Origin of the sequence: Plantibacter sp. MMLR14_011, from assembly GCF_001865025.1 — a bacterium.
GTDB lineage: Bacteria > Actinomycetota > Actinomycetes > Actinomycetales > Microbacteriaceae > Plantibacter > Plantibacter flavus_A.
Genome location: NZ_MJGW01000017.1, coordinates 451631 through 535222, shown reverse-complemented (window position 1 = coordinate 535222; position 83592 = coordinate 451631). Strand labels below are relative to the sequence as shown.

75 protein-coding genes, 1 tRNA gene and 1 riboswitch (1 of these 77 running past the window's edge) are annotated in these 83592 nt (G+C 69.5%); of the genes, 45 read left to right on the top strand and 31 right to left on the bottom strand.

Features of this window, described 5'->3' with window-relative positions; all coding sequences use genetic code 11:
- Window positions 1-125: 125 nt before the first annotated feature.
- The 3 genes from BIU99_RS10915 (at window position 126) to BIU99_RS10905 (ending at window position 3872) form a co-directional block, all read left to right on the top strand.
- Window positions 126-1397 carry an HNH endonuclease signature motif containing protein gene (locus BIU99_RS10915; protein WP_071261162.1) on the top strand — a complete coding sequence of 424 codons (1272 nt, stop codon included), beginning with the start codon at window positions 126-128 and terminating at the stop codon, window positions 1395-1397.
- A 451-nt stretch (window positions 1398-1848) separates the two neighbouring features.
- A complete protein-coding gene (locus tag BIU99_RS10910) occupies window positions 1849-3024 on the top strand; it encodes a mechanosensitive ion channel family protein (RefSeq protein WP_071261262.1) in 1176 nt (391 codons plus the stop codon).
- A gap of 185 nt (window positions 3025-3209) precedes the next feature.
- Complete coding sequence (locus tag BIU99_RS10905) at window positions 3210-3872, top strand: MurR/RpiR family transcriptional regulator (RefSeq protein WP_217634985.1); 663 nt, start codon at window positions 3210-3212, stop codon at window positions 3870-3872.
- A gap of 13 nt (window positions 3873-3885) precedes the next feature.
- On the opposite strand, the gene BIU99_RS10900 is transcribed toward BIU99_RS10905, so the two are convergent.
- Complete coding sequence (locus BIU99_RS10900; RefSeq protein ID WP_071261158.1) at window positions 3886-5349, bottom strand: MFS transporter; 1464 nt, start codon at window positions 5347-5349, stop codon at window positions 3886-3888.
- A gap of 229 nt (window positions 5350-5578) precedes the next feature.
- Here BIU99_RS10900 and BIU99_RS10895 point away from each other — a divergent pair, with 229 nt between their 5' ends.
- Window positions 5579-7039: a serine hydrolase gene (locus tag BIU99_RS10895; RefSeq protein ID WP_071261156.1), complete on the top strand. Its 1461-nt coding sequence runs from the start codon at window positions 5579-5581 to the stop codon at window positions 7037-7039.
- A gap of 62 nt (window positions 7040-7101) precedes the next feature.
- On the opposite strand, the gene BIU99_RS10890 is transcribed toward BIU99_RS10895, so the two are convergent.
- The 3 genes from BIU99_RS10890 to BIU99_RS10880 form a co-directional block, all read right to left on the bottom strand.
- Window positions 7102-7353 carry a hypothetical protein gene (locus BIU99_RS10890; protein WP_064296533.1) on the bottom strand — a complete coding sequence of 84 codons (252 nt, stop codon included), beginning with the start codon at window positions 7351-7353 and terminating at the stop codon, window positions 7102-7104.
- A gap of 25 nt (window positions 7354-7378) precedes the next feature.
- Window positions 7379-8344: an aldose 1-epimerase family protein gene (locus BIU99_RS10885; protein ID WP_369808466.1), complete on the bottom strand. Its 966-nt coding sequence runs from the start codon at window positions 8342-8344 to the stop codon at window positions 7379-7381.
- Between the two features lie 72 nt (window positions 8345-8416).
- On the bottom strand, window positions 8417-9763 hold the full coding sequence (locus BIU99_RS10880; protein WP_254773610.1) for an MFS transporter: 1347 nt from the start codon (window positions 9761-9763) through the stop codon (window positions 8417-8419).
- A gap of 129 nt (window positions 9764-9892) precedes the next feature.
- Between BIU99_RS10880 and BIU99_RS10875 the strand changes: the two genes are divergently transcribed.
- Window positions 9893-10960, top strand: coding sequence for a hypothetical protein (locus BIU99_RS10875; protein ID WP_071261154.1), 1068 nt, complete (start codon window positions 9893-9895; stop codon window positions 10958-10960).
- 12 nt (window positions 10961-10972) lie between these two features.
- Here BIU99_RS10875 and BIU99_RS10870 read toward each other — a convergent pair whose 3' ends face one another.
- Window positions 10973-12250: a DUF445 domain-containing protein gene (locus tag BIU99_RS10870; protein ID WP_064296531.1), complete on the bottom strand. Its 1278-nt coding sequence runs from the start codon at window positions 12248-12250 to the stop codon at window positions 10973-10975.
- 83 nt (window positions 12251-12333) lie between these two features.
- Between BIU99_RS10870 and BIU99_RS10865 the strand changes: the two genes are divergently transcribed.
- On the top strand, window positions 12334-12612 hold the full coding sequence (locus tag BIU99_RS10865) for a metal-sensitive transcriptional regulator (protein ID WP_064296530.1): 279 nt from the start codon (window positions 12334-12336) through the stop codon (window positions 12610-12612).
- A 27-nt stretch (window positions 12613-12639) separates the two neighbouring features.
- Here BIU99_RS10865 and BIU99_RS10860 read toward each other — a convergent pair whose 3' ends face one another.
- From BIU99_RS10860 to BIU99_RS10845, 4 genes are all read right to left on the bottom strand, one after another.
- Window positions 12640-13830 (bottom strand): acyl-CoA dehydrogenase family protein, encoded by a 1191-nt coding sequence (locus tag BIU99_RS10860; RefSeq protein ID WP_071261152.1) that lies wholly within the window; start codon window positions 13828-13830, stop codon window positions 12640-12642.
- Window positions 13827-14741: a DUF4349 domain-containing protein gene (locus tag BIU99_RS10855; protein ID WP_083397297.1), complete on the bottom strand. Its 915-nt coding sequence runs from the start codon at window positions 14739-14741 to the stop codon at window positions 13827-13829. Before BIU99_RS10855 ends, BIU99_RS10860 begins: the two co-directional genes overlap by 4 nt.
- Window positions 14742-14869: 128 nt before the next feature.
- Window positions 14870-15718 carry an alpha/beta fold hydrolase gene (locus BIU99_RS10850; RefSeq protein WP_064296527.1) on the bottom strand — a complete coding sequence of 283 codons (849 nt, stop codon included), beginning with the start codon at window positions 15716-15718 and terminating at the stop codon, window positions 14870-14872.
- Between the two features lie 22 nt (window positions 15719-15740).
- Window positions 15741-16592, bottom strand: coding sequence for an aldo/keto reductase (locus BIU99_RS10845; protein WP_064296526.1), 852 nt, complete (start codon window positions 16590-16592; stop codon window positions 15741-15743).
- A gap of 48 nt (window positions 16593-16640) precedes the next feature.
- Between BIU99_RS10845 and BIU99_RS10840 the strand changes: the two genes are divergently transcribed.
- On the top strand, window positions 16641-17207 hold the full coding sequence (locus BIU99_RS10840; protein WP_064296525.1) for an NADPH-dependent FMN reductase: 567 nt from the start codon (window positions 16641-16643) through the stop codon (window positions 17205-17207).
- A gap of 11 nt (window positions 17208-17218) precedes the next feature.
- Here the strand turns inward: BIU99_RS10840 and BIU99_RS10835 are convergent, their stop codons facing one another.
- Window positions 17219-18427: an MFS transporter gene (locus tag BIU99_RS10835; protein WP_071261147.1), complete on the bottom strand. Its 1209-nt coding sequence runs from the start codon at window positions 18425-18427 to the stop codon at window positions 17219-17221.
- Window positions 18428-18781: 354 nt separating this feature from the next.
- On the opposite strand from BIU99_RS10835, the gene nrdH reads away from it, so the two are divergent.
- The 4 genes from nrdH (at window position 18782) to nrdF (ending at window position 22832) form a co-directional block, all read left to right on the top strand.
- Window positions 18782-19015, top strand: coding sequence for a glutaredoxin-like protein NrdH (nrdH, locus tag BIU99_RS10830; protein ID WP_056007615.1), 234 nt, complete (start codon window positions 18782-18784; stop codon window positions 19013-19015).
- An 84-nt stretch (window positions 19016-19099) separates the two neighbouring features.
- Complete coding sequence (nrdI, locus tag BIU99_RS10825; RefSeq protein ID WP_064296523.1) at window positions 19100-19513, top strand: class Ib ribonucleoside-diphosphate reductase assembly flavoprotein NrdI; 414 nt, start codon at window positions 19100-19102, stop codon at window positions 19511-19513.
- 23 nt (window positions 19514-19536) lie between these two features.
- Window positions 19537-21642 carry a class 1b ribonucleoside-diphosphate reductase subunit alpha gene (nrdE, locus tag BIU99_RS10820; protein ID WP_064296589.1) on the top strand — a complete coding sequence of 702 codons (2106 nt, stop codon included), beginning with the start codon at window positions 19537-19539 and terminating at the stop codon, window positions 21640-21642.
- A 215-nt stretch (window positions 21643-21857) separates the two neighbouring features.
- A complete protein-coding gene (nrdF, locus tag BIU99_RS10815) occupies window positions 21858-22832 on the top strand; it encodes a class 1b ribonucleoside-diphosphate reductase subunit beta (RefSeq protein ID WP_071261146.1) in 975 nt (324 codons plus the stop codon).
- A gap of 88 nt (window positions 22833-22920) precedes the next feature.
- On the opposite strand, the gene BIU99_RS10810 is transcribed toward nrdF, so the two are convergent.
- The 3 genes from BIU99_RS10810 to BIU99_RS10800 all read right to left on the bottom strand — a co-directional run bounded on the left by BIU99_RS10810 (window position 22921) and on the right by BIU99_RS10800 (window position 24374).
- Window positions 22921-23136, bottom strand: coding sequence for a hypothetical protein (locus BIU99_RS10810; RefSeq protein WP_071261145.1), 216 nt, complete (start codon window positions 23134-23136; stop codon window positions 22921-22923).
- Window positions 23137-23264: 128 nt separating this feature from the next.
- On the bottom strand, window positions 23265-23645 hold the full coding sequence (locus BIU99_RS10805) for a DoxX family membrane protein (RefSeq protein WP_064296521.1): 381 nt from the start codon (window positions 23643-23645) through the stop codon (window positions 23265-23267).
- A gap of 96 nt (window positions 23646-23741) precedes the next feature.
- Window positions 23742-24374 carry a flavin reductase family protein gene (locus tag BIU99_RS10800; protein ID WP_064296588.1) on the bottom strand — a complete coding sequence of 211 codons (633 nt, stop codon included), beginning with the start codon at window positions 24372-24374 and terminating at the stop codon, window positions 23742-23744.
- 199 nt (window positions 24375-24573) lie between these two features.
- Here BIU99_RS10800 and BIU99_RS10795 point away from each other — a divergent pair, with 199 nt between their 5' ends.
- Window positions 24574-25425: a sulfurtransferase gene (locus tag BIU99_RS10795; protein WP_071261143.1), complete on the top strand. Its 852-nt coding sequence runs from the start codon at window positions 24574-24576 to the stop codon at window positions 25423-25425.
- 85 nt (window positions 25426-25510) lie between these two features.
- On the opposite strand, the gene hrpA is transcribed toward BIU99_RS10795, so the two are convergent.
- Window positions 25511-29386 carry an ATP-dependent RNA helicase HrpA gene (gene hrpA / locus BIU99_RS10790; RefSeq protein WP_071261142.1) on the bottom strand — a complete coding sequence of 1292 codons (3876 nt, stop codon included), beginning with the start codon at window positions 29384-29386 and terminating at the stop codon, window positions 25511-25513.
- Between the two features lie 261 nt (window positions 29387-29647).
- On the opposite strand from hrpA, the gene BIU99_RS10785 reads away from it, so the two are divergent.
- From BIU99_RS10785 to BIU99_RS10735, 11 genes are all read left to right on the top strand, one after another.
- Window positions 29648-30310, top strand: coding sequence for a hypothetical protein (locus tag BIU99_RS10785; RefSeq protein WP_139205399.1), 663 nt, complete (start codon window positions 29648-29650; stop codon window positions 30308-30310).
- A gap of 3 nt (window positions 30311-30313) precedes the next feature.
- A complete protein-coding gene (locus tag BIU99_RS10780) occupies window positions 30314-30625 on the top strand; it encodes a transcriptional regulator (RefSeq protein ID WP_071261138.1) in 312 nt (103 codons plus the stop codon).
- The gene (locus BIU99_RS10775; protein WP_071261136.1) at window positions 30622-31533 is read left to right on the top strand and encodes an ABC transporter ATP-binding protein; all 912 of its coding nucleotides are present in this window, start codon (window positions 30622-30624) and stop codon (window positions 31531-31533) included. The genes BIU99_RS10780 and BIU99_RS10775 overlap by 4 nt, the downstream gene beginning before the upstream one ends.
- Window positions 31533-32288, top strand: coding sequence for an ABC transporter permease (locus tag BIU99_RS10770; protein ID WP_071261134.1), 756 nt, complete (start codon window positions 31533-31535; stop codon window positions 32286-32288). The genes BIU99_RS10775 and BIU99_RS10770 overlap by 1 nt, the downstream gene beginning before the upstream one ends.
- A gap of 200 nt (window positions 32289-32488) precedes the next feature.
- Window positions 32489-33988, top strand: a complete 1500-nt coding sequence (locus tag BIU99_RS10765) for an aromatic amino acid lyase (RefSeq protein ID WP_071261132.1) — start codon at window positions 32489-32491, stop codon at window positions 33986-33988.
- Between the two features lie 217 nt (window positions 33989-34205).
- Window positions 34206-35075: an ABC transporter ATP-binding protein gene (locus BIU99_RS10760; protein WP_064296512.1), complete on the top strand. Its 870-nt coding sequence runs from the start codon at window positions 34206-34208 to the stop codon at window positions 35073-35075.
- The gene (locus tag BIU99_RS10755) at window positions 35072-35782 is read left to right on the top strand and encodes an ABC transporter permease (protein ID WP_064296511.1); all 711 of its coding nucleotides are present in this window, start codon (window positions 35072-35074) and stop codon (window positions 35780-35782) included. Before BIU99_RS10760 ends, BIU99_RS10755 begins: the two co-directional genes overlap by 4 nt.
- On the top strand, window positions 35779-36585 hold the full coding sequence (locus BIU99_RS10750; protein ID WP_071261130.1) for an ABC transporter permease: 807 nt from the start codon (window positions 35779-35781) through the stop codon (window positions 36583-36585). The genes BIU99_RS10755 and BIU99_RS10750 overlap by 4 nt, the downstream gene beginning before the upstream one ends.
- 89 nt (window positions 36586-36674) lie before the next feature.
- Entirely contained in the window at window positions 36675-37610 is a 936-nt protein-coding gene (locus tag BIU99_RS10745) for an ABC transporter substrate-binding protein (RefSeq protein ID WP_064296509.1), read from the top strand.
- Between the two features lie 132 nt (window positions 37611-37742).
- Window positions 37743-38522 (top strand): DUF1684 domain-containing protein, encoded by a 780-nt coding sequence (locus tag BIU99_RS10740; protein WP_071261128.1) that lies wholly within the window; start codon window positions 37743-37745, stop codon window positions 38520-38522.
- Window positions 38523-38543: 21 nt separating this feature from the next.
- Complete coding sequence (locus BIU99_RS10735) at window positions 38544-40490, top strand: thioredoxin domain-containing protein (protein WP_071261127.1); 1947 nt, start codon at window positions 38544-38546, stop codon at window positions 40488-40490.
- Between the two features lie 34 nt (window positions 40491-40524).
- On the opposite strand, the gene BIU99_RS10730 is transcribed toward BIU99_RS10735, so the two are convergent.
- Together BIU99_RS10730 and BIU99_RS10725 are read right to left on the bottom strand one after the other, a co-directional pair.
- Window positions 40525-40986 (bottom strand): rhodanese-like domain-containing protein, encoded by a 462-nt coding sequence (locus tag BIU99_RS10730; protein WP_139205398.1) that lies wholly within the window; start codon window positions 40984-40986, stop codon window positions 40525-40527.
- A gap of 72 nt (window positions 40987-41058) precedes the next feature.
- The gene (locus tag BIU99_RS10725; protein ID WP_071261125.1) at window positions 41059-42432 is read right to left on the bottom strand and encodes an L-serine ammonia-lyase; all 1374 of its coding nucleotides are present in this window, start codon (window positions 42430-42432) and stop codon (window positions 41059-41061) included.
- Window positions 42433-42611: 179 nt separating this feature from the next.
- Here BIU99_RS10725 and BIU99_RS10720 point away from each other — a divergent pair, with 179 nt between their 5' ends.
- A complete protein-coding gene (locus tag BIU99_RS10720) occupies window positions 42612-43625 on the top strand; it encodes an ATP-binding cassette domain-containing protein (protein WP_064296504.1) in 1014 nt (337 codons plus the stop codon).
- Window positions 43622-44437, top strand: a complete 816-nt coding sequence (locus BIU99_RS10715) for an ABC transporter permease (protein WP_064296503.1) — start codon at window positions 43622-43624, stop codon at window positions 44435-44437. Before BIU99_RS10720 ends, BIU99_RS10715 begins: the two co-directional genes overlap by 4 nt.
- Window positions 44438-44461: 24 nt before the next feature.
- Here BIU99_RS10715 and BIU99_RS10710 read toward each other — a convergent pair whose 3' ends face one another.
- The 3 genes from BIU99_RS10710 to BIU99_RS10700 all read right to left on the bottom strand — a co-directional run bounded on the left by BIU99_RS10710 (window position 44462) and on the right by BIU99_RS10700 (window position 49789).
- Window positions 44462-47737, bottom strand: a complete 3276-nt coding sequence (locus tag BIU99_RS10710; protein WP_083397296.1) for a BTAD domain-containing putative transcriptional regulator — start codon at window positions 47735-47737, stop codon at window positions 44462-44464.
- Window positions 47738-47856: 119 nt separating this feature from the next.
- Window positions 47857-48348 (bottom strand): CoA-binding protein, encoded by a 492-nt coding sequence (locus BIU99_RS10705; RefSeq protein ID WP_371263794.1) that lies wholly within the window; start codon window positions 48346-48348, stop codon window positions 47857-47859.
- Window positions 48349-48499: 151 nt separating this feature from the next.
- The gene (locus BIU99_RS10700; protein ID WP_071261122.1) at window positions 48500-49789 is read right to left on the bottom strand and encodes an O-acetylhomoserine aminocarboxypropyltransferase/cysteine synthase family protein; all 1290 of its coding nucleotides are present in this window, start codon (window positions 49787-49789) and stop codon (window positions 48500-48502) included.
- A 108-nt stretch (window positions 49790-49897) separates the two neighbouring features.
- Window positions 49898-49961, top strand: a riboswitch (guanidine-III (ykkC-III) riboswitch).
- A gap of 14 nt (window positions 49962-49975) precedes the next feature.
- Here BIU99_RS10700 and BIU99_RS10695 point away from each other — a divergent pair.
- Window positions 49976-50299 carry a multidrug efflux SMR transporter gene (locus BIU99_RS10695; RefSeq protein ID WP_071261259.1) on the top strand — a complete coding sequence of 108 codons (324 nt, stop codon included), beginning with the start codon at window positions 49976-49978 and terminating at the stop codon, window positions 50297-50299.
- Window positions 50300-50327: 28 nt separating this feature from the next.
- On the opposite strand, the gene BIU99_RS10690 is transcribed toward BIU99_RS10695, so the two are convergent.
- Together BIU99_RS10690 and BIU99_RS10685 are read right to left on the bottom strand one after the other, a co-directional pair.
- Entirely contained in the window at window positions 50328-51347 is a 1020-nt protein-coding gene (locus BIU99_RS10690; protein WP_071261120.1) for a YeiH family protein, read from the bottom strand.
- A 13-nt stretch (window positions 51348-51360) separates the two neighbouring features.
- The gene (locus tag BIU99_RS10685) at window positions 51361-52923 is read right to left on the bottom strand and encodes a dolichyl-phosphate-mannose--protein mannosyltransferase (RefSeq protein WP_229938717.1); all 1563 of its coding nucleotides are present in this window, start codon (window positions 52921-52923) and stop codon (window positions 51361-51363) included.
- Between the two features lie 68 nt (window positions 52924-52991).
- On the opposite strand from BIU99_RS10685, the gene rsmI reads away from it, so the two are divergent.
- From rsmI to BIU99_RS10655, 6 genes are all read left to right on the top strand, one after another.
- Window positions 52992-53849 carry a 16S rRNA (cytidine(1402)-2'-O)-methyltransferase gene (rsmI, locus tag BIU99_RS10680; RefSeq protein ID WP_071261117.1) on the top strand — a complete coding sequence of 286 codons (858 nt, stop codon included), beginning with the start codon at window positions 52992-52994 and terminating at the stop codon, window positions 53847-53849.
- Between the two features lie 41 nt (window positions 53850-53890).
- The gene (gene metG, locus BIU99_RS10675; RefSeq protein ID WP_071261115.1) at window positions 53891-55471 is read left to right on the top strand and encodes a methionine--tRNA ligase; all 1581 of its coding nucleotides are present in this window, start codon (window positions 53891-53893) and stop codon (window positions 55469-55471) included.
- A complete protein-coding gene (locus BIU99_RS10670) occupies window positions 55468-56373 on the top strand; it encodes a TatD family hydrolase (protein WP_071261114.1) in 906 nt (301 codons plus the stop codon). The genes metG and BIU99_RS10670 overlap by 4 nt, the downstream gene beginning before the upstream one ends.
- A 75-nt stretch (window positions 56374-56448) precedes the next feature.
- Window positions 56449-57300: a 16S rRNA (adenine(1518)-N(6)/adenine(1519)-N(6))-dimethyltransferase RsmA gene (rsmA, locus tag BIU99_RS10665; RefSeq protein WP_071261112.1), complete on the top strand. Its 852-nt coding sequence runs from the start codon at window positions 56449-56451 to the stop codon at window positions 57298-57300.
- Window positions 57301-57309: 9 nt separating this feature from the next.
- On the top strand, window positions 57310-58377 hold the full coding sequence (mgrA, locus tag BIU99_RS10660) for an L-glyceraldehyde 3-phosphate reductase (protein WP_064296494.1): 1068 nt from the start codon (window positions 57310-57312) through the stop codon (window positions 58375-58377).
- A 40-nt stretch (window positions 58378-58417) separates the two neighbouring features.
- Complete coding sequence (locus BIU99_RS10655; protein ID WP_064296493.1) at window positions 58418-59356, top strand: 4-(cytidine 5'-diphospho)-2-C-methyl-D-erythritol kinase; 939 nt, start codon at window positions 58418-58420, stop codon at window positions 59354-59356.
- A 71-nt stretch (window positions 59357-59427) separates the two neighbouring features.
- Here BIU99_RS10655 and BIU99_RS10650 read toward each other — a convergent pair whose 3' ends face one another.
- The 3 genes from BIU99_RS10650 to BIU99_RS10640 are packed head-to-tail and all read right to left on the bottom strand — an operon-like array spanning window position 59428 to window position 63522.
- A complete protein-coding gene (locus BIU99_RS10650) occupies window positions 59428-60222 on the bottom strand; it encodes a hypothetical protein (RefSeq protein WP_056007527.1) in 795 nt (264 codons plus the stop codon).
- Window positions 60212-62623, bottom strand: coding sequence for an SDR family oxidoreductase (locus tag BIU99_RS10645; RefSeq protein WP_083397294.1), 2412 nt, complete (start codon window positions 62621-62623; stop codon window positions 60212-60214). Before BIU99_RS10645 ends, BIU99_RS10650 begins: the two co-directional genes overlap by 11 nt.
- Window positions 62620-63522, bottom strand: a complete 903-nt coding sequence (locus BIU99_RS10640) for a hypothetical protein (RefSeq protein WP_071261110.1) — start codon at window positions 63520-63522, stop codon at window positions 62620-62622. The genes BIU99_RS10645 and BIU99_RS10640 overlap by 4 nt, the downstream gene beginning before the upstream one ends.
- Before the next feature lie 79 nt (window positions 63523-63601).
- Between BIU99_RS10640 and BIU99_RS10635 the strand changes: the two genes are divergently transcribed.
- Genes BIU99_RS10635 through BIU99_RS10625 form a run of 3 tightly spaced genes read left to right on the top strand, consistent with a single transcriptional unit; the run spans window position 63602 to window position 66761 of the window.
- Window positions 63602-64399 (top strand): SDR family oxidoreductase, encoded by a 798-nt coding sequence (locus BIU99_RS10635; protein WP_071261108.1) that lies wholly within the window; start codon window positions 63602-63604, stop codon window positions 64397-64399.
- Entirely contained in the window at window positions 64396-65100 is a 705-nt protein-coding gene (locus BIU99_RS10630) for a 1-acyl-sn-glycerol-3-phosphate acyltransferase (protein ID WP_071261107.1), read from the top strand. Before BIU99_RS10635 ends, BIU99_RS10630 begins: the two co-directional genes overlap by 4 nt.
- On the top strand, window positions 65097-66761 hold the full coding sequence (locus BIU99_RS10625) for an FAD-binding oxidoreductase (RefSeq protein ID WP_071261106.1): 1665 nt from the start codon (window positions 65097-65099) through the stop codon (window positions 66759-66761). Before BIU99_RS10630 ends, BIU99_RS10625 begins: the two co-directional genes overlap by 4 nt.
- 109 nt (window positions 66762-66870) lie before the next feature.
- On the opposite strand, the gene BIU99_RS10620 is transcribed toward BIU99_RS10625, so the two are convergent.
- From BIU99_RS10620 to BIU99_RS10610, 3 genes are all read right to left on the bottom strand, one after another.
- Window positions 66871-67902, bottom strand: a complete 1032-nt coding sequence (locus BIU99_RS10620; RefSeq protein WP_071261105.1) for a diacylglycerol kinase family protein — start codon at window positions 67900-67902, stop codon at window positions 66871-66873.
- On the bottom strand, window positions 67899-68465 hold the full coding sequence (locus tag BIU99_RS10615) for a TetR/AcrR family transcriptional regulator (protein ID WP_121289883.1): 567 nt from the start codon (window positions 68463-68465) through the stop codon (window positions 67899-67901). Before BIU99_RS10615 ends, BIU99_RS10620 begins: the two co-directional genes overlap by 4 nt.
- A 116-nt stretch (window positions 68466-68581) precedes the next feature.
- On the bottom strand, window positions 68582-69457 hold the full coding sequence (locus BIU99_RS10610) for a spermidine synthase (RefSeq protein WP_071261103.1): 876 nt from the start codon (window positions 69455-69457) through the stop codon (window positions 68582-68584).
- A 61-nt stretch (window positions 69458-69518) separates the two neighbouring features.
- On the opposite strand from BIU99_RS10610, the gene BIU99_RS10605 reads away from it, so the two are divergent.
- The 4 genes from BIU99_RS10605 (at window position 69519) to BIU99_RS10590 (ending at window position 74157) form a co-directional block, all read left to right on the top strand.
- Complete coding sequence (locus tag BIU99_RS10605; protein ID WP_071261101.1) at window positions 69519-71318, top strand: ABC-F family ATP-binding cassette domain-containing protein; 1800 nt, start codon at window positions 69519-69521, stop codon at window positions 71316-71318.
- Between the two features lie 137 nt (window positions 71319-71455).
- Window positions 71456-72364: a MetQ/NlpA family ABC transporter substrate-binding protein gene (locus BIU99_RS10600; protein ID WP_064296485.1), complete on the top strand. Its 909-nt coding sequence runs from the start codon at window positions 71456-71458 to the stop codon at window positions 72362-72364.
- A gap of 103 nt (window positions 72365-72467) precedes the next feature.
- Window positions 72468-73496 carry a methionine ABC transporter ATP-binding protein gene (locus BIU99_RS10595; RefSeq protein WP_071261100.1) on the top strand — a complete coding sequence of 343 codons (1029 nt, stop codon included), beginning with the start codon at window positions 72468-72470 and terminating at the stop codon, window positions 73494-73496.
- A gap of 1 nt (window position 73497) precedes the next feature.
- Window positions 73498-74157, top strand: a complete 660-nt coding sequence (locus BIU99_RS10590; protein ID WP_064296483.1) for a methionine ABC transporter permease — start codon at window positions 73498-73500, stop codon at window positions 74155-74157.
- Here the strand turns inward: BIU99_RS10590 and BIU99_RS10585 are convergent, their stop codons facing one another.
- Window positions 74158-74652, bottom strand: a complete 495-nt coding sequence (locus BIU99_RS10585; RefSeq protein ID WP_064296482.1) for a MarR family winged helix-turn-helix transcriptional regulator — start codon at window positions 74650-74652, stop codon at window positions 74158-74160.
- A 213-nt stretch (window positions 74653-74865) separates the two neighbouring features.
- On the opposite strand from BIU99_RS10585, the gene BIU99_RS10580 reads away from it, so the two are divergent.
- The 3 genes from BIU99_RS10580 (at window position 74866) to BIU99_RS10570 (ending at window position 77479) form a co-directional block, all read left to right on the top strand.
- Window positions 74866-74937: transfer RNA gene (locus BIU99_RS10580), tRNA-Gln, on the top strand.
- A gap of 47 nt (window positions 74938-74984) precedes the next feature.
- The gene (glmU, locus tag BIU99_RS10575; protein WP_071261099.1) at window positions 74985-76466 is read left to right on the top strand and encodes a bifunctional UDP-N-acetylglucosamine diphosphorylase/glucosamine-1-phosphate N-acetyltransferase GlmU; all 1482 of its coding nucleotides are present in this window, start codon (window positions 74985-74987) and stop codon (window positions 76464-76466) included.
- A gap of 35 nt (window positions 76467-76501) precedes the next feature.
- Window positions 76502-77479, top strand: a complete 978-nt coding sequence (locus tag BIU99_RS10570) for a ribose-phosphate diphosphokinase (protein ID WP_064296480.1) — start codon at window positions 76502-76504, stop codon at window positions 77477-77479.
- A gap of 74 nt (window positions 77480-77553) precedes the next feature.
- Here the strand turns inward: BIU99_RS10570 and gndA are convergent, their stop codons facing one another.
- Entirely contained in the window at window positions 77554-79014 is a 1461-nt protein-coding gene (gndA, locus tag BIU99_RS10565) for an NADP-dependent phosphogluconate dehydrogenase (protein WP_071261097.1), read from the bottom strand.
- 266 nt (window positions 79015-79280) lie between these two features.
- Here gndA and BIU99_RS10560 point away from each other — a divergent pair, with 266 nt between their 5' ends.
- The 3 genes from BIU99_RS10560 (at window position 79281) to pth (ending at window position 81283) form a co-directional block, all read left to right on the top strand.
- Window positions 79281-79784, top strand: coding sequence for a gluconokinase (locus tag BIU99_RS10560; protein ID WP_240555704.1), 504 nt, complete (start codon window positions 79281-79283; stop codon window positions 79782-79784).
- A 174-nt stretch (window positions 79785-79958) separates the two neighbouring features.
- A complete protein-coding gene (locus tag BIU99_RS10555) occupies window positions 79959-80573 on the top strand; it encodes a 50S ribosomal protein L25/general stress protein Ctc (RefSeq protein WP_064296478.1) in 615 nt (204 codons plus the stop codon).
- A gap of 128 nt (window positions 80574-80701) precedes the next feature.
- Window positions 80702-81283: an aminoacyl-tRNA hydrolase gene (gene pth, locus BIU99_RS10550; protein WP_071261254.1), complete on the top strand. Its 582-nt coding sequence runs from the start codon at window positions 80702-80704 to the stop codon at window positions 81281-81283.
- A gap of 7 nt (window positions 81284-81290) precedes the next feature.
- Here pth and BIU99_RS10545 read toward each other — a convergent pair whose 3' ends face one another.
- Window positions 81291-83333 carry an Ig-like domain-containing protein gene (locus BIU99_RS10545; RefSeq protein ID WP_071261095.1) on the bottom strand — a complete coding sequence of 681 codons (2043 nt, stop codon included), beginning with the start codon at window positions 83331-83333 and terminating at the stop codon, window positions 81291-81293.
- 112 nt (window positions 83334-83445) lie between these two features.
- Window positions 83446-83592, bottom strand: partial view of a pyrimidine reductase family protein gene (locus tag BIU99_RS10540; RefSeq protein ID WP_064296476.1) — the final stretch only. 606 nt of this gene lie beyond the right edge of the window; 147 of the gene's 753 nt are visible here — the last part of the coding sequence; the start codon falls outside the window, past its right edge — the gene reads right to left on this strand; the stop codon is at window positions 83446-83448.

The window sequence follows — 83592 nt, the reverse complement described above, 5'->3', positions numbered from 1 at the left end:
GGAGGACTCCACGAATCCGGCACCCGTTCTCCGATCCCTGAGCCTGTCGAAGGGCACACGAACAACTTCCACAGTCACCCTCACTCGGCATCTGGAATGTCAGTGGTCCATGGTGGACTTGTCCCATGACCGAGACCCCCCTCACCGCGACCCGCGTCGGCGACGAGTACGCCGCGCAGCTCGCGGAGTTCTCGGACCATTACGCGGACATCCAGCGGCGTCGCGCCAACCTGGACGCTGAAGAGGCCCGGCTCCTCGCCCGCTCAGCGGCCTACGCGGACGCCTACGCCGACTCGGTCATCCCGACGGCCTTCACTCCGGCCGAGCGCCTGGCGCTCTCGCGCCGCTCCGCCTGCGCGGCCCTCGCGATGGCGACCCGCACCCCTGAGCGGACCGTGCAGCGTGCGACGAACGACGCCGAGCGCCTGGTGAACGAAGCGCCGGCCGTGCTTGCCTCCCTTGAGGCCGGTCGTATCTCGGCGCGGCACGCGCAGACGATCATCGACCAACTCAGTGACGTGCCGACCGCAGGGCGGGCGGCGTTCCTCGCCGAGGTCCTGCCGGTCGCAGAGGAGTCCACGAACGCGGACCTTCGCAGGCGCGCCCGCGTCCTGCGCGAACGACTCCACCCCGACTCCATCACCGCCCGAGCGATCCGCTCCGAGGCCGACCGCCGCGTCGAGTTCGAACCCGCATCGGATGGTATGGCCTGGGTGCATCTCTTCACCACGGCCCCGATCGCGCAGGGCATCGTCGAGCGGATTGAGGCGGCCGCCGCCGAGTCACGCCAAGCGGGCGACATCCGCACCTGCGCACAATTGCAGGCCGACGCACTCGCGGCGCTCGCACTCACCGGCGTCACACCTGACGACGTCAGGTCGAGCCCGGTGCTCCCGCACCCGATCGAGGTGCAGGAGCACATCACGCCGGCCGTGCAGATCACGGTCCCGGCACTGAGCATGGCCGGTGTCTCAGACGCCCCGGCCACCCTCGACGGCTACGGGCCCATCGACCCCGAGACCGCCGCACGCATCGCGGTGAACGCGCCGAGCTTCACCCGGATCCTGGTCCAGCCGGAAACGGGTGCGGTTCTGTCCGTCGGACGGCATCAATACCGCGTTCCGGCCGACCTCCAACGGGCAGTGCGGTTGCGGGACGGCACTTGTCGGGCACCTGGCTGCGGGAGACGGGCCCGGGCTTGCGATCTCGATCATTCCGTCGCCTGGGAACACGGAGGCACGACAGATGTGGGGAACATCGCGTGCCTGTGTCGACATCACCACCGCCTGAAGCACCTCCCCGGGTGGAACCTCGACCACGGACCGGGCGGGGTCCTCGAGTGGACGACACCTGACGGCAAGCACCACCGGACGGCACCGGACCCCGCACCGTTCTGACCCCCGCCGGTCCCTGAGCTGCGCCGCACTTCGACAAGCTCAGTGACCGGGCGAGGTGTGCTCGGAGTGGTGAGGCGTCGTCGTGGGCACTTCGACAGGCTCAGGGACCGGGGAGGACGGGCTCAGTGACCGGGAGAGGTGCACTTCGACAGGTTCGCTGACCGTGTGTGGGTGAGTCCGGAAGGCTCTGGTCCCTGAGCTTGTCGAAGGGCAGCCGGGTCGCGCCGGCTCAGCGACCGGGCGAGGCGTGCCTGGGTGTTCCGGGCCCCTGAGCCTGTCGAAGGGCGCTCGGGCGTGGCACTCCCGGGTGGCTGCACGGCCTGAGAGGTTCGTGGCAGGCCGCGCAAGCGGTCGAGCCCGGCATGCACCCGCCCCTACGCTGGACGCTTGCGCCGTACGGCATCGGTCGGCGGAGGAACACATGGTGCACGACCGACTCGAGGAGGCATGGATGTTCGTTTGGCAGAGCTGGTGGGGTGTCGCCGCAGCGGCCGGGATAGCGCTGATCGCAGCGCTCGTCGTCATCGTGATCGTGTCGGTCTCCTTCCGGATGGCGGCGCGACGGAGCGAGTGGCCGGGAGCGCTCGCCGGGAGTGCCCGTCACCCCTTCCGGGCCCTCGTGATCCTGGTCGCCGTGTGGCCCGCGGTTGCGGCGACGCTTCCCGATGAGACCGCCCGTGGGTTCATCGACCAGACCTTCCGGATCGCGGTCATCGCCGCGGCCACATGGCTGGTCGCCGCACTGCTCGCCTTCGTCATCGGGCTCGGTCAGGCGCGGTACCGCATCGACGTCCCGAACAACAAGGTCGCCCGCCGCATGCAGACGCAGCTCGCGCTCGTCCGCCGCTTGGCGATCGCGGTCGTCGTCATCGTGGGTGTCGCCTCGATCCTCCTGACGTTCCCCGGCGTCCAGGGCGTCGGAGCGAGCGTGCTGGCCTCCGCCGGTGTCGTGAGCATCGTCGCCGGCCTCGCCGCGCAATCCGTCCTCGGGAACGTCTTCGCCGGGATCCAGCTCGCCTTCAGTGACGCGATCCGCGTCGACGACGTCGTCATCGTCGAGGGGGAGTGGGGCCGGATCGAGGAGATCACCCTCACCTACGTCGTCGTCGGCATCTGGGACGACCGCCGCATGGTGCTCCCCTCCACCTATTTCACCTCCACGCCCTTCCAGAACTGGACGCGGAACACGAGCGAGCTGCTCGGGTCGGTCGAGTTCGACCTCGACTGGTGGGTGAGCCCCGCGGTCATGCGGACCGAGCTGGAGCGCATCCTCGACCGCACCGACCTCTGGGACGGCCGGGCGCAGGTGCTGCAGGTCACGGACGCCGTCGGCGGCTACGTGCGCATCCGCATCCTCGTCACCGCGGTGGACGCACCGACCCTCTTCGACCTCCGATGCCTCGTACGCGAGCAGATGGTCGAGTGGATCCTCGCGCAGAACCCGTCGGCGATCCCGCGCAACCGGGTGCAGATGGTCGAGCAGGAGCCTCGTCCGGAGCCGAAGCGCGGCGGTCCGGTGACCGAGCCGGTCGGGCTCTTCAGCGGCAGTGCCGAGGCCGAACAGCGCGCGAGCCTCTTCACGTCGTCGATCACCCTGCCCGACCTGGACGACGAACCCGAACGCTGACCGTCGCGCGGCCGGACGCGTGTGCACCGAATCGTTGTCGTTCCGGCGATCCTGTATGCGCTTCCCATCGCTACCATCAAGGGAACCTCGCCGGGTGACCTGCCGGCGGGCCGTCGGCGCTGCTGCCGACGTGAACGGACGGCGCCGGCCCGAACCCCGGCGACGGCATGCGAAGGAGACCGCGCGTGAACGACGACACCCTCTTCCTCACCGATGAGGACACCGCCGTCCCCGGCGAACGCCCGGAGCAGCGTCTCGAACGACGCTCCGCGTCCGTCCTGAAGCACCGACTCCTCGAGCAGGAACGCAAGCAGTTCGAGGAGTCCCTCGCCTCGGCGAAGACGGACGGCGCCCTCGAACGCGCAGCGGCCCTCATCGTCTCCGCCCGGCGACGCTTCCTCATCGGGGCGTCGAAGTCGTTCACCTACGCGTCGCTCCTCGCCGCGGACCTCAGTTACGGCCTCGCGAACGTCACACTCATCGACGGCACCATCGTGCGTCCCCTCGACGTCCTCAGCGACGTGCGGACGAGCGACGTCATGATCGCCGTGTCACTGCAGCGGTACCGGAAGTACACGATCGACTCCGTCGTCCCGTTCGCCGAGGCGGGAGGCAGTCTCGTGCTCATCACCGACGCGCCGAACGCCCCGCTGACCCCGTACGCCGACGAGACGATCGTGCTCGGCCGTGCCGAGGACGGGCACCCGAGTTCCTCGATCGGGATCGCGCTCACCCTGCACGTCCTCGCCACGCTCACGACGGCCAGCGCCAAGGGCGCCGGCCGTCGGGCGGTGGAGCGGGAGCGCCTCGCCGAGACGCTCGGGGTCTACGTCTCCGACGAAGACTGAGCGCGGACCGGGCTCAGCTGCCCGAACCCTTTCCCTCGCGCACGATCGACAAGGGTTCCGTGATGTCCTCGAGGGACTTCCGCGCGGCGTCGACCCCGAAGATGAGGGCGATCAACCCGCCGAGGATCATCACGCCGGCGCCGACGAAGTAGCCCACGGTGAGCGGCCCGCGGTCGGTGCCGTCGCCGATCAGGATCCCGTACAGCAGGGGCGCGACCGAACCCGCGATCTGTCCGATCGCGAAGAAATAGCCGATCACCTGGCTGCGGAGCTCGAGCGGGAAGATCTCGCTCACGGTCAGGTAGGCGCTGGACGCGCCGGCGGAGGCGAAGAAGAACGAGACGCACCAGAAGATCGTCTGCGTCGTCGCGTCGAGCGCACCGGCGTTGAAGAGCACCGCAGACACGGCCAGGACCGCCCCCGAGACGCCGTAGGTGAGGAAGATCATCTGGCGACGACCCCAGGTGTCGAACAGCCTGCCAAGGAGGAGTGGGCCGAGCAGGTTGCCGATCGCGAAGGGGAAGAAGTAGTACTGCGTCGACGAGGGGCTCGTGCCGTAGAAGTTCTGCAGCACGAGCGCGTAGGTGAAGAAGATCGCGTTGTACAGGAACGACTGCGTGATCATCATCGCGAGGCCGACGAAGGTGCGCTTCGGGTACTTCGAGAAGAGGACGCCGAAGATGGTCCGGATCGGGATGTGGCCCTGGGCCTGCACCGTGAGCGCCTTCGACTCGTCGACCGGCTCGATCGTCCCGCCCTGTTTGCGGACGGTCGCCTCGATGTCGTCGACCGTTGCCTCCGCCTCCTGTTCCCGACCGTGCGTCATGAGCCAGCGCGGACTCTCGGGGATGTGGCGTCGCAGGAAGATGATGGCGAGGCCGAGGACCGGCCCGATGAAGAACCCGATGCGCCAGCCGACGTCCTCCGCGAAGTAGTCGGTGTTCAGCAGGAAGAGGTTCGCGGCCGATCCGAGGGCGGCGCCGCCCCAGTAGGTGCCGTTGATGGCGATGTCGACGTGTCCGCGGTACTTGGACGGGATGAGCTCGTCGATGGCCGAGTTGATCGCCGCGTACTCGCCGCCGATGCCCATGCCGGCGAAGAACCGGAAGATGGCGAGGAACCAGAACGTGGGGGACAGGCCGGCGATGCCACTCGCGACGAGGTAGATCGCGAGGGTCAGGATGAAGAGCTTCTTGCGGCCGAGGCGGTCCGCCATGCGGCCGAAGACGAGCGCTCCCGTCACCTGGCCGAGCAGGTAGATCGTCCCGAGGAGGCCGACCTCCGCCGCCGACAGCCCCAACGACTTCTGGAATCCGGCGGAGGCGACGATCTGGATCTCGAGGCCGTCGAGCACCCACGAGAAGCCGAGACCGACGACGATCATCCAGTGGAACCGGGTCCACGGCAGTCGGTCCATCCTGGCGGGGACGAGGCTCCGCACCGGGGCCGGTTGCCCGGAGGTCGACGTGTTCGACATGGAATGGCTCCTTCCACGGCCGTCCCGTCGACGGTCGATCCGGGAGATGACGCTACTCCCGCGGCGGGCATCGGACGTCGCCGATCGGTGCCCCTTGACTTCGTCCTGGCGGAGGAGCACCCTACGCCCGGCACCCCGTGCGATGGCGCCCCGTGGCGCGGAATGGTCGTACGCTCGAAGCGCGACGAGATCGCGGACGGCTGCCGAGGGCCGTCGAGGAGGAGGCGGCATGCACCTGGTCGAGGACAGCACCGAGACGGACATCACGCGGGTCTTCCAGGACCGGATCACCTCCGGCGTCGCCCCGGGGTCGTACGTCGCCGTGTTCGACCGCGAGCGGGTCCGGTTCGAGCAGGGGTTCGGCGGGGTCGCCGTGGGCGGTCCGGTGCCCGACGCCGACACGCTGTTCCGCATCGCCTCCTGCACGAAGAGCTTCACCGCCGCCGTGCTCCTCATCCTCCGCGACGCCGGCCGCCTCGACCTGGACGCGCCAGTGGACGGGTTCGTGCCGGAGTTCTCGCCGGTGCTCCCTGACGGAGTCGCCGTCCGTCCGACCGTACGGATGCTCCTGACGATGTCGGGTGGGCTCGGAACGGACGATCCGTGGGGTGACCGCCAGGAGTCGATCACCGTGGACGAGTTCCGGCGGCTGCTCGTGCGCGGCGTCCGATGCGTCACGACACCCGGGACGGCCTTCTCCTACTCGAACCTCGGCTACGCGTTGCTCGGGCAGGTCATCGAGCGTGTGACCGGTGGCTCCTACATCGATGCGGTGACCTCGCTCCTGCTGGAGCCGCTCGGGCTCGGCGCCGTGTTCGAGCGACCCGAGGGCGACGGGGCGGTCACGGCCACCGGTCATCGTGTCCGCCGCGAACGGGACGTCGATGAAGACGGCCGATTCGTCGAGGTCCCGTTCTCCGGGCCCGGGGTCTTCTCCTCGATCGGCGGGCTCTTCGCCTCGGCCTCCACCCTGATCGGATGGGGGCGCTGGCTCGACGGCGCGTGGACCGGGGACGAGACCGGACCGCTGTCGAGCGCCAGCCGCCGCGAGATGCAGCAGCTGCACCGGCTGGCTCCGTCGCGGCCCACCCTCGACGGCGTGCCGCCGAGACTGGCGCTCGGCTACGGTTTCGGCCTCTTCGTCGAGGAGGACGCCGACCTCGGGACGCTCGTCTCGCACTCGGGCGGCTACCCCGGCTACAGTGCCCACATGCGGTGGCACCCGACATCGGGGTTCGGCGTCGTCGCCTTCGAGAACGCCGGCTACGCGGCCGTGGCGAAGCCCGCCGAACAGGCCTTGCGGCTGGCGATCGCGGGAGCCCAGGCCTCCGGCGAGCTGCTGGAACCGGCGATCCGCCCCTGGCCGGAGACCCTCGTGGCGTCCATGACCGCGACCGGGCTGCTGTCGCATTGGGACGACCGCGTCGCCGCGTCGCTGTTCGCCGAGAACGTCGCCCTCGACCGACCGCTGGACGAGCGACGCGAGGCGGTCGACGCCGCTGTCACCGCCGTCGGTGGCATCGCCGAGGTGGCTTCGGGACGTGCGACGCCGATCTGCGATTCGCCGGACCACCTGGTCTGGTTCGTCGAGGGGACGGAGGGCCGCCTCCGCCTGGAGGTCCGGATGACACCCGTGCTCCCGCTCCGGGTCCAGACTTTCACGGTGACGGTCGACGACCAGGGGGTGTGAACGCCGAACGCCGGCAGCTGAGGCTCAGCTACCGGCGTTCAGGTGGAACAGGGTGGTTCGGTTCAGCCGATCGAGTCGTCGTCACCGTTGCCGTTGCGGTTCGTCGGGGAGATGTCCTCCGTCGATTCGACGTACTCGTAGTCGGCCGTCGTCGGGCCGTCGTGGTCGCCGGTGTTCGTCGCTTCGCCGACGGGACGGTAGATGAGCTGGCCTTCGCCGTAGGGCAGGACGAGCTCGCCGTCCTGACCGTCTTCGAGCGGGATGATCTCGCTGTCGAGCGGGCCGCCGGTGAGTTTCGCAAGAGTCTGTGACATGTCGCCAGCCTAGCCCCGACGACTGTCAGAGTGCTGCGATGGTCCAGGACACCCGGTGTGGTGTATTGGGAGCCAGGACGACGAGGTCGGTCCCGGTCGAGAAGGCGTCGGGTGGGCAGGTCATCGGTTCGATGGCGAGCCCCAGTCGGTTGAGCTCCGCGACGGGCTGATCGGCCGTGTGCACCTGGACCCAGGGCAGACCGTCACCCCAGTGCACGGCGACGCCGCTGCCGGATGGCGTCGTCACGCGCACCGTGACCCGGCCGTCGACGTCGCGATCGAGCGTCGTGTACGCGTGATCGATGAAGGTGTCGCCGATGGTCCGGGGTGACCGGAAGTCGAAGTGCTCCGTCGCCTCCGTGTCGACCGGCTCCAGCGAGACCGGGATGAGCCGGTCCGGCGTGACGGTGAGCACCTCGGCGGCGGGCAGTTCGAGCGTCCAGTCGTCGACACGGCCCTCGCCCGCGACGAGGTACGGGTGCGGTCCGGTGCCGTAGGGTGCGTCGACGTCGCCGAGGTTCAGCGCCTCGACGTCGGTGCGGAGTCCGTCGTCGTCGAGCGTGTAGGTCGCGGTGACCTGGACGCGGAACGGATAGCCCTCCTGCGCCTCGATGACCACGCGGAACGCCGCTGACGCCGCGCTCGACGACACGAGGTCCCACTCCGACCAGGCGGCGAGCCCGTGGAGGGCGTGACCGCGAGCGGGTTCCGTGAGTGCGAGCTGGTGGTCGACGCCGGCGAAGGTGTACCGGCCGTCGACGACGCGGTTGGGCCACGGGGCGAGCATGGCGCCGCGGAACGCAGGACGGACATCCTCGGCGTCGAACGGGACCACGAGGTCTCGGCCGTCGTGCCGCAGGAACCGCAATGAGGCACCGACCGAGGCGATCGACGCGGTGTACGCACCGTGCTCGAGATCGACCCGTCGTCCCGAGATCGGACGTCGGTCGACGGAGGCGGACGGGGAGACGGCGCTGGTGGATTCGATCACGGCCCCATTCTGTCGCATCGACGCCGACCGACCCCGCCGACTGGCGGTGCGGGTCGGGCGGTGGGACGCGGCTCAGTCGAGCGAGCGGCCGCGCATGTCCGAGAGGAACAGTGCGGCGACCGCGGCGACGACGAAGAAGGCGGCGAACACGGAGAAGAGCAGGGCCTGTCCTGCGAGGAGGAGCACCGGAACCGACAGCGGGGCGATGATCGAGGCGATGCGGCCGATACCGGCGGCCCACCCGGCCCCGGTCGCACGGAGCGCCGTCGGATACAGCTCCGGGGTCGTCGCGTACAGGGCGCCCCAGGCGCCGAGGTTGCAGAAGGACAGACACATGCCGAACACGATGATCATCGGTTCGGTCGTCGCCGTGCCGAACAGGACCGCCGACACCGCGGAGCCCGCCAGGAAGGTCGCGAGGGTCTGCTTCCGGCCCCAGGCCTCGATCAACCACGCCGAGACGGCGTAGCCCGGGATCTGGGCGAGGGTGATGATCAGGGTGAAACCGAAGGACCGGACGAGGGAGAACCCGGAGTCGACGAGGATCGTCGGGATCCAGATGAACGCGCCGTAGTAGGAGAAGTTGACGCAGAACCACACGATCCAGAGCGAACCGGTGTCGCGGCGGTGCGTGGCCACCCACAGTCTACGGAGGCGCTCGCCGGCGGAGGGGCCGGTGCTGACAGGGGTGTCGGTGGTGGTCTCATCAGCGGTCTCCGGGTGGGCGACGCCGGCCGATGCCTCGAACTCGCGGACGACCGCTTCTGCCTCGCGGTGGCGCCCACGCGACTCGAGGAAGCGCACCGACTCCGGGAGACGCGTCCGCACGATGGCCGCGTAGACCGCGGGCAATGCACCGATGGCGAGCGCCCAGCGCCACCCGTCGTCGCTCGTCGGCACGACCAGGTAGCCGATGAGGGCGGCGGCGATCCACCCGACGGCCCAGAACGCCTCCAGGAACACGATGATCCGCCCGCGGATCCGTGGCGGGGCGAACTCGCTCATGAGGGTCGAGGCGACGGGCAGCTCGGCGCCGAGTCCGAGGCCGACGATGAACCGCAGCACGATGAGCACGCCGAGTCCCCAGGCCAGGGCCGACGCGCCCGTCGCGATGCCGAACACGAGGAGTGTGATCGCGAAGACGTGGCGTCGACCGACCCGGTCGGCGAGCAGACCGCCGAGCGTCGCACCGATGGCCATGCCGAGGAACCCGGCTGAGGCGATCCAGGAGAGCTCCGTGTTCCCGAGCTGCCACTGGACGGCGAGCTGGGCGAGCACGAAGGACACGAGTCCGACGTCCATGGCGTCGAGGGCCCAGCCGACGCCGGAACCGACGAGCAGTCGCCCGTGGGCCTTGGTGAACGGGAGCGCGTCGAGGCGCTCGCTGCGGGTGCGGGGTGTGGTGGGGGCGGTGGACACGTCACCATTCTGGTGCAGGATGTGCCCACCGGCGTCGGTCCGTCGCAGATAGGCTGACGGCACGAACTGCAGGCGTGCGGCCGGGCAGTTCACCCGCTCCGCCCGCCGTTCCGTCGAAAGGCCACTCCCGTGACCGATGCACCGCCTCCCGACCCCCAGCAGCCTGACGGACGCCCGCCGCAGTGGCCGACAGGTCAGCAGCCGCAGCAGCCGTATGGTCAGCAGCAGCAGCAGCAGCCGTATGGCGGGCAACCACAGCAGCCGCCGTACCGGCAGGGACCGCAGCAGCAGAACCCGTACGGTCAGCAGCAGAACCCGTACCCGCAGAACCCGTATGGCGGGCAGCAGAACCCGTACCAGCAGAACCCCTATGGCCAGCAGCAGAACCCGTACGGCGGACAGCAGCAGCCACCGCAGCAGAACCCGTACCAGCAGCAGCCACCGCAGGGGCCGCCCGGGTTCGGCCAGCAGCCGCCGCCTCCGGGCGCCCCGAAGCGCAAGCGGACGGGGCTCATCATCGCCCTCGCCGTCGGTGTCCCGCTCGTGTTGGCGGCGATCATCACCGTCGTCGCCCTCGTCCTCTCGCAGGGTGGCGCACCTGTCGCGGATCCGAGCCCCACCCGCTCGGCCACCCCGACGAAGACCGCTTCTCCGACGCCCACGGAGACGGACTCGACGCCGGAGCCGACGAAGACCTATGTCTCCATCCCGCCCGACCTCGACTTCGCGGCCGGGCAGGACGTCCCCGCCGAATGGACGGCTTACCTGACGAACGACCTGGATTCGTCCTGGGCGGCGATCGGTCCGGACCGGAACGGCGTCGAGATCTACCGGAACGCGGCGACCTCCTGCGACGTCGGACTCGGCAACATCGCGCTGACGCCTGACGAGATCGCGGTCGGAGACGACGAGAAGTCGAGCGACGCCTACATGGCGAAGTACGTCGGGGCCGACTACGTCAAAGCGGACGGCACGACGGAGCAACTGAACTACAACAGCGGTGGGGGCCTCATCGAGTTCCGGGTCCTGTCGTGGACGCAGCCCTCGGGGGAGCGCACGTACTGGGGCGTCCGGTCGCTCACGAAGATGGGGATCCTCGTCGTCTTCACCTTCACGTGCAAAGACCAGGGGTCGCTCGACCTGCTCGCAAGCGACGTCGTGAACCTCATCTCCGTGGAGCTGCTCCCGAAGCGCTGACCGGTCCCGTCGTCAGAACGCGCGGAGGACCGCCTGCGCGACCGTGAAGATCGCGAGGCCGGCGAGCGCGCCGACGATGGTGCCGTTCAAGCGGATGAACTGCAGGTCGCGTCCGACGAGCAGCTCGATCTTCTGGGTCGTCTCCCGGGCGTCCCAGCGCTCAACGGTCTCGGTGATGATGCTCGCGATGTCGTGCCGGTAGCGGGTGACGACGTAGGACAGTGCGTCCGCGACGCGGGTGTCGACGCGGGTGGAGAACGCTCGATCCGTCGACAGCCGCCGGCCGAAGTCCGCGATGGTGCCGGAGATCCGCACGCGGAGGTCGCTGTCGGGGGCGTCGAGTGCCTCGAGGAACGCGCTCTTCGCGGCCGTCCACGTCTTACCGGCGACCTCCCGGACGCGAGGACTGTCGATGACCTCGTGTTTGGCGTTCTCGAAGCGGGTGATAGTCGCGTCGTCGTGCTGCAGCTGCTCCGCGAGCTCGCCGAGATACCCGTCGAGGGCATGACGGAGCTGGTGGTCGGGGTCCGCGCGGACGGCCTGGACGAAGGACACGGCCTCACGGTAGAGCTTGTCGTCCACGAGCCGGTCGACGAAGGACGGCACCCAGGTCGGCAGACGGCTCGAGACCAGGCGCTCGAACGCCTTCGGGTTCGTGCTCAGCCACTCACCTGTGCGGTCGAGGAGGAGGTCGACCGCGTCGTGGTGCGCGCCCACGCCGACGATGTGCTCGACCCAACGGCCGATGTTCGGGGCCCACTGCGGGTCGATGAGGTGTTTGGACGCCAGTGCCTCGATGACCTCGCGGACGTCGTCGTCGGACAGCGTCTCCAGGAGACCCCGCACCGCGATGGACCCCTCGGCGGTGACCCGCTCGGCGTTCGCGGGCTCGGACAACCAGCCGCCGAGCTTCTCGGAGACGGAGACGGACGCGAGCTTCTGCCGCACGACCTCTTCGGAGAGGAAGTTGGTCTCCACGAACTCGCCGAGGCTGACGCCGATCTCGTCCTTGCGCTTCGGGATGATCGCCGTGTGGGGGATCGGGATGCCGAGCGGGTGCCGGAAGAGGGCGGTGACGGCGAACCAGTCCGCGAGCGCCCCGACCATGCCGCCCTCGGAGGCGGCCCTGACGTACGCCAACCACGGGTAGCGCCCCTCGAGCGCGAACGCGACGGCGAAGATGACCGCCATGACGAGGAGCAATCCGGTGGCGAGGCGTTTCATCGATCGCAGGGCTCGCGCACGGTCCGCATCGGCGGCGGTGAGTTCGAGTGTGGGGGAGCTCGTCATCCGCCCATCCTAGGCTCGTCGACCGTGTCCTCCGGTCCGACGGAGCAGGAGGGCGCCGTACCCCCTGGTGGTACCCTGAGCCGGTGATCGAAGACATCAAGAAGCGGGCCCTGCACCGGACGAAGATCCTCGAGGGCCAGATGCGTGGCCTCGAGAAGATGATCGAGAACGAGGACTACTGCATGGACATCATCACGCAGTCGCTCGCCATCCAGAAGTCGCTGGGATCGCTCAACAAACTGCTCGTCGAGAACCACCTGCTGACGCACGTCACGCAGATGTTCGAGGAGGGCGGGGACAGCAAGGACGCCGCGGTCGGCGAGCTCCTGCGGATCTTCGAGCTCAGCAACAACCGCGGCTGAGCCGCGCCTTCAGGTCGGCCCGAGCCGTCACACGGGCCCGAGCCAGGCGTTCGCGACGGTGGTGTGGGCGGACTCGTCGTCGGAGGGATGGAACATCCCGGCGAGGACGTCGCGGTACAGCCGGCCCAATTCGCTCGCGGCGAAGTAGCTGCCGCCGCCGGCGACCCGGATCGCCTGATCCACGACCTCGCGGGCGGTCTCCGTCGCGCGGACCTTGAGCCCGACGAGCTTCGGTAACCAGAGCGCGCCGTGGTCGACGCCGTCATCGAGGTCCCGGGCGATGCCGGCGAGCTGCGGCAGCATGCCGTCGTACGCGATGGCGGCCGCCGCGATCCGACGGCGGATGTCGGGGTCCGCCGCGTACCTCGCGCCACCGGCCTTCTTCGACGTCTTCCGGTGGGCGGTCTCGACCGCGAGCCGAAGGGCGCGTTCGCCGATGCCCGTGTACACGGCGGCGATGAGGGTCTCGAAGCAGGCGAAGATCCCGAAGACGATGGGATCCGGGTTGGGCCCCGGGTCGAGGCGTCGGACGATGTGTTCCGCCGTCGACTCGGCCCCCTGGAGCAGGGTCGTCCTACTCTGGCTGGCGCGCATCCCGACGGTGTCCCAGTCGTCGAGGATCTCGAACCCGCCGCGCGAGCGCTCGATGAAGCCGTAGACGACCTTCGGACCGTCGGCCGAGGTCGTGTCGAGCCCGGTCGTCCCCAGCCACGTCCACGCGGGTGACAACGAGGTGAAGATCTTCCGGCCGTGGAACCGATAGGAACCGTCGGGGCCCGGACGGGCTTCGGTGTCGGATCCGAAGAGCACGAGGTCGTTGCCCGCCTCGCTCACGCCGAACGCGTAGAGCTCGTCCCCGGCCGCTCCCTCGAGGACGAAGCGGAGCGAGTCGTCTCCTCGAGTGTGGAGCAGTCGAGCGACACCCGTCCACACGAGGTGCATGTTGATCGCGAGGGCGGTCGCCGGGGCGGCGGTGGCGAGCCGGGATTGGAGCAGCGTGACCTCGCTCAGACCGAGGCCGAGGCCGCCGAACTCCTCGGGGACGAACACCCGGAGATAGCCGCACGCTCGCAGCTCGGCGAGGTCCTCGTCGAAGAAGGCGTTCTCACGGTCCGCCACGGCGGCACGTTCGCGGATGCGCTCGACGAGCCCGTCACTGAGGATCGAGGCGGGGTCGAACGATCGATCGGACGGGTGGTGCTGCGCTTGAGCGGTCACCGGTCCATTGTCGCATCGGGCCCGGCCGAGGTGGCAGGTGTCGGCGAGCGGCGAGCGGCGCGCCGGCGGCCCGACCTGACGAGGAGGACCACGACCGCGGCGACGACCGCGAGGGGGAGCAGCCACGGCACCAGGACGCCGACCACGACGACGAGCCCCGAGGCGGCGGCGACGAGCGCGTTCCACCCGGCGACCACGCCGCCCCAGAAGTCGGTGGGCACGCCCGGCGCGACCGAGCCTGGGGCCACGAAGCTCACGAACACGGAGGAGAAGTCGACCTGGTCGGCGAGCGCGTCGCGCTGGGCGACGAGCCCGTCCAGTTCCGCCTGCCGCTGGGACAGGCTGGTCTCGGCGGCGAGGAGGTCGGCCGTCGTGGTCGAAGCCGCCATGAGTCCGAGCAGTCGGTCGACGGAGGCCTGGAGGGCGGTGACCCGCGCGTCGAGGTCGGCGGCCTGTGCCGTGACGTCCACCGCGGACACGGAGAGGCTGTTCACCGTGCCGAGTGCCTGCAGCTGTGCGAGCACGTCGTCGAAGTCGTCGGCGGGGAGGCGGACCGTCAGGGTCGCCTGCGCGGCCTGGTCGGAGGTGCCCGGAGTCTCGTCGCGGCTGTCGACGCGCCCGCCCGCCTCGGTGACGATCCGGGTGGCGTCCGTCGCGGTGCTGATCGGGTCGTCAGCGGTGACGGTGAGTGAACCGGTCGTGACCACCTGCTGTTGCGTGAGGTCGGGGGAGGCGGCGCCGTCGACGCCGAGCTGCGCGTCGCCGGCGACCTGGCCGGGCGCGGGCATCGCAGCTCGCGAGTCGCTGCCGGCCTCGGTGCTCGACCCGGCCGAGCAGCCCGAGAGGACGAGCACGACGAGGACGACCGAGACCAACACGGTGGTGGTGCGGATCACTGCTGAGCGCTTCATGGCATCACCCTAGGGAGCCGTCGCACCGCGGAGGTGCAGGGACCCTGGGAAGCGGGTCACGATCAGGTCTCACGACGCGGGTCACCCCAGGGAGCCGCGGTGCAGGGACCGTGGGAAACAGGTCGCGATCAGGTCTCGCGTCGCGCCCGCTGCTCGAGTTGCAGCTCGGCCCAATCACCGATGGCCTTCGTGGTCTCCGCCGGGCGGTCCCGGTGCACGTTGTGACCGGCACCCTGGACGATCGTCAGGCTGACCTGGCGGTTCGCGAGGACCTCGGCGGCGAGCGCGCCGCGGAAGAGGCTGTACACCTCCGGGTCGGAGGCGATCACGAAGGTCGGGTTGCGCAGAGCGGCCGCCGCAGGACGGACGTCCCACGGGTGGTTCTGCTCGCTCGTCTGCTCGATCGCCCACCGGCTCGCCTCGGACACCGCCTGGACCTTGATCTCCACGTCCAGTGGGTGCCACTCCGGGTTCTTCGCGCGGACGGAAGCGATCGTGTTGTCGGCGAAGGCGGCCTCCTGGCTGGCGCGGATGATCTCGGCGTCGTGGTCGTCGAGCGCGATGGCGGGGTCGAGCAGCACGACCGCCGCCGCCCACCGGGGATCCGCTGCGGCGGCGACCGCGGTGGCGGCGCCTCCGAGCGAGTGTCCGACGACGAGGTCCCACGCGGCGTGCCCGACGCCGGGCACGGGGGTCGGCCTGGTGGCCAGCAGATCGGCGGCGTAGGCCTCGACCCGGTAGTCCAGCGCACGAGGGGCGACGCCGTGGCCGCGGAGGTCGACCGCCTCGACGAGCCAACCGCGATCGGCCAGGGCGGCGCAGATGCGCCAGGTGCTCGGACCGTTGCTGCCGAGTCCGTGGACCACGAGCGCCCGAGCCGGCGCGTCGTGACGACCCCAGCGGTGACGCGGGAGCTCCACGGGCGTGATCGTGCGGGCGGCGAGGCTGGACGCGGTGTCGACGACGGGCTCGGTCATGGGTTCAGCCTACGGTCTCGCGTCAGTCGAGCCGGTCCGGGTCGGTGCCGGTGCGCTCGCCGTTCTCGAGCGCCGAGATGGCGGCCAGGTCGTCGGCATCGAGGGTGAAGTCGAACACCGCGAAGTTCTCCGCGATCCGCGCCGGTGTGGCCGACTTGGGGATGACGATGTTGCCGAGCTGCAGGTGCCAGCGCAGCACCACCTGTGCGACCGTGCGCCCGTGCTTCCGTGCGATGGCCCCGAGGTCGGAGGTGGCGTCGTATCCGTCGGCGGCGGGCGTGAAGAAGCGGCCGCGGGCGAGCGGCGACCAGGCCTCCGTCGCGATGCCGTGTGCCGCGTTGACAGCGCGCAACTCCCGCTGGGGGAGGAAGGGGTGGAGTTCGACCTGGTTGACGGCCGGGGTGACCTCCGCCGACTCCAGGAGTCGTTCGAGATGGCTGCGGTGGAAGTTGGAGACGCCGATGGAACGCGTACGTCCTTCGGCCCGCAACCGCTCGAGCGCGCGCCAGGTCTCGCGGTACCGGTCCTGCCCCGGGGCCGGCCAGTGGATGAGGTACAGGTCGACGTGGTCGAGGCCGAGGAGGTCGAGGCTCGTGTCGAACGCGCGCAGCGTCTCCTCGTACCCCTGATCGGTGTTCCAGACCTTCGTCGTGACGAAGAGCTCGTCGCGGGCGATGCCCGACTCGCGGATCGCGACGCCGGTGCCTCGCTCGTTGCCGTACAGCGAGGCGGTGTCGATGTGGCGGTACCCGACCTCGAGCGCCATCCGCACGATCTCGGTGCTGGCGAGGTCCGGGACCTTGTAGACGCCGAAGCCGAGCTGGGGGATCGTGTGCCCGTCGTTGAGGAGGACGGTCGCGGTGCTGTCTGCCATGGCACCAGTATCCTCGACAGGGCCACCGTCACCGTCGAAAGGGAGCCCATGCCGCAACTCATGATCGTCACCGGGAGCGTCCGTGCCGAGCGGGTGGGCGGCGCCGTCGCCGACTGGGTCGCCGGCGTGGCGGAGACGGACGAGCGGTTCACCGTCGACGCGGTCGATCTCCGGGAGCTGGCGTTGCCGTTCATGGACGAGCCCGCGCACCCGCGGAAGCGTGCCTACGTCCACCCGCACACGATCTCCTGGAGCGAGCGGGTCGACCGGACGGACGCCTTCGTGTTCGTGACGCCCGAGTACAACTACAGCTACGCGCCCGCCCTCAAGAACGCGCTCGACTACCTCATGCACGAGTGGGCGCGGAAGCCGGTCGGGATCGTCAGCTACGGCGGGCTGTCGGGCGGAACCCGCGGCGTCGTCGCCCTTCGGCCCGTGCTGCAGGCACTCGGTCTCATCAGTACCGGTGCGAACGTGGAGATCCCATACGTCTCACGACAGATCGCCGACGGCGTGTTCACGCCCAACGACCGCCAGACGACGATGTTGCCGATGCTGCTGGGCGAACTGGCCGCACTCGACGGGGCCCTCGCGCCGCTGCGCGCCGACGACTGAAGCGGGGCGGCTCAGGACGGGTGGGTGTTGATCGGCTCGGTGTCGGGGATCGGGCTCGCATCGCGGCCGCGGAGGTCGGGGTGCCAGCGGTGACCGATCCAGGGGATGACGAAACCGAGCAGCGCGAACAGGCCGGCGACCCAGAACGCGCCGACCGCTCCGGAGCCGTCGATGAGGAAGCCGGCCGCCGCCGACCCCATCGCGGCACCGATGAGCTGACCGGTGCCGACCCAGCCGTAGGCCTCGGCCGTGTCGCTGAACTTCACGCTCGCCGAGACGATGGCGAACAGCACGGCGAGGGCCGGTGCGATGCCGATGCCCGCGACGAAGAGGGTGACCGACAGCCACCAGGCGTTGAGGAAGAGGCTCGCGACGGCGAGTCCGGCGAAGACGATGAAGATGCGGCGCGCCAGCGCGTAGGGACCGATCGGGGTGTGTCCGAGGGCGAGGCCGCCGGCCAGCGAGCCGACCGAGAAGATCGCGAGGACGATACCCGCTTCGAGGCCGTCGTGCCCGAAGGTCGCGACGACGCCCGCCTCGACGGCCGAACAGGCGCCGATGAGGAGGAAGCCGACGACGGTGGCGAGGAGGACCGGCGGGCGCTTGAGCACCTGCCCGAGCTTGCGACGGCTCCTCGGGATGCGCACGCGCCCGACCTCCGGTGAGGAGATGAACCACAGGCAGCCGACGACCATGATCACCGCCGCCAGGGCGATGCCCCAGACCGTGCCGACCTGGGTGGACACGAAGGTGGTCACGACGGGCCCGAGCACCCAGATGATCTCCTGGGCCGAGGCGTCGAGGGAGAACAACGGGGTGAGCTGCTGGGAGGTGACGAGCTTCGGGTAGATGGTGCGGACCGCGGGCTGGACGGGCGGGGTGCTCAGCCCGGCGACGAATCCGACCGCCATGTACGCGGGGACGGTCATGGTGACGAGGGCGATGGTCGTGACGGAGACGGCACACACCGCGAGGGTGAGGAGGAGCACCTTGCGGATGCCCCAGACGCCCATCCACCGGCTCGTGAGGGGGCCGGCGATCGCCTGCCCGATGCTCGTCGCAGCGAGGACGAGCCCGGCGGCCCCGTAGGACCCGGTGACCTGTTCGATGTGGAGCAGGAAGGCCAGCGAGAGCATCCCGAACGGGAAGCGTGCGGTGAGCTGCGCCGCGATGATCCGGGCGACGCCGGGGGTACGAAGGAGGTCACGGTAGCTGCTCACAAGGACACCAGTCTAGGGACCGGTTCCGACACGCGCGACACGCCCGCGACACGCCCAAACCGACAACGGATGTCGGAGGTGCGGAGGAGAATTTTGCCTGTGGATAGATATCCCTCGGACGGGGGAGAAAAGGCCGTCAATCCGGGACTTTCGCGTCGCCCAGGGGTGTTGTAGCCAGTGGAGAACCGGTGGATAACTCGCCCGAATCGGTGGAGAACCCGGTGGAAAACTACAGGGCTGTAACTACTAGCCCTTGTGGTCGACCTGAAGACCGCCATCTATATGTAGTATTGGAACCCCGGCGCAGGACGCCGCGGGGAATCACCAGATTTTGAGGGGAAGGCACGAAGAGCTATGGCAATCACGGTCTACACGAAGCCCAGTTGCGTGCAGTGCACCGCGACGTACCGCGCACTCGACAACAAGGGCATCGAGTACAACATCCTCGACCTCTCGGTCGACGAGAACGCACTCGAGCAGGTCAAGGCCCTCGGCTACCTGCAGGCACCGGTCGTCATCACCGAGGAAGACCACTGGTCGGGCTTCCGTCCCGACAAGATCGAAGAGCTCGCCGCACGTCTGGCTTGAGCCCACGGTCGCAGGCGTCATCATGAGCCGGCTCCAGCAGCACCGCACCATCCGACCGTCCGGACGTCGACGAGGAGGCCACCCGTGCAACCACGGCTGATCTACTTCTCCAGCATTTCCGGCAACACGCATCGCTTCATGCAGAAGCTCGACCTGCCCTCGTTGCAGATCCCGCTGTATGCGAAAGACGAAGCCGTGCACGCCACGGCACCCTACGTCCTCGTGACCCCCACCTACGGCGGGGGCAACGGCGACGGAGCGGTGCCCAAACAGGTGATCCGGTTCCTCAACGTGGAGGCCAACCGCTCCCTGATCCGCGGGGTCATCGCCGCCGGCAACACGAACTTCGGCGAGGCCTACGGGCTCGCCGGCGACGTGATCGCCAGCAAATGCAAGGTCCCGCACCTGTACCGCTTCGAACTCTTCGGAACCCAGGACGATGTCACCACCGTCCACAATGGATTGGAATCATTTTGGCAGCAGCGCCAGTTTCAGTGATCGACGCACCGTCGACGAGCCAGATGGACTACCACTCGCTCAACGCGATGCTCAACCTCTACGGCCCGAACGGCGAGATCCAGTTCGACAAGGACCGTGAGGCCGCGCGGGAGTACTTCCTCCAGCACGTCAACCAGAACACCGTCTTCTTCCACTCGCTGAAGGAACGGCTCGACTACCTCGTCGAGAAGGAGTATTACGAGCAGGCAGTGCTCGACAAGTACTCGTTCGACTTCATCCAGGAACTCAACGACCTGGCCTACTCGAAGAAGTTCCGCTTCCAGACCTTCCTCGGCGCGTTCAAGTACTACACCTCGTACACGCTGAAGACCTTCGACGGCAAGCGCTACCTCGAGCGGTTCGAGGACCGCGTCGTCATGACCGCCCTCGGCCTCGCCGACGGCGACCAGCAGCTCGCGGTCGCGCTCGTCGAAGAGATCATCGCGGGTCGGTTCCAGCCGGCGACGCCCACCTTCCTCAACTCGGGCAAGGCCCAGCGAGGCGAGCTCGTCTCCTGCTTCCTCCTCCGCATCGAGGACAACATGGAGTCGATCGCCCGCGGCATCAACTCCGCGCTCCAGCTCTCGAAGCGTGGCGGTGGTGTGGCGCTCTCGCTGTCGAACATCCGTGAGTCCGGTGCGCCGATCAAGCAGATCGAGAACCAGTCGAGCGGCATCATCCCCGTGATGAAGCTCCTCGAGGACTCCTTCAGCTACGCGAACCAGCTCGGCGCGCGTCAGGGCGCCGGTGCGGTGTACCTCAACGCACACCACCCCGACATCCTGCGCTTCCTCGACACCAAGCGTGAGAACGCCGACGAGAAGATCCGGATCAAGACGCTGTCCCTCGGCGTCGTCGTCCCCGACATCACCTTCGAGCTCGCGAAGAAGGGCGAGGACATGTACCTGTTCTCCCCGTACGACGTCGAGCGCGTCTACGGCGTGCCCTTCGGCGACATCTCGGTGAGCGAGAAGTACCACGAGATGGTCGACGACTCCCGCATCAAGAAGACGAAGATCAACGCCCGCGAGTTCTTCCAGACCATCGCGGAGATCCAGTTCGAGTCCGGCTACCCGTACATCGTGTTCGAAGACACGGTGAACAAGGCGAACCCCATCAAGGGCCGCATCAACATGTCGAACCTCTGCTCGGAGATCCTCCAGGTCAACACGCCGACCACCTACAACGAGGACCTCTCGTACAAGGAGATCGGCAAGGACATCTCCTGCAACCTCGGCTCGCTGAACATCGCGCTCACGATGGACTCGCCCGACTTCGGTCGCACGGTCGAGACCGCCATCCGCGGCCTCACCTCCGTGTCCGACCAGAGCCACATCTCCTCGGTGCGTTCGATCGAGGACGGCAACGACAAGTCGCACGCCATCGGCCTCGGCCAGATGAACCTCCACGGCTACCTCGCCCGCGAGCGCGTGCACTACGGCAGCCCCGAGGGCATCGACTTCACGAACATCTACTTCTACACGGTGGTGTTCCACGCGCTGCGTGCCTCGAACCTCATCGCCAAGGAGCGCGGGGAGACCTTCGACGGTTTCGCCGACTCGCAGTACGCGTCGGGTGAGTTCTTCGACAAGTACATCGACCAGGTCTGGGAGCCCGAGACGGCTCGTGGCCGCGAGCTCTTCGAGCAGGCCGGCGTGCAGATCCCGACGCAGGCGGACTGGACGGCCCTCAAGGCGTCCATCCAGGAGTACGGCATCTACAACCAGAACCTCCAGGCCGTCCCGCCGACCGGTTCGATCTCCTACATCAACAACTCCACGTCGTCGATCCACCCGATCGCGTCGAAGATCGAGATCCGCAAGGAAGGCAAGCTCGGTCGCGTGTACTACCCGGCTCCGTTCATGACGAACGACAACCTGGAGTACTACGAGGACGCCTACGAGATCGGTGCCGAGAAGATCATCGACACGTACGCCGCGGCGACGCAGCACGTCGACCAGGGACTGTCGCTGACGCTGTTCTTCAAGGACACCGCCACCACGCGCGACATCAACAAGGCGCAGATCTACGCGTGGAAGAAGGGCATCAAGACCATCTACTACATCCGTCTCCGCCAGCTCGCGCTCGAGGGCACGGAAGTCGACGGCTGCGTCAGCTGCATGCTCTAAGGAGCTTCGCGCTTCGTCATCGCACTTCGACAGGCTCAGTGACCGGGGTTCCGGTCTCTGATCCCGACCCCGGTCCCTGAGCCTGTCGAAGGGCATCAGCATCACCGGTCCGTCGAGGGCCATCAGCATCACCGGTCCGTCGAGGGCCATCAGCACCACCGGTCCCTGAGCCTGTCGAAGGGCCAACCCCACTTCCCGATAGAGGACACCAATTCATGTCAGAGAAGCTCAAGCTGGTCGACCGCGTCCAGGCGATCAACTGGAACAAGATCGAGGACGAGAAGGACGTCGAGGTCTGGAACCGCCTCGTCAACAACTTCTGGCTGCCCGAGAAGATCCCGCTGTCGAACGACGTCCAGTCGTGGAACACCCTGACGTCGCAGGAGCAGCAGCTCACCATGCGCGTGTTCACGGGCCTCACGCTCCTCGACACGATCCAGGGCACTGTCGGCGCCGTCGCCCTCATCCCCGATGCGATCACCCCGCACGAGGAGGCCGTCTACACGAACATCGCGTTCATGGAGTCGGTGCACGCGAAGAGCTACTCGTCGATCTTCTCCACGCTCAGCAGCACGAAGGAGATCGACGAGGCGTTCCGCTGGTCGGTCGAGAACCCGAACCTGCAGAAGAAGGCGTCCATCGTCCTCGACCGCTACCACGGTGACGACCCGCTGAAGCGGAAGGCCGCCTCGACCCTCCTCGAGTCGTTCCTCTTCTACTCGGGCTTCTACCTGCCCATGCACTGGTCGAGCCGCGCGAAGCTCACCAACACGGCCGACATGATCCGCCTGATCATCCGCGACGAGGCCGTGCACGGGTACTACATCGGCTACAAGTTCCAGAAGGGACTCGAGAAGCTCACGCAGGCTGAGCGCGACGACGTGAAGGACTACACGTTCTCGCTGCTCTACGAGCTCTACGACAACGAGGTGCAGTACACGCAGGACCTCTACGACGAGGTCGGCCTCACCGAGGACGTCAAGAAGTTCCTGCACTACAACGCCAACAAGGCGCTCATGAACCTCGGCTACGAGGCCATGTTCCCGAAGACGGTCACGGACGTGAACCCGGCGATCCTGTCGGCGCTCTCCCCGAACGCCGACGAGAACCACGACTTCTTCTCGGGTTCCGGCTCCTCCTACGTGATCGGCAAGGCCGTGGTCACGGAAGACGAGGACTGGGACTTCTAGTCATCGCGCAGTCGCTGCGCTGAACGCACGAGGGCCGGATGGAATCCACGATTCCATCCGGCCCTCAGGCGTTGAGCGCGTATCGGCGTCAGCCGCCGAGGCCACCACCGGTCGCCAGGAAGAAGTAGAAGAACGCGGTCACGCCCTGGACGACGGGGAAGAAGAACGCCGCGATCGCGGTGACCACGATCGTGAGGATGGCGACGAGCGCGACCAGACTGACGACACCGTTGCGTCCTGCGCTCGGAGCCTCGACGGGTTCGGCGACGAGCAGCTCGTCCATGGTCGCTTCGGTCGTCAGCATCGTTCTCCCTGTGGCTCTGGTGTCCTCGACACTACCCGGAGAGCCGCCGTGCGCCGCTGACTCGCCCGAGGATGTTCGAATCCGACGCGGAAACGCGCAGATTCGGGCGACTCAGCGACGGCGGGTGGTCAGCGTCGGGTGGACCAGAGTGCCCAGGCGATGAGTACGGGCTGGAAGAAGAGGCGGGTGAACCGGCGGCTGTCGGTGTCGAGGCCGAAGGCGTCGCGGCGGTTGAGCCACTGGGAGAGGTTGCCCGGGAAGATCGCGGTGAAGAACGCCGCGGCGAGGTTACCGACGGCCGTCCGCTTCACGCCTGAGGCGAGTGCCGCACCCAGGGCGATCTCGACGACGCCCGAGGCGAGCACGGTGGTGTCCTCGTCGATCGGGACCCATTCCGGCACCTGCGCCTGGAAGTCCTTCCGAGCGAAGGTCAGGTGACTGACGCCGGCGAAGACGAGTGCGCCTCCGAGCAGCAGACGTGCGGCGGTGCGGGCTTTCGATCCAGCCATGAGGGTCCTCTCGACGATGGTGATGTCACCACGCTATCCGGAGATCGGTGGACCGACGGCGGGTTGCGAGTGCACAGATGTCCAGCAGCAGGTCGCTCAGCCGTCGATCTGCGAGTTCGCGTCGAGGCGGTGCCAGGTGCGGTTGTGGTAGACGAGCGGCGCGCCATCGAAGCTCGGGGTGAAGGCCGGGACGGCGGGAGCGGGTGCCTCGGCGGCAGGCTCGGCCCGGACCGGCTCCTCGGCCGCTTGCGGCTGCGAAACGCTCGACTCCAGCGCGTGCACCGCGATGACCGTCGAGGTGCCCGCCTCCATGCGGTTGACGATGCGTCCGCGGATCCAGACGCCGTTGCCCGTGAAGTACGGCTCGCCCGTGGGCAGGCGGTCCCAGATGGAGGTGTCGGCGAAGCGGTCGATTCCGCTCGTCGCGCAGAGCTTCGCGATGTGCAGCTGCTCGGAACCCAGGAGGTGGACGACGACGGTGTCGGATGCGGTGATGGTCGGCGCGCTCGAGGACAGCGACGACACGGAGAAGACGAGGAGCGGCGGTTCCGCACTGACGGAGAAGACCGAGGTGGCGGTCAGCCCCACCGGCCCGGAGCCGTCGTCGGCGGTGATGACCGAGACGCCGGCGGGGTGCTGACGGAACGCCGCCTTGAAGTCGTCGGGGGACAGGGACGCGAAACCGGGGGCGACCTCGCCACCGTCGACGGGGGACGGCAAGGCGGTCACGGAGGCGGCTGCCGGGTGGACTGAGCTCACGGGGGATCCTTCGAACGGCTGTGGACGACTGCTGCAACGCCGATTCGGTGGACGCTGCACAGGCTACGTTTCGCTCATCCGGCCGGAGCTGCAACTCTGTTACCCGGTGTGACGGTGACCGAGCGGTCGGACGCAGGTCTCGTCGACCTCCCATGCGTACGCTGGACGCATGCCCATCCTCATCACCTTGGACGACCTCGCCGCCTTGATGGCCTCCGAGACGCCGGTGCGCGTCCTCGACGTGCGGTGGCGACTCGACGCACCGGACGGACGGCCCGCCTACCTCGAGGGACACCTGCCCGACGCCGTGTACGTCGACCTCGACCATGAGCTGGCCGACCACGTGCCGACCGGAGAGCCGGCCGTCCGAGGCCGTCACCCCCTGCCCGATCGCGAGGCGCTCCAGACGTCCGCACGTTCATGGGGCGTCGACGACGGCGACGTCGTCGTGGTCTACGACGACCTCACGAGCCTGTCGGCGGCGCGCGCCTGGTGGGTGCTGCGGAACGCCGGCATCGCGGACGTCCGCATCCTCGACGGCGCGTTCCGGGCGTGGACGGACGCCGGTCTGCCCGTGGAGCGTGGCGAGGTCGTCCCGGAACCCGGGACCGTCACGCTGACGACGGGTGTCCTGCCGACCATCGACATCGACACCGCAGCGACGTGGGCGGGCGAGGGACGGGTCTTGCTGGACGCGCGCGCCAGCGAGCGGTACCGGGGTGACGTCGAACCGATCGATCCCCGGGCCGGTCACATCCCCGGAGCGCTCAGCACACCGACGACCGCCAACGTCGGCGCCGACGGCCGGTTCCTCTCGCCTGAGACCCTCCGCGAGCAGTTCCTCGCCGCGGGCGTACCGGAGGATGCGACGGTCGCCACCTACTGCGGCAGTGGGGTGACCGCGGCGCACAACGCGGTCGCACTCACCCTGGCCGGCTTCGAACCGGCGCTGTACCCGGGGTCGTGGAGCGAGTGGGCGAACCACCCGGAGCGTCCGGTGGCGACAGGACCCGAGGCCTGAGCCGTCGACCCGGTCATCGAGCTTGTGGAGATGCGCCCTTCGACAGGCTCAGGGACCGGCGTCCATCGTCAGGGATCAGGGAGGGCTAGCCCGCGAGGACCTTCTGCAGGCGCTGCAACGACACCGATTCGGCCGTGCCCAGCTGCTGGGCGAACAGGCTGATCCGGAGCTCCTCGAGCATCCACCGGGCCTTCACGAGGTGCTCCGGAGCGTCGGCGGGCAGTGGGATCGTGCCACCGGCGGCCTCGAACCGTGCCGACGCCGTCTGCGCCTCCGTCATCCACAGCCGGTCGCGGTTCGGGTTGTCCGTCAGTCGCTCGGCGCGGTAACGGATGCCCGCGAGGTAGCGGGGCAGATGCTCGAGTCGTGCTGAGCCCGTCCGGGAGACGAAGCCCGGGAAGACCAGTCCGTCGAGCTGGCCCCGCATGTCGGTGAGGGCTGCGAGCAGCGTCATGCTCGTCGCCGCCTTCATGGCCTTCTCCGTGTCGCGCGCGGCTTGCAGGATGCGGGCGACGATGGCGACCGTCTGGAACATGCGGTCCATGACCGAGGCGGAGACGCGGTCGCGGAGCGTCTCGTACTGCAGCCGCGAGAACACCTGTCCGTCGGGCACCACGCGGAACAGGACATCGTCGATGCAGGCGGCGAGGCAGTCCTCGAACAACGCCGGCGTCGACCGGTACGGGCTCGTCACGAGCGCGAGCTTCTCGTTGGCCTTGAGGTGCTGCTGCACGTACGCCGTCGGGGACGGGATCGCGAGCAGGAGGAGGCGGCGCACGCCGGCGGGCATGGCGCGGGCCTGGTCGGCCTCCGTGCTCATGATCCGGATCGACACGCTCGTGCCGTCGTCGACGATCGCGGGGTAGCCGCGGATCACGCCGTCCTCTTGGCGGATGTCGATGAAGCGGGGGAGGTCGTCGAAGTCCCATCTGGTGAACCCGGAGCGCTCGATGGCGTTGGGCACTCTGGCGGCCGCGACCTTGGCGACGCTCGCACGGGTGCGCTGCTTGAGGCGCTGCTGCAGCTCGACGAGGTCCTTGCCGCTCGCGAGCGTGCGGCCGCGCTCGTCGATGACGCGGAAGGTCACGAGCAGGTGGTCGGGGACGCGTTCCATCTCGAAGTCCGAGGCGGTGATGTCCATGTAGGAGAGCCGCTTGATCGCGTTCGCGAGACGGGTGGCGAACGAGTCCTCGGCGGCGGGACTGCCGGGGGCGACCGCCGGGACGTCGGCGGGGAGCTCGGCGAGCAGCTTCGCCGCCCAGTCGGCCGCAGGCACGATGTTCCGACGGAGGGCCTTCGGGAGCGCTTTGATCATCGCGGTGATGAGGTCCCGACGGAGCCCGGGGACCTGCCAGTCGAAACCCGCGGGCGAGAGCCGGTCGAGTAGGGCGAGCGGGACGATGACCGTCACGCCGTCGTCGTCGCTTCCGGGCTCGAAGCGATAGCTGAGCTTCAACCGCTGGTCGGCCTGCACCCACTCGGCGGGGAAGCGGTCCTCGTCCACCGCCGGAGCGTCCTCGGGGAGGAGGTCCTCCTGGCGCATCGTGAGCAGCTCGGGCTGGTCGACGCGCGTCTTGCGCCACCAGGACTCGAAGCCCCGCGTCGTCGAGATCTCGGCGGGGACGCGGGCGTCGTAGAAGTCGAAGACGGCTTCGTCGTCGAAGAGGATGTCGCGGCGTCGCGTCCGCTCCTCGAGCTCACTCAGCTCCTTGCGCAGCCGTCGGTTCGCGCGGTGGAAGTCGAACAGCTTGTCGCGACCGATGTCGTGGGTCCACTCGCCGTCGACGAGCGCGTGCCGCAGGAACAGTTCGCGGGCCTGCTCCTGGTCGATGCGACCGAACTGCACCCGGCGGCGCGGCACGATCGGCACACCGAAGAGCGTCACCTTCTCGAACGCGACGGCGGAGCCCTGGTTCTTCTCCCAGTGAGGCTCGCTGTACGAGCGTTTGCAGAGGTCGCCGGCGATCTGTTCCGCCCACGCCGGGTCGATCGAGGCGTTGGTGCGGGCGAACAGCCGACTCGTCTCCACGAGTTCAGCGCTCATCACGGCGTTCGGCTGCTTCTTGGCGAGCGCGGACCCGGGGAAGAGGACGAAGCGCGTCTGGCGGGCGCCGATGTAGTCGCCCTTCTTCGCGGTCTTCGTCGCAGGGGGAGCGTTCCGGCCCTTCACGACCGGAGCGACGGTCTGGTCCTTCAGCCCGATGTGGGAGAGGAGCCCCGCGAGGAGCGACTTGTGGATGCCGTCGGGGTTCACCGCCGGCTCGTTGATCGTCAGGCCGAGGGGCTTCGCGAGCTGGCGCAGCTGGCGGTAGACGTCGTGCCACTCGCGGACGCGGAGGTAGTTGAGGAACTCGTTCTTGCAGAGCCGACGGAACGCGCTCGACGACAGCTCGTCCTGTTTCTCCTCGAGGTAGTTCCAGAGGTTCAGGAGGGCGAGGAAGTCGCTCGTCGGGTCGACGAACCGGCGGTGCAGTTCGTCGGCTTTCTGCCGGTGCTCGAGCGGTCGTTCGCGTGGGTCCTGGATGGTGAGCGCCGCGACGATCGCGAGCACCTCCCGCGACACCCCGTGCCGCTTCGACTCCACGACCATGCGCGCGAACCGCGGATCGATCGGCAGGCGGCTGAGGTCGCGCCCCACCCGCGTGAGGCGTGGACCGCCGCCGCGAGGTGAGCCGTCGGCGAAGGTGCGCGTCTCGATCGCGCCGAGTTCGGACAGCAGGTCGACGCCGTCCTTGATGCCGCGGGCGTCCGGCGGCTGGAGGAAGGGGAAGGCGGCGATGTCGCCGAGGCCGAGGGAGATCATCTGCAGGATCACCGCGGCGAGGTTCGTGCGGAGGATCTCCGGTTCGGTGAACTCCGGGCGCTTCGCGAAGTCGTCCTCCGAGTAGAGGCGGATGGCGATGCCGTCGCTCGTGCGGCCGGAGCGACCCGAACGCTGGTTCGCCGACGCCTGCGAGATCGCCTCGATGGGGAGCCGCTGCACCTTGGAGCGCACACTGTAGCGAGAGATGCGGGCGGTTCCGGCGTCGATGACGTACGTGATGCCGGGCACCGTGAGGCTCGTCTCGGCCACGTTCGTCGCGAGGATGATGCGCCTGCGGAGGCCTGCCACGGTCGACGGCTGGAACACGCGGTGCTGGTCTGCGGAGGAGAGCCGGCCGTAGAGCGGGAGCACCTCGGTGCCGGGCAGGTTGCGGCCGCGGATGGCGTCGGCGGCGTCGCGGATCTCCGTCTCGCCGGACAGGAAGACGAGGACGTCGCCCATCGACTCGCGCGCCAGCTCGTCGAGGGCGGCGTTGATGCCTTCGAGGTAGTCGCGGTCGGCGGCCTCGGACTCGGGGGCGTCCTCATCGTCGTCCGTGGGCTCGTCGGCCACGAGCGGCCGGTAGCGGATCTCGACCGGGTACGTGCGGCCGGAGACCTCGACGATGGGCGCTCCGTCGAAGTGCTTCGAGAAGCTCTCCGGGTCGATCGTCGCGGACGTGATGATGACCTTGAGGTCGGGGCGCTGGGGGAGGAGCTGCTTGAGGTAGCCGAGCAGGAAGTCGATGTTGAGGCTGCGCTCGTGCGCCTCGTCGATGATGATCGTGTCGTACTTGCGCAGCATCCGGTCGCGGTGGATCTCGTTCAGCAGGATGCCGTCGGTCATCAGCTTGATCTTCGTCGCCTTCGACGCCTGATCGGTGAAGCGGACCTGGTAGCCGACGATGCCGCCGAGCTCCTGGCCGAGCTCCTCCGAGATGCGTTCGGCGATCGTGCGCGCGGCCAGACGTCGGGGTTGCGTGTGCCCGATGGACTCGCGACCGAGCTCGAGGCAGATCTTCGGCAGCTGGGTGGTCTTGCCGGAACCCGTCGCTCCCGCGACGATGACGACCTGGTGCTCGCTGATGGCACGCGCGATGTCCGCGCGGGCGGCACTGACCGGCAGCTCGGGCGGGTAGGAGATTCGGAGGTCGGACATCAGCCCTCCATCGTATCGGGCTGGGCGGGTTGTGCTGCCGTTCCGGGCCTCCTGATCCCGCGAACCCTGAGCCGCCTTCCCCGGTCCCTGAGCCTGTCGAAGGGCACGCGGAGAACCCCAAAGTTCCGGGGCTGTTCATCCCGGTCCCTGAGCCTGTCGAAGGGCAGTCGGGCTGCGGCGCCTCGGTGCGAAGCGGGGATGTTTACGCGCGGTATCGCAAACAGGGTTGCCTCGCAGAGTGGTTTGCGTTACAAAGTAGGTATGACTTCACCGATGGAACCCACCGACGGCTCGGACGCGCTCGACCCGGCCGCCATGCTCGCTCTGCAGGAGCGACAGGCGAGCCGTGTCGACGACATCTTCACGAGGCCCACCATCGCGATCGTGTACGTCTGGGGTGTCGCGTGGACCGTCGGGTTCCTCGCCCTCTGGTCCGCGAGCGACGAGAACCCCTGGTTCACCACGCCGCCGGCGGTCGCCGGATGGCTCTTCGGGATCCTCATGGTGGGCGGCATCGTCTCGTCGTCGATCATCGGCTCCCGCGTGTCGCGTGGGATCCAGGGAGCACAGCAGGTGCAGGGGACGATGTACGGCATCGCCTGGGCGATCGGGTGCACGGCAGCGGCGGTGTTCGGCGGCGCACTGTTCGCTGCGGGGATGGCACCCGCACTCGCCGCCATCTTCTACCCGGCGATCTACAGCCTCGTGGTCGGTCTGCTCTACCTCGCAGGTGGAGCAGTCTGGCGCGACCGCCTCATGTACGGCATGGGCATCTGGATCATCGTGGTCGGCATGGCCGCGCCGTTCTTCGGCTCGCCGGGCAACGCGCTCATCATGGCCGTCGCCGGCGGAGGCGGGTTCCTCGTGTACGCGACCTTCCTCGAAGCGACCCGCCGCCGGCGTGCCCACCGATCGGCGGCGTGACCGATGGACGAACTCGACCCCCTCATCCACGCTCAGGCCCGCCTGCGCATCATGTCGACGCTCGCGGCGATCGATGCGCACAGCAGTATGTCGTTCCCCCGCCTGCAGGAGATGCTCGACATGACCGCCGGGAACCTCTCCACGCATCTGCGGAAGCTCGAGGACGGCGCCTACGTCCTCGTCACGAAGACCCACCGGGGACGCACCCCGGTCACCTACCTGGAACTCACCACGCTCGGGCGCCGCGCGTTCGAGGACTACATGACCGGGCTCCGAGCGATGCTCGGCGGCGCGTCGGGAACGGGGACATCATGACGATCACACCACTGGCCACCCTCGAGGGCGTGACACGACGTTACGGCGACGTGACCGCGCTGCACGACATCGACCTCAGTATCGAGCCGGGCTCGCTCGTCGGGCTCCTCGGGCCCAACGGCGCCGGCAAGTCCACCGTGCTCTCCCTGCTGCAGGGCACCCGACGTCCGACGACCGGCACGGTGACGCTCTTCGGCGGCGATCCCGCCCATGCGGTCAACCGCACCAGGCTCGGATCGACCCCGCAGGAGACGGCACTGCCGCCCACGCTCCGGGTGGGAGAGGTCGTCGACTTCATCGGACGCCACTTCGCGGACCGCGTGCCGACGGCCGCCCTGGCGGAACAGTTCGGTCTCGGTGACCTCCTCCGACGCCAGACGGGCTCGCTCTCGGGCGGCCAGCAGCGCCGCCTCGCGGTCGCGCTCGCGTTCGTCGGCAGACCGCGTCTCGTGCTCCTCGACGAGCCGACGACGGGCCTCGACGTCGACGCCCGCCGAACCCTCTGGGACGCGATCCGCCGGCAACACGAGCTCGGGGCGACCATCGTCCTCACCAGTCACTACCTCGAGGAGATCGAAGCGCTCGCCGAGCGTGTCGTGGTCCTGGGTGGCGGACGGGTCATCACCGATGCCCCATTGCGCGACGTCCTCGGGCTCGTCGGTATCCACCGGGTGCGGCTCCGGACCACCGACCCCGGAGCGGTGGAGCGGCTCACCGGGGTCGTCCAGGCGAGTCGTGACGGTGACGCCGTCGAACTGGACGTCCGTGACGCCGACGCGTTCGTGCGCGAGCTCGTCCGGTCCGAGGCCCCGTTCACCGATCTCGCCGTGCGCGGAGCGACCCTCGAGGAGGCGTTCCTGACCCTCACCGCGGATGCCCGGGCGGACGTCGAACGGAGCGCCGCCTGATGGCCACCACCGTCCAGCTCACCGCCCTGCACGCGCGGTACTCCCTGCTCGAGACCGTGCGCGTCCCGATCGCGCTGATCGGCTCGCTCGTCTTCCCGGCGCTCTCGCTACTGTTCTTCGTCGTCCCGCAGGCGCAGGTCGCCGGCGATCCCGTCATCGCGACCCAGGCGGTCATCTCCCTCATCGTGTTCGCCGTGCTCGCCAACTCCCTGTTCGGCTTCGGCCTGACCATCGCCCAGGCGAGGGAACAGGCGTGGGATCCGTACCTCCGCACGCTTCCGGTGACGAGCGTCGCCCGTGTTCTCTCGCACCTGTGCTCGGTCGGCCTCCTCGGGTTCGCGGCCGTCATACCGGTCGTCGTGCTCGGCGCGTTCCTGACCGCAGCCACCACGACTCCGATGGGACTGCTCGGCGGCATCGTGGCGCTCCTGGTGGGTGCCCTGCCGTTCATGCTCCTCGGCACCGCGATCGGGTACGCCCTCCCGAGCAAGGCCGCGATCGCCGTGGTGCAGGTGGTCATGTTCTCCCTGGCCTTCGCCGGCGGACTGTTCATCCCACCGTTCCTCTTCGCCCCGTGGCTCGACCGGCTGTCCGTGTTCCTCCCGAGCCGTCAGACCCGGGAGCTCGTCGTCTGGGCGGTCCAGGGTGGCGAGTTGCCGTGGTGGTCGTGGGTCGGCGTCCTGGCGTGGACGCTCGTCCTGACCGTCGTCGTCCTCGCCCTCTACCGCCGCGACGAGGGCCGCCGCTACCGCTGAGGTCGACGGACACCTCGCCGAACACCGGCCGTTCCCGCGTGCCGTCATACGTCGACACACACCGTGCGCCGGCCGCGAGGCGCTCGTACGCTGACGTCCATCCCGGCCGGTCCACGGCCCCTCGACGAGCGGATGGAGCGACCCGTGTCCAGCAGCGCAGACCAGACGAACGCCGCCGACCGATCGACGGGCGCGCACTGATGGGAGCGCCCGTCGTGTTCGGCACCGGCCCGATCTCGGTCGACGACCTCGTGGCCGTGTCCCGCGACGACGCCATCGTCGTCCTCGACACCCCGGCGCTCGACCGCATCGGCGCCGGCCGGGCCATCATCGACCGGCAGACGACGCCGGTCGGAGTCGGTGCGCAGGGTTCTCGGCCCCATGGTCCACGGATCCCTGGGACCGCCGGGGGACGAGCGGCTCCGCGCACCGCGACGCTCGACGTCTCGGCAGTGGAGGAGCGCGTCGTCCATGACCGCCGTGGAGGCATCGGACTGCCGCTCTCAGTGGACCGTGCTCGGGCGGTGGTCGCCGCCCGGCTCGCAGGCTGGACCCGTGGGGCATCCGGGATCCGCCTCGAGACCGCCGTGTTCGTCGCGGAACTCCTCAACCGTGGGGTGACCCCGGTGATCCCGTCCATCGGCTCCCTCGGCGACGGCGACGAGACCCACCTGGCATCCGTCGCGACGCTCGTGATCGGACAGGGGGAGGCGGTCCTCGCGGGCGAACGGCTCCCCGCGCAGGTCGCCCTGTCACGGGTCGGGCTCGCGCCGCTCGACCTCGCTGTGCACGAGGGGCTGGCGTTCGTCCATCACAACGCCTACTCCCTCGGCGTCGGCGCGCTCGCCCTCCACCGGCTCGGCGCGCTCAGTCGACTCGCGGACACCACGAGCGCACTCTCGTTCCGGGCGGCTGCGCGGTCCGGGCGCGGCGGGCGAGGACCGGCGTTCGACGCGACGGTCCTCGCGGGCACCCCGTCGGCCGGCACCCGGGCGAGCGGCGAGCGGATCTCCGAGTTGTTGGCGACGCCGGTCGGCCCGGAGGGTGTGCGCGGCGGAGGGGAACGAGACGGACTGCGGCTCCGGGCGACCCCGCAGATCAACGGTGCCCTCGCCGACGAGGTCACCGCGGCCGTCCAGCTCGTGGAAGCGACGCTCGGAACGGCCTCGGAGGATCCACTCGTCGACCAGGCGTCGGGTGTCCTGCGGGCCGGCGGGTTGCTCCACGGCGCGCGGCTCGCCCGCGCCTTCGACGGGCTGCGCGCGGCCATCGCGCACACCGCCGCTGCGGCCGAGCGACGGCTCAGACGCATCGACGGAGGCGGGGCCGACCACCGGGGGACCGGGCACGGGCTCGGACCGGGTCGGCTCGGTCAGTCGGCCGCGGACCTCGTCGCCGAACTGCGCGTGCTCGCGACCCCGGTCGTCACCGCCGGCGTGCCGGACGAGGGCTCGGACGACCCGGCCTCCTTCGCCGGGACCTCGCTGCGACTGCTGGAACGCTCGACCGCCCTCTTCGCGGACGTGCTGGCGGTCGAGGCGATCGTCGCGGCGGACGCGCTCGGCCCGGGCGAGCACGACGAGTGGGCGGTCGGGTTCTCCGTCGCGCATGCCGGTCTCCGGTCGGCGATCGAGCAGGAGCTGCACGGTCAGCAGCTCGTCACGGCGGCCCTCGCCGCGTTGGGCGTCGACCGATCCTGAGCGACGGCGGCCGGCGGGTGACGGTGCGCGGGCGCACCCACGTCGTCGCATGCCATGTATTTCGACACGTGTCGAGGGGGTGGGCGATGTCGGTGCCCTCCGGTAGGTTCGGACCACCGACCGAGAGACGTTCAGCGAGCCACCGACCGCGGCGGCGACGGCCCTTGGAAGACGACCTGTCACGAACAGCCGTGCAGAGAAGAGGCATCGGTCCAGCATGATCTCCTTCGAGCACGTCTCCAAGCGCTTCGACGACGGCACCCTCGCGGTCGACGACTTCTCCCTCACGATCCCGTCGCGTTCCACCACGGTCTTCGTCGGGTCCTCAGGCTGTGGCAAGACCACGCTCCTGCGGATGATCAACCGCATGGTCGATCCGAGCGAGGGACGCATCGTCATCGACGACGAGGTCGTCTCCGCCGTCGACCCCGTCCGTCTCCGTCGCCGCATCGGCTACGTCATGCAGAACTCCGGTCTCCTCCCGCACCGCACCGTGATCGACAACGTGGCGACGGTGCCCATGCTCACCGGCGTCAACAAGAAGCAGGCCCGGGCGGACGCCCTCACCCTCCTCGACACCGTCGGACTCGATCGCGCGCTCGCCGACCGGTACCCGAGTCAGTTGTCCGGTGGCCAGCAGCAGCGCGTCGGCGTCGCACGAGGCCTTGCGATCGACCCGAACATCCTGCTGATGGACGAGCCGTTCGGTGCCGTCGACCCGCTCGTGCGTGCCGAGCTCCAGCGGGAGCTGCTCCGACTGCAGCGCGACATCGCGAAGACGATCGTGTTCGTCACCCACGACATCGACGAGGCCTTCCTCCTCGGCGACCAGGTCGTCATCCTGCAGAAGGGCGGCCACATCGCCCAGGTCGGCACGCCGGCCGAGATCGTCGCCAACCCAGCCGACGACTTCGTCGCCCAGTTCATCGGCGCCGATCGCGGCCAGCGGACCCTGCACGTCGAGCGCGTCGACGGACGCGACGTGGTCGTCGACGAGTCGGGCCGCCCCGCCGGCGTCCTCGGAGCCGGGCCCGGCGCAGGCGACCGCACCGGCCTGGACGTCCGGAAGGACGGCGCATCCACATGAGCTGGGTCATCGCGAACTGGGACATGATCTGGGACCTCACCCTCACCCATGTCCAGCTGAGCCTGCCCCCGATCATCCTGGGCTTCCTCATCTCCCTACCCCTCGGCTGGCTCGCACACCGGTACCGGTGGTCGCGAGGCGTGCTGCTCACGCTGAGCGGCATCCTCTACGCGATCCCGTCCCTGCCGCTCTTCGTCCTCATGCCGTCCCTCATCGGCACGAAGATCCTCGATCCGGCGAACGTCGTGATCGCGCTCACCATCTACGCCGTAGCCCTGCTCGTCCGCACGGTCGCCGACGCGCTCGACGCCGTCGACGCCGGGGTCCGGCAGTCGGCCCAGGCCGTGGGGTTCTCCACCGGCCAGCGGTTCTGGCGGGTGGAGTTCCCACTGGCGGGTCCGCTCATGCTCGCCGGCGTCCGCGTGGTCTCCGCGAGCACCATCAGCCTGCTGAGCGTCGGCGCCCTCATCGGCGTGACGAACCTCGGCTACCTCTTCACCGACGGCTACAACCGGCAGTTCCCGATCGAGATCCTGACCGGCATCGTCGGGACGGTCGTGATCGCGATCGTGTTCGACGTCCTACTGGTGCTCCTCGGCCGAATCCTGATGCCGTGGACGCGGATCAGCTCGAAGGGTGCGATCCGTCGTCGTCGCGCGGCCACCGAAGCCCGTGAGCTGGCGACCGCCGGGGGAGGAGCCGCATGATCAACTTCCTCGCCGCCTTCGCCTGGATCTTCGACCCCGCGCACTGGGAGGGCCCCGGCGGCATCCCTGTTCGGGTACTCCAGCACCTGGCCGTGACCGGCCTGACCGTCCTCATCGCCTGCGTCATCGCGATCCCGCTCGGGCTCCTCATCGGGCACACCGGGAAGGGACGAGAGGTCGCGGTCGCGATCACCGGCGCGCTCCGGGCGCTGCCCACGCTCGGTCTGCTCTCGCTCCTCGCACTCATCACCCTCGGGTGGGGCTTCTCCAGCACGAGTCTCGTCCCCGCGATCACGGCCCTCGTCGTGCTCGCCGTCCCGCCGGTCCTGGCCGGTGCGTACGGAGGGGTCGAGGCGATCGACCGCCAGACCATCGACGCCGCGCGTGCCGTCGGGATGAACGAGTGGCAGATCCTCGGCAAGGTGGAGATCCCGCTCGCGCTCCCGCTCATGATCGGTGGCGTGCGCTCGGCCGTCCTGCAGACGATCGCGACCGCGACCGTCGTCGCGTTCCTCACCAACGGCCCCGGTCTCGGTCGCTACATCCTCGACGGTCTGCCGGTACGGGACTACGCGCAGATGCTCGCCGGCTCGATCATCATCATCGTGCTCGCCCTCCTCCTCGAGGGCGTCTTCTCCCTGCTGCAGCGTGCCGTCGTGCCGCGCGGCGTCCAGGCGACCCACACACGGGTCGACGAGACCCGGGGTCACGCCACGAGCGGTGGCGACCGGTCCACCGCTCCAGACCCCGTCGTCGCGGAAGCGGAGGCGAACATGCAGACCGCGGCATACCGCACCGACTGAAGCGTCCCACCACCCCGGGTGACAGCACCGCCCGGCTCCCAGACCCACAACGGCACCACCGTTCTCGCCCATCACAGATAGGAAACATCATGTTCACAGTTCGACAGGGTCGACGCCTCGCCGTCGGCATCGCCGCGACCGCCGTCGCGGCCCTCGCACTCAGCGCCTGCTCCGCAGGCGACCCGACCGCCGGGGAGACCGCGGCATCCGACACGATCACGGTCGGCTCCGCCGGATTCCCCGAGTCGGAGATCATCGCGCAGATCTACATCCAGGCGCTCGAGGCCAACGACATCAAGACGGCCGAGTCCCTGAACATCGGCGCTCGCGACGTCTACATCGCAGCGCTCGAAGACGGCTCGATCGACCTCGTCCCCGACTACAGCGGCAACCTGCTGCAGTTCTTCGACGACTCCGCCACGGCCACCTCGAGCGACGAGGTCTACTCCGCCCTGCAGGAGGCCACGCCCAAGGGCTACGAGGTCCTCGACCAGTCCAAGGCGGAGGACAAGGACTCCTACAACGTCACGAAGGAGTTCAGCGAGGCGAACAACGTCACGAGCCTCGCCGACCTCGCGGCCCTCACCATCCCGCTCGCCATCGGCGGCGCACCCGAGTTGGCTGAGCGTCCGTACGGACCGAAGGGCCTCACCGAGGTGTACGGCGTCCCCGCCGACAAGCTCACCTTCGTCCCGATCAGCGACGGCGGCGGCGCCCAGACCACCGCGGCCCTGCTCGACGGTACGGTCCAGCTCGCCGACATCTACACCACGACCCCGTCGATCACCGAGAACGACTTCGTCACGCTCGAGGACCCGGAGAACCTGATCCTCCCGCAGAACGTCCTGCCGCTGATCAACTCGGCCAAGGCCAGCGACAAGGTCAAGGAGGTCTTGAACGCCGTGTCCGCGGAGCTGACCACCGAAGACCTCATCGAGCTCAACGCCCGCAACCAGGGCGACGAGAAGGCAGCTCCGAAGACCCTCGCGGCCGACTGGCTGAAGGACAAGAAGCTCTTCGACTGAGCAGCAGCCACACGTCGATGGCGTCGTCCGGTCCTCCGGGCGGCGCCATCGCGCTGTTCGCGGGGAGCGCATCCGGCTGCAGCCGGATGTCCAGGGGGTCTCCGACACCTGAGGAGTTGGTAGCGTCAGGGTATGAGTTCCGAGACCCCCGCAGAGTTCATCGCGTCCTGGACCGCCTGGCACACCGCTCGCGAGCGTTCCGTCCGAGCACCCCACGGTATCGCCGCCCTCCGGTTCACCCACTGGCTGACCGAGGAGGCGACCGCCCTCGAGGGCGCGCCGGGCACCTGGCGTGCGGACGCGACCGGCATCGTCGGTGAGCGGCTCACGGGGACCGGACTGACCACGCCGAGTGGCGCCCAGATCATGACCGACCGCGTCGAGCTGGTCCACGGCGACGAACTGCACTTCGGCGACGCGCTGCTCCGAGGCATGGAGCGGGACGGCGTGTACGCCCTGCGGGTGCTCGACCCGGAGGCGGCGACGCGGACCTCGCTCGACGGCATCAGCGCGTTCGCCCCCGACGTCGCCTGGATCCGGCCGGCGCGGTTCGTGCCGTCCCCGGACGTCACGGTCGAGACCGAGTCGATCGACGGCCACGTCACCACCGAGACACCTGTCGGCCGTGTCGAGTTCGAGCTCGGTGATGAAGCGGTGTCGCTGACGGTCACCGGCGGTCCGAACGGACTCTGGGCGGTGTTCTCCGACGGCACGAGTGGCGACGAGAGCTACCGGTTCCGTTTCATCAGCATGCCGGCCCCGACCTCGGACGGCCACGTCCTCGTCGACTTCAACCGCGCGTACCTGCCGCCGTGCGCATTCAGCGACCACTACGTGTGCCCGCTGCCGGCGCCGAACAACCGGCTCCGTACGCGGATCACGGCGGGCGAGCGACTGCCGCTCGGCCAGTAGGTCCCGGGCCACGGACCCCGCATGACCAACCGGCTCGCCGAGGCGATGAGCCCGTATCTCCGATCGCACGCCGAGCAGCCGGTCGACTGGTACCCGTGGGGGCCTGAGGCCTTCGCCGAGGCGGCCCGTCGCGACGTCCCCCTGCTCGTCTCGATCGGCTACTCGACGTGTCACTGGTGTCACGTCATGGCGCGCGAGTCGTTCTCGGACGAGCACATCGCCGAGCTCCTCCGACGCGACTTCGTGGCGGTGAAGGTCGACCGCGAGGAGCATCCGGACGTGGACGCCAGTTACCTCGCCGCCGCCGGCGCGTTCACCCATGACCTGGGCTGGCCGCTGAACGTGTTCGTGACGCCGCGCGGACACGTCTTCCACGCGGGCACCTATTCGCCTCCCGTGCCGCTCCGCGGGCATCCCTCGTTCCCACAGGTGCTCGAGGCCGTCAGGGTCGCGTGGACCGAGCGACGTGAGCAGGTCGTCGCGAGCGCCGACGGGCTCGCGCGGGCGATCGCCGAGACGATGTCGTCCACGGATGACGCGCCGCTGCCGGAGACCGGCGAGCTCGATGCGGCGGTCGAGGCGGTCGAGGCGCTCGAGGACCGGGAGCTCGGTGGCTTCGGCACGGCTCCGAAGTTCCCGATGGCCCCGCTGTTCGACTTCCTGCTCACGCCGCGCGAGGGGGACGCCGCTCGCCGCGGTGTCGACCTCGCGCAACGCACCCTCAGGACGATGGGGGCATCGGCGCTCCGTGACCCGGTCGAAGGAGGGTTCTTCCGGTACGCGGTCAACCGGGACTGGAGCGAGCCGCACTACGAACGCATGCTGACGGACAATGCGCTCCTCCTCACCGCCTACACCCGGGTTTGGGCCGAGCGTCCGAGCTCCTGGGCGGCCGGTGTCGCCGCCGGGATCGCCGAGTTCCTCATCGGCACGCTGCAGCAGCCGAGCGGCGGCTTCGGGTCGGCGCAGGACTCCGAGAGCATCGTCGACGGCGTCGGATCGGAGGGCGGCTACTACCGACGCGATGCGGACGGCCGGGCGACGCTGACCCCGCCGGCCGTCGACCGCAAGGTGCTCACCGGGTGGAACGGGCTCGCGATCGGCGCGCTGGCGGAGGCCTCGACGGTCTTCGACCGCCCCGAGTGGCTCGAATCGGCGAGGTGGGCGGCGGACGCGGTGGTCGAGAACCACCTCGGCTCGGACGGCACGCTCGCCCGGGCCTCGCTCGATGAACGGCGGTCGGATGCGTCGGCGACCCTCGAGGACTACGGGATGCTCGCGGAGGGGCTCCTGCGCCTCGGCCTCGCGACGGGCGAGGTCCGCTACGCGGAGGTCGCCCGCGACCTCGTCGACCGGTGCTTGTCAGACGAGACCGTGACCGACGAGACCCTGCCCGACGACACCGTGACCGACGCCTCCTCCGGCGCGGTGGCCGGCTTCATCCTGCCGGGCGGCGGCGACCCGGTGCTGTCGGCCCAGGGCATGCGGACCGACGGCGACCCGTCGGAGGGCGCGTATCCTTCGGGGATATCGTCGCTCGGACGCGCGTCGCTGCTGCTGTTCCAGCTGACGGCCGACGGCCGGTTCCGGGACGCCGCCGAGGGCGCGGTCCGGTTCGCCGCGGCGGCTGCGCTGTCGGCACCGACCGCGTTCGGCGCGAGTCTGGCCCTGGCGGCATCGCTCACCGGGCCGGCGTCGCAACTCATCGTCGTCGGGCCGGATCGGGTGGACCCGGACGAGGACGAGGATCGCGCGACGGCGGATCGGGCGATGCGCGACGCGGTCAGGACGCGCCGGGACGACGTCGTGGCGGTGGTCTCCGAGCGGCAGGCGGCGGCTTGGGCGACGAGCGGGTTCGACGTCTTCGCCGAACGGACGAGTCGCGACGGCCGGTTGACCGCCTACCAGTGCCGGGACTTCGTCTGCCGGCTCCCCGTGACGGACGTGGCGCAGCTCGACGCCCGCTGATCCAGCGCACCCGTCGACCCGACACGCGGATGGGTCAGGTGCCGAACGAGCCGTCCGGACGGCCGAACCGCAGCTCGCGTGCTTCTGAGCGCCAGCGCCCGAGTCCACCGTCGAGGAGCGCGACGCGCTCGTACCCGGCTCCGGTCAGCGCCGCCCGCAGGCGCTCGGCGGAGCGCCCGTCGAGCTGGTCGTACAGGACGAGCGTGTGCTGCTCCGTAACGCCGATGGCGGCCGCACCGCGTCGGACCTCCTCCGCTGAGGACGCTCCGAGCCCCCGGCCTGTATCGAGCAGTTCGACGAACACGGCGCCGGGGACGTGCCCGTCGAAGAGGTACAGGTCGTAGCCGCTCACCAGCCGCACCGGGCCGTCGTCCAGCGGAGGCAGCTCGACGACACTCGCGTCGAGGACGATGAGGCTCTCGCTGCCGAGATGGTCCGCGAGCCACTGGGTGGAGACGAGCGGGTCCACCAGGAACGGCGCGTGCGTGGAGGTCATGCGCCCACCGTAGGAGGCCGCGGCCCGGATGACCACGGTGGTCGGCAACACGCGGTCACACGACGCCGGGGTTCAGCACTCGATGACGTTGACCGCGAGACCGCCCTCGCTCGTCTCCTTGTACTTCGTCGACATGTCGACGCCGGTCTGGCGCATGGTCTCGATCACGGTGTCGAGCGACACCAGGTGCGTCCCGTCGCCGTGCAGCGACAGCCGTGCGGCGCTGACGGCCGTCGAGGAGGCGATCGCGTTGCGTTCGATGCACGGGACCTGGACGAGCCCGCCCACCGGGTCGCACGTGAGGCCGAGGTGGTGCTCCATCGCGATCTCCGCGGCGTTCTCGACCTGACGCGGTGTGCCGCCGAGGACGGCGCACAGGGCACCGGCGGCCATGGCGCAGGCCGAGCCGACCTCGGCCTGGCAGCCGCCCTCGGCCCCGGAGATGGACGCGTTCGCCTTGAAGAGCGAGCCGATGGCGGTCGCGGTGAGCAGGTAGCGACGGATACCGTCGAGCGAGGCGCCCGGCACGAACCGCAGGTAGTAGCTCCCGACGGCCGGGATGATCCCCGCGGCCCCGTTCGTGGGCGCGGTCACGACCCGCCCGCCGGAGGCGTTCTGCTCGTTGACCGCCAGGGCGAACGCGTGCAGCCACTCCGTGGGGAGCTCACGCCCGCTCTCGGCCTCGGCCACGTCGAGGCGCTCACGGACGGCACGTGCCCGGCGCTTGACGCCGAGACCGCCCGGGAGGGTGCCGGTGTCGGCGAGCCCGGCGGTCACGCACTCGTGCATGGCCGTCCAGATGGCGTCGAGGCCGGCGTCGACCTCGACGGCTGGCCGCAGGGCTTCCTCGTTGCGTCTCGCGATCGCGTCGATCGGGAGTCCCGTCTCGTCGCAGAGCCCGATGAGCGCCTCAGCGGTCCGGAACGGCATCGGCACGGGTGTCGACGGCAGCACCGTGCTCGGGTCGTCGCCGTCACGACGGATGAAGCCGCCGCCGACGGAGTAGTACGTCTCGGAGCGCACGGGGAGGTCGCTCCGCTGGTCCCAGGCGTGGAGGGTCATGGCGTTCGGGTGGCCCGGCAGCCTCGTCCTGGGTACGAACGAGACGTCGTCCTTCGAGAACGCGATGGCCCGCGTCCCGGCGAGCGTGAGCGGAGCGCCGTCGGGGTGATCGCTCCAGGCCCGTCGGACCTCGGCAGGATCGCACCCTTCGGGGGTGAGCCCCTGGAGTCCCGCGACGACGGCGTCGGGGGTGCCGTGGCCGATGCCGGTCGCGCCGAGCGATCCGTACAACGAGCACGTGACGCGGTCGACCCGGTCGAGCAGTCCGTCGTCCGCGAGCCCGGTGGCGAAGGCCAGGGCCGCCCGCATCGGTCCGACCGTGTGCGAGCTGGACGGCCCGATCCCGATGGAGAAGAGGTCGAACGCGGACACGTATGCGGTCACTGGACGACCCCCTTCGGTGCGACTGGCTCCTTTCACTCTAAGCGTCTTCAGCGCCGGGTGCGGTGTCAGCGGACGTCAGCGGGTGTCAGCGGCAGGTGAGCGCTCCGTGAGTGCCCCCGCCCACACTGTTGTCCGGGTCGCCCACCGGCGGTCCACACCTGATTTCGAAAGGCATCCGCATGAGCATCAGCTCCGACTGGGCGATCGAAGCCCACGGCCTCGTGAAGACCTTCGGCGACAACCGGGCGGTCGACGGCGTCGACCTCTCGGTCCGCACCGGCACCGTCTACGGCGTCCTCGGCCCAAACGGCGCCGGCAAGACCACCACCATCAGCATGCTGGCGACGCTCCTGCGTCCTGATGCCGGCACCGCCACCGTCTTCGGTCACGACATCCAGCGGGAGTCGCAGGTCGTGCGCCAGCTCATCGGCGTGACCGCGCAGTTCGCGTCGGTCGACGAGAACCTCTCGGCCACCGAGAACCTCGTCATCTTCTCGCGACTGCTCGGACTCGGCCGCGCGGAGGCGAAGCGCAAGAGCGCGGAACTCCTCGAGGAGTTCGGCCTGAGCGACGCGGCGTCGCGACCCCTGAAGAAGTTCTCCGGCGGCATGCGTCGTCGTCTCGACCTCGCGGCGAGCCTCATCGCCCAGCCGCCCCTCATCTTCCTCGACGAGCCGACCACGGGCCTCGACCCGCGGACCCGCGCGCAGATGTGGGACACGATCCGCCAGCTGGTCGCGACGGGCTCGACGGTCCTCCTGACCACCCAGTACCTCGACGAGGCGGATCAGCTCGCCGACCGGATCGCCGTCATCGACCGCGGTCTCGTCGTCGCCGAGGGCACCTCCGACGAGCTGAAGGCCTCCGTCGGCGAGTCGTCGCTGCAGCTGCGGCTCGCGGACCCCGCCGACCTGGAGGATGCGCGACGGGTCATCTCGAGCGTCCTCGGCGTGGACACCGTCGTGTCGCCGGAGGCCACCCGCATCACGGCCCCGATGCGCGACCCCGACGCCGTGACCGACCTGTTCATCACGCTCCGGGAAGCCGGGATCCGGCTCGCGGAGATGAGCGTCCAGAAGCCGACGCTCGACGAGGTCTTCCTCACCCTCACCGGGCACGGCGTCGAGGCGGACGACGCCGACGCCGTGTCCGACACCGATTCCCTCGACACCGCAGAGCAGGTCCACGCATGAGCACGATCACCATCACCCCGGCCGCAGACCGGTCGCTCCGGAACCACGTCAGCCTCTCGCAGACGGTCCGCAACTCCTTCACCATGGCGTACCGCGGACTGCTCAAGATCAAGCGCACGCCCGAGCAACTGATCGACGTGACGGTCCAGCCGATCATCTTCACGCTGATGTTCACGTACATCTTCGGCGGCGCGATCGCCGGCGACGTCGCGAGCTATCTGCCGATCATCATCCCGGGCATCCTGGTCCAGACCGTCATCACGACCTCGGTCGTGACCGGCATCCAGCTCCGCGAGGACATGGACAAGGGCGTGTTCGACCGCTTCAAGTCGATGCCCATCGCCCGCATCGCACCGCTGGCCGGTGCCCTCCTCGCCGACACGGTGCGCTACACGATCGCCACGACGCTCACCTTCGCGATGGGCTTCGTCATGGGGTACCGACCGGAGGGCGGCATCGGCTTCGTGGCTCTCGCCGGCCTCCTCGTGATCGTCTGCGCCTGGGCCATCAGCTGGATCTTCGCGTTCTTCGGGGTCATCGCCCGGAGCGCGAGCAGCGTGCAGGGCATCTCCTTCCTCGTCCTGTTCCCGCTGACGTTCCTCTCGAACGCCTTCGTCAACCCGGAGACGATGCCGAGCTTCCTCCAGGGCTTCGTGGACGTGAACCCCGTCTCGCACCTCGTGACCGCGGTCCGCGACCTCGCGAACACGGGTGTCTTCGGCGGTGACGCCTGGCTGGCGCTCCTCGGTGCCGCCGTCATCGTGGCGGTCTTCGCACCGCTCACCGTGCGGGCGTACATGCGCCGCGCCTGACGACGAGACGACCGCAGCGACCGATCAGCGCGCCGCCAGGGCAGGACTGCCGAGCAGTTCGAACGCTCTGGCGGCGCTCTCGTGCGCCTGCAGGGGGAGGGTCCGCTCGGCGAGGCGGTCGCGCTCGGTCGCTGTGAGGCGCGCCGCCGCTGCTGCCTCGTGTGGTGTGCGGACGAGCGATGGGATGTCCTGACGGGAGGCGAGCGCACTGGCGAGCGCGACGAGCTCGGCGCCGACCAATCGCACTTCGTCGTCGTCCGAGCGGACGTACCAGGCGCCGAGGGCGACGACGGTGGAACCGAGCACCGGTCGGTCGAACCGGTTCGGGAGGAGGCGTCCCAGCGCGAGGGTGCGGGTGCGGACCCGCCGCACGAGACGCTGGACCTCGGTGGCATCCGGGACGCCGTCCAGCACGGCGGCGGCGATCGCGGCGGAGCCGACGAGGGTGAACCACGGCGATCGTCGCGACTCACCCGGAGCGAACGCGACGAGCGCCTTCCCGTAGAGCTCGGCTCCCCGTGCGGCGTCGCCCTGGGCCCGCGCGATCTCGGCGAGACCGGCCCAGCCGATCGACCGGCGTTCGGGGAGCGGGGCGAACGCGGAGAACGAGACGTCGTCCGAGAGGAACCGGTCGAGCACGGTGGCGGCGGCGGCGTGGTCACCACGGGCGATGTCGCCGATCGCGATCAGCCACTCGAGTTGACGGAGGTCCGCTTCGGCACCGATCGCGGTCAGCCCCTCGGCAGCGCGGGCCGCCCAGACGAGCGCCTCCTCCGGCTCGTCGTTCTGGCTGTGCAGTTGGGCGAGCATGTGCGCACTCATGGCGGCGCCCCAGACATCTCCGAGCGTGAGCGAGAGGTCGTTCGCGCGCAGGGCGGCCGCTTCGGCGGCGCGGGGGTCGCCGTCGTTCTCCGCCGCCTGTGCCGACATGAGGTTTCCGAGGTTCGCGACGTGCGGGTCGGTCGACCGGGAGTACTCGCGGAGGAGGGCCTCCGCGCGTTCGGGGCGACCCGCGGCCAGCAACAGGCTGACCATCGCGCGCATCCGTGGGGCCTGTGTCGTCCGCGCCCGTTCGAGTCGGCGGAGGACGCCGATCGCCCGCGCGGACGTGCGGGGATCGGTGGCGAGGAACGTCACGGTGATGATGGCGACGGCGATGGCGGGGGTGTCGGTCGACACCGACTCCGGGTCCTGGTGGCGGAGCACGTCGAGGACGGCCGCGCCGAAGACCAGGACCTCCTGATGCGCGCTGCGGATCGTCCAGAAGAGGGCGAGTGCTGCGAAGACCGGGGCGACGACATCGGCGCGATCCTCCGCGACGGCCCCGCGGAGCACGTCCACCAGGGTGTCCTGTTCGACGGCGAGGCGCGCGAACGCCGCCACCTGTCGAGGCCCTTGCATGGCGGGGAGGAGCGTCTCGGCCAGTGCGACCGCCCATGTCCGCGTGCGGTCGAGTACGAGGTCGTCCTCGTGCGCCTCGGCGGACTTGATCGCGCCGAACTCGCGGACCGTCTCCAGCATCCGGAATCGGACGGTCCCGGTGGCCGGGTCGTCCTGCACGGTGAGCAACGACTGGCCGACGAGCGCGTCGAGCGCCTCCACGACTTCGACCTCGGGGGCGAGCGCTGCAGTCGCCTCCAGATCGAAGCCGTCGGGAAATCTGGACATGCGACGGAGGACGACACGTTCGTGCTCGCCCAGGAGGTTCCAACTCCAGTCGATGACGGCGAGGAGGGTGCGGTGGCGCTCAGGAGCACTGCGATCACCGGCGGTCAGCAGGGTGAAGCGGTTCCCGAGTCGTCGCTCGATCTCCTCGACCGACATGGATCTGGTGCGCGCCGCCGCGAGTTCGATCGCCAGCGGCAGCCCGTCGAGTTTCGCGCAGAGACGCGCCGCGACGTCGAGTGGCACATGGAGACCTGGACGGGCGGCGCGGGCGCGCTCGACGAACAGCCGCACCGCCGGGCCCGCGTGTTCGAGGTCGGTGCCGTCCACGGCGGCGTCCAGCGGGTCGAGCTGGTAGACGTGCTCGGCGGCGATCGACAACGGGCTCCGACTCGTCGCGAGGACGCGGAGGCCGCCGGCCCAGGCCAGCGCATCGGCGATCCAACGTGCCGCCGCGTCCACGAGGTGCTCGCAGTTGTCCATCACGAGCAGCGTCGGCCGTTCCGAGAGACGGTCGATGATGCGCTCGCGCAGTTCGACCGGCTGCACCATGATCGCTTCGCTCAGCCGACGCGGGGTCGGAGCCTCGCGGATGCCGAGTGCGGTCGCGACCGCGAGTGGCAGATCGTCCGGGTCCCGCACGCTCGCCAGTTCCACCACGACGACGCCTGGTGTGGTCGTGGTGGCACGCCGGGCGACCTCCTGGGCGAGTCTGGTCTTCCCGAGGCCACCGGGGCCGAGGATCGTGGTCAGGCGGACCTCGGACACGAGCGTGCCGATCGCGTCGAGGTCGGTGTCGCGACCGAGGAGTTCGTTCGGCGCCGTCCGGAGCCCGAGCACCATGCTGGAGACCCGGGTGGTCACCGGAGTGGCCACCGGCGGAGACGGCTCGACGGCGTCCTGCAGGAGCGCCGTGTGCGCCGCGACCAGTGCCGACGTCGGGTCGGCACCGAGCTCGTCGCGGAGCCGGTGACGGTGATCGGCGAAGAGCTGCATCGCGTCGGAGCGACGTCCGCTCTGCGCGTAGGCGTTGAAGAGCATCAGCTGGGTGGCGTCGTCGAGCGGGTCGGCGGCGACGAGGGCCTCGAGGTCGGTGATGACGGCTGCACCGTCGCCGAGCTCGAGGCGGCTCTGGGCGCGCACCCGCCGCAGCTCGTCACGGAGCCGTGCCGCGCGCTGCACCAGCTCCTCGCCGATCGGACCGTCCAGTTCAGCGCCGGGATCACCCGTCCAGAGGAGGAGCGCGTCCCGGGCGAGCATGTCGGCGGTGTCCGGGTCTGCGGCGCGGATGGCCGTCGACGCCGCGTCGGCCGCCCGCGCTGCGACGTGGAGGTCGACCAGGGACTGGTCGATCGACAGTCGATAGCCGGCGGCCGAGGAGTCGATGAGGTCGGGTGCCGACACGGCGCGCACCCGTGAGACCAGGGTCTGCAGTGCAGCTTTCGCACCCGCGGGCGGTGCGTCGTCCCACAGCTCGTCGATGAGGGCGGCCGTCGACACGGCGCGCCCGTCCGCGAGCACCAGGATCGTCACCAGCGCTTTGGCGAGCCGGCCGCCGGGCTCGACGAGCCGACCGGTGCGTCCCTCGACGAGCACCGGCCCCAGGACGGTCACTCGGAGGTTCGACGCAGGCACGTCACGAGTGTATCCAGGGCTGTATCCCGTACCGCCGAGCCGTCCCCGGTCACTGAGCCGTCCCCGGTCACTGAGCCTGTCGGAGTGCGACCTGCCGACGAGTTCAGGGAACCGAGGCGTCAGCGCAGGGTCTTGCGGGCGGTGATCTGGCCGGTGTCGAAGCCGAGCAGGTGGAGTCCACCGTGGAACCGGGCGTGCTCCACCTTGATGCAGCGGTCCATCACGACGTTCAGGCCCTTCGACTCTCCGTACTCGGCTGCCTCCTGGTTCCAGATGCCGAGCTGCACCCAGACGGTCGGAGCTCCGACGGCGACGACCTCGTCGATGACCTGGGGGATGTCGCTCGCCTTGCGGAAGACGTCGACGATGTCGGGTACCTCCGGCAGGGAGGCGAGGTCGGGGTAGGCGGGCTGTCCGAGGATCTCCGTAGCGTTCGGGTTCACGAAGTAGATCCTGAAGTCGCTCGACTGCTGGAGGTAGGTGCCCACGAAGGACGAGGAACGCGCCGGGTTCGGGGAGGCGCCGACGATCGCGACGGACTTCGCCTCGCGGAGGAGCTTCAGACGGGCCTTCGCGTCGGGGCCCGCCCAGGTGCGCTGCGAACGCAGCAGCTTCGCGAGCGGCGAATCGGCGGGCAGCGCGCAGGTGAGGCCGTTGGTGAGCCGGACCGTCTCGGTCGTGTCCTGGTCGGTCACGGTCGCGTCCACACCGTTCACGGTCGCGCCCTCACCGGTCACTGAGCTTGTCGAAGTGCTCATGCCACTACTCCTTCACCGCGGCGGCGAGCGCCTGGTCGAGGTCGTAGATGATGTCGTCCGGGTCCTCGATGCCCACGCTCAGCCGGACGATGCCCGGCAGCACACCGGCGTCGACGAGCTGCTGGTCGGAGAGCTGCGCGTGCGTCGTCGATGCGGGGTGGATGATGAGCGTCTTCGCGTCGCCGATGTTCGCCAGGTGGCTCGCGAGGTCGACGGACTCGATGAGCTTCTGGCCGACCTGACGGCCACCCTTCACCTCGAAGCTGAAGACCGAGCCCGGCCCCTTCGGCAGGTACTTGTCCGCGCGCTCGTGGTGCGGGTGATCCGGGAGTCCGGCCCAGTTGACGGCGGCGATGCGCGGGTCGGCGTCGAGCCACTCGGCGACGATCCGCGCGTTGTCGACGTGGGCCTGGATCCGGAACGGCAGCGTCTCGACTCCCTGGGCGAGGAGGAAGGCCGAGTGCGGTGCGAGCGCCGGACCGATGTCGCGGAGCTGCTCGGCGCGCAGCCGGGTGAGGAAGGCGTACTCGCCGAAGTTGCCCGACCACTGCAGGCCGCCGTAGCTCGGGACGGGCTGGCCGAACAGGGGGAACTTGTCGGTGTTCCAGTCGAAGCGCCCGCTCTCGACGACGACACCGCCGAGGGTCGTTCCGTGGCCGCCGAGGAACTTGGTGGCCGAGTGCGTGACGATGTCGGCACCCCACTCGATCGGGCGGTTGAGGTAGGGCGTCGCGATGGTCGAGTCGATGATGAGCGGAATGCCGTGCGCGTGCGCGACGTCCGCGAGGCCCTCGATGTCGGCGATCTCACCCGAGGGGTTCGCGACCGTCTCGGCGAAGACGAGCTTCGTGTTCTCCTGGATGGCGGCGGCGTAGTCGGCGGCGTCGGAGGACTGCACGAAGGTGGTCTCGATACCGAACCGGCGGAGGGTGACGTCGAGCTGCGTGATCGAGCCGCCGTAGAGGTTGGCCGAGGCGACGATGTGGTCGCCCTGTCCGGCCAGCGAGGCGAAGGTGATGTACTGCGCGGCGAGACCGGAGGCGGTCGCGACGGCACCGAGGCCGCCCTCGAGGCTGGCGATGCGCTCCTCGAAGCTCGCGACCGTCGGGTTGGCGAGGCGGGAGTAGATGTTCCCGTACTTCTGCAGGGCGAAGCGGGCGGCGGCGTCGGCGGTGTCGTCGAAGACGAAGGCGCTCGACTGGTAGATGGGCAGCGCCCGTGCGCCGGTCACCTGGTCGGGGATGTTGCCCGCGTGGATCGCACGCGTGCGGAAGCCATACTCACGATCTGCCATGCGTTCACGCTACCGGAGCACCGTCGAGCGCTTCACCGTGCTGCAACATTGCGTCGCATTCGACCGCACTGCACAGGGCCTGCCCAGGGCGTCGGCGTATCGTGTGGTGCACAGCCCTGATCGGGCTGCCGGACGAGGGCGCAGTACCCGGAACGCGACAAGACTGACCACTTTGGAGTGATCGTCATGTCGTGGATCGTACTCATCGCGTCCGGTGTCCTGGAAGCCGTCTGGGCCACCGCGCTCGGCAAGTCCGAGGGCTTCACGAAGCTCTGGCCGACCGTGACGTTCGCGTGGGCGCTCGTGCTCAGCATGGCCGGACTCGCCTGGGCCATGCGCGACATCCCGGTGGGCACCGCCTACGCGGTCTGGGTCGGGATCGGCGCAGCGCTCACCGTCGGCTACGCCATGACCTTCGGCGGCGAGCAGCTGTCGCTGGTCAAGGTGCTCCTCATCCTCGGGCTCATCGGCTGCGTCATCGGCCTGAAGATCGTGGGCGGCGAGCACTAGTCACACTGGTCGGACACGCGCGCCTGCCTCAGGCCAGGTGCACCGCTCCGAGCGCGAGCACCGCGATGAGGAGCCAGGAGACGAGCCCGACGACGAGCGCGCGCCACCCGGTGGTGACGAGTGTGCGGACGCGGATCGCGGCACCGAGCGCGAAGAGCGCCATCGCCAGCAGTGCGGTCTGCACGCCGTCGGCGAGGTCGAGGACGAGCTCGGGCACCGGGAGCAGGGTTCGGACGAGCACCGCGGCGATGAAGCCCGCCACGAAGAGCGGGACGATCGGTGGTCGGGCTGCGGTCGCGGTTCCGTCGGTGTCGACCTGCGCACCGGCGCCGGCCGACACCGCCAGGAGTCGGCGGCGTTCGATCGTCGCGGCGGCGGCGACCATGGGGGCGAGGAGTACGACGCGGGTGAGCTTGACGACGACGGCGATCGCGAGTGCGCTCGTGCCGGCGATCTGGGCGGTCGCGACGACCTGACCCACGTCGTGCACACTCGCCCCCACCCAGTGGCCGAACTGCTCGTCGCTGAGACCGAGGGGGCCGCGGAGCGCCGGGAGGACGAAGATCGCGAGGGTCCCGCAGAGCGTGACGAGCGCGACGGGCGTCGCCTGCTCCTCGTCCTTCGCCTTCACGACACCGCTCATCGCGCCGATCGCGGAGGCGCCGCAGATGGAGAAGCCCGTGGCGATGAGGAGCGGTTCGGGGCCCGCGAGCCCGAGCCTCCGGCCGAGCCAGAGGGTGACGAAGAAGGTGACGACGACGATCGCCACCGTGGTGGCGAGCGTGACCCACCCCAGGCCGGCGATGTCGACGAGGCTCAGCTTCAGCCCCAGCAGGACGACACCGATCCGCATGAACCGCTTCGCGCTCATCCCGAGTCCCGGCTTCAGGACGCCCGCCGCGAGCCGCTGGAACGGCGGCAGCTGGCCCACCACCATGCCGAGCAGGACGCTCGCGGTCAGGAGCGGGACGACCGGCAGGAGGGTGTGGAGGCCCAGGGCGGCGAGCGCCGCGGCACCGGCGGCGAGCACCCCTGGGAGCGCCTTCATCGTCGTCCTCCCGTCACACCCATGACGGCAACCAGGCGTGCAGGTGCCAGAACCAGTAGGGCACCGTGATCGCGGTCCAGAGCGGATACCAGAAGATGCTCAACAGCGTCGTGATGGTCACGAACACCCCGATGACGCCGACGCCGGCGAACCGTCGTTCCTCCGGGTCGTCGCGGGACCCGAGGATCTTCCCGATCGCGAAGACGAGGGCCAGGATGAGGTACGGCTCGAAGACGATCGTGTAGAACTGGAACACCGTCCGGTTCAGGTAGAGCAGCCAGGGCAGGTACCCCGCTGCGACTCCGAGGACGATGAGCCCGACCTGCCACTCGCGGTACCGGACGAGCCGGTAGACGCAGTACCCGAGCGCGACGGCGGCGCCCCACCAGATGAGCGGGTTGCCGATCGAGGTGATCGCGGAGGAGCAGGCGTCCCACGCGCAGCCGTCGGTCCCGGTGGCGGGGGACTGGTAGTACATGCTCGTCGGCCGGATCATGAGCAGCCAGCCGAGCGGGTTCGCGGCGTAGGGGTGCGGGGTGCTGAGGCCGACGTGGAAGCTGTAGGCGCTCTGGTGGTAGTGGAGGAGGCTCTGGAACCAGTGGGGGACCCACGCGAAGGTGCCGGTCCAGGCGTTGCCCACCGCGTCGGCCCATTGGCGGTCGTACCCGCCGGACGTCCTGATCCACCCGGTCCAGCTGGCGAGGTACACGACGGCGGCCACGGGGACGAGGGTCACGAAGGACACGGGGCCCTGTTTGAGGACCGCCGCGCTCGCCCACAGGCTGAGGCCCAGTCGGCGTCGGAGCAGGAGATCTGTGACGATCACGTACACGCCGAACGCGGCGAGGAAGTACAGTCCGTTCCATTTGACCGCGGTGGCCGCGCCGAACGCGACCCCTGCGGCGAGCAGCCACGGCCGCCACCAGAGGACGGGACCCCAGGCCGGATCGGCGCCCCTCGCCCGGGCTGACGCGACCTTCGCCGCCAGGCGTGACGCGTGCCACGACCGGTCCAACAGGATCGCGCCGAATCCCGCCAGCACGAAGAACATGACGAAGTTGTCGAGCAGCGAGACCCGGGCCATGACGATCGCGTGCCCGTCGATCGCGAACAGGAACCCGGCCAGGACGGCGAGGATCGAGGAAGTGAACAACCGCTTGGCGATGAGCGTGACGAGCAGGACCGCGAGCGTTCCGGCGATCACGGTGGAGATGCGCCACCCGGTGCTGTCGTCGATGCCGAACACGGCGATGCCGAGCGCGATCAGCCATTTGCCGAGCGGTGGGTGCACGACGTAGGAGGGGTTCGTGCTCGGGCTGCCCGCGTCGCCGTTCGCGAAGCCCTCGTCCGCCCCGTCCGGCCAGGTGCTCTCGTAGCCGTTCAGCCACAGCGACCACGAGTCCTTCACGTAGAAGGTCTCGTCGAAGACGAGCGAGTGCGGGTGACCGAGGTTCCAGAACCGCAGCACGAACGCGAGGAGCGTCACGGCGGCCGGGCCGCCCCAGATCCAGAGCTTCCTGCGGCGCTCGGTGCGGAGCATCCGCTCCCACCAGCGGTCGAGGCGGGATCCCGTCACAGGGGCTTCCAGAAGATCGACCGACACCGTCTCATCTAACCACCCCGACCGGATGGGAGACTGGTCCGGTGATCATCCTCGGAGCGACCCCCATCGGCAACCTCGGCGATGCGTCGCCACGACTCCGGGAGGCGCTGGCCGCGGCTGAGGTCATCGTCGCCGAGGACACCAGGACGGCCATCCACCTGCTGCGCGCCCTCGGTGTGGAATCGCGGCCGCGGCTCATCGCCATGCACGACCACAACGAGCGCGAACGTGCGGCCGAGATCGTCGAACTGGCCCGCGAGACCGACGTCCTCGTGCTCAGCGACGCCGGCATGCCGACCGTGTCCGACCCCGGCTTCCACCTCGTCGACGCGGCGGCGACCGCAGACGTCCAGGTCACCGCGATCCCCGGGCCGTCGGCGGTCGTGACGGCGCTCGCCGTGTCCGGTCTCGCGACGGACCGCTTCACCTTCGAGGGGTTCCTCCCGCGGAAACCGGGCGATCGACGCAGCAGCCTCCGAGCGCTCGCGACCGAGCCGCGCACGATGGTGTTCTTCGAATCGCCCAACCGACTCGCATCCTCCCTCGAGGACATCGCCTCCGTGCTCGGAGCCGATCGTCGCGTGGCGGTGTGCCGTGAGCTCACCAAGCTGTTCGAGGAGGTCAAGCGGGGGACGGCCGCTGAACTGGCCGAGTGGGCGTCCGGCGGTGTGAAGGGCGAGATCTGCATCGTCATCGCCGGTGCGGAGGCCGTCGAAGCCGATCCGGCCACCGCGCTCGAGCAGGTGCTCGCGCTCGTGGCCTCGGGCACGCGCCTGAAGGACGCTTCCAACGAGGTCGCCGAGGCCACCGGCCTCTCGAAGCGAGACCTGTACCAGGCGGCTCTCGCAGCCCGGCCCCCGAAGGCGTCGCCGGACGCGAAGGTGCGTCCCGCACCGTAACAGGCACGGTGGCGACGCCCGCTCGTCCTAGGATTGACCCCATGGCCGACGGCACCTCGTTCTACATCACCACGCCCATCTTCTACGTCAACGACGCCCCGCACATCGGGCACGCCTACACGGAGGTGGCCGCGGACGTCCTCGCGCGCTGGCACCGTCAGGCCGGCGACCGCACCTGGTTCCTGACCGGGACCGACGAGCACGGCCAGAAGATCCTGCGCACGGCGACCGCGAACGGCGTGACGCCGAAGGAGTGGGCCGACAAGCTCGTCAGCGAGTCCTGGTACCCGCTGCTCGACACGATCGACATCTCGAACGACGACTTCATCCGCACGACGGACGAACGGCACGAGCAGAACGTCCAGCTCTTCCTCCAGCGTCTGTACGACGCCGGCTTCATCTACACCGGTGAGTTCGAGGGGTACTACTGCGTCGGCTGTGAGGAGTACAAGCAGGAGAGCGACCTCGTGCAGGGCACCGGCGAGTACGTCGGGCAGCTCGTGTGCGCGATCCACTCGAAGCCGGTCGAACTGCTCCAGGAGAGCAACTACTTCTTCCGCATGAGCGACTTCGCCGAGCGCCTGCTGGCCCTCTACGAGGAGCGACCGGAGTTCGTGCAGCCGGAGTCGGCGCGCAACGAGGTCATCCAGTTCGTGCGCCAGGGGCTCAAGGACCTGTCCATCTCCCGCTCGACCTTCGACTGGGGCATCAAGGTCCCGTGGGACGAGAGCCACGTCGTCTACGTGTGGTTCGACGCCCTGCTCAACTACATCACCGCCGCCGGGTACGGCTCCGACGAGGAGGCGTTCGCCGAGCGCTGGCCCGCCACGCAGATCGTCGGCAAGGACATCCTGCGGTTCCACGCGGTCATCTGGCCGGCGATGCTCATGGCCGCCGGGCTCGAGGTACCGAAGCGGGTCTTCGGTCACGGCTGGCTGCTCGTCGGCGGCGAGAAGATGTCGAAGTCGAAGCTCACCGGTATCGCACCGAGTGAGATCACCGACACCTTCGGCTCCGACGCGTTCCGCTACTACTTCATGCGCGCCATCGCCTTCGGGCAGGACGGTTCGTTCAGCTGGGAGGACCTCTCCGCGCGGTACCAGGCTGAGCTCGCGAACGGCTTCGGCAACCTCGCGTCGCGCGTGCTCGCCATGGTGACGCGGTACTTCGACGGCGTCGTGCCGGCGAGTGGCCCTGCCGAACCGGCCGATGTTGCCATCCAGGAGACGGTCGCTCGCGCTGCAGTCAACGCCGACGCCGCGATCGAGCGCCTCGCCATCCAGGACGCGCTCGCTGCCATCTGGCGGATCGTCGACGAGCTGAACGGCTACATCACCGAGCAGGAGCCGTGGGCGCTCGCGAAGGACGAGGCCAAGCGGGAGCGGCTCGGCACCGTGCTCGCCACGGCGGTCGAGGGCCTGCGCGCCCTGTCGGTCCTGCTCCACCCCTTCGTCCCGAAGGCGACCACCAAGCTGTGGTCCGCCCTCGGCGCCGAAGCCGCCCTCGGCGAGCTCGGGGCACAGCGCATCGGCGATGTCGGCACCTGGGGGCAGCTGCCCGCCGGCACCTCGGTGGCAGGGCTCGAGCCCCTGTTCCCGCGGATCGAGGCCGTCGCCGAATGAGCGGAGGCGTCGCGCCGGATCCGGCCGCCACACCGCACCTGCGGCAGCGCGAAGCGGGGGAGCGGAAGCAGCTGAGCTACCCTGAGGCACCTGAGGCGCTGCCGGTCGCGGTCTACGACAACCACACGCACCTCGAGCACGCCGACGGCGACGCCCCGCTGACCCCGTCGGAGCACTTGGACCGTGCGGCCTCCGTCGGGGTCCGCGGCATCGTGCAGGTCGGCACCGACGTCGAGACCTCCCGTTGGTCGGCTGCGATCGCCGCTCGTGACCCCCGTGTGCTCGCGGCGGTCGCGATCCATCCCAACGACGCGCCGGACCTCGACCGCGCGGGCACCCTGGACGAGGCGCTGGCCGAGATCGACCGTCTGGCGGCGGAGCCTCGCGTCCGCGCCGTCGGCGAGACCGGCCTCGACTTCTTCCGCACCGAGGAGGACGGCCGAGCGGCGCAGTTCGCGTCGTTCGAAGCGCACATCGCCATCGCGAAGCGCCACGGTGTCGCGCTGCAGATCCACGATCGCGACGCCCACGACGAGGTCGTCGAGACGCTCCTGCGGGTGGGCGCTCCGGAACGCACCGTCTTCCACTGTTTCTCGGGCGGCCCGGAGCTCGCCGAGCTGTGCGCCGAGCACGGCTGGTACGCCTCCTTCGCCGGGACGGTGACGTTCAAGAACGCCGCACCGCTGCGTGAGGCGCTCGTGATCATGCCCCGCGAGTTGATCATGGTCGAGACCGACGCGCCCTACCTCACGCCCGCCCCGTTCCGCGGTCGGCCGAACGCGCCGTACCTCCTCCCGTACACGGTGCGCGGCATGGCGGAGCACCTGGGTGAGGACCTCGCCGCGTTCGCGACGCAGCTCGCGACGAACACCGAGCGCGTCTACGGCTCCTGGGCCGACTGAGCGTCTGAGCTCCTCACCGAGCCGCGCGCCCGTCGCCCGACCAGGACCGGCTCCGCGATCAGGGATACTGGAGGGATGACCGCCTCCGTCGCCCTGCTCGGCCCCGCCGAGATCCGAGATCTCGCCACCCTGCTGGACGTGACGCCGACGAAGAAGCTCGGTCAGAACTTCGTCATCGACGCGAACACCGTCCGCAAGATCGTGTCGGTCGCGCACGTCGCTCCGGGCGACGTCGTCGTCGAGATCGGCCCCGGCCTCGGCTCGTTGACCCTCGGCCTGCTCGAGGCCGACGCGAGCGTCGTCGCCGTCGAGATCGACGGTCGGCTCGCCAAGCAGCTGCCGCTCACCGTGGGGGAGATGGCACCGGGCATGATCGACCGGTTGTCGGTCGTCCACGAGGACGCGATGCGCATCGAGGAACTCCCCGCGCAGCCCAACCGACTCGTCGCCAACCTGCCGTACAACATCTCCGTTCCCGTCCTCCTGCACTTCCTGGAGCACTTCACCTCGCTGACGGCCGGTGTCGTCATGGTGCAGGCCGAGGTCGGCTACCGACTCGCCGCCGTCCCGGGGAGCAAGGTCTACGGCGCCCCGAGCGCGAAGGCCGCCTGGTACGGCGCGTGGCGCATCGCCGGCCAGGTGAGTCGGCAGGTGTTCTGGCCCATCCCGAACGTCGACTCCGTGCTCGTCGGATTCGAGCGACGCAGCGACGTCATCGGCACCGAGGAGGAGCGTGTCAAGACCTTCGCGCTCATCGACGCGGCGTTCCAGCAGCGTCGCAAGATGCTCCGGCAGGCTCTCGGGAGCGTCCTCGGCAGCTCCCAGGCCGCGACGGAGCAGATGGAGGCCGCCGGGGTGAAGCCGACGGCGCGCGGCGAGGAGCTCACGGTCCACGACTTCCTGTCGATCGTGCGTGCGGGACGATAACGTTGGCGCATGACCGCTGATGCTCGATTCCCGCTGAACGTCCCCGACATCCATCGCCCGTACGCTGCGGCGGACGACCGCTACGCGCGGAACGACTACCGCCAGGTCGGCACCTCGGGCCTCTTCCTCCCGCCGATCTCGCTCGGCCTCTGGTACAACTTCGGCGACAACCGGCCGTTCGACGGGCAGCGCGCGCTGCTGCGCCACGCGTTCGACCACGGCATCACCCACTTCGACCTCGCGAACAACTACGGTCCGCCCTACGGTTCCGCCGAGACGAACTTCGGTCGCATGATGCGCGAGGACTTCGGTCCGTACCGCAACGAGCTCATCATCTCCTCGAAGGCCGGCTACGACTTCTGGCCAGGCCCGTACGGCAACTTCGGTTCGAAGAAGTACCTGACCGCGAGCCTCGACGAGTCGCTCGAGCGGATGGGTCTCGACTACGTCGACATCTTCTACTCGCACCGGGTCGACGAGGTCACGCCCATCGAGGAGACCGTGGGCGCGCTCGACGCGATCGTGCGCTCCGGCAAGGCCCTGTACGTCGGCATCTCCTCGTACTCGGCCGAGCGGACCGCCGCCGCGCACGCCGTCGCTCGCGAGCTCGGCACGCCGCTCGTGATCCACCAGCCGTCGTACTCGATCCTCAACCGCTGGGTCGAGGACGGCCTCACCGAGGTGCTGACCGAGACCGGTCTCGGCGCGATCGCCTTCGTGCCACTCGCGCAGGGCCTGCTCACCGACAAGTACCTCGGCGACGGCCCGGCCGAACGTGCGACGAACCGTCCCTCCCTGCCCGACCGCCAGGTGAGCGAGGAGATGGCGACCCGCCTCCGGTCCCTCAACGACATCGCCGTGGAGCGTGGCCAGACCCTCGCGCAGATGTCGCTCGCCTGGGTCCTGAACAACCCGGCGATCACCTCCGCCCTCATCGGTGCCTCCCGCCCCGAGCAGCTCGACGAGAACCTGGCGGCGCTCGACGGCCCTGCGTTCACGACCGAGGAGCTCGAGGAGATCGACCGACTCGCGGAGGGCGCCGACGTCAACATCTGGGCGGACTCCTCCGACAAGTGACGCGGTCTGAGGCGCCTGCTCGATCGACTAACTTGGAACAATGACCACCGAGGCCATCCTCAAGCACGTCCACGTGCGAGCACCGGGGAAGATCAACGTCTTCCTCAAAGTCGGCGAAGTGATGGACGACGGCTACCACGACGTCGCGACCGCGTACCAGGCGATCTCCTTGTACGAGGACGTGCACGCGTACCCGGCCGACGACTTCAGCGTGTCGTTCTCCGGCTCGGTGGACGTTTCGGGTGTGCCGACCGACACGAGCAACCTCGCTATCCGCGCCGCGAAGGCCCTCGCGCGCCGGACGGGGTACCGCGGCGGTGTCCGGCTCGAGATCGAGAAGCACGTCCCGGTCGCCGGCGGGATGGGCGGCGGCTCAGCCGACGCGGCGGCCACGCTGCTCGCCTGTGACGCCCTCTGGGGGACCGAACGCAGCCGCGACGACCTCCTGGCGCTGGCGGCGCGCCTCGGCGCGGACGTTCCCTTCGCGCTGCTCGGCGGCACCGCGGTCGGCACCGGCCGCGGCGACCAACTGAGCAGTGCGTTGGCCAAGGGGCAGTTCGAGTGGGTGCTCGCCCTCGCCGACTTCGGGATGTCGACCCCGCAGGTCTACCAGGAGCTCGACGCCCACCGGGCGCGGCACATCCTCGACATCTCGCCGTCCGGTCGTCAGCCGACGGTCGACGCCGCGGTGCTCCAGGCATTGCGGGCGGGCGACGCCCACCTCCTCGGCGAGGTCCTCTACAACGACCTGCAGGCCGCCGCGCTGCAGCTGCGCCCGGTGCTGGGCGAGGTGCTCGAGTTCGGCGACTCGCAGGGCGCCCTCGGCAGCCTCGTCTCCGGCTCCGGGCCGACGATCGCCTTCCTGGCGGCCGACACCGACGACGCCGTCGAACTGCAGGTGACGCTCGCCTCGTCCGGGCTGAAGGTCATCCGAGCCCACGGGCCGGTCCACGGCGCCCGCATCGTCTCGCAGAGCTGAGACACGGCCCGCATGAACGAAGCAGCCCCGGTCGGAGATCCGACCGGGGCTGCTGTCCGAGGTGGTGCGGTTCAGGCAGCGACGCCGCGCACGCGGAGCGAGTTCTCGATGATCGTGAGCCCCTCCATGCCGGGGAGCTTCGCGATGTGCCCGTCGATGCGGCGCACCTCGGCCAGGCCGTCCTCGTCGCCGAAGAGGTGTCCCATGACGTGTGTGACCTCGGAGTCGGGCATGACGCCGGAACCGACGGGGCCCCATACCTTGCGGAGGAGGAACCGGGTGAGTCGACGTGCGCTCTTCGACGACTCCAGGCGTGCCCTGGCCTGGCTCGCGTAGAACGCCACGTGACGCGTCTCCTGCTTCGCGATCCGCTTGAGGAGCACCGAGAGCACCGGGTGCCGCTCCAACTGCGCGAGGCGGGTGTACGCGGCGGTCGCGGACCACTCGTTCGCCGCGCCCCAGCTCATGTGCACCGCGATGAAGTCGGTGCCCACGAGGTTGCCGAGGATCGATTGCTTGATGGGGTCGAGACGGTCCTTCCAGCCGAGCTTCAGGCGCGTCGCCTTGAGCTCGTCGAAGTCGACCGTGATGTCGTGGGCGGCGAGGACGGCGGCGAGCGCCTCCCCGTGCCAGAACTCTTCACGGTTCCACATCGTCATGAACGCGCCGACCTCGTCGTCCTCATGGGACGGCGTCATGAGCATGTCGCGCAGATAGCAGACCGTGTGGTACTCGATGTCGCACATGTAGCGCAGGCTGCGCAGGGTGGAAGCGGGGAGCGGGTTCGTCTTGAACTCGTCGAAGTCGAGGTCGCTCCAGTTCACCGAGACACTCGTCTCGGTGAACTTGTCGATGTCAAACGCCATGTGCGGTGGGGCGGTCGGGGATCGTGTCCTCGGCCGTCCGCTCTCCTCTCGGCTGTGCGGGGCGCGGTGCGCGGGTCAGTTCGTCTTCGGAGCGGACGCCTCCGGTGGTTCGTGCCCATTCTCGCACCGTCCACCGCCCGGCCTGCGCCAGCTTGTACAAGGTGTGGTCGGGGTTGACGGCGACCGGGTTCCCGACCAGCTGCAGCCAGGCGGCGTCCGCATGGGAGTCGCCGTAGCCGTAGGAGTGCGCGAGGTCCATGCCGTGCTGCTCGGCGTACTGGGTGAGCCAGGCGCCGCGCGCTTCGTCGACGAGCGGCGGGCTGTCGAGGTAGCCCGTGAGGCGTCCGTTCTCGGCGTGCATCGCCCCGGCCACGACCTCGTCGAAGAACGGCTCGAGCGGAGCCGTCATGAGGTCGATGGTGCCGGTGACGAGGATCGTCCGGTGACCGGCTGCCCGGTGCGCGGCGATCTGCTCGAGCGCCTGGGGGAGGAGGCGGGACCGGACGGCCTTGCCGAAGCCGCCCCGGACGATCTTCTCGAGCTGCGCCACGTCGACGCCCTCGTAGCGACGCATGAACGTGCGGATGAACTCACCGCGGTCGCGGAGTTCAGCACCGATGTACCCCGGCATGGACGCGCCGAGTGCAGCGATCTCGATGGGCCAGCGCGACCGCGAGGTCGCGGCGAGCCGCAGCCAGAGGTACTGCTCGATGAGGTTCCAGGCGAGCACCGTGCCCTCGAGGTCGAACACCGCGAGGACGTCGTCGCGCACGGGCAGGATCTTCTGCTGCTTCGCGGCGCCCGCCTTGCGGTTGGCGAAGGCGCGGGTCAGGGTCGTGACGGCGGGGAAGTGGATGCGCTGGAAGTAGTCGTCCCAGTCGATCGTCGTGACGTCGAACCCGCGGTCCGCCTGCTGCTCGGGCGTCAGCGAGGCGTGCAGGGCACGGGTGCGCTGGTCGTCGAAGACGATCTCGCTCTGCACGTAGGAGCGGTAGAGCCCGGTGAAGTCGCGGAGCGAGCCGAGGTCGCTCGACGCCTTGCGGATCCGGTCCTGCCACCCGCGGGTGGTCGCGTTCGCCGGCAGGTGGGAGACGACCCGGCCGGCAGCCGTCGTCGCCTTCTGCCGCCGGTCGATGGAGCGCTCGATCGCGCGCCCGCCGGGGAAGTTCCAGGTCGGCACGCTGATGTCGCCGGCGTCCGCCGGGATCGGGTGCTCGGTGAAGTAGCTGTGCACGTTCGCGTACATCTTGTGGAACGGCAGCGGGTTGCTGGCTCCTGAGCTCACGTGGAAGTAGCGCGCCGCAGCCGGCTCCGGCGGGGTCTGCGCAGCAGCGAGGATCGCGTTGACGACGAAGTCGACGGGGATGATGTCGAGCACGCTGTCGGGGAGGCCCGGGAAATCGGGCAGCTGCCCGCGGCCGTAGGCGATGATCAGCGGGTCGGCGACCTTGTAGCCGTCGATCCAGCCGGGGAAGGGGTGCGCGAGCGCGCTCTCGATGATCGAGGGGCGCACGACGGAGAGTCGGTTGCCCTCGCCGGCCCAGCGCTCTTCGGCGACCCGCTCGGCCATGGCCTTCGTGAAGGTGTAGACGTCGGTCCAGCCGATGCTCTCGGCGCGTGCGCGGCCGTGGGCGACGAGTCGGGCGTCGACCCAGGCGATGCGTGCGGCCTCGGCGGCGTTCGAGACGGCCTGGGGGCCGGCCTTGCCGTGCTCGCGGCGGGCGGTCTGCATGAGCTTGCGCAGGACCTCCGGACGACGGGACGACTCCTCGGTGCGGACGCGCGCCGAGCGGGCTGCCTCGGCCTCGACGCGCCAGTCGACGTCGTGTGCGAGGCTGCGTTCCGGCTGGATGCCCTTCCGCGTGCCGCCGACGTAGGCGGTTGAGACGTGGACGACGTGCGGGGTCGCGCCGCTCTTCGCGAGCGCCGCGTACAGGGTGGTCGCGCCGCCGACGTTCGTGGCGAAGGCCTCGTCGATCGGCGGGTCGAAGGAGACGGTCGACGCGCTGTGGATGACGACGTCGAGGTCGGCCGGCAGTGCCATCTCGTCGAGGCCACCCTCGATCACGCTGACGCGTTCGGCCACGATCGCCGCAGCGGCTTCAGCGCCGACGCGTTCGCGCCAGGCCTTGAACACCGGCTTGCGGAGCAGGGTCTGGAGACGGTCGCTTCCGCGCACCGACCCCTTCTTCCGGATGAGCAGGCTGACACGGGTGGTCGGGTGATCGGCGAGCAGGCGCTCGAGCACCGCCTGACCGAGGAAACCGGTTCCGCCGGTGACGAGCACGTGCGCGCCGTCGAGGGCGTCCGGGACGGTGGCGGGCTGCTCAGCGGCTGGCTGCTGAGCCTCGGGCTCCTGCGTGTCGGGCTGCTCGGCGTCTGGCGTGGGGGTGTCGGTCATCGGTTCTCCTCGAGGCTGCCGCGGCGTCCGCGGCGGGCAAGTCTTGCGGCGAGATGGAGGCCCGACTGACCGGGCAGCGCGTCGATCGACGCGTCGATGCCGAGGACGGCGGGGTCGCTCCAGGTGGCGGTACTGCGGAACACGAGCGCGGCGAACCGTGCCGTCTGTCGGGGGCCGTTCGCATCGGAGCCGGTGGGCCACACGGCGTTCCGGATGCGGCGACGGGTGATGCCCTGCGCACGGGGCGACGCGGCGAGGCGGTCGCTCGCTTGTGCGGTGAAGAAATCGAGGTGCCTGGCCTTCGTCTCCAGGATCTCGTCGATGAGACGGTCGAGCACGGGGTGCGGTTCGCGCTCGCGCACCGTGCGGTACGCCGCGTGGGTGATGAGGTCGTCGATCGTCCCGATCGTCATGTGCCAGGCGATGATGTCCTCGCCGAGCACGTTCGCGACGAGGGCCTGGCCGATGGGCGCGAAGCGGTCGCGCACGCCGTGGACGGTGCGGCGGAGACCCGTCGAACGCGTCTTGTCGCGAGGGGTCCCGTTCGCCTTGAGCACGGTGTCGAGGGTGTCGGTGATCCAGTACTTCTCGTACGCCCAGGTGATGAGGAACGCGGTGACCCTGGCGTCCTTGTGGGTGGGGGTGACGAGCACTCCGCGGAGGTACTGCATGGTCGCGCGCTCGATGTCCGACAGGGCCCGGAGGAGCGCGACCGTCTCAGCACTCAGCGGCGTTTCGGCGAACGCCTCGGCGTCGATCTCCTTGCGACGACTGCCGACGGCGGACTTCGCGTAGTCGCGGACGCTGAACCCGTGGGCAGGCCGCAGCATGGCGCTCTCCTGCTCCGCGTCCTCGAGGGCTGCGGGTGCTGTTCCGCGCGGCGAATCCCGGTTCACCATGGCGTCTCCGTTCCGTGACGATCCGACCTCATCACTGTAGCTTGCAACGATACGCAACGCGTAGCGTATTCTGATCCCCATGGCTACAGCTCTCGTCACCGGTGGGACGTCCGGCATCGGTGCCGCGTTCGCCACGGCGCTCGCCGGACGGGGCTTCGACCTGGTGCTCGTCGCCCGTGACGTCGAGCGGCTCGAGCGATCGGCCGAGCGACTGCGCGCGACCGGTCGCACCGTCGAGGTGATCAGTGCCGACCTCTCGGACCGCGCCGACGTCGCGAGACTCGCCGCACGGATCGAGGACCAGGCGTCGCCGATCGAGGTCGTCGTGAACAACGCCGGGTTCGGCGTGCACGCCCGCCTCACCGATCCCGACACGAGCGAGCTCGACAACGCGATCGAGGTCATGTGCCGGAGCGTCACCACCCTCTCGGGCGCCGCGGCCCGCGCCATGCGGGAACGCGGACGCGGCACCATCATCAACGTCTCGAGCACGGCGGGGTACATCACCACCGGCGGGTACTCCGCGGTGAAGGCGTTCGTCACCACCTACACCGAGGCGCTCGCCGTCGAGCTCGCCGGCTCGGGTGTCCGCGTGACGGCCCTGTGCCCCGGATGGGTCCGCACCGAGTTCCACGATCGCGCCGGCATCAGCACCCGCTCGATCCCGTCGGGTCTGTGGATCGATGTGGACCGGCTCGTCGCCGACGCCCTCCGCGACGCCGGGAGGGGGGTCGTCGTCTCCATCCCGAGCTTCCGCTTCAAAGCCCTCATGGCCCTCGTCAAGTTCGCGCCCCGTGCGTCCATCCGGTGGATCTCCGGCCGGATGTCCTCGAGCCGTCGAGCCGCCAACGCCGCCCAGTCAGGAGCCCGCCGATGACCGCAGAGCCGCGGTTCACCTCCTCCCTCCACGCCAACGCGCGCTTCGTCGCCCAGCGTCTGCTGCTGAAGCCTCTCGTGTGGTCGCTGACCCGCGTGACGGTGACGGGTCGCGAGCGCCTGTCGGGCGTGACCGGGCCGTACATCGTCGTCGCCAACCACCAGTCGCACCTCGACGCACCGCTCGTCGTCGGGGCCATGCCTCGTCGGCTGTCGCGCTACCTCGCCGCCGGCGTGGCGGCCGACTACTTCTTCGACGTCCCCGCCCGTCGGATCTTCGCCGCGCTCTTCTTCAACGCCTTCCCGGTGGACCGCTCGGGCGACCGCAAGCGTGCAGGCGTGTCTCGGCAGCTGCTCGAGAGCGGCGTCCCGATCCTGATCTTCCCCGAGGGCGGCCGGTCGCGGACGGGCGAGCTCGGCCGGTTCAAGCCCGGTGCCGCGGCACTCGCCACACGCCAGGGCATCCCCTGCCTCCCGGTGGCCGTCCTCGGCACCCACTCCGCCATGCCGAAGGGTCGCAACTGGCCCGTCCCCGGACGACCGCCGGTGCGCGTCGTCTTCGGGCAACCGATCCACCCGCAGCCGAACGAGACGCCCGTCCAGCTCATGGACCGCGTCGTCGCCGAGATCGTCGCGCTGCGCGCCTCGGTCGAGCCGGGAGCACACGTTTCGATCGACACACCACGAAAGGAAGCCGGATGACGTCTGTGGAGCACATGAAGTGGTGGGGCTGGGGAGTCGAAGGGGTCGCCTTCGAGCACAGCAACAAGCCGGACTTCGCGCCGTTCGTGAAGCAGGCCGTCGGTCTCGACCTCCGGAAGCCGGCGCAGTCACACCTCAGCTTCGACGAGCTCACCGTCCCGGCGTCCCGTGCGTCCGAGGAGTTCATCGCCGAGCTCTCGACGCTCGTCGGCCAGGGTCACGTGACCACGGACGACCAGGAGCGCGTCGTCCACACCTACGGCAAGAGCATCCGCGACCTGCTGCGGATCCGCGCGAACGACCTGCCCCGCACGCCCGACCTCGTCGTGTACCCGGCTGACGAGGCCGAGGTCGCGTCGGTCGTCGCTGCAGCCGTCGACGCAGACGCCGTGATCATCCCGTTCGGCGGTGGCACCAACATCGCCGGCTCGCTCGACCCCCAGCCGACGGAGGAGCGGGTCATCATCTCGCTCGACCTCGGTCGGCTCGACCGCGTCCTGTCGATCGACGAGGGCTCCGGTCTCGCCACCATCCAGGCCGGTGCGCAGGGGCCCTCGATCGAGGAGCAGCTCGGCGCCAAGGGCTGGACGATGGGCCACTTCCCCGACAGCTTCACGCACTCCACGCTCGGCGGATGGGTCGCGACCCGCTCCTCGGGCATGCAGTCCGACAAGTACGGCGACATCGCCGACATCACCAAGGGTCTGCGGATGGTGCGCCCGAACGGCATCGTGGCGATCCGCCCCGTCCCGAGCGCGTCGACCGGACCGAGCGTCCGCGAGATGATCATCGGCAGCGAGGGTCGACTCGGCATCATCACCGAGGTCACCGTGCAGGTCCACCGGACGCCGGCCGTCCGCGAGGTCCTCGGCTACTTCTTCCCCACCTGGGAGGCAGGGCTCGCGGCGATGCACGAGATCGCGGAGAGCGACGCCAGCCCCTCGGTCACCCGGGTGTCGAACGCCCGGGAGAGCGGCTTCTCGCTCGCGACCCGCAAGGCCAGCACCGGCGTCTCGGCGCAGGTCACCAAGGGGCTCATGAAGGTGCTCACGGCCAGGGGTTGGGACCTCGAGCAGCTGTGCCTCTCCTTCATCGGCTACGAGGGCAGCGCGTCGCACGTGCGATACGAGAAGGGCCTCGTCGGCTCGATCGTCCGGAAGCACGGCGGCATCGGCGTCGGCAAGGGCCCCGGCGCCCTCTACGACCAGAAGAAGTTCGACACCCCGTACCTGCGCGACTTCCTCCTCGACCGCGGAGCCGCGGCGGACGTCTCGGAGACCGCAGCGCCCTGGTCGCGCCTGCAGGAGGTCTACGACGCCGCGAACGACGCCGCCAACGCCGCGTACGACAAGCTCGGGGTGCACGGATGGATCATGTGCCACCTCTCGCACTCGTACCACTCCGGCGCGTGCCTGTACTTCACGTTCGCGTTCATCACCGGCGACGACCCGATCGGCGAGTACGAGCAGGTCAAGTCGGCGATCCAGCAGTCCTTCGTCGACCACGGTGGCACCCTCTCGCACCACCACGCGGTCGGCGTCGAGCACTCGCCGTGGATGGAGCAGGACATCTCGACCGAGGGCGTCGCGATCATGCGCGGCCTCTTCGACAGCGCGGACCCCGGCTCGAACTTCAACCCCGGCAAGATCCTCGCGGACTGAGCCCGGTCGCTGAGTGGTCCTCCGGTCCTGAGTGATTCCTCCGGTTTCTGAGTCGCTTCTCCGATCCCGGAGCCGTTTCTCCGGTCCCTGAGCCTGTCGAAGGGCGGGCTCAGGGCCGGAGCCGACCCGATCGCACCGCAGTCGCCGGCAGCCGGACGATGAGTGCACCAGGGTCGACGGTCAGCCGGGCCGCAGAGACCAGGCCGATCCCGTCGCCGTCGGCCTGGAACTCGGCGGGCGGTGAGACCGTCACGTCGATGCGTCGTACGCGCAGGTAGCGGAGCGCACCTCCGGCGGAACCGGCCGTCTCGACGGCACTCGGCTGCACGCGGCGGCCCCGCGTCCGTCTGCCCTTGGAGAACCGGGCGACGGGATTGTTCGCGCGGTGCAGCCAGCGCGTGACGCGGACCCCGTCCCACCCTTCGAGGGAGCGCACCATGAGGACGTCGAGCACACCGTCGTCCAGGAGGGCGTCGGGCAGGACGTCGAGGCCCGCTGAGACGGTGCCGCAGTTCCCGACGAACATCGTGTGCGTCCGTCCGCTCCGGATCGGTCCGCCGTCCTCCTTCCAGGAGACGCGGGGCCGATCGCGCCGGAAGAGTCCGCGGATGATCGGGACGACGTAGGCGATCCAGCCGAAGCGGCGCTTGAGCACCGGGTCGGCGTAGGCCACCATGTCCGCGTCGACACCGAAGCCCGACATGACGAGGAACGGGGTGCTGCGCCGGACGCCCTCGGGGTTCCGGTACTCGATCAGGCCGACGTCGACGCTGCGGTCCTCGCCGATGAACGCGGCCCGCACCGCGGCGACCGTGTCGATCGGGATCCCGGCGTTCCGCGCGAAGAGGTTCGCGGTACCGACGGGGACGACGGCGAACGGCGTCCGGGTGTGACGCATCGCCCCGGCCACCTCGCGGACCGTCCCGTCACCGCCGGCGGCGATCACGAGCGCCGCACCGCCCCCGAGCGCCTCCGCGACCTGGTCGACCGCGGTCGACCGCTCGCGGGTCGGGATCCAGCTGGTCGGGCCCCAGCCGGCCTCGGCGGCTGCGGCGTCGACGAGCCTCGTCACGCGCTCGAGCTGGATGCGCGTCGGGTTGTAGATCACCGCAGCGTGCGGCGGTGTGCTGCCTCGCGTCATGCGGCCAGTGCCGGCCAGAGGACGGACAGGACCTGTTCCGCCCAGTCGTCGTCCATGTCGGCGCCGCGGACGAGCTGTCCGAGGACCGCGCCGAGGAGCAGGGTCGCGACGAGCCGGCCGTCGAGTCCGGGCTTCAGATCGCCGGTGGAGATCCGTTCGTCGACCAGGTTGGACAGCGCGCGCGCCCGGTTCCTCGTGAGGTCGCGGAGCAGCGTCGAGAACTCCGGGTCGTCCTGGAGCAGGATCGACGCGATCGTGCCCCGGCCCACCACGTCCTCGATCATCGCCCGGGCTTCGTGGAGCAGCCAGGTGAAGGTGTCGTAGGTCGAGAGGTTCTCGGGGATCTCGACCGGAGTCTCCATGGCGCGGGCGACGGCCGCCGTAAGCAGCTCCGAGCGGTTGCGGTACCGCCGGTAGATCGTCGTCTTCGCCACGCCGGTGGTCTCCGCGACCGCCTCGATGTTGACGGCGACCGAGCCACGCGAGCGCATGAGGTCGAGGGCTGCGTCGAGGATGCGGTCGCTCATCTGCTGAGCGCGGGAGACGCGTCGGGAGACGGGCACCGACCAACCTCCTCCGCGCGACGCCGGAGTCCGGTCGGATCGGTCCATTGCGCTACGCCCACCGTAGCGCAATGGACTGGGCGCGCATAGGGACGGCCCCGGTGACGGTCCGGTCGTCAGTCCCAGCGAGGGTCGTCCGGGTCGGGGGAGTCCTCGCCGTCGGCGTCGGTCATGATCGTCGCGCCGTCGATCCAGGCCGTCAGGGCGTCACCGTGCAGCTGCTCGGGGGCGGGAGCGCCGAAGAGCTGCGGGTGCGTCACGGCCGCGAGCGGTGCGTCGCTCGCGAAGACGACGACGTTGCCGAGTGGCCCCTCGTCGTCGACCGGATCGAAGTCGAGGACGACGGCGACGTGGGCGAACACGGCTCGCAGCGTCGCCGCCTGGCGTCGCGAGTAGTCGAACGGGCTGCCGTCGAGCAGGTTCACCGCGATCACGCCGTCGTCCGCCGAGCGCGCCGCCACGCGGCGGTAGAACTCGAGGCTCGCGACCCGACGGTGGATCACCGCCGCATCCCAGAGGTCGACGACGGTCACCTTCGCGTCCCGCCACGCTGTGACGTCCGCGCCGGTGGCGGCGGCTTCGTCGATCGGCTCGTCCGCGACGGCCCTGGCGTCACCGAAGCGGACCTCGACCCGATGACCGTCCGGGAGCGGCAGCGCCTCCAGCATCCCGGTGAACAGCTCCGGTTCGAACTCGACGACGAGCTGCGGCGATCCCGGACGCGTCGCCTGGACGTAGCGGGGGAGCGTCAGCGCTCCGGCTCCGAGGTGGACGACGAAGAGCTCCTCGCCCGCCGGGGCCTCGGCGTCGATCACTCGTGCGATGTGCCGGATGTACGGGTACTCGAGCGAGCGGGGATCCACGAGGGAGACCACCGACTGCGGGATGTCGTCGACGCTGAGTTCGTAGCGCAGCGTCCGCTTGTCGAGGAGGGTGATCCGGGCGTCGCGACCGCCGAACGGCAGTCGGCGGGAACGGGAGAACAGAGGCACCCGTGCAGCCTACGGTGCACGGGCGGTGCTCGACGCCCGGGCCCGGTATCGTTGACCGGATATGGCACACCTTCTCGGCGCTGAAGCGCTCCACCTCGAGTACCCGACCAAGGTCGTCTTCGACGGCATCACGATCGGGGTGAACGAGGGCGACCGCATCGGTATCGTCGGCCGCAACGGCGACGGCAAGTCCACGCTCCTCGGCCTCCTCGCCGGCCGCAAGGAGCCCGACTCCGGCCGCGTGACGGTGCGCAACGGCGTCACGGTCGGCGTGCTCGACCAGTCCGACACCCTCGACCACGACAAGACCGTCGGGCAGACCATCGTCGGCGGCTTCGACGAGCACGAGTGGGCGGGCGACCCGAAGGTCCGCGACGTCATCTCCGGCCTCGCCTCCGACATCGCGTGGGACGCCCTCGTCGCCGACCTCAGCGGTGGGCAGCGTCGCCGGGTCGCGCTCGCCGCCCTGCTCGTGGGCGACCACGACATCCTCTTCCTCGACGAGCCCACGAACCACCTCGACGTCGAGGGCATCACCTGGCTCGCGCAGCACCTGAACCGCCGCTGGTCGAAGAACTCCGGCGGCCTGCTCGTCGTGACCCACGACCGGTGGTTCCTCGACGCCATCTGCACGGCCACGTGGGAGGTGCACGACCGCGTCGTCGAACCCTTCGAAGGCGGGTACGCGGCCTACGTCCTGCAGCGCGTCGAGCGCGATCGCTCCGCCGCGGTCTCCGAGGCCAAGCGCCAGAACCTCATGAAGAAGGAGCTCGCCTGGCTGCGCCGCGGCGCTCCCGCCCGGACGGCCAAGCCGAAGTTCCGGATCGAGGCCGCCAACGCGCTCATCGCCGACGAGCCGCCCGTGCGCAACACGGTCGAGCTGGCCGGCATGGCGACCGCCCGCCTGGGCAAGGACGTCGTTGACATCCTCGACGTCACCGTGTCCTACGGCGACCGGACAATCATCAAGGACGTCGAGTGGCGCATCGCCCCGGGCGAGCGCACCGGCATCCTCGGCGTGAACGGCGCCGGCAAGTCCACCCTGCTCGGGCTCGTCACGGGCGAGGTCGAAGCGACCGAGGGTCGTGTCAAGCGCGGCAAGACCGTCCAGGTCGCGACACTCACGCAACAGCTCGACGAGCTCGCCGAGTACGAGCAGGACCGCGTGAGCGACGTCATCGGGCGGAAGCGCACGAGCTACGTCGCCGGTGGCAAGGAGATGACCCCGGGGCAGCTGCTCGAACGCCTCGGCTTCACGAGCGCTCAGCTCTCCACCCCCGTGAAGGACCTCTCGGGTGGTCAGCGCCGCCGCCTGCAGCTCCTGCTCATCCTCCTCGACGAGCCGAACGTCCTCGTGCTCGACGAACCGACCAACGACCTCGACACCGACATGCTCGCCGCCATGGAGGACCTCCTCGACTCGTGGCCGGGCACGCTGCTCGTCGTCTCGCACGACCGGTACTTCCTCGAGCGGGTGACCGACCAGCAGTACGCGATCATGGACGGCCACTTCCGGCACCTGCCCGGCGGCATCGACCAGTATCTGGAGCTCAACGCCGGGACGGCCGGCAGTCGCTCGCAGGAGCACGACCGACCGACGGCTTCCGGCGGTGGCCCGACCAAGAAGACGCCGAAGCTGAGCGGTGCGGAGCTCCGGAACGCGCAGCAGGAGATCAAGGCGATCGACCGCAAGCTCCACAAGCTCAACGGCCAGATCGAGCAGGCCCACGAGAAGGTCGCGGTCCACGACCAGAGCGACTTCGCCGGGATCACCGCGCTCGGTGCCAAGATCCAGGCCATGTACGGCGAGATCGCCGACCTCGAAGTCCGCTGGCTGGAGCTCTCCGAGCTCGTCGAGTAGCCCACTCGGCGCACGCCGATCCGTCGATCGTCGCTCTGTTCCGAAGTGTTACGCACCGGTTCGTCATCCCTGCTAGGCCGACGTACCGTCGAATCAGCGTCCACCGGCGCGCACCACCCGAAAGAGGAATCACAGCAATGACCTTCTCGAAGAAGCTTCTGGCCGGACTGGCCATCATCCCCGCCCTCGCGCTCCTCGCCGGATGCGCCGGCGGCGCAGGCTCAGGCGCCGCCGCCGAAGACAAGGGCACCGAGGCGAACCCCGTCAAGATCGGTGTCGTCGGCGCGAGCGACCCCTACTGGGAGACGTACAAGGAGGCCGCCGAGAAGGAGGGCATCTTCGTCGACATCGTCGACTTCGGCGAGTACACGCAGCCGAACCCGGCGCTCACCGAGGGCGAGATCGACCTCAACCAGTTCCAGCACATCGTCTACCTCGCGCAGTACAACGAGGCCTCCGGTGAGGACCTCACGCCCATCGGCTCGACGGCGATCTACCCTCTCGGCCTCTACTCGACCAAGGTCGACAGCGTCAAGGACATCAAGAAGGGCGACACGATCGCCATCCCGAACGACGAGAGCAACCAGGCTCGTGCGCTCCTCGTCCTGCAGTCCGCAGGCCTGCTGGAGCTGAAGGACGGCGGCAACATCTTCTCGACGCCCGACGACATCATCGCCGACAAGTCGAAGGTCACCGTCACCTCGCTCGAGGCCTCGCTGACGCCGACCTCGCTGCCTGACGTCACCGGCGCGATCATCAACAACGACTTCATCAACGACTCCGGTCTGAAGGCGTCCGACGCGATCGCGGAGGACGACCCGTCCGACCCGAACGCGCTGCCGTACGTCAACATCTTCGCCGCGAAGGCCGCCGACGCCGACAACGAGACGTACGCGAAGCTCGTGAAGATCTACCAGGACACGAAGTCCGTCGTCGACGGCGTCGTGGAGAACTCCGGCGGTACCGCGGTTCCGCTGAAGACCCCGGTCAAGGACCTCGTGAAGTCGCTCGAGACCGTCCAGAAGGACATCAAGGCCAAGGGCTGATCCGGCGTTCAGCGCGTTCCTGTGGGAGGCTGTCATCCGCTCCCACAGGAACGCTTCGTCGTTCCACCGCCTCCTGATCACCCGACACACCGAGGACACCCCCATGCCACTCGTCAGCCTCCGAGACGTCGCCAAGCGCTACCCGTCTCCGCAGAAGGGCGCCGCGCCGATCGCCGCGATCGACGGCGTCGACCTCGACATCGAGGCCGGTGACGTCTTCGGGATCATCGGCTACTCGGGAGCCGGGAAGTCGACGCTCGTCCGCCTCATCAACGCGCTCGAGCCCGCGACGTCGGGGAGCATCGTCGTCGACGGCACCGAGGTGACGACGCTCTCGGAGCGCGGCCTCCGCGACCTCCGCCTCGGCATCGGGATGATCTTCCAGCAGTTCAACCTCTTCAACTCCAAGTCGGTGCGGAAGAACATCGCGTACCCGCTCGAGGTCGCCGGACGTCCCCGCGCGGAGATCCGCACCCGCGTCGACGAGCTGCTGAAATTCGTCGGGCTGGCCGACAAGGCCGACAACTACCCCGACCAGCTCTCCGGTGGGCAGAAGCAGCGCGTCGGCATCGCTCGCGCGCTCGCGACCTCGCCCCGGATCCTGCTCGCGGACGAGGCGACGAGCGCCCTCGACCCCGAGACCACGCAGGAGGTTCTCGCGCTGCTCAAGCAGGTGAACCGCGATCTCGGTGTGACCATCGTCGTGATCACCCACGAGATGGAGGTGATCCAGTCGCTCGCGACGAAGGTCGCCGTCATGGAGCGCGGCAAGGTCATCGAGCAGGGCGACGTCTTCGAGGTGTTCTCCGACCCGCAGCACGCCGCGTCCAAGCGCTTCGTGTCGACGGTCATCAAGGGCGTCCCGTCACCGGCCGAGCTGGCGGTGCTCAAGGAACGACACGTCGGGCGCATCGTCACCCTGTCCTTCCGCGACGGCGACGCCTCGCAGGCGGGCGTCTTCCTCACGCTCGCGCAGGCGGGTGTCGACTTCGAGCTCGTGTACGGCGGGATCAACGACATCCAGGGTCGCGCGTTCGGCCACCTGACGCTCGCCCTCCGCGGCGACGACCAGACGATCGACGGAGCGCTGACCGCCATCGGATCCCAAGCGACCGTGACGGAGGTGCGCTGACATGGACGCACTGATCGATCTGCTCCCGAAGCTCGGCGACGCGACCGTCGAGACCCTCTACCTCGTGTCCTTCAGCCTGCTCTTCGGTGGGATCGCCGGACTCGTCGTCGGCACCGGGCTCTACGTGACGCGGCCCGGCAACCTGTACTCGCACCCGGTGCTCTACGGCGTGCTCAACGTGATCGTGAACATCTTCCGGCCGATCCCGTTCATCATCTTCCTCGCGGCCGCCCAGCCGCTCTCACGACTCGTGATCGGCACCGGCATCGGTGCGAACGCCTTCATCTTCATCATCTCCCTGGCGGCGACCTTCGGCATCAGCCGCATCGTCGAGCAGAACCTGCTGACGGTGTCGCCCGGTGTCATCGAGGCCTCGCGTGCCGCGGGAGCGAGCCGGCTCCGGACGTTGCTGAGCATCGTCCTCCCGGAGGCGCTCGGTCCGCTGATCCTCGGCTACACCTTCGTGTTCGTGGTCATCGTCGACATGTCGGCGGTCGCGGGCTTCATCGGCGGCGGTGGGCTCGGTGCCTTCGCCATCCAGTACGGCTTCCGGCAGTTCGAGCCGGTCGTCACGTGGGCCGCGGTGATCATCATCATCCTGCTCGTGCAGCTCATCCAGTTCTTCGGCAACTGGCTGGCCAGGAAGATCCTCCGCCGCTAGCTAGTCGAAATCGAGGCTGAGCTTCCGCAGGAGGACGGTCAGCCGGGCCTGTTCGGTCGAGCTCAGGCCGTCGAGCAGGTCCGCCTCGGCGTCGACGAGGCGCGTGATGGCCGCGTCGACCGTGTTGAGTCCCGCGTTCGTCATCTGCACGAGGATGCCACGGCCGTCGTTGGGGTCGCCCTGGCGTTCCACGAGTCCGCGCTCGACGAGGCGGTCGATGCGGTTCGTCATCGTGCCGCTCGAGACGAGCGTCTGAAGGAGGAGGGCCTTCGGACTCAGCCGGTAGGGGGAGCCGGCGCGCCGGAGTGCCGCGAGGACGTCGAACTCCCACGGCTCCAGGTTCGACCGGGTGAAGGCCGCCCGACGGGCCCGGTCGAGGTGGCGTGACAGCCGGGCGACACGGGAGAGGATCTGGAGGGGCGAGAAGTCGAGGTCCGGGCGCTCGCGGTTCCAGGCGTCGACGATCCGGTCGACCTCATCGGTGCTAGCTGGCATCCCACCATTATCGAGGCACGGAAGCCGGTCGGCCTGAATCGGGCGACGGGTGCTGAATCGATGGTCGTCCATCCATGGCAGAATTGACCACGCTCCGCCGTCTCGCGGGGTGGTCCGCCCATGGATGCAGTACGGTCGGCCTTCGATCAGCGCCGACGAGGCTGCTTCCCATCCATGGCAGAATTGACCACGCTCCGCCGTCAGGCTGAGTGGTCCGCCATAGTGTAACGGCAGCACGGCAGCCTTTGGAGCTGTTCGGTCCAGGTTCGAATCCTGGTGGCGGAGCGACCGATCACCGACCGGGCGAGTGCCCGGACCGAGGGGGAGCACACGTGACCGACGACCGTCTGGCCATCATCATCCTGGCTGCTGGCCAGGGAACCCGCATGAAGTCGGCGCTGCCGAAACTCCTGCACCCACTCGGCGGCGTGCCGATCGTCGGGCACGTGCTGGCGACCGCCCGCTCGCTCGACGCCGGGCACGTCATCGCCGTGGTCCGCCACGAGCGCGACCGCCTCGTCGAGGCCATCGAGTCGGAGCTCCCCGGTGCGACCATCGTCGACCAGGACGAGGTGCCCGGCACCGGTCGCGCGGTGGAGCAGGCGCTTCTGGCACTGCCCGACGACTTCGACGGCGACGTCCTCGTGGTCAACGGCGACGTCCCGCTGCTGAACGCCGCCACGCTCACCACGCTCATCGAACGCCACCGCAACCACGACGTCGCGGCGACGATCCTCTCGGCCATGCCCGACGACGCGACCGGCTACGGACGCATCATCCGCACCGAGGCTGGCGCCCTCGACTACATCGTCGAGCAGAAGGACGCGACCGACGCCGAGCGGGCCGTCAATGAGATCAACGCCGGGGTCTACCTCTTCGGTGTGAGCCAGCTCCGCGACGCCCTCGCCGAGGTCACCACCGACAACGCCCAGGGGGAGAAGTACCTCACGGACGTCATCGGCCTCCTGCGGCGCGCGGGCTCCGAGGTCTCTGCGCTCCCCGTGAGCGACTCCTGGCTGGTCGAGGGCATCAACGACCGCGCCCAGCTGAGCGCCGCCGCGGCCAAACTGAATGCCCTCCTCGTGCGCGCCTGGCAGCTCGCCGGCGTGACCGTCCAGGACCCGGCCACGACGTGGATCGACATCAAGGCGCGGCTGCACGCCGACGTCACCCTGCTTCCCGGGACGCAGATCCTCGGCGCGACGGTCGTCGAGTCCGGTGCGACGATCGGTCCGGACACCACGCTCATCGACACCGAGGTCGGCGCTGGCGCGCGCGTCCGCCGCACGGACGCGACGCTGTCGGTCATCGGTGCCGGCGCCGAGGTCGGGCCGTTCGCCTACCTGCGACCCGGCACGGTGCTCGGCGAGCGCGGCAAGATCGGCACCTTCGTGGAGACGAAGAACGCGCAGATCGGCGAGGGCAGCAAGGTCCCGCACCTCAGCTACATCGGCGACACCGAGATCGGCGTCGAGTCGAACGTCGGTGCCGGCACGATCACCTCGAACTACGACGGTGTGCACAAGCACCGCACGACCATCGGATCGCACGTCCGCACCGGCGCGCACAACACGCTCGTCGCCCCGGTCAGTGTCGGCGACGGCGCCTACTCCGGTGCCGGCACCGTCATCCGCAAGGACGTCCCGGCAGGGGCGCTGGCGTTGACGGTTGCGCAGCAGCGCAACGTCGAGGGCTGGGTCGAGCAGAAGCGCCCGGGTACGGCGGCTGCGACGGCAGCCGGCGCCGCCTCGGCGGCACCGACCGCGGATGCCGTGTCGGACGACGCGGCTGCGGCTGGTAACGTCGACTCGTGAGTGAGGCCGGAGGACTCCGGCAGAAGGCAGGGTCTGTGTCAGGCATCACGGCGGACAACAAGAAGCAGCTGGTCCTCGTCTCCGGACGAGCCCACCCGGAGCTCGCCGAGGCGATCGCGGCGGAGCTCGACTCCGAGCTCCTCCCCACCGATGCCAGGACCTTCGCCAACGGCGAGATCTACGCCCGGTACGACGAGAGCATCCGCGGCACCGACGTCTTCGTCATCCAGTCGCACACCGCTCCGATCAACGAGTGGCTCATGGAGCAGCTCATCATGGTCGACGCGGCCAAGCGCGCGAGTGCCAAGCGCATCACCGTGGTCGCCCCGTTCTACCCGTACGCGCGCCAGGACAAGAAGGGTCGCGGACGCGAGCCCATCTCCGCCCGCCTCGTCGCCGACCTCTTCAAGGCCGCCGGTGCCGACCGCATCATGTCGGTCGACCTCCACGCCGCGCAGATCCAGGGCTTCTTCGACGGCCCCGTCGACCACCTCTTCGCCATGCCGGTCCTCCTCGAGCACTTCCGCGCGAAGCTCGACCCGTCGACGCTGACGGTCGTCTCGCCCGACATGGGCCGCGTCCGCGTGGCCGACATCTGGAGCGACAAGCTCGGCGCACCGCTCGCCATCATCCACAAGCGCCGCGACCCGCTGGTCCCCAACCAGGTCAGCGTCCACGAGATCGTCGGCCAGGTCGAGGGTCGGGTCTGCCTGCTCGTCGACGACCTGATCGACACCGGACGCACGATCGTCAAGGCTGCCGAGGCACTCAAGAACGCCGGCGCGATCGGCGTCGTCGTCGCGGCCACCCACGCGGTGTTCTCCGACCCGGCGGTGGAGCTGCTGCAGAGCGACGCCATCGACTCGGTCGTCGTCACCGACACCCTCCCGGTCGACGAGGCCAAGCGCTTCGACAAGCTGACCGTCCTCTCGATCGCGCCGCTCATCGCCCGTGCGATCCACGAGGTCTTCGACGACGGCTCCGTCACGAGCATGTTCGACGGCGCCGCGTAGCCCATCGCCTTCCGCTGGCACGCAGAACGCCCGATCCGATTCGGACCGGGCGTTCTGCGTGTGCAGGCCGCGAGCTAGTGGCTCGAACCCTCCTGCTCGACCTCACTGCGATCGCCCGACCAGAGGGTGTGGAACGTGCCGTCGAGGTCGACGCGCTTGTAGGTGTGCGCGCCGAAGAAGTCGCGCTGGCCCTGGACGAGCGCTGCGGGCAGACGCTCGGCGCGGAGGCCGTCGTAGTACGACAGCGACGACGAGAACGCCGGCGAGGGGATGCCCGCCTGCGCGGCCGCGACGACGACGCGGCGCCAGCTGTCCTGCGCCTCCGCGACGGCGTCGCTGAAGTAGGGCGCCGTCACGAGGGCGACCAGCTCGGGGTTCTCCTCGTACGCCTCGGTGATGCGGTTGAGGAACTGCGCACGGATGATGCAGCCGCCGCGCCAGATCTTCGCGATCTCGCCCTTCTTGATGTCCCAGCCGTACTGCTCGGCACCGGCGACGATCTCGTCGAAGCCCTGCGAGTAGGCGATGATCTTCGACGCGTAGAGCGCCTGGCGTACGTCCTCGACGAACTGGTCGGGGTCGGCGACGGTCCACTCGTCGGAGGGACCGGCGAGCTCGCGGGCCGCTGCGCGCTGCGCCGGCTTCGACGACAGCGAACGGGCGAACACCGCCTCCGCGATGCCCGACACCGGGATGCCGAGGTCGAGGGCCGTCTGCACAGTCCACGCGCCGGTGCCCTTGGCGCCGGCCTGGTCGAGGATGACGTCGACGAGCGGCTGCCCGGTCTTCGCGTCGACCTGCTTGAGGACCTCGGCGGTGATCTCGATCAGGTAGCTCTCGAGCGTGCCGCGGTTCCACTCGGCGAAGATCTCCGCGATCTCGGCCGGCGACTTGCCGGTGCCGCGACGGATGAGGTCGTAGGCCTCGGCGATGAGCTGCATGTCCGCGTACTCGATGCCGTTGTGGATCATCTTGACGAAGTGGCCGGCGCCGTCGGTGCCGACGTGGGTGACGCAGGGCTCACCCTCGGCGATCGCGGCGATCGACTTGAGGATGGGGCCGAGGGTCTCCCACGCTTCGGCGGAGCCGCCCGGCATGATCGACGGTCCCTTGAGGGCACCCTCCTCGCCGCCGGAGATACCGGCGCCGACGAAGTTGATGCCGGTCTCGCGGACGGCCTTCTCGCGGCGGATGGTGTCGGTGAAGAGTGCGTTGCCGCCGTCGACGATGATGTCGCCGGGCTCGAAGACCTCGGTGAGCTGCTGGATGACGGCGTCGGTGCCCTTACCCGCCTGCACCATGATGATCGCGGTACGTGGCTTCGAGAGCGACGCGGCGAACTCCTCGATGGTCTTCGACGCGACGAAGCCGGCCTCGGGGTGCTCGCTCACGAGCAGGTCGGTGCGTTCGGGGGAGCGGTTGTACACGGCGACCGTGTTGCCCTCGCGGCTCGCCAGGTTGCGCGCGAGGTTGCTGCCCATGACGGCCAGACCGACGACGCCGATGTTGGCGCGAGCTTCGGCGGTGTTCACCATGTGGTTCTCCTTCAGAGTGGGTGATGCGGGAAGCGTTCCGAGTGCTCAGGAGTCGACGGGGCGGCTGCAGGACAGCGGCGACACCCTCGTCGATCCGGGCACGGCCCGTCCTGCAACCGTAGCAAAGGGAGGTGTCGCTCCACCGCTTGATGACCCCGCGTGCGGGTGAGGTCCGAGCGGGCCGTGCGGGCCTGTCCGGTATCGTGCTGTGCGGGTCGGACGAGCCGGCCGACCGGCCGACGGCCGGAGACCGCAGGGGGTTCCGTGTGAATGCACCGCTCGTCGTCGTCATGGGCGTGTCCGGGTCCGGGAAGAGCACGACCGGAGTGCTGATCGCCGACCGGCTCGGGGTGCCCTTCGTCGACGCCGACGCCCTGCACCCGCTCGAGAACGTGCGGAAGATGGCCGCCGGCACGCCGCTCGAGGACCCCGACCGCTGGCCCTGGCTGGCCCTCGTGGGCAAAGCGCTGGCAGACGCCTCGGACACCGGGCTCGTGATGGCCTGTTCCGCCCTCCGACGGGTCTACCGGGAGGCGATCCTCGCGGAGGCGCCAGGGGTGCGGTTCGTGCTCCTCCACGGCTCGCGCGAGGTGCTCGGACGCCGGATGGAGGGCAGGAGCGGTCACTTCATGCCGCCGTCGCTCCTCGACTCCCAGTTCGCACTCCTCGAGGACCTGGACGCCGACGAGCCGGGGTTCGTCGTGGACGTCGACGCCACCGTCGACGAGATCGTGGACGAGGCGGTCGCGGGCCTCAGCGCGGTGCGATAGACTCTCCCACTGAACTTCGGCGAGGGAAGCGGCCCGTGGCAGCTTCCGTGATCGACGCGGTGGTCTGGCTTCCGGCTTTTCCTCACGCAGATACGCGTTCGAGTTGACTCATCCATTCCGCCGCGCACCGTCGCGGCACGACCAACCGGGTGCAAGACCCGTGAGGAGAACATCATGTCCGATGACCTGAAGGTCACCGCGGAACTCCGCGAATCGTTCGGCAAGGGCGCAGCCCGCAAGCTCCGTGCCCTCGGCAAGATCCCGGCCGTGCTGTACGGCCACGGCACCGAGCCCGTGCACGTCTCGCTGCCCGGCCACCAGATGCTGCTCATCCTCCGCAAGTCCAACGCGGTGCTCGAGCTCGACATCGACGGCAAGGGCCAGCTCGCCTTGGTCAAGGACGTCCAGAAGGACCCCGTGCGCCAGATCATCGAGCACCTCGACCTCATCGTCGTCAAGAAGGGTGAGAAGGTCCAGGTCGACATCCCTGTGCACGTCGAGGGCGAGTCCGCCGCCGGCACCATCCTCAACCAGGACGCCACCACGGTGAGCCTCGAGGTCGAAGCGACCCACATCCCCGAGCGCGTCACCGTCAGCGTCGAGGGCCTCGAAGAGGGCGCCCAGATCCTGGCCGGCGACCTCGAGCTCCCGAAGGGCGCGTCGCTCATCACCGAGGCCGACGTCCTCATCGTCGCGATCGCCGTGCCGGCCGCTCCGGTGGACGAGGAGACGGAGGCCGCTGAGGCCGCTGCCGAGGAGACCGCAGCCGAGGCCGAGGCCGCCGAGTAGTCACCACTCCAGCAGACGAACCTGTCGCCCGCCCGCCCCGATAGTCTCGGAGCATGGCAGGCGGCAGGTTCGCTCGGTTTCTGGCCGGTCTCACCGGACGGGCCGAGGCGTTCGATCAGGAAGGCAGCATGGCTGCAGACACGTGGCTCATCGTCGGGCTCGGGAACCCGGGCGAGCAGTACGCCCGCAACCGGCACAACGTCGGGCAGATGGTCCTCGACGAGGTCGCGAAGCGCATCGGCGGGACCTTCAAGACCCACAAGGGCAACGCGCGCGTGGCTGAGGGGCGTCTCGTGCCCGGCGGCCCGAAACTCGTGCTCGGCAAGCCCAACAGCTACATGAACCTCTCCGGCGGCCCGACCGCTGCGCTCGCCCAGTTCTTCTCCGTCGACCCCGACCATGTCATCGCCGTCCACGACGAGCTCGACATCCCGTTCGACTCGATCAAGCTCAAGCAGGGTGGCGGGCACGGTGGGCACAACGGTGTCCGCGACATCGCCTCAGCGCTGAAGACCCCGGAATTCCTGCGGGTCCGGGTCGGAATCGGGAGGCCGCCGGGCCGTCAGGACGCCGCCGACTTCGTCCTCAAGGACTTCGCGGGAACGGAACGGGAGCAGCTCCCGATGCTGATTTCGGACGCTGCGGACGCGGTCGAACTCCTCGTGAACGAGGGCCTGTTGGCTGCACAGACCCGTTTCCACGGCGCCTGACGCCCGCTCAGCTGAGCGGTGAGCGGTCGCGTCGGGCCTGACGCGTGCTGGCGCCGACGAGCGTCGCGCCCACCAGGAGCAGCCCGCTGATGAGCAGTGCGGCTGAGCTGGGGACCTCGGCTCCCGTCCGGGCCAACGGAGCCTCCGGTTCGAGTGGAGCGAGCCCCCACACGATGCCGAGCGAGGTGTGGAGCGCCCCCGTCGAGACACGGGGTGCGTCCGGGAGCGGTAGGCGACCGGCGACGGCGGACGTCACCGACCCGGTGGGGGCGAGGTCCGACGCGCGCGAATACCCGGTCAGGACCGCCTCGAACGTGTGGGAGAACGAGCCGTGGTCGAGTGCGGTCGGTGTCAGGACGAGCGGCTCGGTGCTGGTGCAGACCGTCGAGGCACCAGGCTCGATGAACTCGCTGCTGCAGGTGAGGCGGGTGTCCGGCGTCTCCGCGAGGGTGATGTCGCCCAGCGCGTTCTCGCCGGTGTTGGTGACCGTCGCGATGACACGCAAGCGGTCACCAGGGTCGGTCGTGACGGTCTCGCCCTCGACCGGAACCCACGATCCGTCGGCACCCTGGATCTCGAGGTGGACGGTGCCCTCCACGGCCAGCGCGGGGACGAGCACGCGATAGGTGGTCTCGTCCGTGCTGCTGAGCCCCGCGGCGGTCTGCTCCACGCGGACGACCGCCTCGCCGGACTCGACGACATCGGTGCTTGCGCAACTCCAGCGGCCGGCCGGGTCCACGGTGGTCTCACACAGGGTGTGGCCCTCGCCGTCGCGCACGGTGACGTCGGCGCCCGGTTCGCCCGTTCCGGCGGAGGTCGGTCGTGAGGACTCCACGAGGGCGCCGGATGCCGGGCTCTCGATCACGACCCGGTCGATGGCGGTCAGGGCCGGCTGCGAGCCGAGGTCGAGCCCGCGGACGGCATCACCCGCCACGGCGACGGTCAGCAAGCCGCGAGCGACCGGTGTGACGTCGACCTCGATCGTGCACGACTCCTCGCCCGCCGTGAGGTCGCCCGTGAACGCGATGTCGGCCCCGGCCCCAGGAGCGGTCACCTCTGCTGTGCAGCTCGTGATCACTCGCGGATCGGCTGCGACCGCGAGTCCGCCGGGCAGGACCGTCTGCACGGACCAGCCGGCCTTCGCGGCGAGTTCCGGGGTGTTGCGCACGACGAAGCGGAGACGGACCGTCTCACCGACGACGGCGGTTTCCTGCGACACTGCGACGTCGAGGGTCGGCGTCACGTCGATGATGCGCAGATCGTCGAAGGCGTGGTCGTTGCCCGAGCCGCCGCCGTGTTCGTTGCGCATCACGACGCCGATCGATGTCGCGTCCACCAACATCGAGGCATCGGCGGTGAAGTGCCCGGCACGAGCGGAGACGCCGCCGTGGCTGAACGAATCGGCTCGGTCGTCCGTGCACGGGTCGATCGCCTGCTCGGACACCGGGTGTTCGAGGCCGTCGGGGGTCCGCAGCGCGAGCTGCAGCGCGGTCGGTACCGCTGCGAAGCAGTTCAGGGACGCGACGTTCACGGAGGCGGTCAGGAAGCGGTCGGAACCGGTCGCGAGGGGGATCGGCGTGGTCGTCTCCAGTTCGACCGCGCCGTCTGGACCGTTAGTCTGGGTGTAGGCCGCAACGGCGGAATTGGACCTCGGATCGGTGCCGTTGAGGATGCCCAGCACTCCGGCGAGGGCACGGACGTTCGACATGGCGCTCGCGGCGTCCAGGCAGTCACCGGGTTCGGCGCCCGTCATGGAGGCGGACAGGATGAAGCCGTTGCACGCCGCTCGGTCCGTCCAGAAGTCGTCGGCGTCGAACCGCAGGTCCGAACGGCCCAGATAGTCGCGGACCGACAGGGGCGCCCCGGCGTCGGGTGCGCGTTCGAAGTCCTCGTGGAAGACCTCACCGCGCGGAGTGCCCGGTGCATCGGTCGGCGGCTCGGAGGCCGATGCTCCGGCGGGTACCGGTTGGATCATCGAGAGGGTCCAGCCGACCGTCAGCACGAGTGTCGTGGCCAGGATCGGACGGAGTGGGCTGGTCGAAACGCGCATGCAGCATCCCAAGAGATCATCGGATGGGGGAGGCCGCCAGCGTAGCAGTACTGGTGTGCTGAGATATCAGACGATCGAGGGGTGGCCGTCCGATGAAGCGGAAGCCGACGGCTCAGGCGCGCACGTACCGCGAGATCAGCAGCTCCTCGGCGCGCAGGAGATGCTGCAACCGCATCGCTCGCGGCGCCGGGGACGCGGGACCTGCGGAGACGCGGACGCTCTCGCCGCCGACGAGCGCCGGACTGATCGTCAGGCAGAG

Coding starts and splice junctions, on each gene's coding strand:
- BIU99_RS10760 (WP_064296512.1), top strand. CDS start 34,206: ATGATCTCCTTCGAGCACGTCTCCAAGCGCTTCGACGACGGCACCCTC.
- BIU99_RS10915 (WP_071261162.1), top strand. CDS start 126: ATGACCGAGACCCCCCTCACCGCGACCCGCGTCGGCGACGAGTACGCC.
- BIU99_RS10630 (WP_071261107.1), top strand. CDS start 64,396: ATGACCGCAGAGCCGCGGTTCACCTCCTCCCTCCACGCCAACGCGCGC.
- BIU99_RS10590 (WP_064296483.1), top strand. CDS start 73,498: ATGGACGCACTGATCGATCTGCTCCCGAAGCTCGGCGACGCGACCGTC.
- BIU99_RS10910 (WP_071261262.1), top strand. CDS start 1,849: ATGTTCGTTTGGCAGAGCTGGTGGGGTGTCGCCGCAGCGGCCGGGATA.
- BIU99_RS10605 (WP_071261101.1), top strand. CDS start 69,519: ATGGCACACCTTCTCGGCGCTGAAGCGCTCCACCTCGAGTACCCGACC.
- BIU99_RS10695 (WP_071261259.1), top strand. CDS start 49,976: ATGTCGTGGATCGTACTCATCGCGTCCGGTGTCCTGGAAGCCGTCTGG.
- BIU99_RS10895 (WP_071261156.1), top strand. CDS start 5,579: ATGCACCTGGTCGAGGACAGCACCGAGACGGACATCACGCGGGTCTTC.
- BIU99_RS10840 (WP_064296525.1), top strand. CDS start 16,641: ATGCCGCAACTCATGATCGTCACCGGGAGCGTCCGTGCCGAGCGGGTG.
- BIU99_RS10855 (WP_083397297.1), bottom strand. CDS start 14,741: ATGAAGCGCTCAGCAGTGATCCGCACCACCACCGTGTTGGTCTCGGTC.
- BIU99_RS10730 (WP_139205398.1), bottom strand. CDS start 40,986: ATGACCTCCACGCACGCGCCGTTCCTGGTGGACCCGCTCGTCTCCACC.
- BIU99_RS10740 (WP_071261128.1), top strand. CDS start 37,743: ATGAGTTCCGAGACCCCCGCAGAGTTCATCGCGTCCTGGACCGCCTGG.
- hrpA (WP_071261142.1), bottom strand. CDS start 29,386: ATGTCCGACCTCCGAATCTCCTACCCGCCCGAGCTGCCGGTCAGTGCC.
- BIU99_RS10645 (WP_083397294.1), bottom strand. CDS start 62,623: ATGACCGACACCCCCACGCCAGACGCCGAGCAGCCCGACACGCAGGAG.
- BIU99_RS10810 (WP_071261145.1), bottom strand. CDS start 23,136: ATGCTGACGACCGAAGCGACCATGGACGAGCTGCTCGTCGCCGAACCC.
- BIU99_RS10765 (WP_071261132.1), top strand. CDS start 32,489: ATGGGAGCGCCCGTCGTGTTCGGCACCGGCCCGATCTCGGTCGACGAC.
- BIU99_RS10795 (WP_071261143.1), top strand. CDS start 24,574: ATGCCCATCCTCATCACCTTGGACGACCTCGCCGCCTTGATGGCCTCC.
- BIU99_RS10640 (WP_071261110.1), bottom strand. CDS start 63,522: ATGGTGAACCGGGATTCGCCGCGCGGAACAGCACCCGCAGCCCTCGAG.
- BIU99_RS10770 (WP_071261134.1), top strand. CDS start 31,533: ATGGCCACCACCGTCCAGCTCACCGCCCTGCACGCGCGGTACTCCCTG.
- BIU99_RS10750 (WP_071261130.1), top strand. CDS start 35,779: ATGATCAACTTCCTCGCCGCCTTCGCCTGGATCTTCGACCCCGCGCAC.
- BIU99_RS10555 (WP_064296478.1), top strand. CDS start 79,959: ATGTCCGATGACCTGAAGGTCACCGCGGAACTCCGCGAATCGTTCGGC.
- BIU99_RS10655 (WP_064296493.1), top strand. CDS start 58,418: ATGACCACCGAGGCCATCCTCAAGCACGTCCACGTGCGAGCACCGGGG.
- BIU99_RS10700 (WP_071261122.1), bottom strand. CDS start 49,789: ATGGCAGATCGTGAGTATGGCTTCCGCACGCGTGCGATCCACGCGGGC.
- nrdF (WP_071261146.1), top strand. CDS start 21,858: ATGTCAGAGAAGCTCAAGCTGGTCGACCGCGTCCAGGCGATCAACTGG.
- BIU99_RS10720 (WP_064296504.1), top strand. CDS start 42,612: ATGAGCATCAGCTCCGACTGGGCGATCGAAGCCCACGGCCTCGTGAAG.
- BIU99_RS10775 (WP_071261136.1), top strand. CDS start 30,622: ATGACGATCACACCACTGGCCACCCTCGAGGGCGTGACACGACGTTAC.
- BIU99_RS10850 (WP_064296527.1), bottom strand. CDS start 15,718: ATGACCGAGCCCGTCGTCGACACCGCGTCCAGCCTCGCCGCCCGCACG.
- BIU99_RS10870 (WP_064296531.1), bottom strand. CDS start 12,250: ATGACGAGCTCCCCCACACTCGAACTCACCGCCGCCGATGCGGACCGT.
- BIU99_RS10785 (WP_139205399.1), top strand. CDS start 29,648: ATGACTTCACCGATGGAACCCACCGACGGCTCGGACGCGCTCGACCCG.
- gndA (WP_071261097.1), bottom strand. CDS start 79,014: ATGGTGAACACCGCCGAAGCTCGCGCCAACATCGGCGTCGTCGGTCTG.
- BIU99_RS10735 (WP_071261127.1), top strand. CDS start 38,544: ATGACCAACCGGCTCGCCGAGGCGATGAGCCCGTATCTCCGATCGCAC.
- BIU99_RS10650 (WP_056007527.1), bottom strand. CDS start 60,222: ATGGCGTTTGACATCGACAAGTTCACCGAGACGAGTGTCTCGGTGAAC.
- BIU99_RS10600 (WP_064296485.1), top strand. CDS start 71,456: ATGACCTTCTCGAAGAAGCTTCTGGCCGGACTGGCCATCATCCCCGCC.
- BIU99_RS10780 (WP_071261138.1), top strand. CDS start 30,314: ATGGACGAACTCGACCCCCTCATCCACGCTCAGGCCCGCCTGCGCATC.
- BIU99_RS10625 (WP_071261106.1), top strand. CDS start 65,097: ATGACGTCTGTGGAGCACATGAAGTGGTGGGGCTGGGGAGTCGAAGGG.
- BIU99_RS10620 (WP_071261105.1), bottom strand. CDS start 67,902: ATGACGCGAGGCAGCACACCGCCGCACGCTGCGGTGATCTACAACCCG.
- nrdH (WP_056007615.1), top strand. CDS start 18,782: ATGGCAATCACGGTCTACACGAAGCCCAGTTGCGTGCAGTGCACCGCG.
- BIU99_RS10635 (WP_071261108.1), top strand. CDS start 63,602: ATGGCTACAGCTCTCGTCACCGGTGGGACGTCCGGCATCGGTGCCGCG.
- nrdE (WP_064296589.1), top strand. CDS start 19,537: ATGGACTACCACTCGCTCAACGCGATGCTCAACCTCTACGGCCCGAAC.
- BIU99_RS10755 (WP_064296511.1), top strand. CDS start 35,072: ATGAGCTGGGTCATCGCGAACTGGGACATGATCTGGGACCTCACCCTC.
- BIU99_RS10900 (WP_071261158.1), bottom strand. CDS start 5,349: ATGTCGAACACGTCGACCTCCGGGCAACCGGCCCCGGTGCGGAGCCTC.
- metG (WP_071261115.1), top strand. CDS start 53,891: ATGGCCGACGGCACCTCGTTCTACATCACCACGCCCATCTTCTACGTC.
- BIU99_RS10845 (WP_064296526.1), bottom strand. CDS start 16,592: ATGGCAGACAGCACCGCGACCGTCCTCCTCAACGACGGGCACACGATC.
- BIU99_RS10595 (WP_071261100.1), top strand. CDS start 72,468: ATGCCACTCGTCAGCCTCCGAGACGTCGCCAAGCGCTACCCGTCTCCG.
- BIU99_RS10805 (WP_064296521.1), bottom strand. CDS start 23,645: ATGGCTGGATCGAAAGCCCGCACCGCCGCACGTCTGCTGCTCGGAGGC.
- rsmA (WP_071261112.1), top strand. CDS start 56,449: ATGACCGCCTCCGTCGCCCTGCTCGGCCCCGCCGAGATCCGAGATCTC.
- BIU99_RS10715 (WP_064296503.1), top strand. CDS start 43,622: ATGAGCACGATCACCATCACCCCGGCCGCAGACCGGTCGCTCCGGAAC.
- BIU99_RS10890 (WP_064296533.1), bottom strand. CDS start 7,353: ATGTCACAGACTCTTGCGAAACTCACCGGCGGCCCGCTCGACAGCGAG.
- BIU99_RS10585 (WP_064296482.1), bottom strand. CDS start 74,652: ATGCCAGCTAGCACCGATGAGGTCGACCGGATCGTCGACGCCTGGAAC.
- pth (WP_071261254.1), top strand. CDS start 80,702: ATGGCTGCAGACACGTGGCTCATCGTCGGGCTCGGGAACCCGGGCGAG.
- BIU99_RS10670 (WP_071261114.1), top strand. CDS start 55,468: ATGAGCGGAGGCGTCGCGCCGGATCCGGCCGCCACACCGCACCTGCGG.
- BIU99_RS10545 (WP_071261095.1), bottom strand. CDS start 83,333: ATGCGCGTTTCGACCAGCCCACTCCGTCCGATCCTGGCCACGACACTC.
- BIU99_RS10745 (WP_064296509.1), top strand. CDS start 36,675: ATGTTCACAGTTCGACAGGGTCGACGCCTCGCCGTCGGCATCGCCGCG.
- mgrA (WP_064296494.1), top strand. CDS start 57,310: ATGACCGCTGATGCTCGATTCCCGCTGAACGTCCCCGACATCCATCGC.
- BIU99_RS10690 (WP_071261120.1), bottom strand. CDS start 51,347: ATGAAGGCGCTCCCAGGGGTGCTCGCCGCCGGTGCCGCGGCGCTCGCC.